At 45.6% G+C, this 115,343-nt stretch carries 92 protein-coding genes, 8 tRNA genes, 3 rRNA genes and 2 pseudogenes; 41 read left to right on the top strand and 64 right to left on the bottom strand.

Annotated elements, in window-relative coordinates; translation table 11 throughout:
- The first annotated feature begins 954 nt into the window (after positions 1–954).
- From rluB to GJV44_RS00610, 16 genes and pseudogenes are all read left to right on the top strand, one after another.
- Positions 955–2,526: a 23S rRNA pseudouridine(2605) synthase RluB gene (rluB, locus tag GJV44_RS00685; RefSeq protein ID WP_226806606.1), complete on the top strand. Its 1,572-nt coding sequence runs from the start codon at positions 955–957 to the stop codon at positions 2,524–2,526.
- A gap of 377 nt (positions 2,527–2,903) precedes the next feature.
- Positions 2,904–3,362, top strand: a complete 459-nt coding sequence (gene rimP / locus GJV44_RS00680; RefSeq protein WP_226806604.1) for a ribosome maturation factor RimP — start codon at positions 2,904–2,906, stop codon at positions 3,360–3,362.
- Complete coding sequence (gene nusA, locus GJV44_RS00675; protein ID WP_226806602.1) at positions 3,359–4,834, top strand: transcription termination factor NusA; 1,476 nt, start codon at positions 3,359–3,361, stop codon at positions 4,832–4,834. Before rimP ends, nusA begins: the two co-directional genes overlap by 4 nt.
- A gap of 105 nt (positions 4,835–4,939) precedes the next feature.
- Positions 4,940–7,744: a translation initiation factor IF-2 gene (infB, locus tag GJV44_RS00670; RefSeq protein WP_226806601.1), complete on the top strand. Its 2,805-nt coding sequence runs from the start codon at positions 4,940–4,942 to the stop codon at positions 7,742–7,744.
- A gap of 71 nt (positions 7,745–7,815) precedes the next feature.
- The gene (gene rbfA / locus GJV44_RS00665; protein WP_226806599.1) at positions 7,816–8,184 is read left to right on the top strand and encodes a 30S ribosome-binding factor RbfA; all 369 of its coding nucleotides are present in this window, start codon (positions 7,816–7,818) and stop codon (positions 8,182–8,184) included.
- Between the two features lie 58 nt (positions 8,185–8,242).
- On the top strand, positions 8,243–9,151 hold the full coding sequence (gene truB, locus GJV44_RS00660) for a tRNA pseudouridine(55) synthase TruB (protein WP_226806843.1): 909 nt from the start codon (positions 8,243–8,245) through the stop codon (positions 9,149–9,151).
- Positions 9,152–9,938: 787 nt separating this feature from the next.
- A complete protein-coding gene (typA, locus tag GJV44_RS00655; RefSeq protein ID WP_226806598.1) occupies positions 9,939–11,765 on the top strand; it encodes a translational GTPase TypA in 1,827 nt (608 codons plus the stop codon).
- Between the two features lie 322 nt (positions 11,766–12,087).
- Entirely contained in the window at positions 12,088–14,943 is a 2,856-nt protein-coding gene (locus GJV44_RS00650; protein WP_226806596.1) for a 2-oxoglutarate dehydrogenase E1 component, read from the top strand.
- A 125-nt stretch (positions 14,944–15,068) separates the two neighbouring features.
- The gene (odhB, locus tag GJV44_RS00645) at positions 15,069–16,262 is read left to right on the top strand and encodes a 2-oxoglutarate dehydrogenase complex dihydrolipoyllysine-residue succinyltransferase (RefSeq protein WP_226806594.1); all 1,194 of its coding nucleotides are present in this window, start codon (positions 15,069–15,071) and stop codon (positions 16,260–16,262) included.
- A 16-nt stretch (positions 16,263–16,278) separates the two neighbouring features.
- Positions 16,279–17,709 (top strand): dihydrolipoyl dehydrogenase, encoded by a 1,431-nt coding sequence (gene lpdA, locus GJV44_RS00640; protein WP_226806593.1) that lies wholly within the window; start codon positions 16,279–16,281, stop codon positions 17,707–17,709.
- Between the two features lie 116 nt (positions 17,710–17,825).
- Positions 17,826–18,926: a cell division protein ZapE gene (gene zapE / locus GJV44_RS00635; protein ID WP_226806591.1), complete on the top strand. Its 1,101-nt coding sequence runs from the start codon at positions 17,826–17,828 to the stop codon at positions 18,924–18,926.
- A gap of 1,035 nt (positions 18,927–19,961) precedes the next feature.
- Positions 19,962–20,045, top strand: a tRNA-Leu gene (locus GJV44_RS00630).
- A 252-nt stretch (positions 20,046–20,297) separates the two neighbouring features.
- Positions 20,298–22,589, top strand: a pseudogene (gene rnr / locus GJV44_RS00625) (ribonuclease R); the annotation flags it as partial.
- 182 nt (positions 22,590–22,771) lie between these two features.
- Entirely contained in the window at positions 22,772–23,521 is a 750-nt protein-coding gene (gene rlmB / locus GJV44_RS00620) for a 23S rRNA (guanosine(2251)-2'-O)-methyltransferase RlmB (protein ID WP_226806590.1), read from the top strand.
- 824 nt (positions 23,522–24,345) lie between these two features.
- Positions 24,346–25,065, top strand: coding sequence for a ribose-5-phosphate isomerase RpiA (gene rpiA / locus GJV44_RS00615; protein WP_226806589.1), 720 nt, complete (start codon positions 24,346–24,348; stop codon positions 25,063–25,065).
- Positions 25,066–26,339: 1,274 nt separating this feature from the next.
- A complete protein-coding gene (locus GJV44_RS00610; RefSeq protein ID WP_226806588.1) occupies positions 26,340–26,828 on the top strand; it encodes a glutathione peroxidase in 489 nt (162 codons plus the stop codon).
- A 672-nt stretch (positions 26,829–27,500) separates the two neighbouring features.
- On the opposite strand, the gene cls is transcribed toward GJV44_RS00610, so the two are convergent.
- The 5 genes from cls to dapC form a co-directional block, all read right to left on the bottom strand.
- Entirely contained in the window at positions 27,501–28,946 is a 1,446-nt protein-coding gene (cls, locus tag GJV44_RS00605) for a cardiolipin synthase (protein ID WP_226806587.1), read from the bottom strand.
- Positions 28,947–29,133: 187 nt separating this feature from the next.
- A complete protein-coding gene (gene prmB / locus GJV44_RS00600; protein ID WP_226806586.1) occupies positions 29,134–30,027 on the bottom strand; it encodes a 50S ribosomal protein L3 N(5)-glutamine methyltransferase in 894 nt (297 codons plus the stop codon).
- A 122-nt stretch (positions 30,028–30,149) separates the two neighbouring features.
- Entirely contained in the window at positions 30,150–31,289 is a 1,140-nt protein-coding gene (gene dapE, locus GJV44_RS00595; protein WP_226806841.1) for a succinyl-diaminopimelate desuccinylase, read from the bottom strand.
- 346 nt (positions 31,290–31,635) lie between these two features.
- A complete protein-coding gene (gene dapD, locus GJV44_RS00590) occupies positions 31,636–32,463 on the bottom strand; it encodes a 2,3,4,5-tetrahydropyridine-2,6-dicarboxylate N-succinyltransferase (RefSeq protein WP_226806585.1) in 828 nt (275 codons plus the stop codon).
- 72 nt (positions 32,464–32,535) lie between these two features.
- Positions 32,536–33,750 carry a succinyldiaminopimelate transaminase gene (dapC, locus tag GJV44_RS00585; protein ID WP_226806584.1) on the bottom strand — a complete coding sequence of 405 codons (1,215 nt, stop codon included), beginning with the start codon at positions 33,748–33,750 and terminating at the stop codon, positions 32,536–32,538.
- A 1,526-nt stretch (positions 33,751–35,276) separates the two neighbouring features.
- On the opposite strand from dapC, the gene GJV44_RS00580 reads away from it, so the two are divergent.
- The gene (locus GJV44_RS00580; protein ID WP_226806930.1) at positions 35,277–35,489 is read left to right on the top strand and encodes a hypothetical protein; all 213 of its coding nucleotides are present in this window, start codon (positions 35,277–35,279) and stop codon (positions 35,487–35,489) included.
- A 1,119-nt stretch (positions 35,490–36,608) separates the two neighbouring features.
- Positions 36,609–38,639, top strand: coding sequence for an NAD-dependent DNA ligase LigA (ligA, locus tag GJV44_RS00575; protein WP_226806583.1), 2,031 nt, complete (start codon positions 36,609–36,611; stop codon positions 38,637–38,639).
- Between the two features lie 604 nt (positions 38,640–39,243).
- Here the strand turns inward: ligA and map are convergent.
- The gene (map, locus tag GJV44_RS00570; RefSeq protein ID WP_226806582.1) at positions 39,244–40,050 is read right to left on the bottom strand and encodes a type I methionyl aminopeptidase; all 807 of its coding nucleotides are present in this window, start codon (positions 40,048–40,050) and stop codon (positions 39,244–39,246) included.
- 1,191 nt (positions 40,051–41,241) lie between these two features.
- Here map and rpsB point away from each other — a divergent pair.
- The 13 genes from rpsB (at position 41,242) to GJV44_RS00505 (ending at position 55,029) form a co-directional block, all read left to right on the top strand.
- Complete coding sequence (gene rpsB / locus GJV44_RS00565) at positions 41,242–41,988, top strand: 30S ribosomal protein S2 (protein ID WP_226806581.1); 747 nt, start codon at positions 41,242–41,244, stop codon at positions 41,986–41,988.
- A 177-nt stretch (positions 41,989–42,165) separates the two neighbouring features.
- Positions 42,166–43,044 (top strand): translation elongation factor Ts, encoded by an 879-nt coding sequence (tsf, locus tag GJV44_RS00560; RefSeq protein WP_226806580.1) that lies wholly within the window; start codon positions 42,166–42,168, stop codon positions 43,042–43,044.
- 207 nt (positions 43,045–43,251) lie between these two features.
- A complete protein-coding gene (gene pyrH / locus GJV44_RS00555; RefSeq protein WP_226806579.1) occupies positions 43,252–43,965 on the top strand; it encodes a UMP kinase in 714 nt (237 codons plus the stop codon).
- Positions 43,966–44,054: 89 nt separating this feature from the next.
- Entirely contained in the window at positions 44,055–44,615 is a 561-nt protein-coding gene (gene frr, locus GJV44_RS00550; protein WP_226806578.1) for a ribosome recycling factor, read from the top strand.
- Between the two features lie 51 nt (positions 44,616–44,666).
- Positions 44,667–45,452: a polyprenyl diphosphate synthase gene (gene uppS / locus GJV44_RS00545; RefSeq protein WP_226806577.1), complete on the top strand. Its 786-nt coding sequence runs from the start codon at positions 44,667–44,669 to the stop codon at positions 45,450–45,452.
- Entirely contained in the window at positions 45,446–46,264 is an 819-nt protein-coding gene (locus tag GJV44_RS00540) for a phosphatidate cytidylyltransferase (protein WP_226806576.1), read from the top strand. Before uppS ends, GJV44_RS00540 begins: the two co-directional genes overlap by 7 nt.
- An 11-nt stretch (positions 46,265–46,275) precedes the next feature.
- Entirely contained in the window at positions 46,276–47,448 is a 1,173-nt protein-coding gene (locus tag GJV44_RS00535; RefSeq protein WP_226806575.1) for a 1-deoxy-D-xylulose-5-phosphate reductoisomerase, read from the top strand.
- Positions 47,449–47,999: 551 nt separating this feature from the next.
- Entirely contained in the window at positions 48,000–50,303 is a 2,304-nt protein-coding gene (gene bamA / locus GJV44_RS00530; RefSeq protein WP_226806574.1) for an outer membrane protein assembly factor BamA, read from the top strand.
- A 566-nt stretch (positions 50,304–50,869) separates the two neighbouring features.
- On the top strand, positions 50,870–51,985 hold the full coding sequence (lpxD, locus tag GJV44_RS00525; RefSeq protein ID WP_226806573.1) for a UDP-3-O-(3-hydroxymyristoyl)glucosamine N-acyltransferase: 1,116 nt from the start codon (positions 50,870–50,872) through the stop codon (positions 51,983–51,985).
- Positions 51,986–52,025: 40 nt separating this feature from the next.
- Positions 52,026–52,490: a 3-hydroxyacyl-ACP dehydratase FabZ gene (gene fabZ, locus GJV44_RS00520; RefSeq protein WP_226806572.1), complete on the top strand. Its 465-nt coding sequence runs from the start codon at positions 52,026–52,028 to the stop codon at positions 52,488–52,490.
- 42 nt (positions 52,491–52,532) lie between these two features.
- Entirely contained in the window at positions 52,533–53,321 is a 789-nt protein-coding gene (gene lpxA / locus GJV44_RS00515) for an acyl-ACP--UDP-N-acetylglucosamine O-acyltransferase (RefSeq protein WP_226806571.1), read from the top strand.
- Between the two features lie 10 nt (positions 53,322–53,331).
- A complete protein-coding gene (gene lpxB / locus GJV44_RS00510; protein ID WP_226806840.1) occupies positions 53,332–54,510 on the top strand; it encodes a lipid-A-disaccharide synthase in 1,179 nt (392 codons plus the stop codon).
- 303 nt (positions 54,511–54,813) lie between these two features.
- Positions 54,814–55,029: a hypothetical protein gene (locus GJV44_RS00505; RefSeq protein ID WP_226806570.1), complete on the top strand. Its 216-nt coding sequence runs from the start codon at positions 54,814–54,816 to the stop codon at positions 55,027–55,029.
- A 108-nt stretch (positions 55,030–55,137) separates the two neighbouring features.
- On the opposite strand, the gene smpB is transcribed toward GJV44_RS00505, so the two are convergent.
- On the bottom strand, positions 55,138–55,587 hold the full coding sequence (gene smpB / locus GJV44_RS00500; RefSeq protein ID WP_226806569.1) for an SsrA-binding protein SmpB: 450 nt from the start codon (positions 55,585–55,587) through the stop codon (positions 55,138–55,140).
- Between the two features lie 139 nt (positions 55,588–55,726).
- On the opposite strand from smpB, the pseudogene GJV44_RS00495 reads away from it, so the two are divergent.
- The 3 genes and pseudogenes from GJV44_RS00495 (at position 55,727) to guaB (ending at position 58,618) form a co-directional block, all read left to right on the top strand.
- A pseudogene (locus GJV44_RS00495) lies at positions 55,727–56,166 on the top strand (type II toxin-antitoxin system RatA family toxin).
- Between the two features lie 28 nt (positions 56,167–56,194).
- Positions 56,195–56,506 carry an RnfH family protein gene (locus GJV44_RS00490; RefSeq protein ID WP_226806839.1) on the top strand — a complete coding sequence of 104 codons (312 nt, stop codon included), beginning with the start codon at positions 56,195–56,197 and terminating at the stop codon, positions 56,504–56,506.
- Between the two features lie 648 nt (positions 56,507–57,154).
- Positions 57,155–58,618, top strand: a complete 1,464-nt coding sequence (gene guaB, locus GJV44_RS00485) for an IMP dehydrogenase (RefSeq protein WP_226806568.1) — start codon at positions 57,155–57,157, stop codon at positions 58,616–58,618.
- A gap of 356 nt (positions 58,619–58,974) precedes the next feature.
- Here guaB and yihA read toward each other — a convergent pair whose 3' ends face one another.
- Both yihA and ygfZ read right to left on the bottom strand, forming a co-directional pair.
- Positions 58,975–59,655 carry a ribosome biogenesis GTP-binding protein YihA/YsxC gene (yihA, locus tag GJV44_RS00480; protein ID WP_226806838.1) on the bottom strand — a complete coding sequence of 227 codons (681 nt, stop codon included), beginning with the start codon at positions 59,653–59,655 and terminating at the stop codon, positions 58,975–58,977.
- Positions 59,656–59,939: 284 nt separating this feature from the next.
- Positions 59,940–60,965, bottom strand: coding sequence for a CAF17-like 4Fe-4S cluster assembly/insertion protein YgfZ (gene ygfZ, locus GJV44_RS00475; RefSeq protein WP_478210271.1), 1,026 nt, complete (start codon positions 60,963–60,965; stop codon positions 59,940–59,942).
- A gap of 774 nt (positions 60,966–61,739) precedes the next feature.
- On the opposite strand from ygfZ, the gene tmk reads away from it, so the two are divergent.
- From tmk to bioB, 4 genes are all read left to right on the top strand, one after another.
- Positions 61,740–62,396 (top strand): dTMP kinase, encoded by a 657-nt coding sequence (gene tmk / locus GJV44_RS00470; RefSeq protein WP_226806567.1) that lies wholly within the window; start codon positions 61,740–61,742, stop codon positions 62,394–62,396.
- A 9-nt stretch (positions 62,397–62,405) separates the two neighbouring features.
- Positions 62,406–63,461 (top strand): DNA polymerase III subunit delta', encoded by a 1,056-nt coding sequence (gene holB / locus GJV44_RS00465; protein WP_226806566.1) that lies wholly within the window; start codon positions 62,406–62,408, stop codon positions 63,459–63,461.
- Positions 63,462–63,989: 528 nt separating this feature from the next.
- Entirely contained in the window at positions 63,990–64,772 is a 783-nt protein-coding gene (locus GJV44_RS00460) for a TatD family hydrolase (RefSeq protein WP_226806836.1), read from the top strand.
- Positions 64,773–65,241: 469 nt separating this feature from the next.
- Positions 65,242–66,288 carry a biotin synthase BioB gene (bioB, locus tag GJV44_RS00455; protein WP_226806564.1) on the top strand — a complete coding sequence of 349 codons (1,047 nt, stop codon included), beginning with the start codon at positions 65,242–65,244 and terminating at the stop codon, positions 66,286–66,288.
- 234 nt (positions 66,289–66,522) lie between these two features.
- Here the strand turns inward: bioB and GJV44_RS00450 are convergent, their stop codons facing one another.
- Positions 66,523–66,726 (bottom strand): cold-shock protein, encoded by a 204-nt coding sequence (locus tag GJV44_RS00450; RefSeq protein WP_076784893.1) that lies wholly within the window; start codon positions 66,724–66,726, stop codon positions 66,523–66,525.
- 309 nt (positions 66,727–67,035) lie between these two features.
- On the opposite strand from GJV44_RS00450, the gene GJV44_RS00445 reads away from it, so the two are divergent.
- Positions 67,036–67,126 (top strand) — tRNA-Ser (locus GJV44_RS00445).
- A 207-nt stretch (positions 67,127–67,333) separates the two neighbouring features.
- Here the strand turns inward: GJV44_RS00445 and guaA are convergent.
- From guaA to GJV44_RS00175, 54 genes are all read right to left on the bottom strand, one after another.
- Positions 67,334–68,917, bottom strand: coding sequence for a glutamine-hydrolyzing GMP synthase (gene guaA / locus GJV44_RS00440; protein WP_226806563.1), 1,584 nt, complete (start codon positions 68,915–68,917; stop codon positions 67,334–67,336).
- An 821-nt stretch (positions 68,918–69,738) separates the two neighbouring features.
- Positions 69,739–70,071 (bottom strand): divalent-cation tolerance protein CutA, encoded by a 333-nt coding sequence (cutA, locus tag GJV44_RS00435; protein ID WP_226806562.1) that lies wholly within the window; start codon positions 70,069–70,071, stop codon positions 69,739–69,741.
- 83 nt (positions 70,072–70,154) lie between these two features.
- Positions 70,155–70,559 carry a 50S ribosomal protein L17 gene (gene rplQ / locus GJV44_RS00430; RefSeq protein ID WP_226806560.1) on the bottom strand — a complete coding sequence of 135 codons (405 nt, stop codon included), beginning with the start codon at positions 70,557–70,559 and terminating at the stop codon, positions 70,155–70,157.
- Positions 70,560–70,718: 159 nt separating this feature from the next.
- The gene (locus GJV44_RS00425; RefSeq protein ID WP_226806559.1) at positions 70,719–71,696 is read right to left on the bottom strand and encodes a DNA-directed RNA polymerase subunit alpha; all 978 of its coding nucleotides are present in this window, start codon (positions 71,694–71,696) and stop codon (positions 70,719–70,721) included.
- A 121-nt stretch (positions 71,697–71,817) separates the two neighbouring features.
- Positions 71,818–72,441: a 30S ribosomal protein S4 gene (rpsD, locus tag GJV44_RS00420; protein ID WP_226806558.1), complete on the bottom strand. Its 624-nt coding sequence runs from the start codon at positions 72,439–72,441 to the stop codon at positions 71,818–71,820.
- Between the two features lie 148 nt (positions 72,442–72,589).
- Positions 72,590–72,994, bottom strand: a complete 405-nt coding sequence (gene rpsK, locus GJV44_RS00415; protein WP_226806557.1) for a 30S ribosomal protein S11 — start codon at positions 72,992–72,994, stop codon at positions 72,590–72,592.
- Between the two features lie 28 nt (positions 72,995–73,022).
- On the bottom strand, positions 73,023–73,388 hold the full coding sequence (gene rpsM, locus GJV44_RS00410; RefSeq protein ID WP_226806556.1) for a 30S ribosomal protein S13: 366 nt from the start codon (positions 73,386–73,388) through the stop codon (positions 73,023–73,025).
- Between the two features lie 35 nt (positions 73,389–73,423).
- Positions 73,424–73,540 (bottom strand): 50S ribosomal protein L36, encoded by a 117-nt coding sequence (gene rpmJ / locus GJV44_RS00405; RefSeq protein WP_226806555.1) that lies wholly within the window; start codon positions 73,538–73,540, stop codon positions 73,424–73,426.
- A 19-nt stretch (positions 73,541–73,559) separates the two neighbouring features.
- Entirely contained in the window at positions 73,560–73,778 is a 219-nt protein-coding gene (gene infA / locus GJV44_RS00400; RefSeq protein ID WP_226806554.1) for a translation initiation factor IF-1, read from the bottom strand.
- An 11-nt stretch (positions 73,779–73,789) separates the two neighbouring features.
- Positions 73,790–75,124, bottom strand: a complete 1,335-nt coding sequence (secY, locus tag GJV44_RS00395) for a preprotein translocase subunit SecY (protein WP_226806553.1) — start codon at positions 75,122–75,124, stop codon at positions 73,790–73,792.
- A gap of 57 nt (positions 75,125–75,181) precedes the next feature.
- Positions 75,182–75,616 (bottom strand): 50S ribosomal protein L15, encoded by a 435-nt coding sequence (gene rplO / locus GJV44_RS00390; RefSeq protein ID WP_226806552.1) that lies wholly within the window; start codon positions 75,614–75,616, stop codon positions 75,182–75,184.
- 26 nt (positions 75,617–75,642) lie between these two features.
- Positions 75,643–75,825, bottom strand: coding sequence for a 50S ribosomal protein L30 (gene rpmD / locus GJV44_RS00385; protein WP_226806551.1), 183 nt, complete (start codon positions 75,823–75,825; stop codon positions 75,643–75,645).
- 20 nt (positions 75,826–75,845) lie between these two features.
- Positions 75,846–76,364 carry a 30S ribosomal protein S5 gene (rpsE, locus tag GJV44_RS00380; protein WP_226806550.1) on the bottom strand — a complete coding sequence of 173 codons (519 nt, stop codon included), beginning with the start codon at positions 76,362–76,364 and terminating at the stop codon, positions 75,846–75,848.
- Positions 76,365–76,379: 15 nt separating this feature from the next.
- The gene (rplR, locus tag GJV44_RS00375; protein WP_226806549.1) at positions 76,380–76,745 is read right to left on the bottom strand and encodes a 50S ribosomal protein L18; all 366 of its coding nucleotides are present in this window, start codon (positions 76,743–76,745) and stop codon (positions 76,380–76,382) included.
- A gap of 12 nt (positions 76,746–76,757) precedes the next feature.
- Positions 76,758–77,291, bottom strand: a complete 534-nt coding sequence (gene rplF / locus GJV44_RS00370) for a 50S ribosomal protein L6 (RefSeq protein ID WP_226806547.1) — start codon at positions 77,289–77,291, stop codon at positions 76,758–76,760.
- Between the two features lie 21 nt (positions 77,292–77,312).
- Positions 77,313–77,708, bottom strand: a complete 396-nt coding sequence (gene rpsH, locus GJV44_RS00365; protein WP_226806546.1) for a 30S ribosomal protein S8 — start codon at positions 77,706–77,708, stop codon at positions 77,313–77,315.
- 13 nt (positions 77,709–77,721) lie between these two features.
- Complete coding sequence (gene rpsN, locus GJV44_RS00360) at positions 77,722–78,027, bottom strand: 30S ribosomal protein S14 (protein WP_226806544.1); 306 nt, start codon at positions 78,025–78,027, stop codon at positions 77,722–77,724.
- Between the two features lie 7 nt (positions 78,028–78,034).
- Positions 78,035–78,577: a 50S ribosomal protein L5 gene (gene rplE / locus GJV44_RS00355; protein ID WP_226806543.1), complete on the bottom strand. Its 543-nt coding sequence runs from the start codon at positions 78,575–78,577 to the stop codon at positions 78,035–78,037.
- Between the two features lie 14 nt (positions 78,578–78,591).
- A complete protein-coding gene (rplX, locus tag GJV44_RS00350) occupies positions 78,592–78,903 on the bottom strand; it encodes a 50S ribosomal protein L24 (RefSeq protein WP_226806542.1) in 312 nt (103 codons plus the stop codon).
- Positions 78,904–78,914: 11 nt separating this feature from the next.
- Positions 78,915–79,283, bottom strand: coding sequence for a 50S ribosomal protein L14 (gene rplN, locus GJV44_RS00345; protein ID WP_226806541.1), 369 nt, complete (start codon positions 79,281–79,283; stop codon positions 78,915–78,917).
- 298 nt (positions 79,284–79,581) lie between these two features.
- Positions 79,582–79,854: a 30S ribosomal protein S17 gene (gene rpsQ, locus GJV44_RS00340; protein WP_226806540.1), complete on the bottom strand. Its 273-nt coding sequence runs from the start codon at positions 79,852–79,854 to the stop codon at positions 79,582–79,584.
- Positions 79,851–80,045, bottom strand: a complete 195-nt coding sequence (gene rpmC / locus GJV44_RS00335; RefSeq protein ID WP_226806539.1) for a 50S ribosomal protein L29 — start codon at positions 80,043–80,045, stop codon at positions 79,851–79,853. Before rpmC ends, rpsQ begins: the two co-directional genes overlap by 4 nt.
- Positions 80,042–80,473, bottom strand: coding sequence for a 50S ribosomal protein L16 (gene rplP, locus GJV44_RS00330; RefSeq protein WP_226806538.1), 432 nt, complete (start codon positions 80,471–80,473; stop codon positions 80,042–80,044). Before rplP ends, rpmC begins: the two co-directional genes overlap by 4 nt.
- 2 nt (positions 80,474–80,475) lie before the next feature.
- Positions 80,476–81,279, bottom strand: coding sequence for a 30S ribosomal protein S3 (gene rpsC / locus GJV44_RS00325; protein WP_226806537.1), 804 nt, complete (start codon positions 81,277–81,279; stop codon positions 80,476–80,478).
- Positions 81,280–81,296: 17 nt separating this feature from the next.
- The gene (gene rplV, locus GJV44_RS00320; protein ID WP_226806536.1) at positions 81,297–81,626 is read right to left on the bottom strand and encodes a 50S ribosomal protein L22; all 330 of its coding nucleotides are present in this window, start codon (positions 81,624–81,626) and stop codon (positions 81,297–81,299) included.
- 13 nt (positions 81,627–81,639) lie between these two features.
- On the bottom strand, positions 81,640–81,915 hold the full coding sequence (rpsS, locus tag GJV44_RS00315; RefSeq protein ID WP_226806535.1) for a 30S ribosomal protein S19: 276 nt from the start codon (positions 81,913–81,915) through the stop codon (positions 81,640–81,642).
- 10 nt (positions 81,916–81,925) lie between these two features.
- The gene (gene rplB / locus GJV44_RS00310; protein ID WP_226806534.1) at positions 81,926–82,753 is read right to left on the bottom strand and encodes a 50S ribosomal protein L2; all 828 of its coding nucleotides are present in this window, start codon (positions 82,751–82,753) and stop codon (positions 81,926–81,928) included.
- A gap of 2 nt (positions 82,754–82,755) precedes the next feature.
- A complete protein-coding gene (gene rplW / locus GJV44_RS00305; protein ID WP_226806533.1) occupies positions 82,756–83,070 on the bottom strand; it encodes a 50S ribosomal protein L23 in 315 nt (104 codons plus the stop codon).
- Entirely contained in the window at positions 83,067–83,687 is a 621-nt protein-coding gene (gene rplD, locus GJV44_RS00300) for a 50S ribosomal protein L4 (protein ID WP_226806532.1), read from the bottom strand. The genes rplW and rplD overlap by 4 nt, the downstream gene beginning before the upstream one ends.
- A gap of 2 nt (positions 83,688–83,689) precedes the next feature.
- Positions 83,690–84,346, bottom strand: coding sequence for a 50S ribosomal protein L3 (gene rplC / locus GJV44_RS00295; protein WP_226806531.1), 657 nt, complete (start codon positions 84,344–84,346; stop codon positions 83,690–83,692).
- Between the two features lie 183 nt (positions 84,347–84,529).
- Positions 84,530–84,841 (bottom strand): 30S ribosomal protein S10, encoded by a 312-nt coding sequence (gene rpsJ, locus GJV44_RS00290; protein WP_226806530.1) that lies wholly within the window; start codon positions 84,839–84,841, stop codon positions 84,530–84,532.
- Positions 84,842–84,953: 112 nt separating this feature from the next.
- A complete protein-coding gene (gene tuf / locus GJV44_RS00285) occupies positions 84,954–86,144 on the bottom strand; it encodes an elongation factor Tu (RefSeq protein ID WP_226806517.1) in 1,191 nt (396 codons plus the stop codon).
- Between the two features lie 48 nt (positions 86,145–86,192).
- Complete coding sequence (gene fusA / locus GJV44_RS00280; RefSeq protein WP_226806529.1) at positions 86,193–88,295, bottom strand: elongation factor G; 2,103 nt, start codon at positions 88,293–88,295, stop codon at positions 86,193–86,195.
- A 125-nt stretch (positions 88,296–88,420) separates the two neighbouring features.
- Positions 88,421–88,891, bottom strand: coding sequence for a 30S ribosomal protein S7 (gene rpsG, locus GJV44_RS00275; RefSeq protein WP_226806528.1), 471 nt, complete (start codon positions 88,889–88,891; stop codon positions 88,421–88,423).
- A 167-nt stretch (positions 88,892–89,058) separates the two neighbouring features.
- Entirely contained in the window at positions 89,059–89,439 is a 381-nt protein-coding gene (gene rpsL, locus GJV44_RS00270; protein WP_226806527.1) for a 30S ribosomal protein S12, read from the bottom strand.
- A gap of 290 nt (positions 89,440–89,729) precedes the next feature.
- Positions 89,730–89,924 carry an HRDC domain-containing protein gene (locus GJV44_RS04525; RefSeq protein ID WP_226806526.1) on the bottom strand — a complete coding sequence of 65 codons (195 nt, stop codon included), beginning with the start codon at positions 89,922–89,924 and terminating at the stop codon, positions 89,730–89,732.
- Positions 89,925–92,335: 2,411 nt separating this feature from the next.
- Positions 92,336–96,583, bottom strand: coding sequence for a DNA-directed RNA polymerase subunit beta' (rpoC, locus tag GJV44_RS00260; RefSeq protein WP_226806525.1), 4,248 nt, complete (start codon positions 96,581–96,583; stop codon positions 92,336–92,338).
- Between the two features lie 21 nt (positions 96,584–96,604).
- A complete protein-coding gene (gene rpoB, locus GJV44_RS00255; protein WP_226806524.1) occupies positions 96,605–100,717 on the bottom strand; it encodes a DNA-directed RNA polymerase subunit beta in 4,113 nt (1,370 codons plus the stop codon).
- 369 nt (positions 100,718–101,086) lie between these two features.
- Complete coding sequence (gene rplL, locus GJV44_RS00250; RefSeq protein WP_226806523.1) at positions 101,087–101,464, bottom strand: 50S ribosomal protein L7/L12; 378 nt, start codon at positions 101,462–101,464, stop codon at positions 101,087–101,089.
- A 77-nt stretch (positions 101,465–101,541) separates the two neighbouring features.
- Positions 101,542–102,039, bottom strand: a complete 498-nt coding sequence (gene rplJ / locus GJV44_RS00245) for a 50S ribosomal protein L10 (RefSeq protein WP_226806522.1) — start codon at positions 102,037–102,039, stop codon at positions 101,542–101,544.
- 320 nt (positions 102,040–102,359) lie between these two features.
- Positions 102,360–103,055, bottom strand: a complete 696-nt coding sequence (gene rplA, locus GJV44_RS00240; protein WP_226806521.1) for a 50S ribosomal protein L1 — start codon at positions 103,053–103,055, stop codon at positions 102,360–102,362.
- Positions 103,055–103,486 (bottom strand): 50S ribosomal protein L11, encoded by a 432-nt coding sequence (gene rplK / locus GJV44_RS00235; RefSeq protein WP_226806520.1) that lies wholly within the window; start codon positions 103,484–103,486, stop codon positions 103,055–103,057. The genes rplA and rplK overlap by 1 nt, the downstream gene beginning before the upstream one ends.
- Positions 103,487–103,638: 152 nt before the next feature.
- Complete coding sequence (nusG, locus tag GJV44_RS00230; RefSeq protein WP_226806519.1) at positions 103,639–104,196, bottom strand: transcription termination/antitermination protein NusG; 558 nt, start codon at positions 104,194–104,196, stop codon at positions 103,639–103,641.
- 1 nt (position 104,197) lies between these two features.
- The gene (secE, locus tag GJV44_RS00225) at positions 104,198–104,578 is read right to left on the bottom strand and encodes a preprotein translocase subunit SecE (protein ID WP_226806518.1); all 381 of its coding nucleotides are present in this window, start codon (positions 104,576–104,578) and stop codon (positions 104,198–104,200) included.
- Between the two features lie 40 nt (positions 104,579–104,618).
- Positions 104,619–104,694, bottom strand: a tRNA-Trp gene (locus GJV44_RS00220).
- 65 nt (positions 104,695–104,759) lie between these two features.
- Entirely contained in the window at positions 104,760–105,950 is a 1,191-nt protein-coding gene (gene tuf / locus GJV44_RS00215) for an elongation factor Tu (RefSeq protein ID WP_226806517.1), read from the bottom strand.
- A gap of 61 nt (positions 105,951–106,011) precedes the next feature.
- A tRNA-Thr gene (locus GJV44_RS00210) sits at positions 106,012–106,086 on the bottom strand.
- Between the two features lie 16 nt (positions 106,087–106,102).
- Positions 106,103–106,176, bottom strand: a tRNA-Gly gene (locus GJV44_RS00205).
- A 38-nt stretch (positions 106,177–106,214) separates the two neighbouring features.
- Positions 106,215–106,300, bottom strand: a tRNA-Tyr gene (locus tag GJV44_RS00200).
- A 686-nt stretch (positions 106,301–106,986) separates the two neighbouring features.
- Positions 106,987–107,100, bottom strand: a 5S ribosomal RNA gene (gene rrf, locus GJV44_RS00195).
- 152 nt (positions 107,101–107,252) lie between these two features.
- Positions 107,253–110,138, bottom strand: a 23S ribosomal RNA gene (locus tag GJV44_RS00190).
- Between the two features lie 251 nt (positions 110,139–110,389).
- Positions 110,390–110,465: transfer RNA gene (locus GJV44_RS00185), tRNA-Ala, on the bottom strand.
- 52 nt (positions 110,466–110,517) lie between these two features.
- Positions 110,518–110,594, bottom strand: a tRNA-Ile gene (locus tag GJV44_RS00180).
- Between the two features lie 68 nt (positions 110,595–110,662).
- Positions 110,663–112,192, bottom strand: a 16S ribosomal RNA gene (locus GJV44_RS00175).
- The 16S, 23S and 5S rRNA genes sit together here with 2 tRNA genes alongside, the layout of an rRNA operon.
- Before the next feature lie 639 nt (positions 112,193–112,831).
- Between GJV44_RS00175 and GJV44_RS00170 the strand changes: the two genes are divergently transcribed.
- Together GJV44_RS00170 and GJV44_RS00165 are read left to right on the top strand one after the other, a co-directional pair.
- Positions 112,832–112,984, top strand: coding sequence for a hypothetical protein (locus GJV44_RS00170; protein WP_226806516.1), 153 nt, complete (start codon positions 112,832–112,834; stop codon positions 112,982–112,984).
- A gap of 1,558 nt (positions 112,985–114,542) precedes the next feature.
- Positions 114,543–115,331 carry a DUF1835 domain-containing protein gene (locus tag GJV44_RS00165; protein WP_226806515.1) on the top strand — a complete coding sequence of 263 codons (789 nt, stop codon included), beginning with the start codon at positions 114,543–114,545 and terminating at the stop codon, positions 115,329–115,331.
- Positions 115,332–115,343: the final 12 nt, after the last annotated feature.

Below are 115,343 nucleotides of genomic sequence, written 5' to 3'. Positions count from 1 at the left end.
TAAGAAACGAAATATGTTCTCAAGACTAATTTGATGTGTGTACAACCTACATACGGTTAGTGATGTACATTAAATATGGCCAACGAGATATCGGCTGATATAATCCAGCTCAGCCTCTCAATCCTCCGACGGATTGAGAGGCTGAGCATGTCGAATTGAGGTCAATAGCAACTAATGATAATTCCAGGGCAGTTTGGCCGATCCAAGAACACATAGATCAGCCAAATCTCAAGAAATTGCCAAAGTATTGGAACGTAGTGTGCGATACGATGATAGTTATTACGCATCGTCATCGTCAACTACTACCTCCGTTCAGGATATTCAGTCAACATGTAGGTCATCTAACGCTCGGAAAGCATTAGATAGATCGCGCAGTGCTGGATATTTAATATGATCCTAGCTGTGTACTGTCGTTGTACTCGATGACAAATCGTTCTTAGACATTTTAGGATAGCAGTACTGTAAAAGCAGCCCATGCTGTCTGATGCAGGCCAAAAAATTAGTGATATCTGATGGCAGTACAAACGATTCAATTTCTCAATAGTATTAAGGAATTAACGGCCTCATCAGGCATCTCTGAAAAACTATGATTAACCCGAAGCGTCGTAGGTAACAATCCCTCCCCTCTGGGGTCTTAGCCAAAATCTATCACATGCAAGATTGCATCCTCGATTCTGTCCGAGGATAGTTAGCATAATTATGTAATGCTACCGAAACGCGCGTGATTCTGTCTACGCACGACCAAGTAGATTATCTAACAGCACATAACAATACCAACAGTAGGTTGAAAGGCGCACGCGCACCTGGAGGCAGACACTAAGCTTAGTGTCTGCCTAAAGATTGATAAGTGCACGCCGATTGATCCAATACTGTACGTCGTTTAATGTGACATCTATACCGATCCTGGTGCAAGCCCTATGGCTCGTGCCGGCATTCTGACACTCAGAGGTTGTTTTGAACGAGAACCACGATCCCGATTTTCCCGAGTCCGGTTTTGCCCACGTGGTAGCCGCGGATAATCGCGACGAAGAGCAGCGCACCTTTTCGGTGCTTGTAGCTGCGGAAGAGCGCCCGCGGCGTGGATTACGCCGCGGGCCACGTAGCCTAATTGCTCGGCGTCGAGCTGTGGCTAAATCAAAAGCTGCCAATACCGTCGATTCTGCTGCGATCGCGATGACTAGGCCATCCCCTGATAGTAAGATGGTTACATATGTACGTATACCCCAAAAAAATTCCACTCATAAACGTCAAAGCACGAAAGATACCAAGCTTGGTACCGGTGTAGCGTCCAACAGTAGTTCTCAAAAAAGCAGCAAGCACGACGATGTATTTTCTTACGTTACGTCACCAGCCTTCGATGCCGATAACACTAATTTGACCACCACTCTGTCCAGAAATCGCGTATTATCTGCCGACGACCATGCTCCAAAACTACATAAAGTATTGGCCGAAGCCGGCATGGGATCGCGTCGCGAAATGGAAGAGCTGATCATTGCTGGGCGTGTATCGGTTAATGGCGAGCCGGCACATATCGGACAGCGGATTATGCAAACCGACCAAGTGCGCATTAATGGCAAGTTAGTCAGGCGCAAGATACCAAATAAGTCGCCGCGGGTACTGATTTATCATAAACCAGCCGGCGAAATCGTAAGCTATGCAGATCCGGAAGGTCGTCCGTCGGTTTTCGATAGGCTACCATTGATAAAGACAGCGAAATGGCTAGCCGTCGGGCGACTTGATTTTAATACTGAAGGCTTATTATTGCTGACTACATCTGGTGACCTTGCAAACCGCTTTATGCATCCTCGATACCAGTTTGAACGAGAATATGCAGTACGAGTCATTGGTGAATTAGCAGATCGTATACGGCAAAAACTACTCAGCGGCATTGAGCTAGAAGATGGTTTAGCAAAATTTCTTCGTATTCAGGATGGCGGTGGCGAAGGCATTAATCGTTGGTACCACGTAGCGCTTTCAGAGGGCCGAAATCGAGAAGTGCGTCGTATGTTTGAGGCTGTAGGACTAACCATTAGCCGCCTAATTCGAACGCGACATGGCCCGATTTCGCTGCCACGCAGTCTAAAACGTGGCCGTTGGGAGGAGTTAGAGGATAGCCAAGTATGCACCTTAATGTCCGTTGTTGGGTTAAAAAAATCTACTAAAGATAGGGCGGAATGTAGTAAATCAACCCCGCGTCGCCAGCCCGATCCAATGCAGACAGCGCTTGGCTATATCGGATACGATGCACCGGGTCCACAGAGGCGGTTTAGCCCCGGTACGCATGGCAGTACGAACTGGACTTCATCCACGCCCCCAGTTCCGGGGTATACCGGATTTTCTGCTGCGTACGAGCACGGTCACATGACTAGCAGTAACCTCGATAACCATGATATCAATGGCAATCGAATACCCGAAAAAGGCGCGCGAAATGGTAATATACGTGGTGAGCGCCGTCTACCGGCAGCGCCGCGTCCAGGTATCCCGCGACAGAGAAATGCACCACGGGGCCGGTCGCGTAGCCGTTGAATACACACCCGTCTAGAAGATCGTGCTACGTATTTGACCAGAAAACTAAATGCTGGGTGTGCGCTGCCGGTTCATTATGTGCCGTATAGATTGCGAGTCGCGTTGAAAAACGATACACTTCCTATCTGCGTTGATCATACGTTTTTCTGGGAAGCGTAGCTCGAAGCGCAACTTCTAGTAGAGAGGATGGGCGTTTTATCGCCCATTTTTTTTGCCGTTGCTAAAGTGCGGCGCTATCGCAGTTAAGATCATAACGTTACTTTGCAGTACTGCTTCTGATATGAGTAGCTTTGCTTAAGTGCATGCTCCCCGGGTACCGTGAAATAGGAATGAGCGCGTGTATTATACGATGCTCGCTCCGCATGAGGGCAAACAACGTGCAATTGTCCAAAGTAATTGAAGATACCGTGATTGGACTCGGATATGAGCTCGTTAATTGGGAATGCTCTAACCGCGGTATGCTACACGTATTTATCGACCAGCCATCGGGCATTACAATAAGTGATTGTGAAAAAGTAACACATCAGCTCCGACGCGTTTTAAACGTCGAAAGTATCAACTATGAACGTCTCGAAGTGTCTTCGCCGGGATTAGACCGTCCACTCAAAAAAGAAGGGGATTTTAGGCGTTTCACTGGCCGCAAAGTAATAGTGAAACTCAAGCATCCATTGAATCGCCGCAAATCGTTTTGCGGCATCTTGTACGCGCTACATGGCGATGTGATAAGTTTAGAATTTGAAGGAAAAGACGGCCCAACGAGGCTTGATTTTACGTTTGCTGACGTGAACTGTGCTCGTCTTGTTCCGCAAATTGATTTTAGGAGGCGCAAACAATGAGTCGCGAAGTGTTGATGCTGGTGGATGCGCTTGCGTGCGAAAAAAACGTCAACATGGATGTAGTATTCGCTGCACTTGAAGCTGCGCTTGCTTCTGCTACGAAAAAACTCTTCGACGAGGATGTAGACATATGCGTATCGATCAACCGTGAGTCTGGTGAGCATGAAACTTTCCGCCGTTGGCGTATTGTGCCGGACGAAGCAGGCTTACAGCATCCAGCCCAAGAAATCTTGCTGTTTGAGGCGCGTGAGCATGATCCGAATGCAAAATTAGATAGTCATATCGAAGAGTCGATTACATCAGTTGAGTTCGGTCGAATTGGTGCACAAGCGGCAAAGCAAGTAGTGCTACAGAAGGTACGCGATGCGGAGCGAGAGCAAATTTTGAATGATTTCCTCGAGCGTGATGAGAAAATCATGACCGGTTTGATCAAGCGACTTGACAAGGGTAACTTTGTAGTTGAATCAGGGCGCGTGGAAGCATTGTTGCGCCGCGATCAACTCATCCAGAGAGAAAATCTGCGAATTGGTGATCGCGTGCGCGCGTACATTACTAAAGTCGATCGCACAGCGCGAGGTCCGCAAATTGAGTTATCACGGACTGCGCCAGAATTCTTAATAAAGCTGTTCGAACTCGAGGTACCAGAGATCGAGCAAGGCTTACTCGAAATTAAGTCGGCAGCCCGCGACCCGGGCGTACGGGCAAAAATTGCAGTGGTAGCTTACGATAAGCGCATCGATCCGATTGGTACGTGCGTCGGCATTCGCGGTTCGCGTGTTCAAGCAGTGCGTAATGAGTTAGGTGGCGAGAATATTGATATTGTGCTATGGTCAGCGGACCCTGCCCAGTTTGTGATAAATGCTTTTGCGCCAGCTGTTGTGCAATCAATCGTCGTTGACGAGGAAAGGCACGCGATGGATGTTGTCGTTGATGAAAACGAGCTAGCTGTTGCAATCGGCCGTAGTGGACAAAACGTACGGCTCGCTAGTGAGCTGACTGGCTGGCAAATTAATATTATGACGCTAGATGAGTCTACTCAGAAGCAATCGCAAGAGCGAAATATTCTGCGAAACCTTTTTATTGAGCGACTAGATGTAGATGAAGAAGTTGCTGACATCCTTATTGATGAGGGTTTCACGAGCCTCGAAGAGATTGCATACGTACCGCTTAACGAGATTCTCGAAATTGAGGCATTCGATGCGGAAACAGTGCACGAATTACGCAATCGCGCCCGCGATACGCTATTGACAATAGCGATCGCGAATGAGGAACAAGTAGAAAACGCGTCACTCGATCTAAAAAGTCTGGATGGGATAGATCAGAATCTTCTTTCTAAGCTCGCTGAGCACAAGATATACACGCGCGACAATCTAGCTGAATTAGCTGTCGATGAGTTGGTTGATATGACCAATATCGACGAAAAATCTGCAAAGACTCTAATTATGAAGGCGCGCGAGCATTGGTTCCAGTGATAAGCACGAAGCGAGATTATCATGGCGCATTAAATTGACACGGCTCGATAAGCCGCACAGAGATATCAACTGCAAAGACCGCTGTCTTTGCCTTAAGAGGGATGAATGGCAAGCAACAACGTAGCCCAATTTGCCGAAGAACTGAAGATGCCCGCACACCTGCTGCTTAAACAGCTTCAGGCAGCAGGTGTGCAGAAATCTGACACTAATGACGCTTTATCTGAATTAGATAAAGCCCGTTTGCTAGATCACTTGCGTAAGTCGCACGGCAGTGCTGAAAGTGAGCAGCGGAAGATTACGCTAACACGTCGGCAGACGTCAGAAATCAAGCAATCCGACCCAACAGGCAAAGCACGTACGATCCAGGTCGAAGTCCGAAAAAAACGGGTGTTTGTTAAGCGAGAAGAACCAGGTGCCGAAGTTCAGAACGGCACGGACCAGGATGATGTGGCTTCCACACTCGCGCGTTGTGAAGAACAGGCGCGCCTCGAAGTTGAAACGCTAGTTCAGCGGGCTCGCGAATTGCGTAAGCGGCAGGAGTGCCTTGAGCGACAAGAAACAGCTCAGCGCGTAGCTCAGGCTAAGGCTGTTGATAAGCAGTTAAGTGAACAACAACAACGCAATTACGCAGTAGAACAACAGGTTAACCAATCCACTAGCATTGACGTTCATTCAACGATAGAACAAGCCGCTGCACGGGAATCCGCGAAGAAAGCTGCCGACACTGCTCGTATTGCTGCTGACAAGGCACGTATTGAGCAAAAAGCGATTCATAGGCGGCGGGAAGTAGCGGAAGCTGAAGCGCGAGCGATCCGCGAGATGATAGCAAAACCTCACAAAACAATGGTAAAGGCACCTGAGCCACTAAAGCCAGTTGCGCCAGTACAGATCACAGAGGCAAAGGGCACCCTACATAAGCCGACTCAGCCGGTTTCTGGCGCAAAGAAACCGGTGTTAGTACCGATTGCAGCGCCTTCTAATCAAAAGAAGAAAATCCCCGGAAAAAGCGGTTGGCAAGACGATGCAGCAAAGCGGCGTGGCATGAAGACGCGCGGCGACTCAAGTGGTGGCGTTGACCGTGGTTGGCGTGGTAGTCCACCAAACCGTGGAAAACACCAGAACGCACATACGAATTTCCAGGTGCCAAACGAGCCCATCACGCGTGAAGTTCACGTTCCAGAGACAATCTCTGTAGCTGATCTTGCGCATAAAATAGCCATCAAAGCCTCCGAAGTCATCAAAGTCATGATGAGGCTCGGCCAGATGGTGACAATTAATCAGGTATTAGACCAAGAAACTGCAATCATCATTGTCGAGGAATTAGGTCATCATGCAGTTGCTGCAAAGCTTGACGACCCAGAAGCGTTACTAATCAAAGGCGAATCAACTGATATCGAGGCACTGCCGCGCCCACCAGTTGTCACGGTCATGGGTCATGTCGACCACGGTAAAACGTCGCTGCTTGACTATATCCGTACCTCGAAGGTAGCTGCCAGTGAGTCTGGAGGGATCACACAGCACATTGGTGCATATCACGTCGAAACGCCACACGGCACGATCACATTTCTTGATACACCGGGCCACGAAGCGTTTGCTGCTATGCGTGCACGAGGTGCAAAATCAACCGACATCGTAATTTTAGTAGTCGCGGCAGATGATGGCGTAATGCCACAAACGAAAGAAGCGATCGCGCATGCAAAGGCGGCTGGGGTAGCGCTTGTCGTGGCAATTAACAAAATTGACAAACCGAATGCAAATCTAGATCGTGTAAAACAAGAATTAGTCTCGGCTGGCGTGGTGCCGGAAGAGTACGGTGGTGATGCGCCGTTTCTCGAGGTGTCTGCCAAGACTGGACAAGGTATTGACGAGTTACTTGAGCATGTGCTGTTACAAGCAGAAATACTAGAATTAACAGCACCTATTGCAGCCTCTGCCAAAAGCCTTGTGCTTGAGTCGAAGCTAGACAAGGGTAAAGGGCCAGTCGCGACAATTCTGGTTCGATCAGGCACGCTTTTTCGTGGTGATGTTGTATTGGCGGGCTCCGCATATGGCCGCGTGCGAGCGATGACCGATGAGTTAGGAAAGCCTGCGAAATCGGCCGGTCCCTCGATTCCAGTTGAAATCCAAGGACTTTCTGAGGTTCCAAATGCCGGCGAGGAAGTAATAGTGCTACCAGATGAGCGAAAAGCACGTGAAATTGCGCTCTTCCGGCAAGGAAAATTTCGAGACGTAAAGCTTGCAAAAAAACAAGCCGCGAATCTTGAAAGCAAGCTAGAGCAGATGGGTGCTGGCGAAGTACAGAATCTATCTCTTCTAGTAAAAGCTGATGTGCAGGGCTCGCAGGAAGCGTTAGTGTCTTCGCTGAAGAAACTATCAACCAATGAGGTGCGCATACAGATTGTATATAGTGCAGTAGGTAGCATCAGCGAAACAGATGTTAACCTAGCGACTGCATCTAAAGCTGTGATTATTGGCTTTAACACGCGCGCTGATTTCCAAGCACGTAAGCTAGCTGAGTCAAACGGCGTTGACCTCCGATACTATAGTATTATCTATGACGCAATAGATGAGGTAAAGTCCGCAATGTCCGGCATGCTATCTCCAGAAAAACGCGAGGTAGTAATTGGCATGCTTGAAGTGCGGCAAGTATTTAAAGTTCCAAAAGTAGGTACGATCGCTGGCTGCATGGTAACTGACGGCATTGTTAAGCGTACGGCATTCATTCGGGTTCTACGTACCAACATAGTAATTCATGCAGGAGAGCTTGATTCACTTAAGCGCTTTAAGGATGATATAAAAGAAGTGAAACAAGGCTTTGAGTGTGGTGTATCGCTAAAAAACTTCAGCGATATCTTAGAAGGTGACCAGTTTGAAGTATTCGAAATTACCGAGGTCGCACGCATAATATAATGTAATGCGTCAGCGCTATAAGCGGGGGGGTGTTTAGTAGCTCCGATTTTGTGATTTGCAGGAGTAGCGCTATGCCCAAAAAACGCAGCAGTAAAGATCGTAACGTCCGGATCGCTGATCAGATCCAGCGAGATTTATCAGAGTTAATTTTATGCGAAGTCAAAGATCCACGAATTAGTTTAGTGACGATTCAGGCAGTTAAACTGACATCCGATTATGCGCATGCAAAAATATTTTTCACGACACTAACAGGAGATCCTCTTCAGACGCAGGAAGCGCTCAACCACGCATCCGGACATTTACGCAACTTATTATTTAAGCGATTACATATCCACACAGTCCCGACATTGCACTATATATTTGATACGTCGATCGGAAAAGCAGTACAACTGCTTAAGTTGATCGAAAAGGCAAACGCAACACGTGCCCGAGAAGACTGACCCAAAAAGTGTGATATTTAATATCAAGCAACAACGCAATCCAGCTCAGACGCGCTTTATGCGACGCTCTATAGATGGTGTTTTACTACTTAATAAGTCTGTTGGCCTATCTAGCAACAGCGCATTAATATACGCTAAGCGCTTACTCAATGCTAAAAAAGCCGGACATACTGGAACACTAGATCCTCTTGCATCTGGTTTATTGCCGCTATGCTTCGGCGAAGCAACTAAGTTTTCGCAGGATCTACTTGATTCCGATAAGACCTATAGCGCGATACTGAGGCTGGGTATTCGCACAACGACCAATGATGCAGAAGGTGACGTGCTGCAGGTGCGACCTGTTACATGTGATCGCGCGGCAGTTGACGCAGTGCTCACTGCGTTTCGTGGTCTCATTATGCAAGTGCCGCCCATGTATTCAGCGCTAAAGCGCGACGGCAAACCACTTTATAAATATGCCCGCGCAGGCTATACGCTTAATCGTGACGCCCGCGCTGTTACGATTCATGCTTTAGAATGTATCAAGTGCACATTTGACGTTATAGCGTCTATGACAATCCGAGTTACGTGTAGTAAAGGAACTTATATTCGCACATTAGCTGAAGATATTGGAGAGGCGCTGGGTTGCGGAGCGCATGTAACAATGCTACACCGCACCGGTGTTGGAAGATTGGCGCTACACGACGCTATAACATTAGGTGAACTATCCCATGTGGACGAATCCAGACGGTTAGATTTTTTGCAACCAATCGATATATTGTTATCAACGCTCTCACCAGTCGAATTAAATGCTGAGATGGCTAGACGCTTTATGCATGGCCAGCAATTGCGGTTAGTAAGCAACCCACATATAAATGAAAATATTAGGGTCAAGGTATATGATGCTGACAGACATCGGCTGATTGGACTCGGTCGGTGCGAGCGTGGTGTGCTATTTCCAGAGCGCGTGATTTCTATTCCCGATTAGCGGCAGAATCACTTCGTAATTCTAGTGAATAAACGTTCGAGTTCTACAGATACTCCTCGATGCTATCTGAAAAAAACAAATATACAAAAAATATCATCGAATACCACTAAGTAGTTATTCGTAAAAATAATCAAACGCTTGTGATTTATTACTGAGGCGTAGTCTACTTCATATGATAGCTAAAATAGCACATTAATATTAATTTCGCTGTACAATTCTCATCTGTATATAAAGATCTAGAGCATACTAATGGACGAGACAAGTGAAATACACACGCAAAATACTCTATGATCGCCTAAGATAATAGGCGGAAACATCATTTTTCTGATTATATAAAGCGGCATTAGCCAGTTTTTCTTTAAAAAATGATTAAGCTATTATTTATTACTTTACCGTCTCGATGAGAAAATGTTATCTCTAAAAAAGATATAGCAGTTTAATGCGCCGCAGTCTAGATGATATATTGCGTAGATAGGCTAATAAATTCTGTCCGATAAAGCCACTCAGTTTCGAAGCAAAAAACTAGTTTTTACTATTTTTAGTATAGAATTACATGAATTGCTTTCAAGATTTTTATAACATTCATATTAATATAATATTATTAATATGATATATAAGCTACGTACAGTTTTATAGATCATATAGCATGATATAATAGAAAATTATATCAATTTTTAATTTATTTTCAATATTTTTTCTTTTTGCTCCGGTGCAACTTTCTGCCTGCGTACAGGTAGTTTTTCGTTGTGTCGGGCTAATGTGCGACGCAACGCATCAAATAAATCTTATGACACGACCGCTCCGCAACATTGCTATTATTGCACACGTTGACCATGGCAAGACAACCCTCGTAGATCAGCTGCTTCGGCAGTCCGGTACGTTCCGTGAGAACCAGCAAATCGTTGAGCGTGTGATGGACTCAAACGCGATCGAGAAAGAACGTGGTATCACCATCTTTGCCAAGAACTGTTCCGTTGAATACGAAGGCACGTGTATCAATATTGTTGATACGCCTGGACATGCTGATTTCGGCGGCGAAGTCGAGCGAGTTCTATCAATGGTTGATTCAGTGCTCCTGCTAGTCGACGCGGTTGAAGGGCCGATGCCACAGACGCGATTTGTGACACAGAAGGCATTAGCGCTCGGGTTTCAACCGATCGTGATTGTGAATAAGATTGACCGGTTAGGTGCTAGGCCGGACTGGGTAATTAATCAAACGTTTGATCTGTTCGACAAGCTCGGCGCAAATGATAAACAGCTCGATTTCCCGGTAATCTACGCATCAGCTTTGAATGGCTATGCCAACTTAGATGCGCAGATACACGAAGGTGACATGCGGCCACTATTTGAGGCAGTGCTGAAATATGTACCGATGTGTAGTGCTGATCTAGAAGCGCCGCTGCAATTAAGGATTACCTCACTAGACTATTCGACCTATGTAGGCCGTATCGGCATAGGCCGCATCACGCGTGGGCGAATAAAGGCAGGACAGCCGGTTATAATGCGCTTTGGACCGCAGAGTAAGTCGTTAAATCGGGAGATTAAGCAGGTTCATGTCTTTAAAGGGCTGGAGCGTGTACAAGTAGATAGCGCCGTAGCCGGTAACATCGTACTCATTAACGGCATCGACGATGTTGGTATTGGCGCGACGATTTGCGCACCAGATGCGCCAGATGCACTACCGATGATCATTGTTGATGAGCCAACGCTGACGATGAACTTTTGCGTTAATACATCGCCGTTAGCAGGCAGGGAAGGGAAGTTTATTACTAGTCGACAAATCCGCGAGCGACTCAACCGGGAGCTGAATCATAATGTTGCATTAAGAGCAAAAGATACTAGCGACGATGCAGTATTCGAGGTATCCGGCCGGGGTGAGCTACATTTAACTATCTTAATCGAGAATATGCGTCGTGAAGGATACGAACTTTCGGTATCGCGTCCGCGTGTGGTAGTACGAGAAGTCGATGGTACTAAACATGAGCCGTACGAATTACTCACCGTAGATCTTGAGAATCATCATCAGGGCGCAGTAATGGGAGAGCTTAGTCGACGCAAGGGTGAGCTACTTGATATGGCATCCGAAGGGCGCGGACGTACACGACTCGAATATCGGATTCCGGCACGTGGATTAATCGGTTTCCAGAGTGAGTTTCTAGCGCTAACGCATGGGGCCGGCTTAATGAGCCACATATTCGATGCATACCAGCTGATGCGGGACGGAACAATTGGCGGTCGGCGAAATGGCGTACTTATTTCACAAGATGATGGTGCTGCGGTCGCATACGCACTATGGAAACTACAGGATCGGGGGCGTATGTTCATATCACCGGGTGATATGTTGTACGCAGGAATGATTATTGGCGTGCATAAGCGTGACAATGATCTTGTTGTGAATCCAATTCGCGGCAAGCAGCTGACTAACGTGCGCGCATCGGGAACAGACGAAGCAGTGCGTCTCATGCCGCCAATTCAGTTAACACTTGAGTACGCAGTTGCGTTCATCGACGATGATGAACTTGTCGAGGTTACGCCGCAGTCGATCCGGCTACGCAAGCGGTACCTGAAGGAGCAAGATCGCCGCCGCGTAAGCCGAGAGTCCTCAGTCCACTAATGTGCGAGAGCCGTGCTGACATTGTCGACCAACGCAACTTTTTCATTCTCAGGTTATCATACCTAAATGTAGCGCCATAGTATCGATACTGTGCAAATAATTTCCCCGCGCCTCGCTCCGTTCGTTTAAACCCGATATTAACCTGCTTCTGAATAAGGATAATAGCTTCAATATGCTGAACATGCTAAGCTTAGCGGATGCATATTTTAGGTTCTTCCACAGAAGACTTGATACGTGTAATGTGCTACACGGTCAGGCCATTTCGCGGAAATTTTCGTAACCCGATATTTCTCGAGAAATTTGAAGAAAGGTGAGCTTCAAAATGATGAAGCAATTCCAGTTGAACTCGTATTTGTTCGGCGGCAATGCTCCGTACATAGAAGAATTGTACGAAGTATATCTCGATAATCCGGCGTCCGTACCCGAGAACTGGCGCATCTACTTCGATACATTACAAAACGTACCGGCGTCAGATGGTTCGAATGCGAATGATATTGCTCATGCACCGATCGTTGAGTCTTTCACTAAACGAGCCAAAGAAAACGCATTTATTCTATATGACAGCGATAACGACCTATCCACCGCACGAAAGCAAGTCTACGTTCAATCGTTAATAGGCGCCTATCGTTTTCTTGGTTCGCAATGGGCTAACATCGATCCACTAAAGCGCCGAGAGCGTCCACATATTCCCGAACTTGAACCTGCATTTTATGCTTTCACCGAATCTGACATGGATCAAACGTTCCATGCGACGAACTTATACTTCGGCTTTGAGCAAGCATCTTTACGCGAGATTGTACAAGCATTACGCGATACGTACTGCGGTACAATTGGCGCGGAATTCATGTATATAAGCGACCCTGAGCAAAAGCGATGGTGGAAAGAGCGGCTAGAGTCCACACGGACAACACACAATTTCTCTGCCGAAAAGAAGAGGCATATTCTTAAGAGGTTAACCGCAGCCGAAGGTCTAGAGCGTTATCTGCATACAAAATACGTTGGCCAGAAACGTTTCTCGCTCGAAGGCAGCGAGAGCTTCATCGCGGCAATGGATGAAATTGTATGTCATGCAGGTAGCAAGGGCGTTCAGGAAATTGTGATAGGCATGGCCCACCGCGGTCGACTGAACGTACTAGTCAACACGCTCGGGAAAATGCCGGCAGATCTTTTTGCTGAATTCGAAGGAAAGCATGTTGACGACCTTCCGGCTGGCGACGTGAAGTATCATAAAGGCTTTTCGTCCGATATCTCAACAGCTTGCGGCCCAGTACACCTATCGCTAGCGTTCAACCCGTCTCACCTGGAAATTGTCAACCCTGTAGTCGAAGGTTCTTCCAAGGCGCGAATGAACCGTCGTGGCGAGCTAGGCGGCCTACAAGTGCTGCCGGTACAGATCCATGGCGATGCGGCTTTTGCCGGACAAGGTGTTGTGATGGAGACTCTGAATCTGGCACAAACACGCGGTTACGGCACGTACGGCACGCTACACGTCGTGATTAACAATCAGATTGGCTTCACCACATCCGATCCACGCGATACGCGTTCGTCGCTGTATTGCACCGACGTCGTCAAGACGATTGAAGCACCAGTGTTACATGTCAATGGAGATGACCCAGAGGCAGTTGTATTTGCTACACAGCTAGCAATTGATTTTCGGATGCAATTCCACAAAGATGTTGTGATCGATATTGTTTGTTTCCGTAAACTAGGTCATAACGAACAGGATACGCCTGCGGTCACGCAGCCGTTGATGTATAAAAAAATCTCACAGCATCCCGGTACGCGCGCGCTATATGCAAAAAAGCTAGTAACACAGCATGTAATTAGCACCAATGAAGCCGATCAATATGTGAAAATATATCGCAAAGCAATGGATGAAGGGCATCATACAATTGATCCGGTGCTTTCAAACTACAAGAGTAAGTATGCAGTTGACTGGACACCATTTCTAGGCCGAAAGTGGACTGATGCGGCGGATACTACAGTGCCAATAGCTGAACTTAAGCGCCTAGCTGAGCGAATCACGACGATTCCGAAAAGCTTTAAACTACACCCTCTGGTTGAGCGTGTAGTTAATGAGCGTCGCAAGATGGGGCGTGGCGAACAGCTTCTTGACTGGGGCATGAGTGAGCATATCGCATTTGCATCGCTAGTCGCTTCCGGTTATACGGTACGCTTGACAGGACAAGACTCAGGCCGTGGTACTTTCACGCACCGTCATGCGGTACTGCATGACCAAAATCGTGAGCGATGGGACGATGGCACGTATATTCCTCTGCAAAATGTTTCAGATGAGCAGGCAAAATTCACCGTTATTGATTCAGTGTTGTCCGAGGAAGCAGTTCTTGGCTTTGAGTATGGATATTCAACTGCCGAACCTAATGCACTAGTTGTATGGGAAGCTCAGTTTGGTGACTTTGCTAATGGTGCGCAAGTTGTTATTGATCAGTTTATTTCATCAGGTGAAGTGAAGTGGGGCCGTGTGTCCGGGCTGACGATGCTGCTTCCGCACGGTTACGAAGGGCAGGGTCCAGAACACTCTTCCGCGCGTATCGAGCGGTATCTGCAGTTATGTGCACAGCATAATATGCAGGTCGTACAGCCAACAACACCGGCACAAATATTCCACCTGCTGCGCCGCCAGATAATTCGGCTGTTCCGAAAGCCACTAATCGTGTTGACGCCAAAATCATTATTACGCCACAAAGAGGCAATGTCGCACCTTTCTGAGTTGGCGGGTGGTGCGTTTCATCCAATTCTTAGCGAGATCGATGAATCGATTGACCCCAAAAAAGTCAAGCGTGTACTCGTTTGTTCGGGTCGTATCTACTACGATCTCATCGCCTATCGACGCGAATTACAGAACACTGAGGTCGCAATCTTGCGTATTGAACAACTTTATCCATTCGCGCACAAGCAATTTGAAGCCGAACTAAAGAAACATGACAATGCCACAGAAGTGGTATGGGTGCAGGATGAACCGCAGAATCAAGGGCCTTGGTTTTATATTAAGCACCACCTAATCGAAGGAATGCAAGATGGAATGAAGCTCGCGTATAGCGGGCGTCCAGCGTCCGCATCGCCGGCAGTCGGTTACTATGTGAATCACTACGCGCAGCAAAAGTCACTAGTCGAAAATGCCTTCGGTCGGCTTAGAAGCATGACACTAACCAAGTAATCATACAGGGATAAAGCTGTTAGTAGGGGAGAGCCCCCTCTACTAGAGGCTAGAGGGGGGCAGTGCGCTGCATGTCTAGCGCCTGGTAGGCCCGATACGACACATACGTATTCAGGATAATAACGATGGCTATCGTTGAAGTTAGAGTTCCGCATCTTTCGGAATCAGTATCAGAAGCTACGATGCTTCAGTGGAAGAAGCAACTAGGAGAAAAAGTTTCTCAAGATGAAATACTGATCGAGATCGAGACCGATAAAGTTGTGCTTGAAGTGCCGTCGCCAGCTGCTGGCACTCTTGTGCAAGTCATGAATCACAGTGGTGACACTGTTGTTGCCGATAAAGTAATTGCTGAGATTGATACTGAAGATCAAGCTACCACTACGACAAGTAGTGAGGTGCAGCCGGCCCCACAAACCTTGTCGACACCTATAATAAAACCGCTTGCGGCTGACCATGCAATTGCGTCGCCAGCTGCCTTAAAGTTGCTTGAAGAGAAGAATCTAAGCATCGGGCAACTAAGTGGAACCGGTCGTGCGGGAAGGGTAACTAAGGGAGATGCACTAGCGGCCAGCGTGTCGCCAACAATTTCTACAGTAGATGAAAAAACACAGCCTACAGATCGCCCAGAGCAGCGTGTACCGATGTCACGGCCGCGCGCTCGGATCGCTCATCGTCTACTCGAGTCACAAAAGACTAATGCAATCCTCACTACGTTCAACGAAGTGAATATGGCACCGGTTATGAATCTGCGCAGCAAGTATAAGGATTGCTTTGAGAAGGAACATGGCGTCAAGCTCGGTCTCATGTCGTTTTTTGTAAAAGCGGCTGTGCATGCGCTGAAGAGATTCCCTCTTGTGAACGCATCGATTGATGGAAGCGATATTGTCTACCACGGCTACTTCGACATTGGTATCGCAGTAAGCTCGCTGCGCGGCCTAGTTGTACCTATTCTGCGCAATGCAGATCATATGAGTCTGGCGGATATTGAGAAGAAGATCTCTGATTTTGGTGCAAAAGCTAGAGATGGCAAGCTATCAATCGAAGAAATAACTGGAGGCACGTTCTCAATCTCAAATGGCGGTGTATTTGGCTCAATGCTATCAACGCCAATCATCAACCCGCCGCAATCGGCAATCCTCGGCGTGCATGCGACGAAAGAGCGGGCTGTCGTTGAGAATGGAAAAATCATGATCCGTCCAATCAACTATCTTGCCTTATCATACGATCATCGGATAATTGATGGCCGTGAGGCAGTACTATCACTCATTACAATGAAAGAAGCGCTGGAAGAACCGGCACGCTTGCTGCTTGACCTTTAGGCGAGGAGTGTCTGTCATGGAAAAAAAATTTGATGTAATTGTGATTGGTGCCGGCCCTGGCGGCTACATTGCGGCTATCCGTGCCGCACAGCTTGGCCAAAGCGTGGCCTGCATCGAACAGTGGAAGAACCCAGAAGGCGAACCTAAGCTCGGTGGAACTTGCCTGAATGTCGGCTGTATCCCATCGAAAGCGCTTCTAGCTTCGTCTGAAGTGTTCGAAAATACTTTGCATCACTGCAATGATCATGGAATTTCGATATCGACAGTAAAGATCGATATTGCGAAAATGCATGCACGTAAGGATGCGATTGTCCACAAGATGACTAAAGGAATCGAGTTCCTATTTCGAAAAAATAAAATCACGTGGCTGAAGGGACACGGAAATTTCATCGGTAAGATGAACGCTGGTTATCAGATTAATGTAGTCGACAAAGGTACAGTGGAGTCTGTAATCGCGCGCAATGTAATCATTGCAACGGGTTCAAGAGCGCGCCATCTACCGTTTATTAAGGTAGATAACCGGATTATTTCCGACAACGAAGGGGCTCTGGCTTTTGATTCGGTGCCTACGAAGCTGGCAGTCATTGGAGCAGGCGTCATTGGTCTCGAGTTGGGTTCTGTATGGCGACGCCTTGGTTCCGAGGTAGTAGTGCTCGAGGCATTGCCGTCACTCCTTGGCGCCGTTGATGATGGATTAGCAAAAGAAGCAGCGAGGCAGTTCACAAAGCAAGGATTAAAAATTCATCTAGGCGTACAGATTCGTGAAGTGAATACGACCGATAACGGCGTAATCATCTCGTATTCAGATAAAGAGGGTCATTCGCGAAAGCTCGAAGCTGACCGCCTAATCGTTTCCGTAGGTCGCGTTCCAAATACTGATGCACTCGGTCTTGAAACGATCGGGTTGATGGTTGGCGAGCATGGATTTATTAATGTCGACGATCAGTGCCGCACTAAACTGCCTGGCATCTATGCAATTGGCGATGTAGTGCGCGGCCCCATGCTTGCGCACAAGGCCGAGCATGAGGGAATACTAGTTTCCGAGATAATAAATGGACAAAAACCGCATATAAATTATAACTGCATCCCGTGGGTTATCTATACAGAGCCGCAGATTGCGTGGGTGGGAAAAACTGAAACACAATTAAAAGCGGAAGGTCGGCAAATCAAGACTGGGCAGTTCCCCTTCATAGCTAATGGACGCGCGCTATGTATTAATCATGCTGATGGTTTTATAAAAATGATTGCTGACGCTCATACTGATGAACTACTCGGCGTGCATATTATTTCTGCAAATGCGTCTGATCTAATTGCTGAGGCAGTTGTTGCGATGGAGTTCAAGGCTGCATCAGAGGATATCGGGCGGATTTGTCATCCGCATCCATCGCTCTCAGAGGTAATGCAGGAGGCGGCACTTTCAGTTGACAAGCGCGCGTTAAACATGTAATGCGAAACTAGTTAGTTGCATCACGCCAGAGTCGGCAGGATACAATATCTTGTGAGTCCCGCTATACGGCATTCTGCAAAAGTAGGTGGTTAATATCCGCTTACTTTCTTGCACTGATGAACGTCACTGAATACTGCGATAAAGAACTAGCTAAACGCGGCTCCCAAGCTGATATAGCGCAACAACGTGCGATCAGCCGGTTGCAACGCTGTTATGATGACTGGATTGCTTATAAAACGCGGCACTTCAATGTACTGCAAAGGTGGCTGATGCGACCGGCCCCACCACGCGGAATTTATATGTGGGGTGGTGTTGGGCGCGGCAAGACCTTCCTGATGGATAGTTTTTATGCCGTTGTACCGGTGCAATGTAAGATGCGTCGGCATTTTCATGCATTCATGCGCGATGTACACCGCGCGCTTAAAGAGCTGAAGGGCCGTGCCGATCCACTAGATGAACTTGCGCGACTAGTTGCTAAGCGTTATCAATTAATTTGTTTTGACGAATTCCATATTTCAGATATTGCAGATGCAATGATCTTATATCTTTTGTTATTAAGATTGTTTGACCGGGGTGTGCAGTTTGTAATGACGTCTAATGACGAACCCAGTTCCTTATACTGGGAAGGATTAAATCGTGATCGAGTGCTGCCTGCTATTGATCTCATTAATGGCAAGCTCGACGTCGTGAATGTAGATGCGGGTACCGACTACCGGCAGTGCGTATTAAAACACGTGAAATCTGTTTACTATAGCCCACTGGGATGTCCTGCTGAGAGAGCGTTATATGAATCATTTACTCAATTAGCCACAATATCAGATAAAAAATCGGTAGTGTATATCGCAAATCGAAAGATTAAAGCCTTGCACTGCGCCGATGGTATCGTTTGGTTTGATTTTGCCACACTATGCGGTGGACCACGCTCGAAAAATGACTACTTAGAGTTAGCCACACAATTTCACACAATTATTTTATCGAACGTACCGCAGATGACATCCAATATAGCCGCTGAGGCGCATCGCTATATGTGGTTGATTGACATCCTATACGACTATAGGATTAAACTATTAATGTCAGCTACCGTGCCAACCAGAGAGCTATGTATTGAAAAGCCACTGGCCAATAAATTTGCACGCACTATATCGCGTATTCTTGAGATGCAATCTCAGGAATATCTGAATACACCGCGCCGCGTCGTCGATGTATTATTAACGTGATAGTACAGAGATTGTCTATAAATATATTACTACGGGCTGCCTCATGCGTCTCTACCGGTATAAGTAGTAAAGACGCAACCCATCATCACTATACCTAAGAATTAGGTGAGCAGAATAGAAATAGATATCACGAGTAACTCCATGCTGCCGCAAAAATATATTAGTCAGCACAGAAGTTTTCGCCGTTCTATTAACAAGATGCTTAGCTTATCCACGTATGTTGATATCCGATAGCCTACACCGCATCCTAAGATCTAGCGAAATTCCTATACTATTTCTCACGCTTCGTAGGAAAAGTATATGCAGATGGCGGCTTATGTAGATTGCACTTGTCCGCTCTGTGAGCATTAACACTATTATTATTAGAGTATACTCTCATCGATCGACAAATTCGGATGGTGATACCATTGATGTCGGTGGTCAAGATAAAAACAACCTAAAGTGCTTTTCGCGCTTTACATGTAAGTAACAGAATAGCCGCTGTTTATCTTTAATATTTATACAATTTAAATTCTGACTATTATCTATATATAGAAACCTATATCTAGAAACCTATAGAGAAAATGCTACTAGGGTTAGTATACGGCCTTGTACCTTTTAATAGCAGCCGATCAGAGTCGAAGAATCTAGCTAACTTAGTGAATTATAATTTGCAGATTTGATTGCGAATTGCCCTACTCGCTAATACGACGAAGCCGCGCTATCTTCGGTTAATGTCGTCATTCTAAGTTTCTGGCCAACTTTTACTCGAACGGGAAAATAGTAACTAAATTCGCAAAGTACACGTCGAACACTCCCGTACTACAATTCACGACATTCGATTTTAAACGGATAGCTAACAAATACTATCGTAGTCTAACTCTCGTATGTGCAATATACGTGGACTTATAGCACACACTAGCATCTCGTATATTGCACATACGAGATGCGAGAGGCCTTATGAGCTAGTGAGGCTGTCATAGTATTTAGTAATAGTTGACAAAACAGAATCAGATCACAATAATTGCTAAAATTCTCTAATTATTTAGTAAAGTTGCCCAGGTGGCGAAATTGGTAGACGCACTAGTTTCAGGTACTAGAGGTAATTCCGTGGAGGTTCGAGTCCTCTCCTGGGCACCAATGATTATGTTGTTACTAACGCGCCACAATTTTTACCTTCCATCGTAAAATAAAAAGCTTACGAAGAAGATTTTCGTTTTTAGTTTACGGGTAAGCAAGCCAATAGCTTGCAATTTAAAATGTGCGTTTTGTCTGCTACGTCAATTCACTAAGCATATAAGCCCGCACTGGAAAAATTCAAGTGTTAACATTATTCTGAGGCGCGTTGGCCAGTGACACTGGCTATTAGCTGAATATTGACGATGCCTTGACATGTCAATCTGTGCGACATACGAATTCACGCTAACTATTATCGATAAGGCTTTGAGTAAATACCCCTATCCAATTCCTAGCCGAGAAAAAATTCGCTGTATATTGCTCACAACTAAACAGCCGCTTTCAGAAAATAACATTGCTGAAGCATTCGAAATCAAGCCCCAGGAGCAAGAAGGATTTTTGAGGCGCCTGAGCGCAATGGAGCGCGATGGCCAAATCAGTCGTGACGAGCGTGGTTATTACCAACCCATGCATTCGTCAAACTTTATCGCGGGTAGGGTTCAGGGGCATCGAGCTGGCTATGGCTTTCTCATTCGAGAGGATGCTGGAAACGACTTATTCCTTTCCAATACAGAAATGCGGAAAGTCATGCACAACGACCGGGTACTAGCGCGCGTGAAAGGACACGACCGGCGTGGTCGTCCAGAGGCAAGCATTCTTGAGATCACCGATCGGGCCAATAAGCGAATTATCGGACGGCTACTAAACGAGAATGACGTATGGATTGTTGTGCCAGAGGACAAGAGAATTGGCCACGACATCCTCGTAACGAGAATGGGTAAGATTAAGCCTAAGTTCGGCCAGATCGTCTCGATTGAGTTAACAGATTTCCAAACCAGTTATTCTCGGCCGGTTGGCGAGATCGTTGAGGTGCTAGGCGATATTGATAATCCGGGCATAGAAATCGAGATCGCCGTGCGTAAATACGGTGTGCCACACCGCTTCTCAGACGAGGTACTTACTCAAGCGGCCAAGCTACCTAATGAGGTGTGCGCAGCAGATCTGTGCGGGCGCGTAGACTTGCGCGATATTCCGCTCGTTACAATTGACGGTGAAGATGCACGTGATTTTGATGATGCAGTTTATTGTGAAGCGATCCAGATAGGACAGCAGAACTGTTTTCGATTGCTGGTCGCAATCGCCGATGTATCGTACTATGTCATTGATGGAGATAGCCTCGATCATGAGGCGCTTGTGCGTAGTACATCGGTATATTTCCCGCGACGTGTAATACCAATGCTGCCAGAGAAGCTATCAAACGGGCTGTGTTCACTCAATCCGAACGTAGACCGTTGTACGCTTGTCTGCGACATGGTGATTAACTCTCGCGGAAAAATTAAAACATACCAGTTTTATCCAGCTGTGATGCATTCAGCAGCACGGCTAACATACACTGAGGTAGCAGCTATTCTGTCGAATACGAATGGTCCTGAGGCGGAAAGACGTACTACCTTGCTTCCACACCTTCAGAGCTTACGCGATGTATTTAAAGCGTTAGTGCAGGCGCGCAAGAGACGTGGAGCGATCGAATTTGACACGATAGAGACCTATATTGTGTGCAATAGCCAGGGTAAAATTGATCAGATCTTGCCGCAGCAGCGCAATGATGCACACAAATTAATTGAAGAGTGCATGTTAGCTGCTAATACGTGTGCAGCAGATTTTCTAAAACGTAATCAGCATCCGGGGCTATATCGAACTCATGCTGGTCCGACGGAAGAGAAGCTAGCGCATCTTCGGGCTTTTCTATGTGGTTTCGGGTTGACTTTGGGCGGCGGAAATAAGCCGCATTCAAGTGATTATGCAACTCTGATGAGGAAAATTCGAGACCGGCCGGACATGGTGATGCTACAAATGATGCTGCTCCGCTCAATGCAGCAAGCTGTCTACAGTCCTGATAATATCGGGCATTTTGGTCTCGCATATGATGCGTATGCACACTTCACTAGTCCGATTCGGCGCTATCCGGATCTACTTACACACCGCGTGATCCATGCGATCTTGGCAGGCCAGAAATACGAGCCCTGCTCTAAATCTGCGCTTAATACTGTGCCACTACTTCATGCACACGCATTGCAGAATCAAGAAGAAAAGCGCGTAGGTGCGAGAGATTCTACTTGGGAGGCCCTTGGTTTACATTGCTCAGCTAATGAGCGCCGTGCTGATGAAGCATCACGTGATGTCGATGCATGGCTGAAGTGCTATTTCATGCGCGATAAGCTCGGTGAAGAATATAGTGGAATCATCAGTGGCGTAGCCCCATTTGGTATTTTTGTACAACTTGACTTATTGTTTATAGAAGGGTTAGTCCACGTTACTGAGCTTGGCGCCGACCATTTTCAGTACGACGAAATTAAGAACGAGTTACGCGGTAATCGTACCGGAATACAGTATCGCCTATCCATGCGAGTGCGGGTGCAAGTCAGTCGTGTCGACTCTGATGCACGTAAGATCGACTTCCGCTTAGTATGCGGGATATCGACCAAGTCTCCGTTACGCGCGGGTTCTCGCGGCATAGTGGGTAACAATGTGCGCGGTCGAGCAGCACCTATGTAGACTACTTATCATAATAGATAATTCATCACTTTGCCAAGTAAGACGATAGCTTTATATCAAACACACAGATAAACAGATGTACAACAAAAACAATAAATTAAGTTGAGTCACACTTGTTTAAAAAGTGAGTCCTGATGGCACGTTTTAAGGTTATTTATGGATTCCACGCGGTCACTGCGTGGTTACGTTACAACCCGTCTAGCATTGAGGGGATTCTATACGATAAGACTCGACGCGATCGCCGGATGCAGGATTTTTTAAAAACAGCAGAATTATTTGGTATTCGACCGATTCCTGCTACCGATATCCGATTAGAGGAGCTAGCTGGAACGTATCGTCATCAGGGTATTGTTGTACGCGTAACAGATTTTCCACTTGCGAAAACTCTAACTGAGTTGCTCGACACGATTCGAGGAGCCGCTCTGCTACTGGTGCTAGATGGGGTCACTGATCCACATAACCTGGGCGCGTGCCTACGTGTGGCCGATGCGGCTAATGCGCAGGCGGTAATTGCGCCGCGTGATCGTTCGGCTAGCCTAAATTCAACTACAGTAAAAGTATCGAGTGGCGCGGCTATGACTGTACCCTACATCAGGGTTACCAATCTTGCCCGTACACTGCGTGAATTAAAAGAAGCTAATATTTGGGTAATTGGCACTGCTTATGACGCTCCGCATAGCTTATACAATACCGTACTTGATGGTCCGGTTGCCTTCATCATGGGCTCTGAAGGAAGGGGTATGCGCCGATTAACGCGCGAGATCTGTGACGATTTAATACACATCCCGATGCTAGGCAGTGTAAACAGCCTAAATGTGTCAGTTTCTAGCGCTATTTGTCTATTCGAGGCAGTTAGGCAGCGAACAAACAAAAAGAATTACTAATATAGAATGCAATTATTTCCCTATAATATAGCATCGCTTGCGATACAGCAAGCTAAAATTTCTATTAAAATAGAACTAAATTCAAGCCGCTATAAGGACGCTATCGCCTTGTAGCGGTTAGTTTATATCTTAAGCTAGTACTATGCTAAAGCATACTCAATTAGTTTGCGCGGCTATCAGATAGCTAAGCTATGGTCTTTGCCCATGCTATGTAGCTATATTATGGTGGTAATGCTACAGCAATTATCTTTTACTAGTCATGTTCTTTAATTGCATATATAACTTTATCGACTACAATGAATAATGTGCTATCCTATTATAAAAATAATATTAATTATATTTCTAGATTATTTAGTGTAATATACAAATATTAATAATTATTATATATGAGTATAAATAAAAATAAAACTATTACCTGAAAATAATAACTTTATTTTTTTAATAAACAGTTTTTTGATAATGCACATATATTTTATATATATACTGTTTATATAAAAACATCAGGTAGTATTTATATACATATGTATTTTTATTTAAAATACATATGTATATTAACAAATATTATTAATTTTTGTCATTTTTATACTATTATATATAGATAAGCTTGTATTATAGTATATAGTTATATATTAATAACTATATACTATATAAAATATAATTAAATCCCATAAATTCTAAATAAAGAATTATTTTTACTCAGTGAGTTAAAGAATTTTTCTGAAGATAAATAGAAGAAAAACTCATTAAGTATACCATACATTAGTATGGTGGCAATTTTTAAAAAAGAGACCATTACTATTACGAACTTTTATAGTACTTTCCGGATGACTAAAAAAGAACTCAAACAGCTTGTTGGCCACGCGGCAGCTGATTATGTGAATACTTACGTACCAGAAAATTCTGTAATCGGTGTCGGAACAGGGTCGACCGCAAACTGTTTTATTGATGCACTTTCTAGAAGCCGGGACCGATATCGCGGGGCTGTATCGAGTTCCGTTGCGACGACTAATCGGCTTCTGTTAAATGGTTTTCATGTATTTGAATTGAGTGATGTGGAATCGTTACCGATCTATATAGATGGTGCGGACGAAATCGATCCGCATGGATCGATGATCAAAGGCGGTGGTGGAGCATTGACGCGTGAAAAGATTATCGCGTCAGTTGCTGACATATTTGTATGTATTGTAGATGATAGCAAGCTAGTACCAATGCTCGGTGCATTTCCACTTCCTATTGAAGTCATTCCAATGGCGCGTGTGATGCTCGCGCGCCGCATCACTCAGTGTACTTCTGGCGCCCCGGTGTTGCGGCTTACGCACAACGGCACACCATTTATGACCGATAATGGCAATGAGATTCTCGACGTTAAAGGACTAACTATCGACGATCCTGTTGCTTTAGAGCACAGTATGAATCAATGGCCCGGCATAGTGACTGTCGGGCTGTTTGCCATGCTCGGTGCTGCTCGGTGCCTGGTCGGCACCAAGTACGGCATGCAGTGTATTGATTATGTGAGGGAGCAATCCTCTCGAAGATCACGGTAACACCTTAGCACATTGATAAAGCTTGCTTGCCACTAATACGGTGCATATTTCTAGTATTAAGTAATTCTCTAGTAATATTAGATGATTAATAATCACGCGTAGCAAATTCCAGGTGTTAGAAACGAAACTCAACACCTTTTAAACTCAGCCAGTAGCACTAGTAAACACACATGGCGTGCTGCGCGATCAAGGTGATTTATTGACCTTGTGAGAAGAAAAAATATGAATATTTTAAATTATCTATTTTAGAGAGAAACGGTTTTTGCTACCCGTAAGATCGAGAAAATTAGCATACTCTGGATTATATTAAGATTGATCTAGTTACCTGATTAATTATTAGAACCAGTTCGTCGTCCAAGATTGACTGTCTTTAGAACTTTTGTTTAGTTTGTACTGGCTGCATCTTAATGATTATTAGCCTTAGATTGGTTAATCAACCTATGCTAGTACCTGATCATATGCTACTAGTTTTCATACACGATTTTATCGTAGTTTGACTTATTGGGCCTGATAATATTTAAAGTAGATATAATTTTCAGATATAATGTTGTATAAATACTATGTTATTTAAATCTAACGTTTAACACTAGAGTTAAACGCTCTAAGTTATTCAAAATAAGAATTATCTTACTTTTTAGTAAATAACTATTTATGAGGTAGAAAGATAGAATCCAGGTAATGCGTTGGCTTGTCTCATCGACAGAAGATTGGAGTATAACGTTATCGTCTATATACACTATATTCACATAAACTAGCTGCTAGAGCAAATAGCGACATACGCCGGTATCTGTTCAAACATGCAATCCAGCCTAAACAATAGCGCTTAAGCCAAATAATCATTATCATCGTACGATACAGGGATATCTGCGTTGATATCGCTTAATGTCGTGTCACCACCGCCTAATACATAGTTCAATTCGAATTATGTTACGTGCTCTCTACCCCATAGCACTAGCAACGCGAGTTTGCATGCGCCAGGCCAAAAGTTAACCCCGAAAAAAATGAGAACAGAGTTAACGTGCTCTCGCTATTTGCAGTCATAGAGCCAGCTTTTTGCTAGTTCAAGATGTTGGTTTGTCTTTTTATAAAAAGACTTTGTTTTGCGATACAAAGTGAATTATAATATGTCACAAACAAGATTATCTTGATATAAATTATCAATAATTTATATATAAGAAATCAGATTTATATAAAATAAATAACTATCTAATTTCGAGAATTATAAGTATCTCTATACTACTTATATTAACTTTTATTTATACAAAAAAGTATAAATGAGTGCGATCTATTCATTATCTGCTCGCTCGATTCATGGTGAAGATATTCTGCTAGAGCGCTTCCGCGGTAAGGTTTTACTGATTGTGAATACTGCTAGTAAATGTGTATTTACGCCCCAATATGCGGGATTACAGTCTTTATATGAGAAATATTCGGAATTTGGCTTTGAGATACTCGGATTTCCGTGCAATCAATTTTTTAAGCAAGAACCGGGCAACGCTCAAAATATTAGCGAATTTTGCGTAAGTAGCTACCAGGTTAAGTTCCTGATTCTAGATAAGATTAATGTAAACGGCGCTCATGCACATCCGCTGTATCTCTATTTAACCCAAAAAAAGCCTGGTGTTTTCGGAACTAGGGCGATTAAGTGGAACTGGACTAAATTTTTAATTGATAGCAAAGGAAGACCAGTCAGGCGTTATGGGCCTATCATCCAGCCTGATGCGATCAAGCCCGATATTGAAAAGTTACTTCACTACTACTAAAATTCTCGACATGTGTACCGATATAATTTTCGTCATATATTCTGATTAATATAATTCCCAGAATTTTTTCGAAAATAAAAATTATATATATAAGTCTTTTATGGTGATATAATCACACCCAAGTATTAATTTTTCTCTGAATGTTGTATGCATATTCACATCAAATGCAGCGCTACGCTATTCAAACTGAATTTCATATATCTAGATATTAATATATTATTATAATTTATAATAATTCCCAATAATTACTATATATTTACATATTAAATTTTACGTAATTTTTACTGAAACATCGCATCAGCGCGTTATTTTTTAAAGTCTATGATTAATCTTAAGAATAGTTATATTTCTGTGATCATAAATCACTAATTCACATCCCATTCCTTACTGCTGAGGTAGTAGTATTAGTTTGTAGTAATTCTGAATAGACTCCGAACAGTGCACTAAGAATCAGTGTTTAGTTTAGTGAGAAAATAATTAGGAGCGTATGCGCTTATATAAACAACACCTATCTTATTTTTTGATGTGACATATAAATCATTCTTCAATATTCCGATATTGTATTTTTTATAGTTAGCTACCGAAGTAATAATAAGATTATTATTAATATAGTAGACAGTACATCCCAAAAAAGTTTAGGTAGTATTCGATGACTTTGTATAGCCCACGCTACTATAGAATCGGCGAAAATAGCCGTGCAACGTGCATCGCTATGCGCTGCCACGCCGGTGTCTGCGCGTATTCGTTAGCCTGGACAGGATCGGATAATGCAAAGTCAGCCTCGAGCATCGCTGCAACTTCTGTGGCAAATCTGAAGTCAACAGTCAATAACATAATCTCAAAGTTCAGGCGAAATGATCGATTATCTAAGTTTGCGCTGCCGATCGCGGCAGCGACGCAATCTATGAGTACAACCTTCTGGTGAAGGAAGCCAGGTCGATAGCGAAAAACTTGGATACCGGCATGCACCATGTCATGTGCGTACAGTCGAGAGGCTGCGAAAGCAACAATATGATCACGACTCGATGGAATTAATAAGCGCACGTCAACGCCACGCATTACCGCGATCCTTAAAGCAGCAAATATAGCTTCATCGGGCACCAAGTAAGGACTAGTGATCCAGATGCGCTCGCGTGCTGCATGAATCGCTGCGACAAAGAATAATAAACAGGTTTCCTGGCGATCAGCCGGACCACTGGCAATAACCTGGCAATTCATATTACCGCCGTGCGGCTGAACGGATGGCGTAGTACAGGGCAGCTGCTGTGTAGCCCAGAACCAATCCTCGACAAAAACTAATTCGATTTGCTTCACTACCGGTCCACGCACCTCAATATGCGTATCACGCCACGGTGATAGTGATGGTTTACCGCCCAGATATTCAATACCAATATTATGGCCACCTATGAATGCGCATTCACCATCGACAACGACGATTTTTCGGTGATTGCGAAAATTAAGCTGGAAGCGGTTAACGAAACGACGGTTAGTAGTAAACGCATGCACTTGCACACCACCAATACGTAGCGCACTGATGTAAGCTATTGGTAGATCAATGCTACCGATGCCATCATATAGCAAATGCACCTGCACCCCTTGTGCTGCCTTAGCTAGAAGTGCATCGCGCAGCATATCACCGACCATATCGGCTCTAATAATAAAGAACTGGACCAGCACATAATGACGTGCTGAATTAATTGCGTTAAAGATTGCTGCAAATGTTGCTTCGCCGTTTACTAGTGTTCGAACGTGGTTACCAATCGAAAACGGCATTCTTGCAAGCAACGATAGTGCATGAATGGTCTGTAAACCCAGCCGATCGACCGGAATGCTATTAAGCGTGTTAGATTGTATATTGATATTGGTGACCAAACCTAAACGCTGCTTTTGAATCGATTCATACTCAGCGCATCGCGAGTCGACATAACCCTCAAAACGGCTATACCCTAAGAAAAGGTACGGAACTAGAGTCAGGTAGGGCATAGCGATGAGTGAAACTGCCCACGCGATTGCACCTTGCGATGTACGCGTATGAAGAATCGCATGGCAGGCAGCAATGACGCCAAGTATATGCGCACAGGCAACCAATGTACCGAGATGAAGCCAATCTAATTTCATGCAGGCAGGCGAGGCGATAACAGTTCGCGCAGTACGGCATACAATTGCATCTTACCGTCATTCTTTGCCCGGCAGTGCTAATATACTTTATATGCTAAAATAATATGTGTAGTAAGAGCTATGTAGATTCGCATCGTGCAATTGCATCTTTTTTAGGGTTGCCGCATCAGAGTTAGTCCATCTTGCGTCAGGTTTTTCGAAGTGGCAGGTCTTCTGCACGTAGTAAAAAAACACTGTCGTTACCAGCATCGGTCGGCAGCCAAGTGAGCGGAAATTCACCAAACATATCTTCGACATAATTCCGCTCGTTTCCGATCTCGATGACTAGTAAACCGTCGTTAGTTAGCCAGTTGCGCGCTACGTCGATTATTTGGCGAACAATATCCATACCATCTCTACCACCTGAGAGTGCGATCTTCGGTTCATGGCAGTACTCGGCGGTCAAATTTTTCATTGACTCATCATTGACATACGGCGGATTACTAATAATTAAATTATATCGTCGCGGCGTAAGTGGCTCGAATAGATTGCCTGCTAATAGCATAATCCTTTTATGCAGGTTATAATTATCGATGTTGCGCTGAGCAACCTGTAGCGCGTGAGTTGACAGATCGATCGCATCGATCTTAGCACAGGGAAACGCGTCGGCTGCCATAATTGCCAGACATCCAGAACCGGTACATAAGTCAAGTACTGAGGTTAGTGCATCGGGCGCATTAACCCATGGCCACAGTCGCTCGAGAAGTAACCCACTGATTAGGGAGCGTGGTATAATCACACGATTATCAACATAGAAGCAATATCCGTGCAGCCAAGCCTCTTGTGTCAGATAGGCGGCTGGCAATCGCTCTGTAACACGCCTCTCGATAATATCAAGTACTGCGCTAATTTCAGAATACAGCAACCTCGCATCGAGAAATGGGTCCAGCGTGTCAAGCGGAAGATGCAACGTATAAAGTACTAAATATGCAGCTTCATCATAAGCATTGGTATTGCCGTGGCCAAACGATAAATGAGCTTGACTGAAACGAGTGACTGCATAGCGTAACAAGTCGCGAACGGTTAAAAACGAATGCTGCATAGTAAGCGACAGTATAAATGCTTGGTTTAGCGTAAGCGGGTAGAAAGAGGTTTGACATGATTAATCTAATCTAGCCTAGCTTAGTGGTATGTATATAAGTAGGCCAACCGCGCTTCCTGCAATTATGCGACAAGGCGCTCTAGTACACCTCGATACACGTTTTTCAGTAACTCAACATGAGCTAACTCGATATATTCATCAACCTTGTGGATCGATGCGTTACATGGGCCAAACTCAATGACTTGTTGGCAGATTCGCGCAATAAAACGGCCATCTGATGTGCCGCCAATGGTTGAGAGTTCTGGGTATATGCCAGTTTCAGCTTCGATTGCTTGCTCAAGCGCATTAGATAGCACGCCGCGCGGCGTTAGAAACGGCTTTCCGTGCAAGCTCCATCTTAATTCGTAATCTAGTCCATAGGCATCGAGTATCGTATACACATGCGATTTTAACTGCTTAGGCGTCGTCGAACTCGAGAAACGGAAGTTAAAATCGACGCTTGCGCTTCCTGGAATGATATTAGTTGCACCAGTCCCAGCATGGAGGTTCGATACTTGCCATGCAGTCGGAGGGAAATACTCGTTACCTTGGTCCCATACTACGTGCACGAGGTCATTCAGCACGGGCGCGAGCAAGTGAACCGGATTTTTAGCCAGATGCGGATAAGCAATATGACCTTGTATGCCACTTACGGTCAATTTTCCGGACAGTGAACCGCGCCGTCCGTTTTTCAATGTGTCTCCAAATCGTTTACCAGAAGTTGGCTCACCAACCACGCAGTAGTCTAAACGCTCTCCGCGCATTTCAAGCTGCTCAACCACTTTAACTGTTCCATAGTGCGCCGGTCCCTCTTCATCACTGGTAATCAAAAAGCCGATTGAACCACGATGATGCGGATAGGCAGCAACAAACTCTTCGGCTGCGACAACAAAGGCTGCTAGCGATGCTTTCATATCAGCTGCACCACGTCCATACAGCCGGCCGTCACGCCGCATTGGAATGAATGGGTCGCTATTCCAATGCTCGAGCGGTCCAGTCGGCACCACATCAGTATGGCCAGCGAATACGAGTAGCTTGCCGACTGGACCGTCAGAACCACGCTTGATCGACCACAGATTAGTGACACCGCCTTCGGCAATAGTTTCGCAACTGAAGCCGGTCGCGATGAGGTGATCTGTGATTAATGCCTGGCAGCCTTTGTCTTCAGGTGTAATAGACGCACAGCAAATTAGGGCCTCAGTCAGGGCAATCGTGTAGCTCATAGGCATAGAAAATTAGGGGGCATTTAATATTAGTCGACTCAAAACCTGACTACCCTAATTACCCTAATACCATCGTTAGAGAAATACACTGAATTCTTCATTAGAGGCGAAGCAATTTATTAATTGTCAATGCGAGCACGCTGCTAGCTGTTTCAGCCGACGTTTTTGAGCTATACTCAGCGTGCTCTGTGTAATGCCTATCCCACCTCACAAGTGTATCCAGTGGATACTGGACGATGTATCTAGTTGAATTTGGGTAAACTGACTTATAGTTTCTGCACGGTGTTAAAGCTTAGAATTTTTTAAAAAATTAACATAGTGCCAAGCGCGATTTTTGGGCATCTATTCAAACGCCTCGTAGTAGTTCATTAACGCCAACCTTCGAACGGGTCTTAGCATCGACTTTTTTAACAATCACTGCGCAGTATAAACTATACTTTCTGTTAGCTGACGGCAAGTTTCCAGCTACTACAACAGAGCCTGCCGGAACTCGTCCATACGTTATTTTATCGGTTTCCCGATCATAGATCTTCGTACTTTGACCAAGATAAACACCCATTGAGATAACGGAGTTCTCACCAACAATCACGCCTTCAACTATCTCAGAGCGAGCGCCAATGAAGCAGTTATCCTCAATGATAACTGGATTAGCTTGCAGAGGCTCCAACACGCCTCCAATGCCCACTCCCCCAGATAGATGAACATTTTTTCCAATCTGCGCACACGAACCGACAGTGGCCCACGTGTCGACCATCGTACCTTCATCGACATATGCGCCTATATTAATATACGATGGCATTAGTATAACATTCTTGGCTAGATATGAACCTCGCCGCGCAATTCCCGGCGGCACGATACGAAATCCACCGTCGGCGAAGTCTGCAAGCGTATAGTCCGTGAACTTAGATGGTACCTTATCATAGAACTGTGAGTAGCCCCCGGCGGCCATGACCATATTATCTTCAATCCGGAATGATAGTAGTACCGCTTTTTTGATCCACTGATTAACGATCCAATTATCCTCTTGTTTTTCTGCTACGCGAAGCGTGCCGCGATCTAACTCACCGATCACATGCACGACAGCGTTGCGAATATCGTCGGGGGTACACTGCGGGGACAGCTCAGCGCGGTTTTCCCAGGCAGTGTCGATAATTTGCTGCAATAGTTGCGACATAGCTTGATAACTCGAGTGTAGTTAGTTTCAACGAACAACATAGCGCCGAATAAAATAACATCGGCGCTTCTTTTAAAGACTTTGACAAAATCGGACAATACGCTGCGCGCCTTCAACGCATTCGCTGCTACCAGCTACTAACGCGATGCGCACGTAGTTCTGTCCCGGATTAGCGCCGCGCTGAGTGCGCGCGAGATAGGAGCCTGGCAGGACGGTAACATTATATTCGGTATATAAGCGTCTTGCGAATGTGCAATCATCTAACCTAGTACGCGAAATCCGCACCCATAGATAAAACCCCGCGTCGGGCATTGTGACATCTAGTACGTCCGCTAGAATCGGGGTAACAGCGACGAATTTCTGGAGGTACTGCCGGCGATTTTCGTACACGTGTTGCTCGTCACCCCACGCAACAATGCTTGCGGTTTGGTAGACAGGGCTCAGTGCCGAACCGTGATAAGTGCGGAATAACAGGAAGCGCTTTAGGATCGATGCGTCACCGGCAATAAACCCGGAGCGCATACCTGGCACATTCGAGCGTTTGGACAGACTCGAAAACATTACAATATTTTTAAAACTTCGGCCTAGTGTATGGGCGGCTTGTAACGCGCCGAGTGGCGGATTGCATTCGTCGAAGTAAATTTCGGAGTAGCACTCGTCGGATGCAATAATAAAACCAAAGCGGTCAGACAACGCAAAGATCTCTCGCCACTCGTCTAGGCCCAATACGGCTCCAGTCGGATTTCCTGGCGAGCATATGTAAAGCAGCTGTGTGCGTTCCAAAATAGCATGCGGCACCGTACTATAATCACACATATAGTGTGATGCTGAATTACTGTTAACGTAGTACGGTTTTGCGCCAGCGAGCAGTGCTGCGCCTTCATAGATCTGATAGAAAGGATTTGGACATAGCACGAACGGCGGTCTGCCTATGTCGCTGAGACAGCTCGAGTCAACAACCGTTTGTGCAAATGCGAACAACGCCTCACGTGAGCCAGATACTGGCAATACATCGGTGGCTGGGTCTACCCACGGTAATCCATATCGGCGTTGCAGCCACGATGAAATTGCGTGCCGCAATAGCAGTGTACCAGCGGTTGCCGGATATAACGCTAATCCATCAAGCGACGTCCGGACAGCTTCGCGAATTAGCTCTGGCGTAGGATGCTTGGGCTCACCGATACCGAAACTGATCGGTGCGTGCGACGATGAAGGTATTATGCCATCGAATAGTGCGTTCAGTTTTTCAAATGGATACGGTTGCAGTAAGTCGAGACGCGGATTCACTGTTACATGCCTTTATAGCGGACGTTGGACGCAGTAGCAGGCCGGCCTCATGCTAATAGAGAGGACGGGCGGCGCCCGAACCCAGTAATACGCGGCTGCCACCGCGATGGGCACGGGGGTTGCTTTAAAAGCACATGATTATAGTGCGTTTGAGCGCTCGTGTTGACCATCAGTGTCACACGCTACGAAAAAAAACAGCTCCAATCTAAACTATCTATAAACGATTAGATAGTTGATTTCAAGCATTCTGGTAACGCAGGAAATCGTTTCAAAAGGAAGAATTAGCGCATGCAGTTTTTAGAATATAAGTAGATCTGTGTAATTCTCAGAAAAATCGGGTTTTTCGTTCCGACGATACGTACTCAGTAGTACTTAAGTTGTTGTAGAACAACACACAGACTTTAAGCAATCTTCAACTGTAGTCGGATGAGCATAAATAGGACAATCCCTCACGCTTATTAAAAGCACATATTGAAACCAACGCAGCAATCATTCCACGGACCGTCTTACGTCGCGACTGGTCGAACTCGATATCTCAGATTAAGTCCGGAAAAGCGTTCGATACTAATATGTCGCTAGAAAAACTCGTGTTTATATATGTTGCTGCTAGTCGGCAAGCCGCAGAAAGTTCTAGGCCGGACTGCGTCTTTTTCTAACACTGTTTCCCGATTCATGACCAAGATAGCGATCGACAACTAGATTTTCTATATATACATATCTAGCCCAAGCTAAACACTAATCTCGAATGACTAGCTAATTTTAATAAACCCAACAAAAAAGCGCTAGTCTGTATAGTTGCTCGCGCCTGTACGATGTATTACAAGATTACCTGCGCCACAGCTTCAAAAAATAAGCAGTGTGCACTCCGGAGTGCACATTATTTTTTAGCCATTAGCAATAGCTGTACTCGACATAAAACAACCTTATGTGTCAAGTAAAGCGATGTGGGCCCATAAATAAAGTCATCATCCCCGATCCGCTCAACATAGCACCGTTTTATAAACTAAGAATAGATATCTAAAGCCAGTAGTTTCTGGATGTTTAGTTAACTAAACTGCACCATATAAGCGAAATGCTAGTTAATATTCTTAACAAAATCGAAAAACGATGTGTTCGCCATTAGACAAGTTCACAGTTGTTTCAAATAATGATTCCTCCTACTTGTTCGGGGGGGTGTGGACTATACTGCTTATGGGGGAGCACACAAATCCTCAAATGCTGCTGTACAGACGTTTATGCAGCCATCCCCAGGAAAAAATAATTTTGCATAGAATAGGGTGCGCCATATCCTAGTCCAATCTAGTACTATTTTCCTTGCTAAATAAGATTGATACCGCGAGAAACAATGCAAATTTATAAACACGCAGTTCTTATTTCTATCCCTCCAATATCAAGAGTTAATTAATACGACAATGAGAAAATAAGGTGTATCGCAAGTCGTTGATAAGAATATAAATAGCTGCTAGCTGTGCCTAAAACACCGCGGAGCAATATACAGTAGTCAAAATACGTTTTTGATAAAATTTATGGATGAATGGTCGCTAGGATTGATAGGTACTGGTGCAGTCGTAGTGACTGGCGTTATTGCATATAATGTGTGGAAAGCGGCTAATATGCGTCGCAGAATCTCCCATCCAATACCAGATGCTACTACATCAGAGCTAGCTGGTTTAGATGACGCGAACACAAGAAGCGGCCGTTTATCGAGCCTACCAGTCCACGTTAAAACCGAGGATTGATCTTAGATGAGTCACTAGGTGCTGTGCATTAAGTTAAGTTTCGAATTTTCGATGGTACTCGGTACATCGGTTAATCTGTAAGGGTAAAACGATGCTGCTGTAGCCGACTGGGCTGTAGAAAACGATTATATTGGCAATGATAATTTAAGCCGCACTGTAGTAGCTTGTGAATCAGTGTATTGCTGCGTAGTCCGGATTTGAATTGCAGCAGGCCAGTTGCTGTTGAGAAAATGTTGACGTTCGTACAACAATGACAGAATGCTGGTGAAAGTCTGCTGTTCTTAAAAGTGGTAAAACGAAATCGGCGATCACCGGTCCATTGCCGGAAAATCGGATGTAGGGTACTGCGAGTTATATAATCTTCAGATGAGACTGATTAACTATAACACTCTGTTATGAATTAAGGCCTTCGGGTTTATGCTGGAGTGTGAAATTTCGCCTCATCACTGAATCGTTCACTTAAATTTCCAGATATAATGAAATTATACTGATAACGTAGCGATTGAATGAGCTCTCGCTGAGCTATGTCATGTGATTTCCGGTCAACGCGTTGTTCGACAGCTAGCTGCCAGTCAGCAATAACTACATACGGACTTTTTTATTGAAAACAGACTTTTACTGTCGAGCGACAGTACGCGATCACCCAGCTTGATGTCAAGCAAGACTCGGCGTTTATTGCGTACTTCGATAATATCAATCTCAACATGACAACTCAATTAATAGCTAAAACAATCATCACATTTCTAACTGATGTGTACTCAAGCCTATCTATTAGCTATCCAGCGGAAAATCGCGCCTATTGAGACAACATATAAAATACTTCCGTTCTGATCGATCCAGACGATCAAGATTATGTAGAAACCGCTGTATAAGTTAGGTATAAGCTAGGGCGAGGCCACTAAGACTAGCCATACAGATAGCTAGCTTGCGACTTATTGGCAGTTGCAAGCTTGGTAAGAAGATAACGAGGGCTCGGCGCCTGCACGAGAGTCTATGAGACTATTTCATGGCGCGTCGAAGTTTTTATTGGTGTTTTTCCATAATAACGCTTCTAGCTCGTAACTAGTGCGCTAGCCTTCTAAGGCATATTACTATTAATAACCGATTTTTATATTAGGCATGATATTTCTTTTATCCGCCGACTGTCCGGATGCCCGCGCCGCCTGGCTACGCATGGAGCTTAATCGCGCTAATTATGCTTATTACGTACTCGACCAACCAGAAATTCCGGATTCTGAGTATGATAGATTATTTAAGGAACTTAAGCAAATTGAAGCGGACTATCCCGGTCTTATCACGCTCAACTCGCCCACACAACGCGTTGGTGGCGAAGTTGCCGAAGGTTTTTCGCCTGTTGTTCATGATGTGCCAATGCTGTCACTGAATCATGGGTTTAAAGATAGCGACGTCGAGGCGTTTGACAAGCGCATTAGTGATACGTTGAGGAATAGTAACGTCGAATACGCATGCGAGCTAAAGTTCGATGGCCTAGCAGTTTCACTGCGGTATGAAGATGGACGTTTTGTGCAAGCATCTACACGCGGTCAGGGCACAACTGGCGAAGATATAACCGCGAATGTAAAAACCATTCGATCACTGCCATTAATGCTCAGCGGAGATGCGGTACCGAAAATCATTGATGTACGCGGCGAAGTTCTAATGTTCAGGCTCGATTTTGATAAACTTAATAAGCGACAGCGCGAGGCAGGTCAGCGTGGATTCGCAAACCCCCGAAACGCGGCAGCTGGTAGTCTCAGGCAGCTTGACTCAAGGATTACCGCACAGCGCCCTTTGTCGTTTTTCGCGTACGGTATCGGCTTGTTCGACGGAGTGCCAATACCAGATACACATTCGGCGCTGCTTGATTGGTATGCTAGTATGGGGTTGCCAGTAAACCAAGAGCGGGCGGTAGTGCGTGGTGCGGCAGGTTTGCTCGCGTTTCTACGAAGCGTAGGTACCCGCCGGTCGGCTTTGCCGTACGATATCGATGGCGTCGTCTATAAGGTCAATCGGCACGATGAACAAGCCCGACTTGGTTTCATGTCACGTGCACCGCGTTTTGCTTTAGCTCACAAGTTTCCAGCAGAGGAAGCGCTAACTCGATTATTAGCAATTGAGGTTCAGGTGGGTCGTACCGGTGCGATCACGCCGGTTGCACGGTTTGAACCAGTTTTTGTTGGTGGCGCTACACTGACTAATGCAACACTGCACAATGCAGATGAGGTGCGTCGAAAAAATATTCTGATTGGGGATACTGTTATTGTGCGCCGAGCCGGCGATGTGATTCCGGAAGTAGTCAGTGCCATTAAAGAGTGTCGTCCAGCAGATGCGTATCATTTCACGATGCCAACCCACTGTCCGATTTGTCGCTCTAAAATTGAACGACTACCGGACGAGGCAATCGCACGATGCACGGGCGGATTAATCTGCTCTGCTCAGCGAAAGCAGGCGTTATGGCATTTCGCCCAGCGGCGTGCACTCGATATCTCAGGACTTGGCAAGAAGATTATCGATCAATTGGTCGATCAAAAGCTGATCCATACGCCCGCCCACTTATTTAATCTTGTTTCTACGACAGTAGTACAACTAGACCGCTTCTCGAATAAGTCCGCTCAAAATCTGATTGACTCATTAAAACGTGCGCGATATACGACATTGTCGCGGTTTATCTATGCGCTGGGAATTCGACATGTAGGTGAGTCAATATCAAGAGACCTAGCCCAGCATTTTGGCTCGCTTGATGCGTTAATGAGCGCTAGCGAGGAGGCACTACTTGAAGTTAAGAAGGTCGGCCCCGTAGTGATGGAAGCAATCCGTTATTTCTTCTCAGAGCCGCGTAACCGAGTAGTGATTCAGCAGCTACGGGCAGCTGGCGTGCAGTGGCCCGAGGGGCCGCCGCTACCTCGAAAACCGGCTGGATCGCTCATTGGAATAACGGTAGTACTAACCGGTACCTTACCGACTATCTCCCGTAAGACCGCGAAGGAGAGGCTAGAAGCCGCAGGCGCAAAAGTTGCGAAAACGGTATCGAAAAAGACGAATTACGTGGTAGCCGGAGTTAATGCAGGCAGCAAGCTGATACAGGCAGAGAGGTTAGGCATTGATATCGTAGATGAAAAGGAAATGCATAGGCTTCTAGAAAATGAATAGCGATGATCTGCGAAATCTCTATGAGAGGTAAACCAGAAGACACTATACAGTGCGATACTGGAAAACAGTGGTAGTAAATAACGTCGTATAGACTAGACCAAAACTGTTTAAATGCGAATAGTCAGAGTCATAATAAGTCTCACCGCACATCTTCAGTCGCAATCTTCGCGTTTTAGAAAAACGTACATATTAAGTACATTAGCTGTAAAGAAAAACTTGCCAGCCAACCCAGATAAATTCTACCTGCTTTATTAGATCGAGAATTATTCTCGGACAATGATCTTATACTACTTCTCTGAAGTGGTTTACTGAGTAAAACCGCCTGTCACTAGATCGAATCTAGTTGAAAATATTTCTCTAGTATATCTATAGAGATTCACTCAAGTTACTCAATCTTGAAGGACTGAGAACTGTCCTGGCAGTTTATTTGAGGGCTGTATGGCGTATGGTACATCCCACATTTTGCGGGCAGATGACTGTGAAGCTGGAAAAGTGCGCGAGGAATACCTACTGTATTTATAGTATCGTTGCTGATTCGGTAAGATTTGAGCAACGACACTTAACAACATATCTGTTAACAGACAACTCAGATAAGCGTGCTAAACTAACAAGCTCGTAAAATCGTTGGCTTATCTGGTGTGCCGTCCGACACAGTTAGTACTTCGTATCCGGCTTCCGTTACCAGTACTGTATGTTCCCATTGTGCAGATAAACTGTGATCGCGTGTTTTGACAGTCCACTGGTCTGGCATCGTGCGAACACCATGACCACCTGCATTAATCATTGGCTCAACTGTAAAAATCATACCCGGCCGGATCTGAGCGCCAGTACCGGTGAGACCATAGTGCAGGATCTGTGGATCTTCGTGAAACATAGTACCGATACCGTGGCCACAATATTCGCGCACGACACTGTAGCCATGTGCTTCAGCGTGACACTGGATTGCATATCCAATATCGCCTAGGTACGCGCTAGGGTGCACCTGCTCAATGCCGAGCCACATACATTCATATGTAACTTGTATGAGCCGCTTAGCTAGTACTGATCCTTCGCCAACGATAAACATCCGGCTAGTATCGCCAAAATAACCATCTTTAATGACTGTAATATCGATATTCAACGTGTCATTGTTTTTTAATTTCTTATCTCCGGGGATACCGTGGCAAATAACATCATTCACGGAAATACAGGTTGCTTTCGGATATGGCGGATAACCGGGCGGTTGATAGTTTAGCGGCGCTGGAACCGTGTGCTGCTCATTAACCATGTACTCGTGGCAAAGCCTGTCCAACTCACCAGTGGTAATGCCAGGCTTGATGAAGTGCGCGATGTAATCAAGCACTTCGCTCGCAAGGCGACAGGCAACACGCATCTTTACGATGTCGTATTCGTTTTTGATTGTGACGGTCATAAAAAGTAATCTAGAAAAAAGTTATGAGTTGAGACACATTGTCTCATCCGTATTCTGCGAAGATAAGTAATTAATGAATGATAGAGCGTAGGTATCGATGAATAAAAGCAGGATATAGAAAATACTATGATGCAAAAACTGAGCAATAGCCTTCAAAAACTAGCACAAGAAACATGCTGACATAGACGTTATAGTCCAATAATGAGTGGAGTGTAGGTTGAAACAACTTGACTATCTTAACTTGATAATATCCGTGATTATTCGCAGGTCACTGAGTCCTATAATAAGCGCAGTGTCTGATGATACAAGTCGTCTGAGATGCTTTTGCTTTAAAACTAGTCTTGTAGAAGGATAGACAAGTTTTTATTTTCTAACATTTATCGTATTAAAACCGATCTGACGATGTGCACGCTGCACTATGACTCATGTAGTAATCTTGATTACTATAAGATATGTAAATAATATATTCAACGCATGTCTAACTTGATTAATCGGAGCTCAGCTATGAGTATTTAGGCTGATATATTCCGAGAATTTTCTATTGTCCAAAATGCTATGCTCTATGTCGAGCCGAGATACTTCATGCTCTCTTCACTAGAATAAAGTGAATTTCTTTGTCGTATGCTATTCTTACTTTTGTTCTATCCAATAGAATAAGAAGCACATTAATAATTTTTAATTAACACCTTCTAATAATATGTTTTATATCAAAAAATACATATTCATGACGATTTGTCTGCTTAAAGATTGCAATATAATATTCAAATAGTTATTTGTAACATGTACTGCGTCTGGGTAATGACAGTGATCAATACAATATTTTCTTTTTCTCTAAAAAGAGAACAGATATTTTATCCTGTTTTGATCTGCGATATATGAAAAAATAAAAACAAATACTAGTTTTTGTTTAAAAAATCCATACAAGAAGATTCTCGTGCCGTATTTTTAGAATATCTGGAGATATAATATCGATATGTATAATTATCTACGGCACAGCACACATGCGAATCGATCTATATGAGCTGATTTCGCACGCTGACGCACAGAGCTTGAGATATATTTGAACACGTGTTAAAATTGTAAGATTTCTGTTTTAAGAAATTAATTACAAACCGATGAATTTAAGGGTGTTCGTGCAATATAAGCGCGAATGCGTCAATCGGTTTCAGACACAACCCTTTGGAGAATTATATGGCATTTACGATGCGTCAGATGCTAGAAGCGGGTGTGCACTTCGGTCACCAGACACGCTTTTGGAACCCAAAGATGGCGCCTTTCATCTTTGGTCACCGCAATAAGATTCACATTATTAACCTCGAAAAAACGCTGCAGATGTACAACGATGCGCTGAAGTATGTGCGTCAACTAGCAGCTAATCGGGGAACAATTTTGTTCGTTGGAACAAAGCGCCAGTCGCGCGACTCAATCGCAGAGAGTGCGATATGTGCTGACATGCCTTACGTAAATAATCGATGGCTTGGTGGAATGTTGACGAACTTCAAAACACTGAAGACGTCGATCAAAAAGCTCAGAGATATGGAATCAGCAATCGAATCTGGCGCGGCTGAGAAGATGAGCAAGAAAGAAGCGCTCATATTCGAGCGCGAAATGACAAAGCTGCAAAAATCGATCGGTGGCGTAAAAAACATGGGGGGCATCCCAGATGCAATTTTTGTGATCGATGTTGGTTACCATAAGATTGCTGTTACAGAAGCAAAAAAGCTCGGTGTACCGATCATTGCAGTCGTTGACACCAATCATTCGCCAGAGGATATCAATTATGTGATCCCTGGAAATGACGATGCGAGTAAGGCTATTTCGCTATATGCACAAGGTATCGCGAATGCCATTATCGAGGGTCGCGAAAACGCATTGAACAACGTCGTGCAAGAAACCTGCGAGGATGATGAGTTTATCGAGGTTAATGAACGAGTGTAATTCTATGCTAGTGTCCAGCCAGACAATGGGGGCTTTATCAAGCCCCTTTTTTTAGTTAGCGCAGTTTCTAAACCTAGATGTCGACGCGCTGTGTGGCCTCGGTGTACTAGCAACGAATAATAGCCACGCGGTGTATGGACTAACTGAAGTAGTCCAATAGATTTACTGGAGAAAACAATGGCGATAATTACCGCAAGCATCGTGGCCAAGCTGCGCGCGAAAACCGATGCGCCGATGATGGAATGCAAGAAAGCGTTAATCGAAGCTAGTGGCAACATGGCTCGAGCCGAGGAGCTGCTTCGCGTAAAACTCGGCAATAAAGCAAGCAGGGCCGCAACACGCGTAACTGCGGAAGGTGTAGTTGTATCATGCATTAGCCAGAACAGTGGCGCACTAGTCGAATTGAACTGCGAAACAGACTTCGTTGCAAAGAACGAAGAGTTTATTGCTTTCTCAAAACAAGTCGCAGAATTGATTGTCACAAAGAATCCGACTGACATTACTGCACTGTCTGCGCTGTCATTAAACGGCTCATCGGTGGATGACGTTCGGGTTGCACTGATCGGAAAAATTGGTGAGAACATAAAAATTCGGCGCTTTTCTCGTTTTCAAACTATGCGAAAGCTAGCGGCATATCTGCACAACATGCGTATTGGCGTACTAGTTGAATATGATGGCGCCGATGAGCGGATTGGTAAAGATATTGCGATGCATATCGCAGCGATGCAACCGGTATCGCTATCGTCGGCTGGTGTGTCGGCTGAACTGCTCGAGAAAGAGCGCAGTATTGCTGAGCAGAAAGCGGCCGAATCGAATAAACCACCCGACATAATCGCGAAGATGGTTGAGGGCGGCGTACAAAAGTACTTAAAAGAGGTATCGCTGCTTCACCAACCTTTCGTAAAGAATGATAAACAAACCGTTAAGCAGATGCTTGCGGCTCACAATACAACGGTGCAGCGTTTTTCACTGTTTATTGTCGGCGAAGGCATCGAGAGCTGCCAAGACGACTTCTCATCCGTAGCAATCGAGAAGGTTGCCGCAGTGCAACAGTAGTAGTCTATTTAGGTAGAGGCGCTATGCTTCCAAGCGTGGCGTCTCCTGTGCTGACGCTCCTCCGATTCTCGAGATAATCCGCTGACTTAGCGGAAAAATCGACATGTCCGGTAAGTGTCGAACACCGAGATGCATTTTAGTGATTCGTGCTAAATGTATTTTCTTTATATGATTCTGAAGTCTTTTTCGGCAAAACAAATATTTTCCATGTCAACTGTTTATAAACGCCTGCTACTTAAACTCTCTGGCGAATCGCTAATGGACGATGATATGTTCGGCATCAATCGTAAGATGATCGGGCAAATCGTGGCAGATATTGTCGACGTGGTAAACCTGGGTTCCCAGCTTGCTGTAGTAATTGGTGGAGGTAATATCTTTCGTGGTGTGGCAGGAGGTGCAGCGGGTATGGATCGTGCGACGGCAGATTACATGGGAATGCTCGCGACTATGATAAATGCATTGGCGCTACAGGATGCGATGCGCCACGTGGGTATTAAGGCGCGTGTACAGTCTGCATTGCGGATGGATCAAGTAGTTGAACCTTATATTCGGCCGCGAGCGATACGCCAGCTAGAGGAAGGGCAAGTAATAATTTTCGCGGCTGGTACCGGTAATCCATTTTTCACTACAGACACTGCTGCTGCACTGCGTGGCGCGGAGATCGGAGCGGAAGTCGTGCTTAAGGCTACTAAGGTTGACGGGATCTACTCCGCCGACCCAAAGAAGGACCCAACAGCCACGCGTTATTCGACGATCAGCTTCGATGAAGCGATCAGTCGAAATCTGCAGGTTATGGATACGACGGCATTCGCTCTGTGCCGCGACCAGAAGTTACCGATTCGGGTATTCTCGATCAGCAAACCAGGCGCCCTACAGCGCATCGCGAAAGGCGCTGACGAGGGCACTTTGGTGTACGTGTAAACTCCCATAATAGGGAGAATGCTAAACATGACCCTATATTTATAGGGCACTTGTGCTGGTATCCGACTACATTGTTTCGGGGGTTTGAAATGACGGTTGCACATATCAAAAAAGGTACACATCAGAAAATGCAGCGCTCGTTCGACGCATTTAAAAACGATCTATCAAAGATTCGCACGGGGCGCGCCCATGCGGGCTTACTTGACCATCTCCAGGTTGACTACTACGGCTCGAACGTACCAATCTCGCAGCTCGCAAATTTAATACTAGTCGACGCCCGAACAATTGGTGTGCAGCCATGGGAAAAGCAGATGGTCGCTCTTATTGAGAAGACAATTCGTGAGTCAGATCTCGGTCTAAATCCAGCGACTCAAGGTGACTTAATTCGCGTGCCGATGCCAGTTCTAACCGAAGAGCGTCGCCGAGAATTGACTAGGATTGTTAAATCAGAAGGTGAAAGTGCGAAGGTAGCAATGCGAAATCTGCGGCGTGAGGCGAATGATCAGTTGAAAAAAATGCTTAAAGATAGGGATATCTCTGAGGATAATGAGCGCCGGGCGCAAGATGAAGTGCAGAAACTAACGGATAAATTTGTTACTGAAATCGAGAAGTTTATTCAGATAAAAGAAACAGAAATTATGACGGTGTAAGGCAATAGCAATGCTTTTTATTGTCGCTGGCTAAGGCGGAATGACGAGACAATGACCTATACCAGCTTCACTGTGCGTACTCCAATTGTTACAGGAGTGCCGCGACACATCGCGATCATCATGGATGGAAATGGTCGCTGGGCTCAGTGCAGGCAGCTGCCTCGCGTTGCAGGCCATGCAAAGGGCCTCGATTCAGTGCGCACAATAATCGAGGCGTGCGTAACCCGCGGGGTAGAATTTTTAACGTTGTTTGCGTTTAGTTCTGAGAATTGGCGGCGGCCAGTTGACGAGGTATCGTTTTTGATGCGCCTCTTCATTCATACGCTTGAGCGCGAGATCGCGAACCTACATACAAATGGCATACAACTACGCGTAGTTGGTGACTTGTCGATGTTCGAGGCCCGCATGCAGGAGCTCGTACGCCTTGCGGAAGCCAAAACAGCTACTAATACCTGTCTAACACTAACTATCGCAGCAAATTATGGTGGTCGTTGGGATATTTTGCAGGCTGCGCGAAAGATCGCGAAGCAATGCGTGGATGCTGGAACGATACAGAATATAAATGAGTTGAACTTTGCCCAACACCTAGCGATGGCATATGCGCCTGAGCCAGATTTATTTATTCGCACCGGCGGAGAGCAACGTATTAGCAATTTCTTACTATGGCAGCTAGCCTATACAGAATTTTATTTTACCGATGTGTTCTGGCCAGACTTTAATGATGTGGAATTAAATAAAGCCATTATTTCGTATCGCGGGCGCGAGCGGCGTTTTGGACGAACTAGTTCACAACTAACTCAACAGTCGCAGACTGTTGATGATTCTCTTTCATGCTAAAAACACGTGTCATTACAGCGATTATTCTTCTGGCAGTTTTACTGCCAATGATGCTATTTGCCTCATTGAGCAGCTTCGGTATACTAATTAGTATTATGCTTGTATTCCCTGCGTGGGAATGGGCCCGGCTACTAAAGCTGCCGGGCGTCTGGCCGTTTTTTTATGCAGCTTTGACTGGCATAATACTGACTATATATATACTAGCAGGTGCACCACGAGGTGATATGGTACTGAAAGCCGCCTCAATATTTTGGATAATTATAGCACCCTTTGTGCTGTTTTACAAACCAATATTATCAAGTGGCTGGTGGCGCACTTTTCTGCTAGCGTCTGGCCTGGTTCTGTTCGTTGCGTGCTGGTATGCGATATCGGTAGCGCGCGCGATTGGTTTCCTATTCATACTGTCGCTATTCTTGATTGTCTGGCTTGCTGATATCGGTGCCTACTTTATAGGTAAGCGCTTTGGCCGGCATAAGCTCGCGCCCATCATTAGTCCCAGTAAGACATGGGAAGGGGCGGTTGGAGGATGCGCATTAGTTATCATAGTCGCCGCGCTTACACTTGGTATGCATCGAGGTCTACTACCCACCGTAACTAGTATGCTGTTCGGGCATATCGGTATCATAGGTGAGATACTCGCTCTGAGCGTGCTAGTCGTCTTTAGCATTGTTGGTGACTTGTTTGAGTCGTTATTGAAACGCCAGGCCGGACTCAAAGATTCAAGTCAACTGTTACCAGGTCATGGCGGTGTGCTGGATCGAGTTGATGCGTTACTTCCCGTATTGCCGCTGGCAATGCTGTTTTTTAGTTAATTATATTTATAATGCAATATTGTGTGTCTTTACTGGGCTCAACCGGCTCAATCGGCACCAGTACGCTAGACGTAATCGCTAGGCATCCAGGTCGATTTTCGATCCACGCCTTGACCGCGCACCGTAACTGGGAAAAACTTGCCGAGCAATGCGTGCGCTTCTTACCAAACATCGCGGTAGTCGGCGATGTGCAAACAGCTACTCAGTTGCGCGCTCGACTGCGCGAAGTAGGCTGTGCAACGCAAATCGATTATGGGCGCGATGCGCTAGCCGCTGCAGCGTCGGACTCGGCTTGCAATATTGTAGTTGCCGCTATTGTTGGTGCAGTTGGATTGGAGCCGACGCTAGCAGCAGCACGTTCCGGAAAGCGGATCTTGCTTGCAAACAAGGAGGCATTGGTGATGTCCGGCGCGTTGCTAATGGACGCAGTCCATGAAAGTGGTGCTGCTTTGTTGCCAGTTGACAGCGAGCACAATGCCATTTTCCAATGTTTTCCGCGAGATCCTGGTTTGCAAAGCACCGTAACCCAAATCCATCTGACGGCATCCGGTGGTCCATTTCGGCTGCGTGAACTGGCTACGCTAGTCGATGTAACGCCCGAAGAAGCGTGCAGGCATCCAAACTGGATGATGGGGCATAAGATCTCGGTCGATTCAGCAACTATGATGAACAAGGGCCTTGAGGTGATTGAGGCGAGGTGGCTATTTAATCTGCAACCCGATCAGATTAACGTGTTGGTCCATCCACAAAGCGTAATTCATTCGCTAGTATCGTATACGGATGGATCAACACTCGCTCAACTGGGTAACCCCGATATGCGAACGCCAATTGCTCATGCACTGGCATTTCCAACGCGGATTATATCGGGCGTTAAGCAGCTCAATCTGGCGCAAGTAGCGACATTGACATTTGAGCCACCAGACTATAGGCGTTTTCCGTGTCTAGCCCTCGCGTTACAGGCATTACGCGAGGGCGGTTCATCGAGCACAGTATTAAATGCAGCAAACGAAGTTGCGGTCGCAGCATTTCTTGCACGACACATCGGATTTACCTCGATTTCGGCAGTTGTCAGTGACGTACTCGAACAAGTCCAGGTTGATACTGCAACGACGCTAGACGCGGTTCTAGATATAGATTCGCAGGCACGTCTTATAGCACAAGAGACGATAACTCAATACTATTGACTAATGTACTAGCACAATAATACCTACATTACATGAATTCGCACTGTAGGTATGAAATACGGCTTCAAATAAAAGAAAGCCTGAAGCTGGGCCACACGGTGCGCGTGGGATATCTCAATCTAACCAGTCTGTATGCATCTGACTGATGCTCAGCGGCCAGACTGTACTGCAGTACTTGTTTGGACCGGGTTATGAGCGCCGACTATGACTATGTGAGTAAAAGTGCACGACTAGGCATAACCTCTACTAGATTGTTTCTAGTACTGGCCAGTATTAATATCGGTATATTAAACCTATTACTACTTTCCGCATTAGATAGGAATACGAATACGTCCATTATATTATTTTGCCGAAGTCTTGACTAGTAAATCTGTTTCGAAATACTGGCAGCTCTTTCTACAAAGAGCGAGGCTCGTATGCATCTTTATATTTTCTACAATCACGCTGTTTGACGACTTGTCACATTTAATGCATTTTTACACTACATCGATGCCATCTAGTGGTGGGTTAAGCAGTGTGCATGGTAATAGTGCAAATATTGGGGAGGAAGGTTGCTAAAACATCGCCGCTTTGCTACTAAGACAGTTGCAGCTGTTTTTTTTGCGACATATGGGATGGTTGCGCATGCTACAGTGCCATTTGTCGTCAAAGACATTTTCCTCGAAGGACTACAGCAGATACAGCCGGGCGCTGTGTTTGCCTATTTGCCACTCAAACAAGGTGATATATTCACCGACGCAAAAGGATCGGAATCTATTCGTGCATTATATGCAACTGGTTTTTTTAGTAACGTTAAGGTCTTAGCGCAGCATGACGTCGTGGTAGTCAACCTGAAAGAAAAGCCGATTATCAGTTTAATCAACTTGTCTGGCAACCACGAGTTCAGTAAAGAAAACTTGACTAATGTACTGCGCGCCGTCGGCTTGTCTAATGGAAGCCATTATAACAAAACACTAATTGATAAGAGTAGGCAAGAACTAAAACGGCAATACTTAATACGAGGTTTCTATGCAGCAGAAGTGAAAACAGCAGTCAAATCGATTGACCGAAAACACATATCTCTCCTATTCTTGGTCATTGAGGGACCAAGGGCACAGATTAGCCAGATCCATTTTATCGGAAATACGGCATTCTCCAGTAGCAGATTGCGAAACGAAATGCGGTTGTCTACATCGAACTGGTTCTCATGGTACACAAAATCCAACTTGTATTCGCCAAAACAGTTAGCCGACGATCTTGAGAACATCCGCTCATACTATCTAAACCGCGGCTATCTCGAGTTCAATATAGACTCGACCCGGGTATTAATTTCGCCGGACAAAAAAAATATACATCTGACAATTACCCTGAATGAGGGTGAGCCGTACCAAGTATCAAGTATTCATCTTACCGGAAACTTGCTTGGCAAAAAAAATGAATTTGATAGACTTTTACGCATGAAGCCAGGAGATCGGTTTTCTGAGGAAAAGCTACAGTCGTCGACTAGGGCGATCCTTAGAAATCTTAATGCGTATGGCTACGCGTTCTCTAGTATCAGTATACGACCAGAGATCGATAAAGAGCACCAGACTGTCAGTCTAGTGCTGCGGGTTGACTTAGGTAGGCGCATCTACGTGCGGCATATAAATATCGCGGGTAACAATAAGACGCGTGATGAGGTGATCCGGCGTGAAATGCGGCAGCTTGAAAGTTCCTGGCTTGATAACCAAAAACTTATACTATCAAAAGATCGCATTAGCCGACTAGGCTACTTTGCCGATGTAGATATGACAGTGCTGCCTGTAGATGGTATAGACGATCAGGTCGATATTGATGTTAAGGTAACCGAGAAGCCAACCGGCGCTACTACGCTTGGCGTAGGCTTTTCTTCATCTGACAAGATCGTGCTATCCGCCACTACGTCTCAAGACAATGTGTTTGGCTCCGGGACAAGCTTATCAGTAGATATTAATACCGCTTATATGTATCGTACGTTAGCGGTCACGCAGGTCAATCCGTACTTTACGATCGACGGTATTAAGAGAATTATTGACGTCTACTATCGTACGTACTACCCGCTATATTATTCAACCAATTCTAGTTTCCGGTTCATTGCCACAGGCGGCAACCTAAAGTTCGGAATTCCGTTCTCGGAAGCTGACATTGTATACTTCGGTGTCGGAGTCGAGCAAAATCGTTTAGACATCGATTCATCGATGTCTAAAAACTACATTGATTATGTAAACAAATTAGGCTGCACGTCAAACAATATACCAATTACCATTAGTTGGTCTAGCGATACGCGTGACAACGCGCTAGCGCCTAGCGACGGCTATTACGCACAGGCTAACGCTGAATACGGTACATCTATCGGCACAGTACACTACTATAAGGCTGATTTGCAGGCTCAATATTATTACGCATTCGATCGTGGAGTTGTATTAGGACTGAACCTGAAGGGAGGGTATGGTAACGGCCTCGACGGAAAACCGTACCCGATTTTCAAAAACTATTTTGCCGGAGGTGCTGGATCAGTACGCGGTTATGAGTCGGGTTCTCTGGGGCCGAGAGACCAGGCGACAAACGATCCCATCGGCGGAGCAAAGATGATCGTTGGCAATATTGAGTGTATGTTTCCATTGCCAGGGACTGGCTATAATCGTGCGATACGTCTGTTTACATTTCTTGACATCGGTAATGTATGGGGTACTGAGGATAATAGTACCGACAAAAATAGCTTGCGCTATGGGTATGGCTTAGGATTGGCATGGATCTCGCCTATAGGTCCATTGAAGCTAAGCCTAGGCTTCCCGCTGATTAAACATAACGACGACCAGTACCAGAAACTCCAATTTCAGGTCGGCACTGCATTCTGACACATGTCTATCGGCAGGAGATATGACTTTTCTAATTAAAAGATTTTCTCACTATAACAATAGGAGTTCCTACGATATTAGCTAGTAACAACGCAGTAGCAATCTGCCCCACCAGCAACACATATATCAGCTCTTGATTTTCATTCCATTTTATGGAAGATAGCGTCAGCTCAATCCTTACAGTGTCAGTGGGAACAGGAGCGGTCTAAGCACGAACAAGGTCTACAAAACCGCGGCCTACAAGAAATCGCACTAGAGCTCTAGGCGATATCCTATGATGCATCGACGATATCTTCGCCTAAAAAGCAACCTGACCTTGCGCAATCTGATGTAGACCGTCAATACAGACAGCACGAGTTTCACGAGGACTGCAACCAACGCAAAAAAGGAAGTGGAGCGTATTATATCAGGACTTAGGAGAGAGGTTGTCCAGCCCATGGATAAGCGGCAGTGTTATGATTCTCTATACAGAATGTAGTTTATTCAAGTACGCACGTTAACATCACAGACCAAGTGATAAAAGCGCTTGCCAACCGCCATGCATTAACCCCGGAGTATCGTCACATATGTCGATGACAATAGCTCAGTTGACTCAACGCTATGGCGGCACGATCGTAGGCGATGCAGGCCGCATAATTATGGGAATAGCATCGCTAGACAGCGCTGGTCCCAGCCAGCTTACCTTTGTTGCCAATCCAAAGTATTTATCTCAGGCAAGTTCAACGCGTGCGGCAGCGATTTTGATCAGTCAGCCGAACCTCGATAAGCTGCAAGCTGAACACGGGTTGACTGACGCCGAGCCCAGACCAACCTTTGTTATCATACAGAATCCGTACGCTTATTTTGCGCGCATTGCACAACAATTCGCAGCAGCAACGTTACCAGCCTCAGAAATCGGAATTCATCCCTTTGCAGTAGTAGCGCCTACTGCAAAGATAGCGAGTAGCGCGACGATCGGCCCTTACGTAACGATAGAATCGAACGCGGTAATCGGCGCGCGCGTGCACATCGACGCACATGTTTTTATCGGCCATAGCGCAACAATTGGCGATGATTCTCGCCTGTATCCGAACGTAACCGTGTACCATGGTTGCTACCTAAGCGAGCGCGTAACTGTACATTCGGGTGCAGTAATCGGTGCGGATGGTTTCGGTTTTGCGCCAGACTTTGCCGGCGAAGGAGACGAGCAGACGGGCGAATGGGTGAAAATACCGCAAGTTGGTGCAGTGACGATTGGCCCAGATGTAGAGATTGGAGCGAATACAACAATTGATCGGGGCGTAATGGCCGATACACTCATCGAACAAGGTGTGAAAATTGACAACTTAGTCCAGATCGGACACAACTGCCGGATTGGTGCCTATACGGTGGTTTCCGGTTGCACAGGTATCGCTGGCAGTACAACAATCGGTCGATACTGCATGATTGGCGGTGCAGTTGGTATTGCTGGTCACATCACGCTTGCTGATCGTGTAGTTGTAACAGCAAAGTCTGGGGTATCCAAGTCACTGCTGAAATCGGGTATCTATACTAGCGCATTTCCCGCTATGCCTCGCGGTGACTGGAATAAAAGCGCTGCGATTCTGCGCAATATCGACAAGCTACGCGAGCGGATTAAAACGATCGAAGCCGCGCTTGATGCATGCTATGCGTCACGTGGCGATACCGGCGAGCCGCCATAACATACTGCATGCAATGCGCGCCCAGTCGCGCTGAAACACCATGAGCACAAAAACAATCAACCTAGACATCCACAAAATTCTTACCTTGCTGCCACAGCGATATCCGATTTTGCTTGTTGACCGCGTACTAGAGCTAGAACCGCATAAACGTATTAAGGCACTAAAGAATGTGACAGTCAATGAACCTTATTTCGCCGGTCATTTTCCGACGCGCCCTGTGATGCCAGGCGTACTCATCTTAGAGGCGCTTGCACAGACTGCTGGGTTACTCACATTTGCCGAGGAACCGTACGATCCAGAAAAGACGCTATATTACTTTGTCGGCATCGATAAAGCGCGATTCAAACATGTTGTCGAACCAGGCGATCAGCTGATCCTAAATATTTCGTACGAGCGCTGTATGCGGGGAATCTGGAAATTTAAGGGACATGCAGAGGTCGAAGGGGCGATAGCAGTCGAGGCAGATTTAATGTGCACGGTTAAGCAGACGCATTCCGCTGTCTGAGTCGGGCATTGTCGCAACGCAGAACGAAGCAAGAGCGAAGCTATGACTTGTATCCATCCCACCGCGATTATCGAATCAGGCGCGGACTTGGATGACACTGTACAAATTGGCCCATATGCAGTAATCAGGGCACACGTGCGTATTGGTCCACATACAATAGTTGGTTCACACACAATTATTGAAGGCTATACGACAATCGGTCAGCATAACCAGATCGGCCATCTTACAGCACTCGGCGGTAAGCCGCAGGACATGAAGTATGCTGGAGAGCCTACACGGCTTGAGATAGGTGATCGAAACACCATTCGCGAATTTACGACGATTCACACTGGTACTCTACAAAACAATGGCGTGACCTGTATCGGCGACGAAAACTGGATTATGACATATGTGCACATTGCTCACGATTGCCAGGTTGGTAACCATACTATATTTTCTAGCAATGCACAGATTGCTGGGCATGTTAGTGTTGGTGATTGGGCCATTCTTGGTGGAATGTCTGGTGTGCACCAGTTTGTGCATATTGGCGAACATTCGTTTCTCGGTGGCGCATCGGTGTTAGTGCGGGACTTACCACCGTATGTGATGGCAGCTGGCGAGAAAGCTCATCCGCACGGCGTGAATATCGAGGGACTGCGCCGTCGTGGCTTTACGGTCGATGCTATTTCCGCATTGAGGGCTGCGTACCGGATCCTCTATAAAAATGGTCTATCGTTAGACGAAGCAAAATTGAAATTGCGTGAGTTAGCTAAGCAAGGCACAGACGGTGACGCGCCAGTCTCGGTATTTCTTCGCTTCATTGAATCCGCTAAGCGTGGTATTGTTCGTTGATGTGGCAACGATGACCTTATATTCGAATCCGATCCAGATTGCGATGGTAGCCGGTGAACCATCTGGCGATTTTTTGGCGGCATCTTTGTTGACTGGCCTCGACGCGCTGCTTCCGCCAAACACAAAATATTATGGAATCGGTGGTCCACAAATGGCTGTACACGGGTTTGATGCGCACTGGCCAATAAATAAGTTGTCGGTACGCGGGTATATCGAAGCATTAAGTCATATCCCAGAAATCCTGCATATTCGCCATAAGCTTAAACAGCGGCTATTAGAAAAGTTGCCAAGTGTATTCATCGGGGTCGATGCACCAGATTTCAACCTCTCGCTCGAAACGAGACTTCGGCACTCGGGTATTCCGACTATCCACTTTGTTTGCCCGTCTATCTGGGCGTGGCGAGGCAGGCGCATCAAGCAGATCGTTAAGGCTGTTGATCACATGTTATGTGTATTTCCGTTTGAAACAGCGATTCTAGACAAAGCTGGTATAGCGGCTACATATGTAGGACATCCACTAGCTGATATTATTCCGCTTAATCCAGACTGCCTAAGCGCCCGCCGTGCGAGTGGCCTTCCAGATAGTGGACCGGTTGTCGCCGTGCTGCCAGGAAGCCGTCTTTCTGAAATTGATTTGATTGCTCCAACGTTTTTTGAAACGATGGACTTAATGCATAAACGTGAGTCAACATTGCGCTTTATTGTTCCTGCACCAAACCCAGCGATCCGCAAGCGCCTGCAGCCGCTCTCAGATCGATACCCAAGATTGCCTGTAACGCTGACCGTCGGTAATGCCCAATTAGCAATAACAGCTGCCGACGCTGTGCTAACTAAAAGTGGAACTGTAACATTAGAAACAGCGTTGCTAAAAAAGCCGATGGTAATCTCTTACAAGGCACCATGGTTAACCGGGCAGATCATGCAGTGGCAAAGTTATTTGCCGTACGTGGGTTTGCCAAATATTCTTGCCGGTCGATTTATCGTTCCTGAGCTATTGCAGCAGTTCGCAACATCAGAAGCGCTTGCTGACGCAATGCTGATACAACTTAATAATGAGACGAACCGTTGCATACTAGTAGAACTATTCACTGAGATGCACGAACGATTGCGCCGCAATTCTGCTGCACGTTCAGCAGAAGTAGTCGTCGATATTATCGAATCAGGGGTGTCCCCTAAGAGGACTCGATAATCTGTTTTTATGCAGGTGTTCCGATATAGTGGCACAATTCTTTATTGTAGGATAGAGGAACTAGATCCGTCGATGGTAGTATTATATAGCGATGTGCTTTCTCACATTTATCGAGACTCGAAAATAGAATCGGCATTCTATTCGTGATAGACGTATTGTTACAACTACTATCAGTATGTATTAAGACTAATTGCATAGTACTAGAAGGTGTGTAAGATTCTAGTAATATGGGATCGATCCTGTGCGCAGCATAGCTACAGCTGTGATTAGTAATGTGCTCTACTTTCCTGGTACAGCGTACGCATGATCGACCAAGGTATTACGTGCCGGCATGGGTGCGCAATTTTGAGACGTATCTACGAGCAGGTAAACATTACTGAATTTCTGACACGATTCGCGTTTCCGGTCTTTGTTACCGATCCGAATGGCGCACAGCCGCTGCACAATATCAACCTGAGAGTGGGCCGATTGCTGCGTGGGCGTACGGTTCGGCCGTGCGCTACACGCTGTCTTGCTTAATCAAAGCTTGATCCGAACGGCACTACACTGACTGCTCGATATCGCGCGCGAGAGAACAAACTCAGCATAAGATGAGAGTATTCGGTGCAGCCAATAAAGCAAACACTACTAGTGTGTAGTGTTTTTCAGAATCCGTGCCTTTTCGCGTTGCCAATCACGCTTCTTTTCAGCTTCGCGTTTGTCGTGTAATTTCTTGCCACTGGCTAGACCGATTTCGCACTTCACTCGTCCATTCTTGTAGTGGAGTTTTAACGGCACTATTGTATAGCCGCGCCGCTCGACTTTCCCGATTAACTTTCGGATTTCATGAGCGTTGAGGAGCAACTTGCGCGTACGGATAGGATCTACGTGCACGTGTGTTGAGGTAGTCTGTAATGGGCTGATATGCGCGCCAATCAGAAACAGTTCGCCATTACGTGCAACAATGTATCCTTCTTTGATCTGACCTCGCCTAGCACGCAGTGCTTTAGCCTCCCAACCCTCAAGCACGAGCCCCGCTTCGTAGCGTTCCTCGATCAGGTAATCGAAGAATGCTTTTTTATTATCAATAATGCTCATGAATAGGTTTGATTAACTAAGATAGAATTATTCTTTTATTAAAGCAACCCGGCATAAAAGGCTGCGTTATAGCTAGGAGCATCACATTTCTGGGCTTTCTGCAACCGCACAAAGCACTACCGCCCCCTCGATGTTTTTTATAGAAGAAGTCCAAAAAACCGTTTTTATTTGTTATTTCATGGAGTATATGTTCAATCTTATAACTGATGTTGCTGACTACCCAAACTTTCTTCTCTGATGCAATGATGTTGAGATCTAGTACCAAGACGAAACGATTATGAAAGCACGGATCGACATCTGCTTCAAGGGTGTTCATCAGAATTTCGCTACGCATAATAAGCAACAACGTCCGAAACGGATTGATATGGAGTTTGTGCGGCAGGGCCCTTCAAGATATTCACGGGCTATTGGAGCTTTAGCCCACTGGGGGATAATATGTGTAAGATTTAGTTTGTCTTGTGGTATGAGTTTTCCAGCCTTATCTTAGAGAGGCTAATCAGCCTAGTGTTTAAGCATATTGCGAACACATTTGTTGAATCGCTTATTAAGCAGGCAAGAGAGCGCTATGGCTACTATTGATTTAGCGGCATTGATTGCTAATAGCCCTATGCTCGAAGTGCAAGTTTGTTATGCGCTGCTTAATACCCAGACGCTTGTCAGTTTGAAACTGCCCATCGGAACAACACTGCACGATGCTATCGAAGCTAGCAAGATCATGAAAATACATCCGAAGATCAACCTAATCCACCAACGCATCGGCGTATTCGGATGTATTCGCGCGCTGGACTCAGCGCTTGAGCACGGTGACCGTGTTGAGATTTATCGATCGTTGATCGTCGATCCAAAGCTCGCAAGGCAACGCCGCATCGATAAAGATTTCTATAAAAGAATGAAAAGAGTGCGGAAAAACACATATTGAACAGTGGTTAATATTTAAGATTAAGTGTTTTCTGCCAAACTATGCTGCACGGGCAGAAGCACAGCTCATCACACGTTATCAGCATGACGGTAATAATTCTGATTCCGTCGTCAAATACTTTCACTACCGCTATCATGACATGATGTGTTCGATGTCGTCGAAAATCACTATAACAGCGTAACCGCGTCATAATAGAAATATCCAGAGAGTATGACAGCTTATCGGCGGCACACTAACCTGTCAGCGGCGATGGTGTAACGTTAACAAGAATTAAAACGATGTAGCGCTGCAAAAGCGAGTTAGATAAACATCTGTGCACAACGCGCGCATAAGCCTCAATCAGCATCGAATAGCAATATACGAATATACACATCGCCTCCGACGTTGCATGCCAATTCTAAGCCCCAATTCTAAGCCCCCCGTCAGTGTTGATTGCAGTCAGTGTTGATTGCAACGTGGGCAACACCTAGTAGCGCCGCATAAGGCCGACGGCGTAGCACACAGTTCTTTGTCCTCCATCCTGAAATCAGCGCAATACCTGTGTTGCCGATATCCTAGAGGATTGCAATGCATATGCAACTAACTGCTTGGACAGTGAAAATTACAATAACTATTAGTATAATTCGGTTTTGCGCCTCGGGATTTTCTATGCGTCTTATCCAAAAAGCACTGACATTTGATGATGTGCTTCTCGTACCAGCATACTCTAGCGTATTGCCGCGCGACACTAATCTTAAAACTAAACTGACTCGCAATGTATTACTGAATGTTCCGCTAATGTCAGCTGCAATGGACACAGTAACAGAAGGGCGGCTTGCGATTGCGATGGCGCAGCAAGGTGGAATCGGCATCATACATAAAAACCTGACACCAGTCGAACAAGCACGTGAAGTCGCGAAGGTCAAACGTTTTGAGTCCGGCGTTTTACGAGATCCAATTACCATAACACCTGATATGAAGGTGCAACAAGTAGTTGCTCTGTCTCGCCAGCATGGCATTTCAGGCTTTCCGGTTATCGACCATGCGAAACTAATTGGTATCGTGACGAACCGTGATCTACGCTTCGAGGAGCGTTTAGATGAACCCGTGCAAGCAATCATGACACCGCTGGAACGGCTAATCACTGTCACAGAAGGGACGTCGCTGATGAAGGCGAAATCGCTTATGCACCATCATCGACTAGAACGTGTTTTAGTGGTTAATAAAGCGTTTGAGCTACGTGGATTAATGACCGTCAAAGACATCACGAAGGCAACCGAGCATCCAGATGCATGCAAGGATGAGCATGGCAAGTTGCGGGTTGGTGCTGCTATTAGCGTTGGTCCAGAGAGCTTAGTGCGTGTAGAGGCACTAGCAGCAGCAGGTGTTGACGTAATTGTTGTTGATACTGCGCACGGGCACAGTCAGGGCGTGCTAGAACGAGTGCGCTGGGTCAAGCAGAATTTTCCATCTATCGATGTCATTGGCGGCAACATTGCGACTGCTGAAGCAGCAAAGGCATTAGTCGGGCACGGTGCCGACGGCGTAAAAGTTGGCATTGGGCCAGGCTCTATCTGTACTACGCGAATTATTGCTGGTGTTGGTGTTCCGCAGATTACTGCGATCGCGAACGTATCTGACGCGCTACGGGGCAGCAACGTGCCTGTAATTTCTGATGGTGGTGTACGCTACTCTGGAGATGTAGCTAAAGCGTTAGCCGCAGGCGCCGACACTGTGATGATGGGCAGCATGTTGGCTGGTACCGAAGAATCGCCTAGCGATATATTTCTATTCCAAGGGCGACAGTACAAATCGTATCGCGGCATGGGGTCGGTTGGCGCTATGAAAGATGGTGCGGCAGATCGATACTTTCAGGAAGATAATTCAGCTAACGTTGATAAACTGGTTCCGGAAGGAATTGAGGGTCGTGTTGCATATAAAGGTGGCGTCAACGCGATTCTCTGCCAACTGATTGGCGGTGTTCGCGCGAGTATGGGCTACTGTGGTTGCCGTACGATCAAGGAGTTGCACGAAAAATCCGTGTTCGTCGAGATTACATCGGCTGGCAGCCGCGAATCGCACGTGCATGATGTTCAGATCACGAAAGAAGCGCCAAATTACCATGTAGAGTAAAGTAGACTTGTGATACCCTTATATATGCGGGCACTGCACTCAATACGTTAGTGACACAAGCATGCGGCCTTAGATAATTACAATCTCCGAGCGCTCCATCGTATAAAGCGCCGTAATTAGTGTAGGTATTACCTATGAGGCAGTAAGATGGTTGTTCAACCCCGACTATTAGTACGAACTAAATAACAGGGAAGAGATTGATTAATAAACCTGCACTACCACGACAACAAGCACCGGCTAGATTGGTTTATTCCTTATCAACAGTGATATAGAACAAATCTTATAGGGATGAGAATTAAGTCGATGCGATCTTTTGACCTGCCGTTACTCGGCGGGTTTTATTGGCAGTTTAATCATTAGTCACTCGCATCTAGCAAAGGCGAATTACCCCCTCTATCTGCTGGTACATTAGAGTCAGGTGCTAGCCAGTGCCACAAAAGCATATGCACCTGACTTAAGCCAATACGCTTAACAGCCGAAAACAGCTGTATTGTCATCTTACTTGGTAGACCAGCAACCTGGTAGGCAATAGCGGCTTTTTCCGCAACACGCAGTGCGTTGACGCGCCCTAGTTGCGATAACTTGTCGCACTTAGTTAGCAGGACATGGATCGGCCGTTCAGTTACACCAAACCACTCTATCATACATCGATCTAATTCCGTGAACGGCCTCCGCGCATCCATCACAAGGATCATGCTACGGATTTGTGCTCGCGTCGTTAGGTATTTGCTCAATAATGTTTCCCAATGTTCTTTCACGGCACTGGGTACTTTAGCGTATCCATATCCAGGTAAATCTACCAAATATGCAACAGGTGTGCTCAGTGGTCCAACTGAAAAGTAATTAATATGCTGTGTACGTCCCGGTGTTTTGCTCGCGAACGCCAGTCGCTTTTGGTTGCACAATACGTTGATCGCCAAAGACTTGCCAGCGTTAGATCGGCCGGCGAACACTACTTCTGGCTGCATTGTTTTTGGAAGATCGCGCAGATAGTTTACGGTTGTCAAAAAACGAGACTGATGTAGAAAAAGCATGATATCAGCAAATAAGGCAGCGTACTATGAAGATACTCGCTGAGTAACCACGGGTTGGCTAACCACAGGTTGGCATCATCATGAATAGCGCCTGATAATAAATCACTGGATGCAGTGCGGCGTCGTCAGTCTCAACAACCTTGAGAAAAGTACTCTGGAGGTGGTTGGTTAGACCGCGTGATTGCTTCTAAGTTTATTCATATAAGTTGCGTACAACAACAATACTCTGATAAATTAACATCCTGAAGAGGTTTCTTAAAACTAGTCTACCTCCTTTAAGGAGCTTCTTAAAGTAATTCATCATAAACGAAGCGCGGTGTAACTGGAAATATCAGAAGCGGACCGAATGGAGACCCGATGTGAATCGATCCAGTGTCAAGTGCGCTAAGCTGGAGCTGGACGAGGCAATCTACACCCCCTTTAGGGGCTGAAGAGGAATTGACGACCATTCCGCACGGTTGCCCAGAATGCTCCGAATGAAATACCTCGACGCCAGCATGTGCCTGTGTGGCGTGTGCTAATACCATACGGCGCTTAATTGTGCCGCGATACTGACAACGGGCGATTATCTCCTGACCCGGATAGCAGCCCTTGCGAAAACTTATGCCACCGATAAGTTCAAAATTAATCATCTGCGGCACAAACTGCTCGCTTGTCGCAGCATTAACGCGAGGTTCACCCGCATGGATGTCAAGCCAGTCCCATAGAGCAGGCTCGACTTTTCGCATATGATGTGTGGCATCTAGCGTTGCAATTTTTGCTTCGATCGTAGCTTTCGGCCCGACCCATAGAAAGCGTGGTAGGTTGTTTACATCCGACATACGTATTAATTCTCCGCAAGATGCATCAATCTTCGCACGCGCTTTCTCTGGTAACATCTCGAAGCACTGTAATAGCGCTACATAGACATTGCCAGCAAAGCCGACTACAGTCAGATGATCAGTAGTATTGATGAGATTGATCTTAGCGCGCAGTGCGAACATAGATAATCGCTTTGTAAGAGGGGCGACTAGATCTCTAGAAACCAGAATGCGCATAGCATTGCCGGCACGCCAAACTAGCAATGTGGCCAGCAGCCGCCCCTTTGGTGAACAAAAGCCGGCTAGCTGTGCGCTACCCACTCCAAGGCTCTGAATATCATTGGTCAATTGAGCGTGTAGAAAGCTCGTCGCATCGTCACCATGCACATCTATCACTCCGAATTGGTTGAGCACCATATAAGTGCCCCGTGCAGCGTGAAGAACTGTAAATGCGTCGGTGCTATACCCAGCGTAGGCATCACCTTGTCCAGTGTCTTTCGATAAAATATTCATGTTCGAGCTGAGTAGTCAATTCTGACTTTATCTTGGGCTGAGCAGGTATTATATTTAGTCTTCCTCAGTGCTTTTTCATATGGTCGTTTCAGGAAAATTCTATTTTCCACGGTAGCGATTTTAGTTATCACTGTTATGGCTACCTGTGTCACTGTTTAGTATTGAGTCTCGCACGTTTATTTAGAGTAAAGTAGTACTACTCTGTATTACGCTTAAGCTAAGCATTATTCTACGCAGTGCTTGATAATATTATGATCTGCATACCCATGCTTTAGCATTACTGCACTGCGTAGTGTGTTTATTCTTCACATTACAATCTAACAACTATCTATTCTCGGCCAACGTTACACTACATTGTATATTGCACATTTCGGGGGGAGTAGAGTTTTCACAGAATTCACGACGCAATTAACGCGCATCCGACTTTGCAAGGCATCCTTAGTCATGCCTAAGAAGGGCCCCGTCCTTCTTGTATATACTAACTTATTTATAGGAGTGCACACTCAGAGCATTTTTCGTCGCATGTACCTATTTATCCAACCGATCATTAACCGGTCCCTATTTAGCGATGCTATTGCAAATCGATCCGCTCATGGTTTGTAGAATTGGTGCGCTTACCTTAGCTGCTTGCGCGACTAAGACTTTCAGTTGATACGCTATACAATATCACTATGCGCGCTGTACTTCGCCGAACACCGGCGATAGCAGTAGTTATTCTTTAGCTGGTTCGGCGATTACAATAAAGCTATCGCTAAATATATCGGGGTCATCGGCATGATAGATATCACGACCAACCGCTGTGAAAAATCGCGCCCGCGTGGAAAGTTTATCACATTTGAAGGAATCGATGGCGCTGGCAAAACAACTCACCTAGCATGGTTTCGCGACCGCTTATCTGAGCGTGCTGCCCGCTTCGGTGCATATCTTATTACTACGCGCGAGCCAGGTGGCACTTCGCTCGGCGAGGCACTTCGGGAAATTCTGCTGTGCCAGTCAATGCATCTCGAAACAGAGGCATTGCTAATGTTCGCAGCACGGCGCGAGAATATCGCTTTAATAATCGAGCCCACGCTTACCCGCGGTGACTGGATGCTATCCGATCGTTTCACAGATGCTACATTTGCCTATCAGGGCGGCGGGCGTGGCCTGTCGATCGACAAGTTGCAGATACTCAAACAATGGGTGCAGGCTGATCTACAACCAGATTGTACTATTCTATTTGATGTGCCGACTGATACTGCCAGAGAAAGGCGTAGTCGAGTTCGTACATCTGATAAGTTTGAGGGTGAATCGGATAAGTTTTTCGCTCGCGCTCGTGCTGAGTATCTACGCTGTGCAGAACAGGCACCATCGCGGTTTGAAATCGTCGATGCGACAGGTTCAGTCACTGAGGTGCGCGAACAACTTGAAACTATTATTACTACTATTTGATCGATAACAATGTTGTATCCCTGGCAATATAGCGACTGGACGCATATTCAGGAACTACGAGAGCACGGGCTTCACGCATTGTTGCTGCATGGGCAGGCCGGCATCGGCAAGGTTAATTTTGCTTGCGAGCTTGCACAGAGCCTGTTATGTGAGCGACCTTATAATGATTTTCATGCGTGTGGGCAGTGCGCTGCATGCACCTGGTTCCTGAAACGTAATCACCCAGATTTCAGGCTTCTCTGCCCCGAAGCTATGCCACTGCACGTAAATAGTGATAATGAAAAAAATATTTGTAGTAAATATGTGGATGATGACGATAGCACGGGCTTGATTAGAAAAAAATCTAAAGTGCAAAGCAAGGAGATTAGAATTGATCAGGTTAGGGCGCTACTCGATTTCTGTAACATTAGCTCGCACCGCGGTGGTCGGCGCGTAGTAGTGCTTTTCCCGGCTGAGACACTCAACGTGACAGCAGCTAATGCACTACTTAAGACACTAGAGGAGCCACCCCCTGGGGTGTTGTTCCTACTTGTAAGTGCGAATATAGAGCATTTGCTGCCGACTATCGTGAGTCGCTGTAGACAATGGCCGTTGACGATGCCCGACGAGTCAAGTGCTGTAGAATGGCTTCGTAGTCAGTCTGTTAATGATCCAGCTGAGACTCTTGCGGAAGCTGGTGGAGCGCCGTTAGCTGCGCTTGCTATAGCCCATGATGGGTATACATTACTTAAGCGTTTTGCGCTGAAACAACTTACGGCTGGCCCTGCCTGTGACCCATTTGCCTGTGGCGAAGCTTTGTATAAAGCGCCAGTACCGGCGGTTCTTGGATGGTTTCAACGATGGCTCTATGATGTACTAACCATACAAATGAGTAGCAAACCACGCTACTTTCCAGCGCACTGCAACGCGCTGCAATATATTGCACAAAGTACTACGCCTTTTCTAGTTGCTCAGTTTCTGAAGAGAATCACACAACAGCGGGCTGTAGAACAACATGCATTAAATGGTCGATTGATTGTTGAGGAACTGTTTATTTGTTATCGGAGAATATTCGGGAAGAACTGATGACGAAAGTACTTTATTATATGGCTACGCGAGCCGATTTTTGCTAGTCCGAGTGATTTATAACTGAACTGTTGTTTCCAATACACACAATATGAATTATCTACCCGACATACGTTATAAATCGCGACGGAAAAGTAAATGCGTTATTAGACTTTTCTAACGTTTATAGCCCTCTAACTTAGCATAGCCTTATTAGGGTTATCCTCTACTTGCACCAGTCTGTAGATTAGCAAAGTTGGTAAGAGGTTAGAGTAAGAGTTTAGATTGCGATTCTTTAATCCGCTGCCCCCGGTCACCTCAGCCTTACTAAGTGTGCGATACTGAGTGTGTGATACAGTGCTTGGTTTCGTTTTTGACTATAATTAGCGCAGCCTAAAATTTTTTCACTGTTATGTCTCCGATTAATTAGAGACGGTTACCGAAGAACGCGTTACTAGATAGTATTAAGTGCAACGTGCTTAATATTAAGAATAAACTTACCGATAACGCGTGCAGTCGGTTTCAGAGCATCGCCGGAACCAAGTACTAATGTTTATCGACTCACATTGTCACATTAATTTAAGCGGAATAGCCCAACGTCTGCCGGATGTGCTTGAACAGATGCAGATTAATTCGGTAACCCATGCACTATGCGTTAGCATCGATCTTGATACATTCCCGTCTGTACTAAAAATCGCCCACGCATATCCACATATCTTTGCATCAGTAGGTGTGCATCCAGATTATGAACATGCGCGTGAGCCGGATGTTGATGAACTAATTTCGCTCGCGCAAGATCCGAAGGTTATTGCAATTGGAGAAACCGGGTTAGATTACTATCAGCTCAAAGGGCGCACATTAGATGTTATGGCATGGCAGCAACCACGATTCCGCACGCATATTCAAGCTGCGCGTGCCACTGGAAAACCGTTGATTATCCACATGCGTTCCGCCGCCAAGGATACGCTTCGGATCATGCAAGAAGAAGGCGCCGCTGAAGTTGGCGGCGTAATGCATTGTTTTACTGAGACATGGGATGTTGCGCAGGCAGCCCTTACACAAAATTTTTTCATTTCGCTGTCTGGAATTGTAACGTTTAAGAATGCAATAAAAATCCAAGAAATCGCTAAAAAAGTACCGCTTGAACGATTATTGCTCGAAACAGATTCGCCCTATCTGGCGCCTATACCGTACCGGGGAAAGCCAAATGAGCCTGCGTACGTTAGTCATATAGGACGTTTTGTCGCACAGTTACGAGGTATCGAAGCAGAACAACTTGGCGCGGCGACATCAGCCAACTTTTTTCGCCTATTTCGCATCAGAAGTAAATAATTTTTTTAAGTTTGTATCAATCAGTCAATGATTAATGCTTACATAGATTATATAAAAGAGGTTGCAATAATATTACATATTACTACTAATTAGTGCTATATGCTCACTAGCGAAGATATAGCAACTTAGCTTTTAGCATACAAAATACAATAATTCACATTATATAAACTAAGGCACGAAATCATCTATTCGACTAAGTTTAGTGTTCAGATACCATAGATCTAGTACTCTAGATGCTAGATTTTCTGATTTTAAGATTATCTATCTTTGCATAGGTCAACTGATACTAATTCTGCTATAATACACGAATACTATCGGCATAGACTTAAAAAGTCGTTATCTTATCTTTAAATAAGCATAAGCAATTAGTAATACTATGGCCATGACTACGCCAGTCATTTGAGTCATATCTATACGTATTGCCACAGCCCATTTATATCCCACTATCTGTATAGGAGAGTATCTGTATATGTCGATTAGGACAACAGAATCATCGACCAATTCTCATTCCCCTAGTCCGTCTGATGAAAACGCAACGTCGGTCCGACACGACTGGACGCGCGAGCAAATTACGACGCTGTTCAATTTGCCATTCGATGATCTGCTGTATCGCGCTCATACTACACAACGACGCTATCATGCCGATCGCGGCCTGCAAATTTCTCAATTGCTATCTATTAAGACGGGTGGATGCCCAGAAGACTGTGGCTATTGCAGTCAATCGGTTCACGCCGAAATTGACCTAAAAGCCACTGCATTGATGAGTATTGATGCAGTACTAGAGGCTGCTACGCAGGCTAAAGCCGATGGTGTGCAGCGATTTTGTATGGGGGCTGCGTGGCGAAGTCCACGCGATCGTGATCTAGATCAGGTCTGTGAGATGGTAGAAGGCGTAAAAGCGTTGGGGCTAGAAGCCTGTGTAACGCTGGGTATGCTAAACAACACACAGGCACAGCGCCTAGCTGATTCAGGTCTAGACTACTATAACCATAATATTGACTCTAGTCCTGAGTACTATACCTCAGTCACTACCACGCGTACTTTGCAAGAGCGGCTGGATACACTTGAGTGTGTGCGAAACGCAGGAATAAATGTTTGCTGCGGTGGCATTGTTGGAATGGGGGAATCACGTGCAGATCGAGTCGGCATGTTACAAACATTAGCGAATCTTCCGGAACATCCGGAGTCAGTTCCAGTTAACTCCTTAATGCCCATCGAAGGCACACGTCTTGAGCACAAGAGCGACATTGATGGATTAGAGTTTGTGCGTACAATAGCAGTAGCTAGAATAGTAATGCCAACCTCTGTTATCCGACTTTCATCCGGACGCGAGCATATGAGTGATGAGCTTCAGGCGCTTTCTCTTTTTGCGGGTGCTGGCTCGGTATTTATCGGCGAGAAATTATTGACTACCTCTAACCCAGCTCCTGATAAAGATCGTGAGCTGATTCGTCGACTGGGTGCAACGAGCCAGGAGTCTACTCCGATCCAATGGGTTGAAAAATCTCAGCGATAACTAAGCTAAGTCAGTCAATTCTCGAATGCACGCCGCAAACACGAATATGTGATAAAGAGAAAAAAGCAACCGCTTAGCAAATTTATTACATCTAATTAGATTTGCTAAGTAGATTTGCTAAGACCGAACGAACAGCGATGTCTGTTCTACTAGACTAGTTAAGTCGCATCCCGATCCGCTACTAAAGCACTTCGGGATGCTAGCAGAGAATAAATAGAGTGTATATCTCACGCTTTATAGCGGCTTAATGTTCGCGGCTTGTAGTCCTTTAGGACCACGTTTTACTTGGTAGCTGACACGTTGGTTCTCTACAAGAGTCTTAAAACCCTCTCCAGTGATTTCAGAAAAATGTGCGAATAAGTCTTCGCCTCCAGCATCTGGCGTAATAAAACCAAAACCTTTGCTGTCATTAAACCACTTAACAATACCGGTATCCATAAGAGAATCCCTCAAAAAAATAAATGTTTCCTGCGTATTGCAGGCAGTACGGAAGCGATCAAGAGGGAGAGGACAACGAGCATACTGCGTGGGTCGCGGACAGCTGATGAACAGCAATCAGACATCTTGAAAACTTCATCTGCCTATGATAGGCGATGTCATGCACAGAGTCAAACGTTTTTATATGTTATTATGCTAAATACAATCAGAAAATCAACTTCTGATACATTGCTACTGGGTAGGTAGTACGCAGATAGCTAGGATTACTTCCTTGTTTAGTATTTCCGATACTGCTAAAATGAATCTATTGGAGAGATGGATGAGTGGTTTAAGTCGCACGCCTGGAAAGCGTGTATAGGTTCATAGCCTATCGAGGGTTCGAATCCCCCTCTCTCCACCAGAGATATACGTCTACTATCCAAACCCTCGTAGCCAGAGCAGTAAAAGCTCGAAATATAAAATCTACTGAGTATGATTTTTACTCAGAAAAAATACTGTGCCAAGTATTATATATCTACATCGCTGCAGTTCTGCTATCCCCCTAAGAGCTTAGCTCTTAGGGGGATAGCAGAACTTGAAAGTTATAACCACTAGCATGTAGAAAAAATTATTCCCACTCAATTGTTGCCGGCGGTTTACCTGAGATATCGTATACAACACGATTAATACCCTTCACCTCATTAATGATGCGATTCGAAGCATGCCCGAGCAATTCGTGGGGTAAATGCGCCCAATGCGCGGTCATAAAATCATCTGTCTGTACTGCACGCAGTGCGATGACATAGTCATATGTCCGGCCATCGCCCATCACGCCAACGCTGCGCACCGGTAAAAAAACCGCAAACGCTTGACTAGTTAGCTCATACCAGTATTTTCCGCTGTCTGGATCCAGTGTTGTACGCAATATTTCAATAAAAATCGCATCGGCCTTACGCAGCAGATCAGCAAACTTGCGATTAACCTCGCCGATTATCCGAACACCAAGCCCTGGCCCAGGGAATGGATGCCGATATACCATCGACGATGGTAGACCAAGCTTAATACCAAGCGATCGAACTTCGTCCTTGAATAATTTACGCAGTGGTTCGAGCAGTTTAAGATTTAGTATTTCTGGTAATCCAGCTACGTTGTGGTGGCTCTTAATCATATGTGTACCTTTTTTACCTTTTTCAGATGATTCGATTACATCTGAATAGATCGTACCTTGCGCAAACCATTTAACGTTAGTTAGATTACGAGCCTGATTCTGAAACACTGTAATAAATTCTGCGCCAATAATTTTTCTTTTCTGTTCCGGGTCAGAAACGCTAGCTAGCTTATCCATGAAGCTATTGCCAGCGTTAATATAAATTACTTTTAACCTAAGATTCCTACTAAATGTCTCTATGACATGTTCTGCCTCGTTCAGTCTTAACAAGCCGTGGTCGACGAACACACATGTCAATTGGTCGCCAATTGCACGATGCAGTAATGCTGCTGTAACTGATGAATCAACGCCACCAGATAATCCAAGCATCACCTGTTCATGACCAACCTGTGCACGGATCTGTTGCACTATTTCAGTAACATGGCATTCTATTTCCCAATCTGGCTTTGCGCCGCATAATTCGAGAACGAACCGATTCAACATATTACGACCTTTATTCGTATGCGTAACTTCTGGATGCCACTGCAATCCATAGAACTGCCGATCTTCATCAGCTATCGCTGCAATCTGACATGACTGAGTAGAAGCCATTAGCTTAAAACCAGGTGGTATCTCGACCACCTTATCGCCGTGGCTCATCCAGACCTTCAGCATACTATGACCTTCTGGCGTCATGAAATCTTCGATTGTCTCTAATAGCCTCGTATGATTAACTGCATGTACCTCGGCATAGCCGAACTCTCGTACATGGCAGGATTCGACCTTTCCGCCGAGTTGCAGCGCCATCGCCTGCATACCGTAACAAATGCCTAACACCGGTACACCTAGGTTAAACACAGCCTGTGGTACACGTGGCGCATCCGTATCAGTAACCGAACCTGGACCGCCTGACAAAATTACACCTTTTGGATTAAATGTTCGCACAAATGTATCATCGACATCATAGGGATGAACCTCGGAGTAGATATGTGCCTCACGCACGCGCCGTGCAATTAACTGAGTAACTTGGGATCCAAAGTCAAGGATCAGGATTTTGTCATGCATAGAAATAGATAGCTCTTAGTAAGAGAGTAAAAATTCAAAAAAACAGCTGATGCTGTTTGTCGTCGCCATTTTGCTTCGAGGCTGTCTATGTCGTCGCGAAACCTATAATTAGATTAATTAATTAGCTTAATCTATAGATTAAGACTATCTATTGATAGGGATAACCCATCCCAATAGATCAAAGAATATTGGTACACTATAATCTCATAGTGCATGACTACTAGCACTAAAAGTTGACGAGAGCAATCGCTAGGTATTAAATAATATATATAAGAGTAGCCGCTGAAATTATGCATAGCAATCGAACCTAATTAAGGGCACCGAATAGATGCACTACAACAACACTTTAAGCGCTATTATCTAACGCTCAGCATAATAGGCTGATATTGCACTAGAGGATTTGTCTATAGACAAGATAACGTGTTATCACAGAGATGCTTATACGAATAATGTAACATTATTAATCTACATCTAGTCGATATATATAAAAACGTAAGCTAGATTCGATATTAGTTTAAGCAAAAACTATATTTTTGGCTAATTCTCGATTAATTCTAAATTATTATCGGCGAACTGGGAAGTAAGATTAAACGTTACCTTGGTATAAGTCTCAATTATGCGTTTTCTTGATGAGTTATCGTTGAGCTTATACTGTGCTTAGTTTTTACTGCTAAGCTATTTCATATCTTTTAGACTAAGAAGATTATTCTTATCTACACACAGGCTATAAGTTAGAATCACCAATAACACCGTCAAGAATCGGCGCCGATGCCAAGATAGCAATTAAATATGACGCAGAGTCCTAACGTTTAAAAGACGAACTAAACATATGTCGGATGTGATGTCTCTGCGTTCACCCACAATGCATAAGCAGGTAGCGAGGTAGCAGACCAAGATAAAATCTCTGGTATCTGATATGGATGGTTAGCAGAAATAAATTTTTGTAATTCAAGTGCGCGTTCCACCGCCGTTTTGAATAGAAGTGGTATCTCATCTGACCGCTCAAGGCTGCCTTGCCAGCAATAGATCGAACTCGATGGCGCAAGTTGCGTCGCGCAAGCTGCCAACCGAGCATCTAATACAGAACGAGCCATCATCACTGCAGCCGAGACATCAGGCAATGTCGTAAATATTAAAATAACGGTTGATGACATACATCTCTTCTTAGCACCTAAGCGACAACCAACTGAACAGCAGCCTTTATTATATTCAGGGTGAAATACATAACAAAATTAAATTATTTATTTATTTTTGCTACTTCTGCCGATTTCTCGATCATGATCGCCGGGCGATCAACTAACTCAACTAGTGCCATCGGCGCGTTGTCGCCAACACGGAAGCCAAACTTCAGGATTCGCAGATAGCCACCTGGTCGCGCTGCATAGCGCTGACTAAATACTTGGAATAACTTCGATACCGACTGATCATCGCGTAACCGCGCGAAAGCAAGACGACGGTTAGCAACAGATGACTCTTTTCCTAGCGTGATTAGTGGCTCGACAACTTTACGAAGCTCTTTTGCTTTAGGCAAAGTTGTCTTGATAGCTTCTTTTTTAATCAACGAGTTCGACATATTGCGTAGCATTGCTAAGCGGTGGCTGCTCGTTCGGTTTAACTTTCGCAAACCATGACGGTGACGCATGTTAATTTCCTTGATTCAGGGTTTTAATCTAGATTTTCTATTGCGACACTATGATAAAATATAGATATATACTTGTATAAGATATACAAGAAATAAATTTTTTAAGAAAATCTACGTTATTATGTGTTAATAAAAACACATAGCGATAGTATCTAACTATTATTTTTCAAAGCCAGATGGCGGCCAATTCTCTAGCTTCATGTTAAGCGTTAAACCACGTAAAGCGAGTACTTCCTTAATTTCATTCAATGACTTTCGACCTAAATTAGGCGTTTTTAATAGCTCGTTCTCTGTGCGCTGAATTAGATCGCCAATATAGTAGATATTCTCAGCTTTGAGACAGTTGGCAGAACGGACTGTCAGCTCGAGATCATCAACCGGATGTAGCAAAATTGGATCGATCTGCGGCGCACGAAATGGTGTTTCAGCTGTTATTTCGGTACCTTCTAGCGCAGCGAATACAGACAACTGGTCGACTAGAATACTAGCTGATTGGCGAATTGCTTCTTCCGGGGCAATAACGCCATTGGTCTCGATACTCATTACAAGTTTATCTAGATCGGTACGCTGCTCTACTCGCGCACTTTCGACTGCATAACTCACTCGGCGAACTGGCGAGAAGGATGCATCGAGAACAATGCGGCCGATGACTTTAGTACTTTCATCGCCATATAAGCGTACATTTCCTGGAATATAGCCACGTCCTTTTTCGACCTTAATCTGTGCATTGAGCTTACCGCCTTTAGATAGATGGGCGATAACATGCCCTGGATTCATGACATCACAATCATGTGGTACCTCAATGTCACCAGCGGTCACCATGCTTTCGCCCTCTTTGCGTAGCATGACAGTTACTTCAGCACGATTATGCAACTTGAATACTACGCCTTTGAGATTTAATAGCAGATTAACTACGTCTTCTTGCACACCATCAAGCGTCGAATACTCGTGAACAACTCCAACAATTGTTACTTCTGTCGGTGCATATCCAGTCATTGAGGATAATAAAACACGCCGCAGCGCATTGCCTAGGGTATGGGCATAACCACGCTCAAAGGGTTCCATAACTACTTTCGCGTAATTGTCGCCAAGCGAATCTACCGCAATAATTTTAGGCTTCAACAAACTAGTTTGCATGAGTCTTCCTTTTCAATACCCTCGGCTCGTTACACCGATAAGGTTGACTGACAATAACCTAAAAACGAGAAGCTAAACTATCAGCGCACTAACGTGGATAAAATCTCAGCTGTCGCTTCAATTAGCGTGAATACAATTCAACAATCAGGCTTTCGTTAATATCGCCAGCGATATCACTACGTTCAGGCGCTCGTTTAAAAATGCCTTCGAACTTCTTTGTGTCAACTGACAACCAATTGGGAAAACTATTCTGCTCAGCTAGCGATAACGCTTCTTGAATTCGTACCTGTTTCTTCGATCGTTCACATACTGAAACTATGTCACCAGCTTTTACCTGTAATGACGGGATGTTCGCTACTCGACCATTCACGGTAATCGCTTTATGGCTGACTAGCTGACGCGCTTCAGCACGTGTTGAGCCAAATCCTATGCGATACACCACCGTGTCTAGACGCGACTCTAGAAGCTGTAGTAACATTTCACCGGTGTTGCTTTTTCGGCGATCAGCTTCAATAAAGTAACGACGAAACTGGCGCTCAAGCACTCCATAAATCCGCTTAACTTTTTGCTTTTCACGCAATTGAAGTCCATAGTCGGATGTGCGTACACCCGATGTACGCCCGTGCTGCCCGGGCTTACTATCAAGTTTACATTTATCGGTGAGCGAGCGACGCACGCTTTTCAAGAATAGATCGGTGCCTTCACGACGGGATAGTTTTGCTTTCGGACCGGTATAGCGTGCCACTTTGCAATTCCTTACGATTGATTGACGCAGAATTCATGTGATCCGCGCTAGTTTTCGCTTTTTAGACTAAACGGTGAACTTAGCCGACAAATCAGAGTACCAAACCTGCTGCCGTGCGCAGCAGCAGGCTTTAATACGCTTACTTATATCAAATTCGTCGACGCTTTGATGGGCGGCATCCGTTATGCGGCACTGGCGTTTCATCAGAAATCACCGTGATTTTGATGCCAAGACCGTGCAGTGCACGAACTGCTGATTCACGACCTGGACCAGGACCTTTGATTCGGACTTCAAGGTTTTTTACGCCATATTCCATGGCGACACGACCAGCCGACTCAGCAGCAACTTGAGCAGCGAAAGGAGTCGACTTTCTCGAACCTTTAAAACCTTGACCACCCGACGTTGCCCACGCTAATGCGTTACCCTGACGATCTGTAATAGTGATAATTGTATTATTAAATGATGCATGAACGTGCACTACACCTTCAACAACGTTCTTTTTTACTTTCTTGCGAATACGCTGCGCCGCGCTGCTATTCGAAGCCTTAGCCATTACATTTTCCTGTAACCATAAGTTCTACTTATTTCTTTAGCGCCTGGGCTGCCCGACGTGGACCCTTACGGGTACGAGCATTCGTGCGTGTGCGCTGACCACGCATAGGAAGTCCTTTGCGATGCCGAACACCTTGATAACATCCAATGTCCATTTTTCGCTTGATGTTCATCGTTACTTCACGGCGCAGATCGCCTTCGACGACAAGTTTTGAAACTTCATCTCGAAGTTTTTCGAAATCTGCATCAGTTAGTTCTTTTACCTTTTTTGAGGTATCTATACCAACTGACGCACAGATTGACCGTGCACGCGAAGCACCAATACCGAGGATTGCTTGCAAGCTAATCATGGTGTGCTTATGAACCGGGATGTTCACTCCTGCAATACGAGCCATTGTTTTTCCTCAAACAAAAAGCGCAAGCGTGGCTTTTAGCCTTGGCGTTGCTTATGACGCGGATCTGAGCTGCAAATGACGCGAACAACGCCTTTACGCTTAATGATTTTGCAATTTCGGCAAACGCACTTAACTGATGCCATGACCTTCATAATATTACCTTTTTCTCAATTACTTTGCCCGGAACACGATTCTTGCACGAGATAGATCATAAGGCGTCAATTCTACTGTTACCTTATCACCCGGGAGAATCCGGATATAGTGCATTCGCATCTTTCCGGAGATATGTCCTAACACGACATGGCTATTTTCTAGTTTGACCCGAAATGTCGCATTAGGGAGGTTTTCAATAACCTCGCCCTGCATCTGAATAACATCGTCTTTGGCCATATTCCTTGTGATCAACGAATCGGAAGATTTCTGCCCTTGAAATTGGCTTTCTTGAGCAGCGACTCATACTGTTGCGACATAATGTACGACTGTACTTGTGCCATAAAGTCTATTGTTACAACAACGATAATTAGCAACGAAGTGCCACCAAAATAAAACGGTACGTTCCAGCGTAGTACCAAAAATTCGGGTAAGAGGCATACGAATACGATATAGCCTGAACCTGCTAGCGTTAGACGGGTAAGAATCTTATTCAGATAACGCGCAGTCTGTTCGCCTGGGCGAATACCTGGAACAAAAGCACCGCTTTTCTTTAGATTATCGGCTGTTTCCTTGCTATTAAACACTAGCGTAGTGTAGAAAAAACAGAAGAAAATAATAGCTAATGCGTACAGTATTACATATACCGGTTGCCCAGGTGCTAACATCGACACTAGATTATGAAGCCAACGCATATTCACGCTAGAGCTAGCCCAGTTTGCAACTGTCGCCGGCAAGAGGATAATCGATGATGCGAAAATCGGCGGAATCACACCAGACATATTTAGCTTTAATGGTAAATGCGACGACTGGCTACCGTATATCTTATTGCCGATCTGACGCTTCGCGTAGTTCACAAGAATTTTGCGCTGCCCTCGTTCGACAAATACAACTAAATATGTGACAGCAGCAACTAGTACAGCAATGACGATTGCTGAAATAATGCTCATCGACCCGGTGCGTACTAGCTCAAGCAATGCCGCAATCGCGCCTGGAAAGCCCGCTGTAATACCGCCAAAGATAATAATAGAAATTCCGTTTCCTAGGCCACGTTCGGTAATCTGCTCACCGAGCCACATTAGAAACATGGTGCCAGTTACTAACGTTATAACAGTTGTAAGCTGAAATAGCATACCTGGATTCATCACCAGACTTATCTGATTCTCAAGCACTAGCGCGATACTAAATGCCTGGAACGCTGCTAATGCTACTGTGAGGTAGCGCGTGTAATGAGTAATCTTACGCTGACCTACTTGCCCTTCTTTTTTTAGTGACTCCAACTTCGGCGATATCATCGTAAGAATCTGCATAATGATTGATGCAGAGATATATGGCATGATCCCGAGTGAAAATATTGTAAATCGAGATAGAGCGCCACCTGAAAACATGTTGAATATAGCTAAAATACTACTCGACTGACTCTGGAATAGTCTTGCTAGTTGATTAGGATCGATTCCTGGAACTGGAATATGCGCACCGATCCGATAGACAATTAATGCCAGTAGTAAGAAGACTAGCCGCCGACGCAGATCGCCGTACTTCGGTCTACCGCGTCTAGTCTTTGCAAAAGACGAGCCGTTAGTCAAAAACTTTCTCCGTAGCAAGTTCAAGTAACTTTTATTTACAACGACTTACACAATAACTTACTCAGACAATGAACCACCTGCAGATTCGATCGCAGCACGCGCACTTTTCGTGGCACTTAGTCCTTTAATCGTAATTTTTCGCTTAATTTCCCCAGTCGAGATAATTTTTGCACCCTTGATTAGATTACTTGCAAGGTCTGCTTGTTTTAAGGTGAGTAGATCCACTTCGTCAACTGCTAGTTTTTCTAGATCACTTAGACGCACTTCAACAATAAAATTTTTGGTTAATGACGTGAATCCCCGCTTAGGTAGACGGCGTTGTAAAGGCATCTGGCCACCCTCAAAACCTACTTTATGGAAACCTCCCGAACGGGATTTTTGACCTTTATGGCCACGACCTGCTGTCTTACCCAGGCCGGATCCAATGCCGCGGCCGACACGACGTTTTGTGCGCTTAGAGCCTAAGGCTGGTCTTAGATTATTTAGTTCCATATTTACCTCTTGAGCTTGTATCGCGCTTAGCTAATGATTTTAACAAGGTACGAGATCTTGTTGATCATGCCACGCACCGCCGGCGTATCCTGCAGTTCACTAATCGAATTGATACGACGCAAACCGAGGCCACGTACTGTTGCACGATGCGTATTACGAGTACCAATTAGGCTCTTAATAAGCTGAACTTTAACAGTTTTTTCAGTCATGGTGACTTACCTCTACAACCTTAATCAAAAATTTCTTCGATGCTTTTGCTGCGCTTGGCTGCAATATCAGATGCAGTCGACTGACGCCGAAGACCATCTAGTGTGGCACGAACAAGGTTATATGGATTCGTTGAACCATGACTTTTCGCCACGATATTTGTCACGCCGACAACTTCAAATACCGCGCGCATCGGGCCGCCAGCGATTACACCGGCACCCTGTCTGGCCGGTGCGATCATTACCCGCGACGCGCCGTGTTTTCCGTGTGTTTCATGGTGAAGCGTGCCTTTTTTTATCGATACTTTAAACATATTACGACGGGCCTGCTGCATAGCTTTTTGGACGGCGACTGGTACTTCCTTAGCCTTACCCTTGCCCATGCCAACCCGACCATCACCATCGCCGACTACTGTTAGAGCAGCAAAACCCAAAATCCGTCCACCTTTCACGACCTTAGTTACACGATTAACCGATATCATTTTTTCGCGTAGGCCATCGTCACGTTCGTCGGTCTGAACCTTTGCTTGCATCTTTGCCATGACAAATCCTTATTCTTAGAACTTCAGTCCAGCTTCACGCGCGGCATCAGCAAGTGCTTTTACGCGACCATGGTAGCGGAAGCCTGAGCGATCGAAGGCGACAGATGTGATGCCGGCAGCTTTTGCCTTCTCGGCGATGCGTTTTCCAACCAGCTGAGCTGCAGCAGTATTACCACCTTTGCCCGACTTATTAGCCAGTTGCAAGCGAACCTCGACTTCGATGGTTGAAGCGCCTGCAACTACTTTTGTACCGCACGGCGCGAATACTTGTGCGTAGATGTGCTGGTTGGTGCGGTGCACAGCCAGACGCGCAACCTGCAACTGAGAGATCTTAATATGCGTTTGACGAGCACGGCGCAGACGAGATTGGGTTTTATCCATGATTGCGCACCTTTACTTCTTTTTTGTTTCTTTGAGAATTACAACTTCATCAGCATAGCGTACACCTTTACCTTTATAAGGCTCGGGCGGACGGTGCCTGCGTACTTCTGCAGCTACTTGACCAACTTTTTGTTTGTCAATCCCTTTAATAATAATTTCTGTTTGCGACGGTGTTTCCGCCGTTATTCCTTCCGGCATTTGATGCACGATTGGATGTGAAAAACCTAACGAGAGATTTAACTTATTGCCCTGCACTTGGGCGCGGTAACCAACACCCACCAGCATGAGCTTACGCTCGAAACCTTTAGTTACGCCGCTTACCATATTTGCAATAAGTGCACGCATTGTGCCGGATAGTGCATTGGCTTCGCTCGACTCATTTAGTGGTTGTAATCTTAGTTCGCTATTTTCATTAATCACCCGCACAAGCGGATTCAGCGCTTGTGAAAGCGTACCTAATGATCCATTTAGTGTAATCCAGTTATCGCCCAGCGTTACTTCAGCACTGTTAAGCAGAGAAATTGGACTCTTACCTACTCGAGACATGTTTTACTCTCCTATAGGGCTTTAGGAAACGTAACAAACAACTTCACCGCCCACACCTGTAGCACGCGCCTTGCGATCAGTCATTACACCCTTAGGGGTTGATATAATGGCAACCCCGAGTCCATTCATGACCCGGGGGATCTCATCTCGGCCGCGATATACGCGGAGGCCGGGCTTGGAAATGCGCTCTAGATGCTCGATGACTGGCCTGCCGGCATGATACTTTAAACTAATTTTTAGTTCTGTCCCTGGGCCATGAACCTGTGCGGCAAAGCTGTCGATGTAACCTTCTTCTTTTAAGACCTGTGCGATTGCAACTTTCACTTTCGAGGAAGGCATCGTCACTGTAGCTTTTCTGACCATCTGCGCGTTGCGGATACGAGTCAGCATATCGGCGATAGGATCACTCATGCTCATTTATATTGCCTCCTTACCAGCTCGCCTTCATCAGACCGGGAATCTCGCCGCGGAATGCGATTTCACGAATCTTGCTGCGTGCTAAACCAAATTTTCGGAACGTACCACGCGGACGTCCAGTGATCGCACAGCGATTACGCTTGCGCGTTAAGTTTGCATTGCGCGGCAGCTGTTGTAATTTGAGACGAGCTTCGTACCGTTCTTCATCGGACTTGCTTGTATCATTAATAATTTTTTTGAGCGCTTCGCGCTTTGGTGCATACTTTGCTGCAAGACGAGCACGCTTTTTTTCGCGTTCAATTATTGCCAGTTTAGCCACAGTAACCTCAGTTTCTGAACGGGAACTTGAAGCCGGCAAGCAATGCCTTGGCTTCTTCGTCTGTCTTCGCAGTTGTTGTGATGCTGATATTTAGCCCACGTAGTGCGTCAATTTTGTCATAATCAATCTCAGGGAAAATGATCTGCTCTTTTACCCCAATATTGTAGTTACCACGACCATCAAATGCTCGACTTGAGATACCACGAAAATCACGCACCCGCGGTAGTGCAATCGTCACGAAACGATCTAGAAACTCATACATTGTTCGCCCGCGCAGCGTAACCATCGCGCCAACCGGATAATCTTGTCGGATCTTGAAGCTTGCAATTGCTTTTCGCGCTTTTGTGACAACCGGCTTTTGACATGCAATTTTTGTTAAGTCACCCAGCGCGTTATCAATAATTTTTTTATCAGCAACAGCCCTACCAAGACCCATGTTGAGCGTAATCTTGGTAATTCGGGGAACCTCTATGACAGACCTATAACGGAATTTCTTCGTTAATTCTGGAATAATTTTTTCTATATATATTTGCCGCAAACGTGCTGCCATTTTTAACTCCCGACTCAAGTGCTTAGCACAACATCAGTGGTTTTTAGGACACGCACTTTTTTGCCATTCTCAAGCTGCTTGATCTCTATTCGAGACGGACGGCCATTTGCATCAACATACGCAACGTTAGAGCGGTGCAACGGCATGGATTTGCTTTCTACACCACCAATCGTGCTTTTTATTGGATTTGGCTTTACATGCTTTTTCACAAGATTAATACCTTCAACTGTCACGCGGTCGCCGGAAACAGCCTGCACAGTACCGCGTTTACCTTTGTCTTTGCCTGAAATGACGATAACTTCGTCACCCTTGCGAATTTTATTCATCGCAACTCCTCTTACAGAACTTCCGGCGCAAGCGAAATAATCTTCATAAAGCGCTCACTACGCAACTCGCGTGTAACCGGCCCGAAAATTCGGGTACCGATTGGCTCAAGCTTATTGTTTAGGAGCACGGCAGCATTTCTATCAAACTTGATCAGAGAGCCATCTTGGCGACGCACGCCTTTAGCAGTGCGGACTACTACGGCGTTATAAATCTCACCTTTCTTGACACGACTACGTGGTAGAGCATCTTTGATACTTACTTTAATAATGTCGCCGATGCTCGCATAACGACGCTTCGAGCCGCCGAGTACTTTTATGCACAATACATCTCGCGCACCCGTATTATCGGCTACTTTAAGCCGAGTTTCGGTTTGGATCATATTTATCTTCTCCCAACTTAATCCGACACATTATAGTATGGTCGGCTAGTCTTGGTCCCCGTCAGCTTGTCAGCTGCTTGGGCTAAAATAGAAGCGGCGGCAAAATAAGACTTGCTATCGCAGTCAATGAATTTTACGGAGCGGATAACAGATATTCTCAGACGCACCAGCTACTTTCTCTTATTGTCTATTTGAGACAGAGAATTTTTTATATGGACACGAAAATGAAACTATAACAAAAAATCCTCAACTTGTAGTAATTATTTTATAATACTGTGATAGTTTATATCGTCTGCGTTCAAATGATATATGCTGCTTCCACTAGACGAGAGACAGTCCAGGATTTTGTTTTCGAGATTGGACGATTTTCTTGAATCTCTATAAGGTCGCCTTGGTTATATGCATTTGCTTCATCATGCGCGTGATACTTCTTAGAGCGCATGACGTACTTACCGTAGATCGGGTGCTTAACACGGTGTTCGACGAGTACAGTCACGGTCTTATTCATCTTATTGCTGATGACTTTGCCGACTAACGCTCTTTTAAGCGGGATTTTAATGCTATGGTTCATTTTTGATTCGCTTTTTCAGCTAATATAGTACGCACACGTGCAATATCGCGGCGGATTTTTTTGAGCTGGCTAGTCTTCTGTAGCTGTTGAGTCGCAAGCTGCATGCGAAGACCGAATTGGGCTTTCAGTAAGTCTGAAAGCTCTTTATTAAGCAAGGCTTGATTGTTATTGCGAAGTTCGAGAGATTTCATCGACTAACTCCTTGGGCACCGGGCTGCCGAGTAACAAACATTGTCTTCATCGGCAATTTCGATGAAGCTAGACGGAACGCCTCACGCGCTAGATTCTCATTAACGCCATCCATTTCATATAGCATTTTTCCGGGTTGTATCTCAGCGACGTAGTACTCAGTATTACCTTTACCGTTACCCATTCGCACTTCAGCCGGCTTTTTTGAAATTGGCTTATCCGGAAAGATGCGAATCCAGATTCGGCCACCGCGCTTAATATAACGAGTCATCGCGCGACGTGCCGCTTCAATCTGACGTGAGGTTAAACGGCCTCGCCCAATGGATTTGAGACCAAACTCACCAAATGATACTGCGTTGCCACGCGTTGCAATGCCAGTATTACGACTTTTTTGTTCTTTTCGGTACTTTCTGCGCTTCGGTTGCAACACGACTATTCTCCACTCTTCGCATCGCCGCTAGCACTGACAGCGCTACGGCGCGAACTACCGCGACGTGAACCTGGTACGCCGCTCTCATTATCACGGCGCGGGCGACGCTCACCCAGACGGACGTTGCGGCGTGTACGCTTTTCTTCGGTTGGCTCTTCGACGACCGGATAATCATTGCGGCCAAGTTTATCGCCTTTATATACCCACACCTTAACCCCAATAATACCGTATGTCGTTTTTGCTTCCGACGTCGCATAGTCGATATCAGAACGCAGTGTATGCAGAGGAACACGGCCTTCACGGTACCATTCGGTACGTGCGATCTCAATGCCATTCAGGCGGCCTGAACTCATGATTTTGATGCCTTCTGCACCAAGACGCATTGCGTTTTGCATTGCGCGCCTCATTGCACGACGGAACATAATACGGCGCTCGAGCTGCTGTGTAATCGAATCAGCAATCAGCTGTGCATCAGTTTCCGGTTTACGGACTTCTTCGATATTAACATGAACTGGCACGCCCATGCGGCGCTGCAGTTCAGCTTTTAACAACTCGATATCCTCTCCTTTCTTGCCGATTACAACACCGGGACGAGAGCTAAAAATCGTAAGACGCGCATTTTTTGCGGGACGTTCGATTACGACTCGGCTCACTAACGCATGCTTTAGTTTTTTCTTTAAGAATTCACGAACTCCGATATCTTCCTGAAGCATCTCCGCAAACTTAGAGTTATTGGCATACCAACGTGATGCCCAGTTACGGCTAACAGCCAGGCGGAAGCCAGTCGGATGAATTTTTTGCCCCATCTCGTGTGACCCCCCCTTTAGTTCCAGACCGTCACGGTGATGTGACAGGATTGCTTCTCAATACGGTTACCGCGACCTTTCGCGCGAGCAGTGAAACGCTTTAGTGAAGCCGCTTTGTCAACATAGATTGACTTGATTTTCAGATCGTTAATATCTAAACCCTCGTTATGCTCCGCATTAGCGAGCGCTGACAACACTACTTTCTTAACTATGCCCGCTGCTTTCTTTGGCGAAAAAGTTAGAATATTTAGCGCTTTATCAACCCGTAAACCGCGAATTTGGTCGACCACAAGACGCGTTTTCTGCGCTGAAATGCGGGCACCGCGATGAATTGCCTTCACTTCCATCCTGATTGGTCCCTTATTTCCTAGCCTTTTTATCGGCTGCATGCCCTTTGAATGTACGGGTTAACGCGAATTCCCCGAGCTTGTGGCCAACCATATTTTCCGATATATACACTGGAATATGCTGGCGGCCGTTGTGTACCACAATCGTCAAGCCGATAAAATCCGGCAATATTGTCGAACGACGCGACCACGTTTTAATTGGTTTTTTGTCGCGCGAAGCTGAAGCTACCTCAACTTTCTTCAGCAAATGGGCGTCACAGAATGGACCTTTTTTAATAGAACGTGCCATTGCTTACTCCTTAACGCTTATGACGACGCTGGACGATCATTGTCGTCGTGCGCTTGTTGCGACGCGTTCGCAAACCTTTCGTTGGCGTACCCCATGGGCTTACTGGATCGCGACCCGCTGCTGTACGGCCTTCTCCACCACCATGGGGATGGTCAATTGGGTTCATGGCAACGCCACGAACCGTCGGACGAATACCGCGCCAACGATTCGCACCAGCTTTTCCAATCTGGCGCAGGCTGTGTTCTTCATTACTAACCTCACCAATCGTTGCATGACATTCGATGTGCACCCGCCGAATTTCACCTGAGCGCAGTCGAACTTGCGCATATGCACCCTTACGAGCCAGCAGCATCGCCGACGCACCGGCTGAACGCGCGATTTGTGCTCCTTTTCCTGGAAGCATTTCAATGCAGTGAATGGTTGTACCGACCGGAATATTGCGTATTGGAAGAGCATTTCCTGCATGAATCGGCGCCTCTAATCCTGATAACAGTTTTGCACCAACTGTCACGCTTTTTGGGGCGATAATATAGCGTCGCTCTCCATCGGCATAGCATAGCAGAGCAATATTCGCACTGCGGTTCGGATCATATTCGATACGCTCTACTCTTGCTAAGATACCATCTTTATTGCGACGAAAATCAACTACGCGATAGTGATGTCTATGTCCACCGCCTTTGTGACGTGTTGTAATGTGACCATTATTATTACGTCCCGCTACGGAGCTTTTTTTCTCTAGAAGTGCCGCGCACGGTTTACCTTTATACAGTTCTTTGTTGACTACTTTCACCATTGCACGACGGCCAGGCGAAGTTGGTTTAAGCTTGACGAGTGCCATTATTATCTGGCCTCCGCTTCAAAGTTGATTTCTTGACCTGGCTTCAGATTTATGTACGCCTTTCGTATATTTTTTCGACGACCCATAAAACGGCCAAAGCGCTTAAATTTTCCTTTGATGTTTAGAACATTAACCCAATCGACTTCAACTTTGAATAACAGTTCAACTGCCGCTTTCACTTCTTGTTTAGTAGCATCTGGGGCAATATGGAATATAACTTGCCTGTTCTTATCAGATACTAACGTTGCCTTTTCTGATATCAGCGGTGCACGTAACACTCGCATTAAACGATGATCATTCTGGCATATTTCACTCATGACAAAAACTCCTCAATCTTGGCAACCGCAGCTCTCGTGACCAGTACTTTCTTAAAGTAGATCAGAGACAATGGATCAGCATCACTAGGCTTAATAACCGCTACGTGTGGCAAGTTGCGAGATGCAAGGTATAGATTTTCGTCAACAGTATCGGTAATGACAAGTACCGATTCAATCTTCATGGCCTTGAATTTATCGGCCAGCATCTTAGTCTTTGGTGTCTCAATATTCATATCTTCGATCACTGATAGACGCCCTTCGCGAGCAAGCTGCGATAAGATTGAGCAAATGCCGGCTCGAAACATCTTCTTATTGACTTTTTGCCTGAAATTTTCTTCTGGCGAACTTGGAAATATGCGGCCACCGCCGCGCCATAATGGGCTGGATGACATGCCAGCACGAGCGCGGCCTGTGCCTTTCTGGCGCCAAGGTTTTTTAGTCGTATGTTTAACTTGTGCACGATCTTTCTGCGCACGATTACTATTACGTGAATTTGCTTGGTACGCAATAACAATCTGGTGAATTAACGCTTCATTGTACTCACGGCCAAATACAATATCTGACGCATTCACATTTGCGCTTTCTCGGCCCTGAGCATTTATGAGCTTCAGTTCCATTATTACGCCTCTCTCTTCGGACAAGCTTTGACAGCCGGCGTCACGAATACTTTTCCGCCTTTTGAGCCAGGTACCGCGCCCCTAACAATAATTAGCTTACGCTCTGAATCAATACGCGCAATCTGAAGATTCTGCGTAGTAGACGTTACATCACCTAGGTGACCAGTCATGCGTTTACCCGGAAATACACGACCTGGATCCTGTGCCATACCAATCGAGCCTGGTACGTTGTGCGAGCGCGAGTTGCCGTGCGACGCACGGCCTGAGCTGAAATTATAACGTTTGATCGTACCTGTATAACCTTTTCCGATAGAAACACCTTGTACATCAACCATTTGACCCACTGTAAATAAGTTGATATCAATTACCGCGCCTAATAATAGATTAGCTGTTTTGTCAGCTTCAATACGAAATTCTTTTAAGATCTCGCCGGCCTGAACACCAGCTTTAGCAAGATGACCGGCTAGCGGTTTAGTTATACGTGAGGCTCGACGCTTACCAAAAGCAACTTGAACAGCCGCATAACCATCAGTTTTAATAGATTTAATCTGCGTTATACGGTTGTTAGATACATCTAATACAGTCACGGGAATCGAATCGCCGTCAGCCGTAAAGATACGGGTCATCCCAACCTTGTAACCTACGAGTCCAAGGCTCATTATTTTCTCCATTCCCGACTGCGATTGGTCGGGGCTAATTACAAAACACCGAAGCAGAAAAAATAATTTTATCTGTCACCCGGCTTTTAATTGAAAATTAAAAAACACGAATAACCTATTATTATAGGTAAGTATTTGTATTTTTTCAAGCAATCAATGACTTAGCGGTAAAGAAAAGCCGCATTACTGCAGCTTGATTTCGACGTCGACGCCCGCGGGCAAGTCAAGTTTCATCAGTGCATCTACAGTCTTATCAGTTGGATCTACAATGTCTAGTAGACGTAGATGTGTACGGATTTCTAATTGATCGCGTGACGTCTTATTCACGTGCGGCGATCGTAAGAGATCAAAGCGCTGGATGCGTCGTGGCAATGGAATTGGACCAACTAGAATCGCGCCTGTACGCTGTACTGTCTCGAAAATCTGCCGTGCTGATTGATCAACTAATTTATAGTCGAAAGCTCTTAGGCGGATACGAATTTTTTGCTTTTGCATAATACTTCCTATAAAGAGCGAGATGATATGACATCACCATAATGATCTTATCAAAAGAGCGCACGAGGAAAGACTAACTTGTCCCCGATACTACGTATACTACATATCCACTTTACTTAATAATCTTGGCAACCACACCGGCACCGACAGTACGACCACCTTCGCGGATTGCGAAGCGCAGGCCTTCTTCCATTGCGATCGGCGCAATTAATTTAACAGTGATCGACACATTATCACCGGGCATCACCATTTCTTTGTCCTTAGGCAACTCAATTGAGCCGGTTACATCTGTTGTACGGAAGTAGAACTGCGGCCGATAGTTGTTAAAGAATGGCGTATGGCGCCCACCTTCATCCTTACTTAGCACGTATACCTCCGCTGTAAAGTATGTGTGTGGCGTGATTGTACCTGGCTTAGCTAGTACTTGGCCACGCTCTACATCTTCGCGCTTGGTGCCGCGCAGCAGAATACCTACATTGTCTCCTGCCTGACCTTGGTCTAGTAGTTTGCGGAACATTTCTACGCCCGTACACGTCGTCTTCAACGTATTACGAATACCAACAACCTCAATTTCCTCACCGACTTTAATTATTCCACGCTCTACACGACCCGTGACAACAGTGCCGCGACCAGAAATAGAGAATACATCTTCTACCGGCATTAAGAATGCGCCATCTACCGTACGCTCTGGCGTCGGAATATGCGTATCTAGCGCAGCAGCTAGACGTATAATCGCCGCTTCACCTAAATCACTTTTATCTCCCTCTAGCGCTAGCTTTGCCGAGCCCTGGATGATTGGCGTATCATCGCCCGGAAACTCATACTTAGATAAAAGTTCGCGAACCTCCATTTCTACTAGTTCGAGCAACTCAGCATCGTCTACCATGTCACACTTGTTTAGGAAGACTATGATATACGGCACGCCTACTTGACGTGCTAGTAGAATATGCTCACGGGTTTGCGGCATTGGACCGTCCGCGGCTGACACCACTAAAATCGCGCCGTCCATCTGTGCTGCGCCAGTAATCATATTTTTTACGTAGTCCGCATGACCGGGGCAGTCTACGTGCGCATAGTGACGATACTCTGTTTCGTACTCAATATGTGCTGTATTAATCGTGATGCCACGAGCTTTCTCTTCTGGCGCCGCGTCGATCTCGTCATACTTCTTTGCTTCACCACCAAACTTCGACGACAAAACCGTCGCGATCGCCGCCGTCAGCGTGGTCTTACCATGGTCAACGTGACCGATCGTGCCTACGTTCACATGCGGCTTGGTCCGTTTAAACTTGCTTTTGGCCATTACCTCTCTTCTTGTAATAATGTTTTATAAATTTTGTACTACTGGAGATCATTTCATTTTCAAATTGATGATCGCATCAGCTACGTTACGTGGAGCCTCAGAATAATGCTTAAACTCCATCGTGTATGTTGCTCGGCCTTGTGTTAGCGAGCGCAGTGATGTTGAGTAGCCGAACATTTCTGACATTGGCACTTCCGCGCGGACGATCTTTCCGCCACTGACTATGTCTTCCATCCCCTGAACAATACCACGTCGACCCGACAGATCACCTATCACATTCCCCATATATTCTTCCGGCGTCTCGACTTCGACTGCCATCATCGGCTCGAGAATCACAGGATGCGCTATATGCATCGCGCTCTTAAACGCCATCGAACCAGCTATCCGGAATGCATTTTCGCTAGAGTCTACATCGTGGTACGAGCCAAATGTTAAATGCACTTTTACATCGACAACCGGAAAACCGGCTAGTACGCCGCTTTTCAGCGTTTCCTTAATGCCTTTGTCAACTGCAGGAATATACTCGCGCGGAATTACACCACCCTTAATCTCATCAAGAAATTCATAACCCTTACCCTGTTCATTGGGTTCTAGCGTTATTACCGCATGGCCATATTGGCCGCGTCCGCCAGACTGCTTAACAAGTTTTCCTTCGATATCTATTGCGGAATTTCGGATTGTTTCACGGTAAGCTACTTGTGGCTTACCAACCGTCGCCTCGACGTTAAATTCGCGTCTCATCCGGTCTACTAAAATTTCTAAGTGTAGCTCACCCATACCCGAAATAATTGTCTGACCCGATTCCTCGTCGGTGTGTACACGAAACGATGGATCTTCTTGCGCCAGGCGATGTAACGCAATGCTCATCTTCTCTTGGTCGGCTCTTGTTTTCGGCTCGACAGCCTGTGAGATTACTGGTTCCGGAAATACCATGCGCTCCAGTACAATTGGGTTGGCTATATTGCACAGCGTATCGCCAGTGGTTGCCTCTTTTAAACCAACTGCAGCAGCAATATCGCCAGCGCGTACTTCTTTGATTTCTTCGCGTTGGTTTGCGTGCATTTGTAAAACTCGGCCGATGCGCTCCTTCTTGCCCTTCGTCGAGTTTAGTACAGTATCGCCAGAATTAACAACACCCGAATATACGCGGAAGAAAATTAATTGCCCGACAAATGGGTCCGTCATAATTTTAAACGCAAGTGCCGAAAATTTCTCATCATCGGACGCGCGACGATTTGTACTTTCACCACCCTCCATTTCGCCCTTAACTGGCGGAATATCTATCGGCGATGGCAAGAAGTCGATTACCGCGTCTAGCATACGCTGCACTCCTTTATTCTTGAAGGCGGTCCCGCATAACATCGGCTGGATTTCACAGGCGATTGTGCGATCACGTAGCGCTTTGACAATTTCAGCTTCTGTCAGCGCTTCGCCAGCGAGATACTTTTCCATCAGCGCTTCGTTTGCTTCAGCCGCCGACTCAATTATCTTTTCGCGCCACTTGTTACATATGTCGACGAGCCTGATTGGTATATCAATATATTCAAATTTTGTTCCCTGTGATGCCTCGTCCCAAATAATTGCCTTCATTTTCAACAAGTCGACGACACCTTTAAATGACTCTTCTGCACCAATCGGCACGACAATTGGAACTGGATTAGCCTTTAAGCGCATTTTCAACTGGTCATACACCTTGAAAAAGTTTGCACCCGTACGGTCCATCTTGTTTACGAACAAAAGCCGTGGCACCTTATATTTATTGGCTTGACGCCAAACTGTTTCTGATTGAGGCTGTACGCCGCCAACCGCGCAGTAAACCATGCATGCGCCATCAAGAACACGCATTGAGCGCTCAACCTCGATCGTGAAATCTACGTGCCCAGGCGTATCAATAATATTGATACGGTGTTCTGGGTAGTTGTTAGCCATACCCTTCCAAAACGCTGTTGTTGCTGCAGAGGTGATCGTGATGCCACGTTCTTGTTCTTGTGCCATCCAGTCCATCGTTGCGGCACCATCGTGCACTTCGCCGATTTTGTGGTTCACACCGGTGTAAAATAAGATTCGCTCAGTCGTCGTAGTTTTTCCGGCGTCAATATGAGCGCTGATACCGATATTTCGGTAACGCTCGATAGGGGTCTTACGAGCCACTTTAATCTCTCAAGAAGATTGCGCAGCGCGAGAACCACGGTGCGCCTTAACACAAACCGGGCGAGAGCGCATCACAAGCGCACCCCCCGCCCGGAATTTTTTTGCCAGGATAGCCTATGCAGCTATTAGAAACGGAAATGCGAAAAAGCTCTATTTGCTTCCGCCATTCGATGTACTTCATCACGTTTTTTCATCGCACCACCCCGACCTTCTAAAGCTTCTAACAACTCACCAGCCAAGCGAAGCGCCATGGATTTTTCGCTACGCTTCTTAGCAGCCTCGCGTAACCAGCGCATTGCTAATGCCATACGGCGTGAAGGGCGTACTTCAATCGGAACTTGGTAATTTGCACCTCCAACGCGGCGGCTTTTTACCTCAACTACTGGTTTTACGTTACTCAATGCGACAGTGAATACCTCTAGTGGGTCCTTACCAGCTTTTCCCTGTATTTGCTCGAAGGCCCCATATACAATGCGCTCAGCTACTGACTTTTTTCCTGATAGCATAAGTACGTTCATGAATTTTGCAACATCAACATTACTAAACTTTGGATCCGGCAATATTTCCCGCTTAGGGACTTCGCGACGACGCGGCATTTTGTTCCTTTAACTGTTCAGTGGGAGTGATGATTTTTCCCACTATGCGGCTACCCCGCTTATCTGATTTATCTTACAGCTCTTACCTGCCTGAACGGGTATAATTACTTACCCGACAGTGCCGAATAACCCAGCAAAAAACGCTTTGTATCAACGAGCGATATAGATTATTTTCCTGCTATAGAGCGCTTTGCACCGTACTTTGAGCGAGCTTGCCTGCGGCCCTTCACTCCTTGTGTATCGAGCGAGCCGCGCACCATATGATAACGAACGCCTGGCAAGTCTTTAACCCGTCCGCCCCGAATTAGTACAACCGAGTGCTCTTGTAGGTTGTGTCCTTCACCACCAATGTATGAGATAACCTCGAAACCATTTGTTAAGCGAATTTTTGCGACTTTGCGAAGTGCCGAATTTGGCTTTTTAGGCGTTGTAGTATATACACGGGTACACACACCGCGACGCTGTGGACAGTCCTGCAAAGCAGGGCTACTACTCTTCGCATGTCCAGAACTGCGGCCTTTGCGCACCAATTGATTAATAGTTGGCATTGTTGATTCCTAGAAATAAACAAAATTGGATAGCGCAAACCTAAGGGGGCAGCCTAAAATGACCGCCTGCATGCCACCCAATAAGTAAAATTTGAATATTATCGGCGATAGTGCTATCGCCCTCTATTGTAGCAAATGGTCGGCTCACCTTTAGCTAGGGTGGCGATGAGCAATGCGAATAGAAGAAATTTTAGTTAAAAAATACCACAGCACATCATAATAAACCGAAAGTTTCAAGTGAGTCAACAGGTTTTATGTATTAACTTATATACTGAGAGCGACTATCACTACTAAGCAGTACTAATTATTTTGAGTAGTGCGTCAGTGACGCACTTGAACTTGCTCGCACCCAAACCTACTATATTACGTAGTGCCTCATGAAAAACAGGCCTACTGCGAGCTAGTTCGGCTAACATTGAGTGATGCAAAATCACATAATCCGGTACAGAGTTAGCCTTAGCTATCTTGCTGCGCCATGCGCGCAAAACCTGCCCTCCAGCATGCGCGCCAGGACCGTGATATGCTAGCCGTTATCTTAGTGTGCTCATTGTATGTGATAACTGCTTCTTTCAGTTGTTTTGATTGGATATACTAACGTAGTGTAATATTACACGTATCTATTAATACAGATCTACTCGCCTTCGTAAGTACCAATATACCAATACGTCCCGACCTCTGTGTGATTAACGAAAAACTAAGATAACGTGATTAACTGGCCGGAAACGTCTTCTATTGCGCCCCTGCAAGAAAGCCGAGCCGATACTAAAAGTGCTTAAAATGCCCGTGCCTCCTGGAACGCTCGATTTTATTGCCGCGCAATATATCCATCATCAGATGACCTACTCCATACTAACAGTCGCTAGCACGCTGCGCACGGTATATACAGAAAGCGTCATTCGTACTTTATAAGTTCCGTCTCCAGTTACTGGGGGCTCTAGGCAAGCATCACAATTACCACTTAGCTGGCTTGTTTTACTAAAATAGCTCAGCAAATGCGCGCATCAGCATTCAGCTACCTCATACAATCTAAACACCGCTTGATTTTTGCTGTGTGCACTTTCTTGTGCAACTTGTCAGACCTATACTTATCGATTATTTTGCGCTGTTGCACAACGTCGCTTAGTTCATAGGCCATCTATGCATTAGATTCAGGCTATCATCAATCCCTATTTATATTCGATTATTGTGCACATCACAGCATCCTCCTCGCATAAGAAAACCTGCTAGTTCTTCTAGCGAAGTTATGCGTCTACACTAGCATGCTACGCTAGCATGAACAATTCTCATTGTATTAGCCAGTTAAGCCGCATCTTCAACCTTACGTCGCGATAGATAATAAATAATACCTGAATCGTTCGTGCCGTCTATGTGGGGTATGCTGGACCCGAATAAAATTAAGTAATTGCAAGCAGACGTTATTTTCTCAATAATTTAGTAATGAATGTTCAGTCGCTTGAAGCTTAAAATGAAAACCCGAGAGTGATTTAACGCAAGCTGTTCAATAATTTCTTTCTCGTGTCAGCATATCTGGCGACGAAGGCGCGGTCTACGCGATGTGGGGGGTACTTGAGGGAATTACTTGTGCAGTATGGATAGTTTGCCCCATATTTAGGCCTAAAATAACGCTCCCACTGCGACACACAGTAGGCTTCATCGTATATTTAGACTCTCTTCAGTATAATATTGCTGGACGCTCTTAATCTGTTCGCTGAACCACTATGTACGTAAATTATCTCTGCACACTCAACTGCTTACTGTACCTCATCATAAAACGATACCAGGAAATATAGATAGACTAAATAACAGGAAAATCAGCAATAATATGACCTTATTAGGTCACTCTCTCTACGGATGTAGAAGATATCTTCGCTATTTACGCATCAACCAATTACTTAACCCCTGCGATCACTTCATGCTTACACTATTATTATTTTTTTCTATATTTTGAATAGAACCAAGAGACTTAGTATGTTTTCCAATTTTATTGGATAAGTTTTAAGAGTTTATATATGTATTTAGTAAACTAATGTTTTATTTTAATAAATTATTTTTTAGTTAACTCTTGGTTAACAAGTTTTTGGAAAAAATATTTTTATTAAGGCACTTCAGAACCATCTAATTTTATTAATTCATCTAAGTAAATTCTATATTATTTTTTTAATATAAAATTTATAGCTTCGATTTTAAGTAACGACTTGCTCGATATTTTCTATCGTTCTATAGATTTGAATATATTCATCGTCACGAAAAATTTTTCGCGTTACTGTATGCGCAATACCCTGTTTCGAAAATTAGACTATCGTCTAACTAATGTTTCATACTTAAATAGTATTAGTACCAAAAAAAATTCAGATCCCGATTTTTAGATAATCAAATTTTTTATTATTTTATAGAAATATATTATTAGTACTATCTTACGATATTTACGCTTATTTAATCAGCTCATAACATCGCATTCTGACTTATAATATAAGTATAACAATTTATAATTACTCAATTTTTCTAAATTTTTAAATATTTTCTATAAAAAACCAGATTTACTCTCTAATATCAGAATTAATAACCTGTATTCTGAAATTATACTATATAATATTTATGATACTGCGATCATGTATTTATTAATTTTAATAACTGTATTTTTTACAGAAAAGGAAGTTCGAAATACATATTTTTCTGTGAAAAATATTATTAACTAATTATTATTTTTTGTTTTAAGAAACTAGAAACCGCAAACTATTATAGTTCAGTATTAATTTTTAATATTGTCATACTTTTATGTATACATAAATATTTATAGGATTATATCCTGCTAATATATAGAGATTAACTAATCGCGCTATCATATTCTTACAAGTAGAAGCTGACACTAATTAGCTTAGTGTCAGCTAGGTATAAATCACTCGTTTTCTACATGCAAATGCTCGATCGGCGCTTCTGGCCTAACAAAGTCAAATGGGCTTGTGTACTTTTCTTCTGCTACAATCTGCTTGAAACGTTCGCCGTCTGTTATCTCCTTGATCTTGCGGGCTTTGTGGAATGCAAGTCCTGTACCGGCGGGGATTAAGCGACCGACTATTACATTCTCTTTTAGGCCACGAAGGTCGTCTCGCTTGCCCATGATTGCGGCTTCAGTTAACACACGCGTTGTCTCTTGAAATGATGCGGCTGAGATGAATGAATCAGTAGATAAAGACGCTTTGGTAATGCCAAGTAGCACATTCTCATAGGTTGCTGGTTGCCTGTCCTCCGCAATCATTCGGTCGTTCTCGTCGAGCATATCCGAACGCTCAACTTGTTCACCAGGGATAAACCGCGTATCACTGTTATCGACGATCTGTACACGCCGAAGCATCTGACGCACGATTACTTCAATGTGCTTATCATTGATCTTTACGCCTTGTAAACGATATACGTCCTGCACTTCATCAACGATGTAGTGCGCAAGTGCCTCGACACCCTGTAAACGTAGGATATCGTGCGGGTCGGCAGGCCCATCGACAATCATCTCGCCTTTGTTAACAACTTGGCCATCGTGCACAAGAACCTGCTTTTCTTTCGCAATTAGGAATTCATGCTGATTGTTATCTAGGTCTGTTATAACTAAGCGCTGTTTTCCTTTTGTGTCTTTTCCAAACGATACCGTCCCAGTGACTTCTGCTAAAATGCCCGCATCTTTTGGCGAACGCGCTTCAAATAACTCAGCAACCCGTGGCAGGCCACCAGTAATGTCACGCGTCTTTTGCGACTCTGTCGGAATCCGCGCTAGCACTTCGCCAACCTGTACTTGCTGACCGTCTTTTACTGTGATTAACGCGCCGACCTGGAAACCAATCTGTACAGCATGCTCAGTTCCTGGAATCTTTACTTCGTCGCCGGTCGAATTGAGCAGTTTGACTTGCGGCCGAACACTCTTAGAGGACTGCGGGCCCCGACGCTTTGTGTCAATCACAACAAGCGTTGACAAGCCGGTTACTTCATCAATCTGCTTCGCGACTGTTGCGCCCTCCTCAACATTCTCAAACTTTACTGTGCCACCGTACTCGGTAATGATCGGACGGGTCATCGGATCCCATATCGCAAGCTGTGTACCTGCTCTAATCTGCACCCCATCTAACTGTAGCAGCGTTGCACCGTATGGGATCTTATGGTGTTCTCGCTCTCGGCCGAAGTCATCCGCGATGATAACTTCGCCGGAGCGAGAAATAACAATCTGTTCGCCCTTTGAACTTGTAACGTGGCGCATTGTCGAGGTAAAGCGTACGGTACCATTAGACTTTGCTTCAACACTAGACGCCACCGCTGCGCGCGATGCGGCACCGCCGATATGGAACGTGCGCATTGTCAACTGCGTACCTGGTTCGCCGATCGATTGTGCAGCGATTACACCGACCGCTTCGCCTACATTTACTAGTAACCCGCGCCCAAGATCTCGACCATAGCACTTTGCGCATAATCCATAGCGCGTTTCGCAAGTCAAAGGTGTGCGCACGCGTACCTCATCGATACCAAGGTGCTCAATTTTTTCAACCGTAGTTTCATTTAGTAATGTGCCTGATTCGTAGAGTATCTCCTGAGTTTCTGGATGGATAATATCGGCTACCGCGACGCGGCCGAGAATTCTATCCCGTAGCGCTTCAATAACTTCACCGCCTTCGACTAGAGCTTTCATCGCTACACCCTGACCAGTACTACAATCTTCCTCGACTACTACTAGGTCCTGCGTCACGTCCACTAAACGACGAGTCAGGTATCCTGAGTTCGCAGTCTTCAGCGCGGTATCTGCTAAGCCCTTACGTGCACCATGAGTTGAGATAAAATACTGCAGTACGTTCAGGCCTTCTCGGAAGTTCGCAGTAATCGGTGTTTCAATAATTGATCCGTCTGGTTTTGCCATTAGACCGCGCATACCCGCTAATTGGCGAATCTGAACTGCCGAACCACGGGCACCAGAGTCTGCCATCATATAGATAGAATTAAACGACTCTTGTCGCGTTTTATGGCCATTTCGGTCAACTACTGGTTCAGTTGATAGCTGTTCCATCATCGCTTTTCCGACCGACTCAGACGTTGCTGACCAGATATCGACTACGTTATTGTAACGTTCCTGGGCAGTAACTAGACCAGACATGTACTGACGATCATATTCTTTTACCTTTTTAGCGGCCTCGCCTACAATCATTTCTTTTTGCGGTGGAACCAGCATATCGTCCACACAGATCGAAATCCCAGCACGCGTAGCTAACCTAAACCCAGATTGCATCAACTGGTCAGCAAAAATGACTGTCTCGCGTAAGCCACAACAGCGGAAAGCAGTATTAATCAACCGAGAAATTTCTTTCTTCTTCAGGGGTTTATTTAGCACGCTGAACGGCAGGCCAACCGGCAAGATCTCCGATAAAATTGCACGGCCGACAGTAGTTGAATGCAGTGCAACTTTTGGAACGAACTTCGGCGAATTATCGCAGCAATCTTCGTTAGCTACCATCTCGGTGATTCGCACGTTGACGCGTGAGGCCAGCTCTACCTCCTTGTTCTCATACGCCCGCAAAACTTCGTCCACGCCAGTAAATATCATGCCCTCACCCTTCGCATGAATCGCTTCGCGTGTCGCGTAGTACAAGCCAAGTACAATGTCCTGTGACGGCACAATCGACGGATCACCATTAGCCGGGAATAGTACATTGTTAGATGCGAGCATAAGCGTGCGTGCCTCCATCTGCGCTTCGAGCGACAGGGGTACATGTACGGCCATCTGGTCACCATCGAAGTCGGCATTGAAGGCTGCACACACGAGCGGGTGTAGTTGAATTGCTTTGCCTTCGATTAGCACTGGCTCAAACGCCTGGATCCCTAATCGGTGGAGCGTCGGCGCGCGGTTTAGCATCACTGGGTGCTCGCGGATCACTTCCTCGAGAATATCCCATACCACTGGTGTCTGACTTTCAACTTCTTTTTTAGCGGCTTTAATTGTCGTCGCGACACCCATAACCTCCAGTTTATTGAAGATAAATGGTTTAAATAACTCGAGCGCCATCAGCTTTGGGAGACCACACTGGTGAAGCTTGAGCGTCGGACCGACAACAATTACCGAGCGACCCGAGTAGTCGACGCGCTTGCCTAACAGGTTTTGACGGAAGCGGCCACCCTTACCCTTAATCATATCGGCAAGCGATTTTAGTGGTCGCTTATTAGCACCGGTCATCGCCTTGCCGCGGCGTCCATTATCGAGTAACGAGTCAACTACCTCTTGTAACATCCGCTTTTCGTTGCGAACGATAATTTCTGGTGCTTTTAGTTCAAGTAGACGCTTCAACCGATTGTTTCTGTTAATTACACGACGATATAAGTCGTTGAGGTCGGATGTAGCAAACCGGCCGCCATCTAGCGGTACTAATGGCCTCAACTCCGGCGGTAGCACCGGCAGCACTTCGAGAATCATCCAGTCCGGCTTTATACCAGAACGCTGGAATGCCTCAAGTACCTTTAGGCGCTTCGCGTATTTTTTGATCTTAGCCTCAGAACCAGTGTTTTTTAGCTCTGTGCGCAGCTGTTCAACCTGCGCATCGATGTCGATTGAGCGTAGAAGCTCGCGAACACCTTCCGCGCCCATTTCGGCTCGAAAATCATCGCCGTACTCCTCGATCTTATAGTAATCTTCTTCGGTCATGATTTGCCGCGCCTTAAGCGATGTCATACCCGGATCGATTACAACATATGCTTCAAAGTACAGCACGCGCTCGATATCGCGTAACGTCATGTCTAGCACCATGCCTAAACGCGACGGTAGTGACTTTAGAAACCAGATGTGTGCAACTGGCGAAGCTAGCTCAATATGGCCCATGCGCTCGCGGCGTACCTTTGTGAGCGTTACCTCAACACCACACTTCTCGCAGATTACTCCCCGATGCTTCAAGCGCTTATACTTACCACACAGGCATTCATAATCTTTGATTGGGCCAAAAATCTTTGCGCAAAATAAACCATCGCGCTCTGGCTTAAACGTACGGTAGTTGATAGTCTCCGGCTTTTTCACTTCACCGAACGACCACGACCGGATCTTGTCCGGCGAGGCTAGCCCTATCTTAATTGCATCAAAAACTTCTTCTTGTTGGACTTGCTTAAATAGATCGAGCAAAGCTTTCATCGCTTCTCTCCAGTAGACCGATTAGTTCCGGTCAAGATCAATATCGATACCAAGTGACCGGATTTCTTTCACTAGCACGTTAAACGACTCCGGCATTCCCGCATCGATTACATGATCGCCTTTCACGAGGTTCTCGTACACTTTCGTGCGACCTGTCACGTCATCCGATTTCACCGTGAGCATTTCTTGTAAAACGTACGATGCACCGTACGCCTCTAGAGCCCACACCTCCATTTCCCCGAAGCGCTGGCCACCGAACTGCGCTTTACCGCCCAATGGCTGCTGAGTCACTAGCGAGTACGGACCAGTTGAGCGTGCATGCATTTTGTCGTCGACAAGATGATGTAGCTTTAGCATGTGCATGTAGCCGACTGTAACTGGGCGCTCGAACGACTCGCCTGTTCGCCCGTCGTATAGAGTGACCTGATTTTTTGATTTCGTCATTCCTAGCTGTTGCGCTATCTCATCTGGAAACCCAAGATCGAGCATGCGAGAAATCTCTTTTTCATGCGCACCGTCAAATACCGGTGTTGCAAACGGCACGCCTTCCTTCAGGTTTTGAGCAAGCTCGATGATTTCATCATTGGACATTTCGTCGATTAACTCTGGACGCCCCGATTCGTTATAAACTTTTACCAGAAGTGACCGAAGATCCTGCAATAGCGTTACCTTCTTAGTCTGTAGCATTTCTCCAATACGCCAACCCAAACCTTTTGCGGCCCAGCCTAAATGAGTCTCGAGGATCTGACCAACATTCATCCGAGATGGTACGCCCAGCGGATTTAATACAACATCGCAGGGACGACCGTCCGCCATATATGGCATGTCTTCAATCGGGATAATCTTAGAAACAACTCCTTTATTCCCATGACGGCCGGCCATCTTATCTCCCGGCTGCAAGCGACGCTTAACTGCTAAGTATACTTTGACCATCTTTAGAACGCCTGGGGATAGCTCATCGCCTTGCGTGAGTTTCTTGCGCTTTTCTTCGAATGCAAGGTCGAATTGATGGCGCTTTTGCTCAATTGATTCCTTAATCGCTTCTAGTTGCCCTGCTGCGTCGTCGTCTTCTAAGCAAATATCGAACCAGTGATAATGATCTAAATTATCTAAGTATTCACGCGTAATTTTTGTACCCTTCGCAAGCTTTTTAGGGCCACCGTTCGCAACCTTACCATCAAACATTCGGGCTAGCCGCTCAAATGCATCACTTTCGACGATCCGTAACTGATCGTTTAAATCTAATCGATAGCGTTTAAGCTCGTCATCGATGATCTGCTGTGCACGCTTATCTCGTGGGATACCCTCTCGCGTAAACACTTGTACATCGATCAGAGTGCCTGTCATGCCAGATGGTACGCGGAGTGATGTATCCTTCACGTCAGACGCTTTTTCACCAAAGATTGCGCGCAGCAACTTTTCTTCCGGTGTTAGTTGTGTCTCGCCTTTTGGGGTTACTTTACCAACCAACACATCGCCTGCTTCGACCTCGGCGCCAATATAGACGATGCCTGATTCATCTAGACGGTTTAACTGCGCTTCAGCTAGATTAGAGATATCACGCGTGATTTCTTCTGGCCCGAGCTTCGTATCGCGCGCTACGATATTGAGCTCTTCAATGTGGATCGATGTATAACGGTCATCGGCAACTACACGCTCAGAGATCAGGATTGAGTCCTCGAAATTGTAACCGTTCCATGGCGTGAAAGCGACTAGCATGTTCTGGCCAAGCGCGAGCTCTCCTAGATCTGTCGACGCACCATCGGCGATTACATCGCCATGTGCGACACGGTCGCCAACCTTTACGATCGGTCGCTGGTTAATATTTGTGTTTTGATTCGAACGCGTATACTTAATTAGATTATAGATATCAACGCCAACCTCACCCGCTACAGCTTCGTCATCGTTTACGCGAATTACTACGCGGCCTGCGTCAACATAGTCGATCACGCCACCGCGACATACTTGAACCGTCGTGCCAGAATCTACCGCGGTCGTACGCTCAATACCAGTACCAACTACCGCTTTTTCTGGTCGCAGGCAAGGCACTGCCTGGCGCTGCATGTTTGAACCCATTAACGCGCGATTTGCGTCATCATGCTCAAGAAATGGAATGAGCGAAGCCGCTACTGACACGATCTGCGAAGGCGCAACATCCATATATTGAATACGATCTGGTGTAACCATTAGCGTTTCGCCAGCTTCTCGGGCTGAAACTAGCTCGTCAATTAGCTGACCATCGTCATCGATTGCTGCATTTGCTTGCGCGATCACGTACCGACCTTCTTCGATTGCAGATAGGTAGTCGATTTGGTCGCTCACTTTTCCGTCGATTACTTTCCTGTACGGTGTCTCGAGGAAGCAGTATTCGTTCAGATGTGCATATAGTGCTAGCGAGTTGATCAAGCCAATATTTGGACCTTCTGGGGTTTCAATCGGACATACTCGACCATAGTGGGTTGGGTGTACATCACGCACTTCAAAACCAGCACGCTCACGCGTCAAGCCTCCTGGCCCTAGCGCAGACACACGCCGCTTATGTGTGATCTCTGACAGCGGGTTTGTCTGGTCCATAAACTGCGATAGCTGAGACGAGCCAAAGAACTCACGAATAGCCGATGAAATCGGCTTTGAGTTAATGAGGTCATGTGGCATGAGGTTTTCACTTTCTGCCTGGCCTAGACGTTCCTTCACTGCTCGCTCTACACGCACTAGGCCAGCACGGAACTGGTTTTCGGCCAATTCACCAACACAGCGTACACGACGATTTCCAAGGTGGTCAATATCATCAATCTCACCCTTACCATTGCGCAATTCGACCAAAATCTTAATAGACGCAAGAATGTCAGTATCAGTTAACGTCATTGGACCGTGAATCTCATCTCGACCCACGCGACGGTTAAACTTCATACGACCTACCTTGGAAAGGTCATACGCATCTTCGTTATAAAATAAACGGTTGAATAACGTTTCGACTGCTTCCTCTGTTGGTGGCTCACCTGGCCGCATCATTCGGTAAATCGCAATGCGTGCAGCGGTTTTATCAGCAGTTTCATCGATACGTAGCGTTAATGAAATATACGGACCCTGATCTAGATCGTTTGTATACAACGTCTGTATTTCTTGTATGCCGACTTCGCGTAGTTTTGCCAGCACGTTCTCAGTAATCTCGTCATTCGCATTGACAATCACTTCGCCGGTATCCGTGTCAATTATGTTCTTTGAGAGCACACGACCGATCAGATAGTCCTCTGGCACCGAGATATATTTCGTCTTCGTATTCTCGAGGTCGCGGATATGTTTAGCGTTGATCCGCTTATCTTTCTGCACAATGATCTTGCCATTCTGATCAACAATATCGAAACGTGCAACCTCTCCTCGCAGCCGATCCGGCACGAATTTCATCTGCGCACCGTCTTGCATTAATTTAAAGTGATCAAATACAAAGAAATACGCTAGGATTTGCTCAGGCGTCAAGCCAATAGCTTTCAACAGAATCGTCACCGGCATCTTGCGGCGACGGTCAACGCGGAAGTACAAAATATCTTTCGGGTCGAACTCAAAATCTAGCCACGATCCCCGATACGGGATGATGCGTGCCGAGAATAGCAACTTACCCGAGCTGTGTGTTTTTCCCTTGTCATGCTCGAAGAATACGCCTGGTGATCGATGGAGCTGCGAGACAATTACGCGCTCGGTTCCGTTAATTACAAAAGATCCGGTTGGCGTCATGAGCGGGATCTCGCCCATGTATACTTCCTGCTCCTTCACTTCTTTAATAACTGGCTTAGTTGGCGACTCCCTGTCGAAGATCACTAGGCGGACTTTTGCCCGCAATGCAGAGCAATAGGTTAGACCACGCTGCTGGCATTCTTTAACATCAAACGCAGGTGATGAGAGCGCATAGCTGACGAACTCAAGTCGGGCAAAGTTATTATGCGAAACAATTGGAAAGACCGATGTAAATGCGGCTTGCAGTCCTTCCGGCCTACGTTGCGTGGCGAGTACATGCGCTTGTAGAAAGGTGTTAAATGATTCAAGCTGGGTAGCCAGCAGAAAAGGAACTGGGTGAACGATAGGGCGCTTCGCAAAACTCTTACGAATACGCTTCTTCTCGGTGAAGGAATATTGCATACGATCTCCGAATCACGGCAGAATAGTTCATTTCTCCAACAGCAATGAACCGAGTTGCCTGAGTGTTCACCGACTGAGACCCTGTGGTCGTCTAAACGCTTGAACGAACCAAGAAGCTTGGTGATTGGCCGCTACCAACTGCTGGATGATGGCAGCGGTTACCCATGTTGCCCGCTACCCGGACCAAACTTGTCTTCTGCAGTCGCTTCAGAAGACAAAGAAAAAACAGGTACTATCAAACGATAGTCTTTTCTTTGACTTCTGTGATTATTACAGCACCGCGCGATCAATAAAATCGCCTTCAAGATCTAAAAAGCGCAAAAAGGCTGACGGTTTCAGACCGTCAGCCCTCGCATAAGATATTGAAAGTTATTTGATTTCAGCTTTTGCGCCGGCGTCTTCAAGCTTTTTCTTTGCCTCTTCAGCAATAGCCTTCGGTGCCGATTCTTTTACAGCCTTTGGTGCACTATCAACTAAATCTTTTGCTTCTTTCAGGCCTAGACCAGTCAGTTCACGAACAGCTTTGATTACCGATACTTTATTTGCACCGATTTCAAGCAAGTTGACCGTAAATTCAGTTTGCTCTTCTGGCGCGGCAGCACCGCTGCCGACACCTGCTGGGCCCGCAACGGCAAAAGTAGTAGCCGACACACCAAACTTCTCTTCAAACGCCTTTACTAGCTCGTTCATTTCCAGAACTGACATCTCGCCAACGGCGTTCAGAATGTCTTCTTTTGCGATTGCCATTTAAAATACTCTTAACTTGAAATGTAGATTTTTAGTTAACTATTTGCAGCAAACTGGGCTCGCGCCCGGCCTAGCCGTCAGGCTATCTCGCTTCGTCTTTTTTCGACTAGCATAGCTAAAGCACGTGCGAAACCGGAAATAGGTATCTGTATAATACCCAGCAGCTTTGCGAGAAGTTCCTCGCGGCTCAGAATAGAAGCCAACGCTTGCACGTCGGCTTTATCCATTATCTTGCCTTTATAAGAGCCGGCCTTAATCACGAGTTTGTCAGTTGTTCTAACAAAATCATGAATGATCTTAGCTGCCGAGACTGCATCACTTGAAATACTATAGATTAAGGGACCGGTCATTTGCTCAGTAAGCGAAGCAAACAGCGTACCTACAACAGCACGACGTGCAAGCGTGTTCTTTAAGACGCGCAGGTATACTTGTTGCTCGCGCGCCTTCGCGCGAAGCTTTGTCAGATCACTAACCGCAATCCCACGATATTCGGCTAATACGATAGTCTGAGCTTGCAGAATTTGTATGACAATCTCTGCTATGATGGCCTGCTTATCTTTACGATTGAGTGGCAACGTTTCACCTCCAGATTTGGTTCGCTAGGGGATCGTTTCGACCACGTTCACGTACCGCGTTTTATAAACAGCGTCCGAGATTATTAAGAGTATTTAAGCCAGCATACTTATCATAATGCCTGGTTTCTATGCTACAGAACTATTTCGGGTTCGCCATCTGCGTTGGATCTTTTATTAAGGTTAGGTAATGTAATTACCTGCCCGCCAACGATCTTTGAAAGCTACCTGTATATGTATTACATCTGATAATAACGGTACAACTATTGCCTAAAATATATATAGCACAGCGCGACTACTATTATACGCTGCGTTATTAGTCGTTATATAAAAACCGTGCTGGAGTCAATGCGCACACTAACACCCATCGTGCTTGACATTGCAATCTTGCGCAAATAAACGCCTTTGCTTGTCATCGGCTTAGCTTTTTGCAGCTCAGAAAGCAAAACAGTAAGATTAGACTTCAGCGCAGTTGGTTGAAAAGATGCTCGGCCAATCGTTGCATGAATTATTCCAGCCTTATCGACACGAAACCGAATTTGACCGGCTTTTGCATTTTTGACTGCAGTCGCTACGTCTAAAGTAACCGTGCCTACCTTTGGATTCGGCATTAAACCGCGCGGACCGAGAATTTGACCGAGCATGCCGACTACGCGCATTGTATCTGGCGATGCAATTACGATATCGAAATTCAGATTACCTACTTTAATTTGTTCAGCCAAGTCTTCCATCCCAACGATGTCAGCACCTGCAACTTTTGCTTGCTCCGCTTTGTCACCTTGCGCGAATACAGCGACACGTATATTTTTTCCGGTTCCAGCTGGCAATACAACCGAGCCTCGCACAACTTGGTCTGATTTTTTTGCATCTACACCCAGCTGTACAGCAACATCGATCGACTCATCAAACTTAGCGGTTGAGCATTGCTTAATGAGCGGCATCGCCTCATCGATTCGATATAGCTTCAGGTGATCGACTCTACTATTTAGTGCTCTTAAGCGCTTTGAGATCTTAGCCATTACATACCTTCTACAGTAACACCCATCGAACGCGCGCTACCAGCGATTGTTCGAACTGCTGCATCAAGGTCAGATCCAGTAAGATCTGGCATTTTTATTTTAGCAATTTCTTGAGCTTGTACCTGTGTGATATTACTCACTTTTTCGATGTGTGGCTTACTAGATCCCTTGTTAATCTGCGCTGCTTTCTTAATTAGAATAGTTGCTGGGGGCGTCTTTAGGACAAAAGAAAAACTTTTATCTGCATAAACGGTAATCACAAGAGGCGTCGGCAAACCCGGCTCAAGGCCTTGCGTTTGCGCGTTAAATGCTTTACAGAATTCCATAATGTTGAGACCGCGCTGCCCCAGCGCTGGCCCGACTGGTGGTGACGGATTAGCTTTACCTGCAGGAATCTGTAGCTTAATAAAGCCGATAATTTTTTTTGCCATGTGCAACCTTAGGTAAACGCCTGACGTTCGTTGGATAATAACGCACTTAGCACACTTCTGGTAAACCGTACCAGAACTCTTCAACAGTCAATTAGATGGAGGCGCCAATATTTTCACATAATGGCACGGCATGTTGGGGGTACCATTAAACATCAGACTTTCTCAACTTGGCCGAACTCAAGCTCAACCGGCGTTGCGCGCCCAAAAATTGTCACTGAAACACGTACGCGCGACTTTTCATAATTAACCTCTTCAACGCTGCCATTAAAATCCGTGAATGGACCCTCCTTGACACGAACTAGCTCGCCGACTTCGAACAATGTTTTTGGCCGCGGCTTTTCGACACCTTCTTGCATTTGTGACATAATTTTCTCAACCTCACGGTGTGAGACGGGACTTGGACGATGTTTCGCGCTGCCGACAAACCCGGTTACTTTGGCAATATTTTTTACTAAATGCCATGTTTCGTCAGTCATTACCATCTCAATCAACACGTATCCCGGGAAAAATCGGCGCTCGGTCACCGATTTGTATCCACTCTTAATCTCTACGACTTCTTCGGTTGGAACTAGAATCTGGCCAAACTTATCTTGCATGCCAGCACGCTGAATTCGCTCCTGAAGCGCACGTTGTACGCTTTTTTCCATCCCAGAGTAAGCATGTATGACGTACCAACGCTTTCTATCTGATGATGCTTCGCTAGCGCTCATATCACCTCCAACCCAGAATTAGCGAGAAAATGACCCACTCAATGGTCTTATCGCTAACCCAAAGATAGATCGACATCAGAAACACGAAGCCAAATACAACTAGCGTCGTTTGGCTAGCTTCTTTAGAAGTTGGCCAAACAATTTTATTAAGCTCGCGGTACGAATCTTTTACAAATTTAATAAAACTTTGACCTGAGGCAGAAACAAGTTCTACCGCAATAGCTGCAACGATACTAACTGCTAGCGTTGTGCTACGTATATACCAAGCATACATATCAAGCAAGTAAAATGCAGCAATCCCAGCGACAACAAGCAATACACCTAGCGTAAGTAATATTCTGTTGCTTACGCCATTCACAGTTTCGACGGATGAATTCGCCATAACACCCCAAAACGAACGGTGCCGCGTAAGCGGCTCTGATTGGCAGGGGCAGAGGGAGTTGAACCCCCAACCTTCGGTTTTGGAGACCGACGCTCTGCCAGTTGAGCTATACCCCTCCTCTCCTCAAAATTTGTTAAGGTAGCTATTATCGCTGCCTTAATTATAGCTAGCCATATCCACTTTACTTAATAATCTTGGCAACCACACCGGCACCGACAGTACGACCACCTTCGCGGATTGCGAAGCGCAGGCCTTCTTCCATTGCGATCGGCGCAATTAATTTAACAGTGATCGACACATTATCACCGGGCATCACCATTTCTTTGTCCTTAGGCAACTCAATTGAGCCGGTTACATCTGTTGTACGGAAGTAGAACTGCGGCCGATAGTTGTTAAAGAATGGCGTATGGCGCCCACCTTCATCCTTACTTAGCACGTATACCTCCGCTGTAAAGTATGTGTGTGGCGTGATTGTACCTGGCTTAGCTAGTACTTGGCCACGCTCTACATCTTCGCGCTTGGTGCCGCGCAGCAGAATACCTACATTGTCTCCTGCCTGACCTTGGTCTAGTAGTTTGCGGAACATTTCTACGCCCGTACACGTCGTCTTCAACGTATTACGAATACCAACAACCTCAATTTCCTCACCGACTTTAATTATTCCACGCTCTACACGACCCGTGACAACAGTGCCGCGACCAGAAATAGAGAATACATCTTCTACCGGCATTAAGAATGCGCCATCTACCGTACGCTCTGGCGTCGGAATATGCGTATCTAGCGCAGCAGCTAGACGTATAATCGCCGCTTCACCTAAATCACTTTTATCTCCCTCTAGCGCTAGCTTTGCCGAGCCCTGGATGATTGGCGTATCATCGCCCGGAAACTCATACTTAGATAAAAGTTCGCGAACCTCCATTTCTACTAGTTCGAGCAACTCAGCATCGTCTACCATGTCACACTTGTTTAGGAAGACTATGATATACGGCACGCCTACTTGACGTGCTAGTAGAATATGCTCACGGGTTTGCGGCATTGGACCGTCCGCGGCTGACACCACTAAAATCGCGCCGTCCATCTGTGCTGCGCCAGTAATCATATTTTTTACGTAGTCCGCATGACCGGGGCAGTCTACGTGCGCATAGTGACGATACTCTGTTTCGTACTCAATATGTGCTGTATTAATCGTGATGCCACGAGCTTTCTCTTCTGGCGCCGCGTCGATCTCGTCATACTTCTTTGCTTCACCACCAAACTTCGACGACAAAACCGTCGCGATCGCCGCCGTCAGCGTGGTCTTACCATGGTCAACGTGACCGATCGTGCCTACGTTCACATGCGGCTTGGTCCGTTTAAACTTGCTTTTGGCCATTTTTGCCTCCTAACAGGGATTGGTCTATTGCTCCGCGTGCAAACGCATTACTCTGGCACTTTGGTGCCCATGAGCAGGATTGAACTGCCGACCTCTCCCTTACCAAGGGAGTGCTCTACCACTGAGCTACATGGGCCAAGCATTTAAGACTTTGGAGCGGGTGAAGGGAATCGAACCCTTATTGTAAGCTTGGAAGGCTTCTGCTCTACCATTGAGCTACACCCGCGGAGATACTTGTACTTTATAACACTTGCCGAAAAATTTTGGTGGAGGAGGTTGGATTCGAACCAACGTAGGCATAAGCCAACAGATTTACAGTCTGCTCCTTTTAGCCACTCAGGCACCCCTCCGGAGACAGCCCATTATTATCAGCTAATTAGCTGTAAGTGTCAACCACATTATAACCAGCCTAGACTCAGTAATCATTAGTTTTCCGTCTTCTAGCATAACAAAATTTGTTAATTATATCGGTATTAAGGGAGAGAAATATAAATATTACACAAATTCTAACGCCCTGATACGGGGATTTTAATGCATCAGGGTGCTAGTTCCTTTTATAGAAGGTTATCTGAAGCGTAAAACTCTATCCATTGCATGAATCTTTGTTCAACTTTGAAATAAGTTGTAATATATATTTTCTAACATCCAGAATATTTTTACTAAAATCTTATATTTTATATTCTCGATATTCGTTCCGCGATATTCGTTTATCTTCGGATTTTAAAAAATTTAGAAAATATACGCTATGTATATGCTATTTTGAAGGTGAACTAATCTATAGAAATTAGGATCTGCCTGCGATCTTCGGTATAGTAAGTACTTAAAATTACTTTACTTTTCTTTCGACGAAAAAGCTATTTTTATCAGAATAAAAATTACTTAAGTATGTATTATGAAATAAATATTGAACTTATACGTCTAAGAAGTGAAAAGTATCGGATTTTATATGGTGTGAATTATTTTTAATACAGAGCGATTCCCAAAAAGCGTCACGCCCGATTTGGGCAGAAATCGGGCGTGACGGAGAGAAGGAGAAGCCTGACAATTACCTACTTTCACACGGGAAATCCGCACTATCATCGGCGTGGAGTCGTTTCACAGTCCTGTTCGGGATGGGAAGGGGTGGGACCAACTCACTATGGTCATCAGGCAAAAAGAGATGCAGTCGATTCTTCCACCGTAGTATCTACATGTGCTTTGCAGATCGTATGCTAATGGGGTACCGACAGCCAATTTGGATTAGAAACAGTAAATAAGAGGGTAGTGTAAATTAACTGCATAATGGTAAAACGGACTAGTTATAGGATCAAGCCTTACGGGCAATTAGTATCGGTTAGCTTAACACATTACTGTGCGTACACACCCGACCTATCAACGTCCTAGTCTTGAACGACCCTTTAAGGGGATTAAGTCCCCGGGGAAGTCTTATCTTGAGGCAAGTTTCCCGCTTAGATGCTTTCAGCGGTTATCTTTTCCGAACATAGCTACCCGGCGATGCCACTGGCGTGACAACCGGTACACCAGAGGTTCGTCCACTCCGGTCCTCTCGTACTAGGAGCAGCCCCCCTCAAACTTCCAACGCCCACGGCAGATAGGGACCAAACTGTCTCACGACGTTTTAAACCCAGCTCACGTACCTCTTTAAATGGCGAACAGCCATACCCTTGGGACCGGCTACAGCCCCAGGATGAGATGAGCCGACATCGAGGTGCCAAACACCGCCGTCGATATGAACTCTTGGGCGGTATTAGCCTGTTATCCCCAGAGTACCTTTTATCCGTTGAGCGATGGCCCTTCCATACAGAACCACCGGATCACTATGACCTGCTTTCGCATCTGCTCGACTTGTCGGTCTCGCAGTTAAGCACGCTTATGCCATTGCACTATCAGTACGATTTCCGACCGTACCTAGCGTACCTTTGTACTCCTCCGTTACGCTTTAGGAGGAGACCGCCCCAGTCAAACTGCCTACCATGCACGGTCCCCGAGCCCGATTCAGGACCCTAGGTTAGAACTTCAAACAAACCAGGGTGGTATTTCAAGGACGGCTCCACGTGAGCTAGCGTTCACGCTTCAAGGCCTCCCACCTATCCTACACAGATCGGTTCAAAGTCCAATGCAAAGCTACAGTAAAGGTTCATGGGGTCTTTCCGTCTAGCCGCGGGTAGTTTGCATCATCACAAACATTTCAACTTCGCTGAGTCTCGGGAGGAGACAGTGTGGCCATCGTTACGCCATTCGTGCAGGTCGGAACTTACCCGACAAGGAATTTCGCTACCTTAGGACCGTTATAGTTACGGCCGCCGTTTACCGGGACTTCAGTCAAGAGCTTTCACCCCATCATTTAATCTTCCGGCACCGGGCAGGCGTCACACCCTATACGTCCACTTTCGTGTTTGCAGAGTGCTGTGTTTTTATTAAACAGTCGCAGCCACCAGTTTATTGCAACCCTTTCACCCTTTTGGCGCAGGCCAGTCAGGCTAATAGGGCGTACCTTATCCCGAAGTTACGGTACCAATTTGCCGAGTTCCTTCTCCCGAGTTCTCTCAAGCGCCTTAGAATACTCATCTCGCCCACCTGTGTCGGTTTGCGGTACGGTCTTGTTAGACTGAAGCTTAGAGGCTTTTCTTGGGACCACTTCTAATTGCTTCGCAGCTTAAAAAGCTGCTCGCCCCGCATCCTTGAATTGCGCGCCCGGATTTGCCAAAGCGCCTTCTTTAATGCAGGGACCGGGATTTCCGACACCCGGACAACCTTCCGCGATCCGTCCCCTCATCGCATCTAACAACGGTACAGGAATATTAACCTGTTTTCCATCAGTTACGCATTTCTGCCTCACCTTAGGGGCCGACTTACCCTACGCCGATGAACGTTGCGTAGGAAACCTTGGGCTTACGGCGAGGGGGCTTTTCACCCCCTTTATCGCTACTCATGTCAGCATTCGCACTTCCGATACCTCCAGCATACTTTTCAGTACACCTTCGCAGGCTTACGGAACGCTCTCCTACCATGCGCATTTAACGTGCGCATCCACAGCTTCGGTAATTGGCTTAGCCCCGTTACATCTTCCGCGCAGGACGACTCGATCAGTGAGCTATTACGCTTTCTTTAAAGGATGGCTGCTTCTAAGCCAACCTCCTGACTGTTTTTGCCTTCCCACTTCGTTTTCCACTTAGCCAATTTTAGGGACCTTAGCTGGTGGTCTGGGTTGTTTCCCTTTCGACGTCGGACGTTAGCACCCGGCGTCTGTCTCCCGTCATTACACTCTTCGGTATTCGGAGTTTGCTATGGTGAAGTAATCCGCAATGGACCCCTCAACCATGACAGTGCTCTACCCCTGAAGGTGATAAACGAGGCACTACCTAAATAGTTTTCGGAGAGAACCAGCTATTTCCAAGTTTGTTTAGCCTTTCACCCCTATCCACAGCTCATCCCCTAACTTTTCAACGTTAGTGGGTTCGGTCCTCCAGTGCGTGTTACCGCACCTTCAACCTGGCCATGGATAGATCACTTGGTTTCGGGTCTACGCCCAGCAACTAATCGCCCTATTCGGACTCGCTTTCGCTACGCCTTCCCTATTTGGTTAAGCTTGCTACTGAACGTAAGTCGCTGACCCATTATACAAAAGGTACGCCGTCACCTCTTACAAGGCTCCGACTGTTTGTATGCATGCGGTTTCAGGATCTATTTCACTCCCCTCCCGGGGTTCTTTTCGCCTTTCCCTTACGGTACTGGTTCACTATCGGTCGATCACGAGTATTTAGCCTTGGAGGATGGTCCCCCCATCTTCAAACAGGATTTCACGTGCCCCGTTTTACTTGTCGTACCCTTAGTTCTACACTTTAGTTTTTGCTTACAGGGCTATCACCTGCTATGGCCGTTTTTTCCAGAACGTTCAGCTAACTATAGTGATAAATGATACAGGCTGATCCCATTTCGCTCGCCACTACTTTGGGAATCTCGGTTGATTTCTTTTCCTGCGGCTACTTAGATGTTTCAGTTCGCCGCGTTCGCTTCACATGACCTATGTATTCAGTCATGGATGACCCATATGGGTCGGGTTTCCCCATTCGGACATCTGCGGATCAAAGCTTATTTGCCAGCTCCCCGCAGCTTTTCGCAGGCTACCACGTCCTTCTTCGCCTGTGATCGCCAAGGCATCCACCACATGCACTTGTTTGCTTGATCCTATAACAAGTCCGTCTTACAGCGCGATAACGTTTAGTTTTTGCGCTGTATGTATTGAGTTGTTTAAACTAATTCAACTACTTAAAAAGTATTTTGAACTACTACCCGTCTATTCATTACATTCATCTCTAGATGTAATGAATATTTTGCTTCTATTCCAAATTGTTAAAGAACGTTACAACTATATTTTACTGATTTTACTTTAAAATCAATCGTCAACGCTCAGATTTTAAGCGCTCTCGATTGATCAGTGGTGGAGGCAGACGGGATCGAACCGACGACCTCCTGCTTGCAAAGCAGGTGCTCTCCCGACTGAGCTATACCCCCTTTTTTTAGCTTTTTTTGATTTACACAGTGCTTGTCGTTTATTAGATTTGTATGGTGGGTCTGGTTGGATTTGAACCAACGACCCCCGCCTTATCAAGACGGTGCTCTAACCGACTGAGCTACAGACCCTTTGTCTGCCTCTGTGATTTTTACAGCCGATAAGTGTGAACACTTGAAGTTTAGATATTTTGCTCTAGAAAGGAGGTGATCCAGCCGCACCTTCCGATACGGCTACCTTGTTACGACTTCACCCCAGTTATGAATCCTACCGTGGTAACCGTCCTCCTTTCGGTTAGACTAGCCACTTCTGGTAAAACCCACTCCCATGGTGTGACGGGCGGTGTGTACAAGACCCGGGAACGTATTCACCGCGACATGCTGATCCGCGATTACTAGCGATTCCAACTTTATGCAGTCGAGTTGCAGACTACAATCCGGACTACGATCGGTTTTTTGGGATTAGCTCCCCCTCGCGGGTTGGCAGCCCTCTGTTCCGACCATTGTATGACGTGTGAAGCCCTACCCATAAGGGCCATGAGGACTTGACGTCATCCCCACCTTCCTCCGGCTTGTCACCGGCAGTCTCCTTAGAGTGCTCTTGCGTAGCAACTAAGGATAAGGGTTGCGCTCGTTGCGGGACTTAACCCAACATCTCACGACACGAGCTGACGACAGCCATGCAGCACCTGTGTGTTAGTTCTCTTTCGAGCACCTCTACTTCTCAGTGGAGTTCTAACCATGTCAAGGGTAGGTAAGGTTTTTCGCGTTGCATCGAATTAATCCACATCATCCACCGCTTGTGCGGGTCCCCGTCAATTCCTTTGAGTTTTAATCTTGCGACCGTACTCCCCAGGCGGTCAACTTCACGCGTTAGCTACGTTACCAAGGAAATGAATCCCCAACAACTAGTTGACATCGTTTAGGGCGTGGACTACCAGGGTATCTAATCCTGTTTGCTCCCCACGCTTTCGTGCATGAGCGTCAGTATTGACCCAGGAGGCTGCCTTCGCCATCGGTATTCCTCCACATCTCTACGCATTTCACTGCTACACGTGGAATTCTACCTCCCTCTGCCATACTCTAGTTTGGCAGTCACCAATGCAGTTCCCAGGTTGAGCCCGGGGATTTCACATCGGTCTTAGCAAACCGCCTGCGCACGCTTTACGCCCAGTAATTCCGATTAACGCTTGCACCCTACGTATTACCGCGGCTGCTGGCACGTAGTTAGCCGGTGCTTATTCTTCCGGTATCGTCATTGAACCTAGGTATTTGCCAGGTTTTTTTCTTCTCGGATAAAAGTGCTTTACAACCCGAAGGCCTTCTTCACACACGCGGCATTGCTGGATCAGGGTTTCCCCCATTGTCCAAAATTCCCCACTGCTGCCTCCCGTAGGAGTCTGGGCCGTGTCTCAGTCCCAGTGTGGCTGGTCGTCCTCTCAGACCAGCTACAGATCGTCGCCTTGGTAGGCTTTTACTCTACCAACTAGCTAATCTGCCATCGGCCGCCCTTTGAGCGCGAGGCCAAAGGTCCCCCGCTTTCCTCCTTAGAGAATATGCGGTATTAATCCGGCTTTCGTCGGGCTATCCCCCACTCTAAGACACGTTCCGATGTATTACTCACCCGTTCGCCACTTGCCGCCCGGCCGAAGCCTGCGCTGCCGTTCGACTTGCATGTGTAAGGCATGCCGCCAGCGTTTAATCTGAGCCAGGATCAAACTCTTTAGTTTAAATTTGTTACTTATCTAGCTCTTTCGAGCTAGTTGGTTAACTCAAAATTCTTACAATTTTTAATTTCTTAAAAATTGTCTTTATTTGAATAAAACCTGATGATTTTCTTTGCTTTTCTGCGCCTGAATTTAAAAGCAGGTGCAGTTTATCTATCCATCAAGTGCCCACACTTATCGGCTTTTTTTTGTTAAAGAACATTGCGTTAGCCACGCTTTACCTACTTAAGCTTGGCATTCTGGTCGCGTTACTACGTAAGTAGTACAGAACAACGATTGTGAACATAATCTTTCAAAGCGTCAAGCAGTTTCTTGAAGCGGTCAGTGAGACGCTGATCGCTATAAACTAATTTACTGACTTAACGCTGCAACTTAAATTAAGTTAGCTATCGCTGTCCGCATATTTTCTGGTGCGGGCGCGTTTTCTTGAGCGTACATAGTTTCTGTTTATCACAGTGTTTAATGTATATGAGATAGAGGCATTATATAGTACCGTTCCAAAATTAATAACGCTGTCGAATTAGAATTGAGTTTTGTTTAAGTCATGTATGCGCTGATCACGGCTTCATGCGACAAGGAAGATTTTCCAGCGAGGCGCATCAATATATATTATTGATCTTTCCTTATGGGAGATCTTTAGTCATGAAAACTAGTAGTCATCACTTAGTTTTGACGCACAGGCAAGGAATATGCCGGCCAATCGCAGTTGCTGGTAGCGCCGCAGTAATGCGGCGCGAGTTGATATTCTCAATCCTAACTGGTGCGATGACTGGTGTACACGCTAGATTGTTGTAGTATATTACACACGAGATATAAGATAAACTATATACTATGGTTAGTAGAATTAACCAATAATTGCTTCCTACCGTCAATTAATAAGATGGACTACTAGTGCCTCACAAACGACCGCATAAAAGTTCTTCCATTAACTCATTTGATTACTATTGATTTAAGTTTAGTATCAAGCGCATGATACTGATGATTAAATCGCAGATGATTATCAATACTTTCAGTAGTTTTACACACCATAGATATTTGATAGATAAAATAGGCACGTCCTTGGGACGTCGATGTTACGAGCGAATTTCGGATTTTCCTAAACTGCCGACCCGAAATATCCAGTACATGAGTTGCAGAATATATCTGCAGACCTCTTCCTGTACGGCACTATAAAATAGTGCCGTTTATTATAATACTTCAGTCGTCTGACTAAGATAAGTGTTACTAGATAGCTCAATAAATTACGCTGCTAAGAGATAGCACTTGCCATCAGAAGTTTACTTTTTTAGTTGATTAAAATGACAATGCGGAGAAAGCAGCTAGCAACAGCGTTGCCCCAAATATCGATCAACTATCACGGTTCGTGTTCACTACATGCTTAATAAAAATCTACTGTGTCATTTAGCCCGTTGCGCATCCGCAGAATACAGGTCGAATGCTGAAAAAAATTTCGCTTACTTTCCATAAGGCCCCATTAAACTGCGCAATTCATATTCAGTTGAAACTAGGATAGTGCATCGTGTTTTAGGTTCATGTGAACAGTAAAAAAGAAACGCTTTTCTTTTGCTTGATTATTATCAATATCACTAACTATGAGGGAAAGCGGAAAATTGCGTAGAAGTATGAAACTAGAGCGTATCAGCTTCTGCTTCAGCTTCGTACTTAAATATTCTAAACTAAGTCACAAAATTAACTGAATAATCACATACCTCAGCTTTACTACATATTTTAATGTAGAACGCGGAGAAGCTAGAGTGAGTCAAGCGCGCCTTTCTTCTTTTTATTCATGATGCTAGCTGCATTGTTCGATCAAGTATTTTTTCCCAAACTTGCGCTAATAATACATGTAGCCGAAAACGCCTCTCAAGATATTGGAGTACCACAATAATTAGCACGCTACCGCTTGAGATAATCGCATATAAAGTACACGTCTACTGAAAACTTAGAAAGCATACTCACAAGTATGCGCAGCAAGTCGCTCCCGCTATAAACGAGGCATGCCGTTTGCTCGAGATTCTCAAAGATGCTGCATACTCTGATTTAGAGCGCTAAGAGGATTTAGAAAAGCGCAGATAGGAGGGAAGCATTTTGCGCTCGTGTACCTAATTAGTAAGTAACCCGTTAACATCGCCAGGTTCATTGAATGCATGACTGTTAGTCGTATGAACGCTAAGTAGTGCACTATGCCATTGGCTATCTATTATTTTCATGTTGTCGACTACGATTCGAAATAATTACGCACAACTAGTGTTTTTTATCTGTGAGCTTATGCTCAGCGTGCATAGCGCGTTGGTGGCAGTATACTGGGAACTATTCATCGCTGTCCAACTGAATGTGTAAGCGAGCAACTTCCATGACAACGATCCATATTATAAATGGGGATTTAGCGGCCGCCTCGCTTCGTATAGCGCTAGTTAGTGCGCGACGCAATGAGGAAGTTCTTGTTCTGCGTGATGATCTCGCGTTTGGCCCGATTGGCACTGTTGATAGTGACGCGTATGAACGTGTGGCGTTCTGGCAGCAGGTCCTCGACAACAGGGACTTGGATATCAGGTCCCACCTAAAGGAGCAGAATACCACGTTAGAGCGTCTCGTTAAATCAGCAAGAAATATTGTCGTTTGGCACGCGCAAAGCGCATCAGATCAACTGATGCTACGTCGGATTGTATGGTATCTGTACACCCAACCACAACGACTCAATGAAGTAGCTCTCAGTGCGAACGAGCTGCCTTGTGAAGTTACGCCGCGTGCTGACGGCGCAAGCACAATCAGCATGTTCGGTGCTGATATGCTGGCTACACGCATCCGGAAAGCGGCACCGATCTCAGTATTGCGGATCGGGCGCCTTGCGCTAGAATGGCAAAATATACGCCGACTAAATGGTGATATTCGATGCTGGCGCGAAAACTGCTTCGTAACCAGTACATGTACACCAATCGACAACGCATGGTTACAGCATATCGATGATCGATGGCAAGTAGCAACACAAGTTGCCGCCCGGGTTATAAAGGGCGACTTCGGCGTTTGCGTAACCCACGCAATTGCATTATGGCGCTGTAGAGAACTAGCTACAGTCGGTCGACTCGTTCTTAGTAGCGAAACTAGCCGACAGTGGCGGGATGTGCAAGTACGTCGGCCATAGTCTAGCAATTAA

It is taken from the genome of Candidatus Vallotiella adelgis (assembly GCF_020541305.1).
GTDB classification, from domain to species: Bacteria; Pseudomonadota; Gammaproteobacteria; order Burkholderiales; family Burkholderiaceae; genus Mycetohabitans; species Mycetohabitans adelgis.
This window is presented reverse-complemented; position numbering and strand designations above follow the sequence as displayed.

Bases quoted from the DNA above. Each gene is read 5' to 3' on its own strand.
- GJV44_RS00505 (WP_226806570.1), top strand. From the start codon at position 54,814: ATGATCGACCAAGGTATTACGTGCCGGCATGGGTGCGCAATTTTGAGA.
- zapE (WP_226806591.1), top strand. From the start codon at position 17,826: ATGAACGTCACTGAATACTGCGATAAAGAACTAGCTAAACGCGGCTCC.
- GJV44_RS00450 (WP_076784893.1), bottom strand. From the start codon at position 66,726: ATGGATACCGGTATTGTTAAGTGGTTTAATGACAGCAAAGGTTTTGGT.
- rpsQ (WP_226806540.1), bottom strand. From the start codon at position 79,854: ATGAACCATAGCATTAAAATCCCGCTTAAAAGAGCGTTAGTCGGCAAA.
- GJV44_RS00490 (WP_226806839.1), top strand. From the start codon at position 56,195: ATGCTCGAAGTGCAAGTTTGTTATGCGCTGCTTAATACCCAGACGCTT.
- guaA (WP_226806563.1), bottom strand. From the start codon at position 68,917: ATGCATGACAAAATCCTGATCCTTGACTTTGGATCCCAAGTTACTCAG.
- rplC (WP_226806531.1), bottom strand. From the start codon at position 84,346: ATGAGCCTTGGACTCGTAGGTTACAAGGTTGGGATGACCCGTATCTTT.
- rlmB (WP_226806590.1), top strand. From the start codon at position 22,772: ATGGCACGTTTTAAGGTTATTTATGGATTCCACGCGGTCACTGCGTGG.
- odhB (WP_226806594.1), top strand. From the start codon at position 15,069: ATGGCTATCGTTGAAGTTAGAGTTCCGCATCTTTCGGAATCAGTATCA.
- tmk (WP_226806567.1), top strand. From the start codon at position 61,740: ATGATAGATATCACGACCAACCGCTGTGAAAAATCGCGCCCGCGTGGA.
- rpsE (WP_226806550.1), bottom strand. From the start codon at position 76,364: ATGGCAAAGATGCAAGCAAAGGTTCAGACCGACGAACGTGACGATGGC.
- dapD (WP_226806585.1), bottom strand. From the start codon at position 32,463: ATGTCGCAACTATTGCAGCAAATTATCGACACTGCCTGGGAAAACCGC.
- rpiA (WP_226806589.1), top strand. From the start codon at position 24,346: ATGACTAAAAAAGAACTCAAACAGCTTGTTGGCCACGCGGCAGCTGAT.
- truB (WP_226806843.1), top strand. From the start codon at position 8,243: ATGCGACGCTCTATAGATGGTGTTTTACTACTTAATAAGTCTGTTGGC.
- guaB (WP_226806568.1), top strand. From the start codon at position 57,155: ATGCGTCTTATCCAAAAAGCACTGACATTTGATGATGTGCTTCTCGTA.
- nusG (WP_226806519.1), bottom strand. From the start codon at position 104,196: ATGAGCGCTAGCGAAGCATCATCAGATAGAAAGCGTTGGTACGTCATA.
- rpsH (WP_226806546.1), bottom strand. From the start codon at position 77,708: ATGAGCATGAGTGATCCTATCGCCGATATGCTGACTCGTATCCGCAAC.
- rpsM (WP_226806556.1), bottom strand. From the start codon at position 73,388: ATGGCTCGTATTGCAGGAGTGAACATCCCGGTTCATAAGCACACCATG.
- rpsL (WP_226806527.1), bottom strand. From the start codon at position 89,439: ATGCCAACTATTAATCAATTGGTGCGCAAAGGCCGCAGTTCTGGACAT.
- GJV44_RS00650 (WP_226806596.1), top strand. From the start codon at position 12,088: ATGATGAAGCAATTCCAGTTGAACTCGTATTTGTTCGGCGGCAATGCT.
- rplD (WP_226806532.1), bottom strand. From the start codon at position 83,687: ATGGAACTGAAGCTCATAAATGCTCAGGGCCGAGAAAGCGCAAATGTG.
- rplW (WP_226806533.1), bottom strand. From the start codon at position 83,070: ATGAGTGAAATATGCCAGAATGATCATCGTTTAATGCGAGTGTTACGT.
- tsf (WP_226806580.1), top strand. From the start codon at position 42,166: ATGGCGATAATTACCGCAAGCATCGTGGCCAAGCTGCGCGCGAAAACC.
- secE (WP_226806518.1), bottom strand. From the start codon at position 104,578: ATGGCGAATTCATCCGTCGAAACTGTGAATGGCGTAAGCAACAGAATA.
- pyrH (WP_226806579.1), top strand. From the start codon at position 43,252: ATGTCAACTGTTTATAAACGCCTGCTACTTAAACTCTCTGGCGAATCG.
- fabZ (WP_226806572.1), top strand. From the start codon at position 52,026: ATGAGCACAAAAACAATCAACCTAGACATCCACAAAATTCTTACCTTG.
- rplL (WP_226806523.1), bottom strand. From the start codon at position 101,464: ATGGCAATCGCAAAAGAAGACATTCTGAACGCCGTTGGCGAGATGTCA.
- rplO (WP_226806552.1), bottom strand. From the start codon at position 75,616: ATGGAACTAAATAATCTAAGACCAGCCTTAGGCTCTAAGCGCACAAAA.
- GJV44_RS00535 (WP_226806575.1), top strand. From the start codon at position 46,276: ATGCAATATTGTGTGTCTTTACTGGGCTCAACCGGCTCAATCGGCACC.
- rpsK (WP_226806557.1), bottom strand. From the start codon at position 72,994: ATGGCTAAGGCTTCGAATAGCAGCGCGGCGCAGCGTATTCGCAAGAAA.
- rpoB (WP_226806524.1), bottom strand. From the start codon at position 100,717: ATGCAATATTCCTTCACCGAGAAGAAGCGTATTCGTAAGAGTTTTGCG.
- rplK (WP_226806520.1), bottom strand. From the start codon at position 103,486: ATGGCAAAAAAAATTATCGGCTTTATTAAGCTACAGATTCCTGCAGGT.
- rplR (WP_226806549.1), bottom strand. From the start codon at position 76,745: ATGGATAAAACCCAATCTCGTCTGCGCCGTGCTCGTCAAACGCATATT.
- rpsB (WP_226806581.1), top strand. From the start codon at position 41,242: ATGGCATTTACGATGCGTCAGATGCTAGAAGCGGGTGTGCACTTCGGT.
- prmB (WP_226806586.1), bottom strand. From the start codon at position 30,027: ATGCAGCATTCGTTTTTAACCGTTCGCGACTTGTTACGCTATGCAGTC.
- frr (WP_226806578.1), top strand. From the start codon at position 44,055: ATGACGGTTGCACATATCAAAAAAGGTACACATCAGAAAATGCAGCGC.
- rplX (WP_226806542.1), bottom strand. From the start codon at position 78,903: ATGAATAAAATTCGCAAGGGTGACGAAGTTATCGTCATTTCAGGCAAA.
- rpsS (WP_226806535.1), bottom strand. From the start codon at position 81,915: ATGGCACGTTCTATTAAAAAAGGTCCATTCTGTGACGCCCATTTGCTG.
- rplB (WP_226806534.1), bottom strand. From the start codon at position 82,753: ATGGCACTCGTCAAGCTTAAACCAACTTCGCCTGGCCGTCGTGCAATG.
- rplA (WP_226806521.1), bottom strand. From the start codon at position 103,055: ATGGCTAAGATCTCAAAGCGCTTAAGAGCACTAAATAGTAGAGTCGAT.
- rpmJ (WP_226806555.1), bottom strand. From the start codon at position 73,540: ATGAAGGTCATGGCATCAGTTAAGTGCGTTTGCCGAAATTGCAAAATC.
- lpxD (WP_226806573.1), top strand. From the start codon at position 50,870: ATGTCGATGACAATAGCTCAGTTGACTCAACGCTATGGCGGCACGATC.
- lpdA (WP_226806593.1), top strand. From the start codon at position 16,279: ATGGAAAAAAAATTTGATGTAATTGTGATTGGTGCCGGCCCTGGCGGC.
- rpoC (WP_226806525.1), bottom strand. From the start codon at position 96,583: ATGAAAGCTTTGCTCGATCTATTTAAGCAAGTCCAACAAGAAGAAGTT.
- typA (WP_226806598.1), top strand. From the start codon at position 9,939: ATGACACGACCGCTCCGCAACATTGCTATTATTGCACACGTTGACCAT.
- GJV44_RS00460 (WP_226806836.1), top strand. From the start codon at position 63,990: ATGTTTATCGACTCACATTGTCACATTAATTTAAGCGGAATAGCCCAA.
- holB (WP_226806566.1), top strand. From the start codon at position 62,406: ATGTTGTATCCCTGGCAATATAGCGACTGGACGCATATTCAGGAACTA.
- GJV44_RS00425 (WP_226806559.1), bottom strand. From the start codon at position 71,696: ATGCAAACTAGTTTGTTGAAGCCTAAAATTATTGCGGTAGATTCGCTT.
- rpmC (WP_226806539.1), bottom strand. From the start codon at position 80,045: ATGAAATCTCTCGAACTTCGCAATAACAATCAAGCCTTGCTTAATAAA.
- GJV44_RS00170 (WP_226806516.1), top strand. From the start codon at position 112,832: ATGAAAACTAGTAGTCATCACTTAGTTTTGACGCACAGGCAAGGAATA.
- rbfA (WP_226806599.1), top strand. From the start codon at position 7,816: ATGCCCAAAAAACGCAGCAGTAAAGATCGTAACGTCCGGATCGCTGAT.
- infA (WP_226806554.1), bottom strand. From the start codon at position 73,778: ATGGCCAAAGACGATGTTATTCAGATGCAGGGCGAGGTTATTGAAAAC.
- tuf (WP_226806517.1), bottom strand. From the start codon at position 86,144: ATGGCCAAAAGCAAGTTTAAACGGACCAAGCCGCATGTGAACGTAGGC.
- rplN (WP_226806541.1), bottom strand. From the start codon at position 79,283: ATGATCCAAACCGAAACTCGGCTTAAAGTAGCCGATAATACGGGTGCG.
- nusA (WP_226806602.1), top strand. From the start codon at position 3,359: ATGAGTCGCGAAGTGTTGATGCTGGTGGATGCGCTTGCGTGCGAAAAA.
- infB (WP_226806601.1), top strand. From the start codon at position 4,940: ATGGCAAGCAACAACGTAGCCCAATTTGCCGAAGAACTGAAGATGCCC.
- tuf (WP_226806517.1), bottom strand. From the start codon at position 105,950: ATGGCCAAAAGCAAGTTTAAACGGACCAAGCCGCATGTGAACGTAGGC.
- rpmD (WP_226806551.1), bottom strand. From the start codon at position 75,825: ATGACTGAAAAAACTGTTAAAGTTCAGCTTATTAAGAGCCTAATTGGT.
- map (WP_226806582.1), bottom strand. From the start codon at position 40,050: ATGACCGTCACAATCAAAAACGAATACGACATCGTAAAGATGCGTGTT.
- rplQ (WP_226806560.1), bottom strand. From the start codon at position 70,559: ATGCGTCACCGTCATGGTTTGCGAAAGTTAAACCGAACGAGCAGCCAC.
- GJV44_RS00580 (WP_226806930.1), top strand. From the start codon at position 35,277: ATGGATGAATGGTCGCTAGGATTGATAGGTACTGGTGCAGTCGTAGTG.
- cls (WP_226806587.1), bottom strand. From the start codon at position 28,946: ATGAAATTAGATTGGCTTCATCTCGGTACATTGGTTGCCTGTGCGCAT.
- rplV (WP_226806536.1), bottom strand. From the start codon at position 81,626: ATGGAAGTGAAGGCAATTCATCGCGGTGCCCGCATTTCAGCGCAGAAA.
- GJV44_RS00540 (WP_226806576.1), top strand. From the start codon at position 45,446: ATGCTAAAAACACGTGTCATTACAGCGATTATTCTTCTGGCAGTTTTA.
- rpsC (WP_226806537.1), bottom strand. From the start codon at position 81,279: ATGGGGCAAAAAATTCATCCGACTGGCTTCCGCCTGGCTGTTAGCCGT.
- rplE (WP_226806543.1), bottom strand. From the start codon at position 78,577: ATGGCAGCACGTTTGCGGCAAATATATATAGAAAAAATTATTCCAGAA.
- rpsG (WP_226806528.1), bottom strand. From the start codon at position 88,891: ATGCCGCGTCGTCGCGAAGTCCCTAAGCGGGAAATATTGCCGGATCCA.
- bioB (WP_226806564.1), top strand. From the start codon at position 65,242: ATGTCGATTAGGACAACAGAATCATCGACCAATTCTCATTCCCCTAGT.
- rplF (WP_226806547.1), bottom strand. From the start codon at position 77,291: ATGTCTCGAGTAGGTAAGAGTCCAATTTCTCTGCTTAACAGTGCTGAA.
- lpxB (WP_226806840.1), top strand. From the start codon at position 53,332: ATGACCTTATATTCGAATCCGATCCAGATTGCGATGGTAGCCGGTGAA.
- GJV44_RS00165 (WP_226806515.1), top strand. From the start codon at position 114,543: ATGACAACGATCCATATTATAAATGGGGATTTAGCGGCCGCCTCGCTT.
- ygfZ (WP_478210271.1), bottom strand. From the start codon at position 60,965: ATGAATATTTTATCGAAAGACACTGGACAAGGTGATGCCTACGCTGGG.
- lpxA (WP_226806571.1), top strand. From the start codon at position 52,533: ATGACTTGTATCCATCCCACCGCGATTATCGAATCAGGCGCGGACTTG.
- dapE (WP_226806841.1), bottom strand. From the start codon at position 31,289: ATGAGCTACACGATTGCCCTGACTGAGGCCCTAATTTGCTGTGCGTCT.
- ligA (WP_226806583.1), top strand. From the start codon at position 36,609: ATGATATTTCTTTTATCCGCCGACTGTCCGGATGCCCGCGCCGCCTGG.
- rpsJ (WP_226806530.1), bottom strand. From the start codon at position 84,841: ATGCAAAAGCAAAAAATTCGTATCCGCCTAAGAGCTTTCGACTATAAA.
- cutA (WP_226806562.1), bottom strand. From the start codon at position 70,071: ATGTCATCAACCGTTATTTTAATATTTACGACATTGCCTGATGTCTCG.
- GJV44_RS00610 (WP_226806588.1), top strand. From the start codon at position 26,340: ATGAGTGCGATCTATTCATTATCTGCTCGCTCGATTCATGGTGAAGAT.
- smpB (WP_226806569.1), bottom strand. From the start codon at position 55,587: ATGAGCATTATTGATAATAAAAAAGCATTCTTCGATTACCTGATCGAG.
- uppS (WP_226806577.1), top strand. From the start codon at position 44,667: ATGACCTATACCAGCTTCACTGTGCGTACTCCAATTGTTACAGGAGTG.